108 protein-coding genes and 1 pseudogene (1 of these 109 running past the window's edge) are annotated in these 111,815 nt (G+C 60.1%); 54 read left to right on the top strand and 55 right to left on the bottom strand.

All coding sequences use genetic code 11. The annotated features are described in order from the left end of the window. Window positions 1-195 precede the first annotated feature (195 nt). The 3 genes and pseudogenes from FIV35_RS19780 to FIV35_RS19790 all read left to right on the top strand — a co-directional run bounded on the left by FIV35_RS19780 (window position 196) and on the right by FIV35_RS19790 (window position 3,053). A complete protein-coding gene (locus FIV35_RS19780; RefSeq protein ID WP_083377924.1) occupies window positions 196-711 on the top strand; it encodes a GNAT family N-acetyltransferase in 516 nt (171 codons plus the stop codon). A 353-nt stretch (window positions 712-1,064) separates the two neighbouring features. Next, window positions 1,065-2,494 (top strand): annotated as a pseudogene (locus FIV35_RS19785) (IS1182 family transposase). Window positions 2,495-2,837: 343 nt separating this feature from the next. Further along, on the top strand, window positions 2,838-3,053 hold the full coding sequence (locus FIV35_RS19790) for a hypothetical protein (protein ID WP_034136310.1): 216 nt from the start codon (window positions 2,838-2,840) through the stop codon (window positions 3,051-3,053). Between the two features lie 811 nt (window positions 3,054-3,864). Here FIV35_RS19790 and FIV35_RS19795 read toward each other — a convergent pair. After that, the gene (locus FIV35_RS19795) at window positions 3,865-4,212 is read right to left on the bottom strand and encodes a hypothetical protein (protein WP_034136311.1); all 348 of its coding nucleotides are present in this window, start codon (window positions 4,210-4,212) and stop codon (window positions 3,865-3,867) included. Window positions 4,213-4,693: 481 nt separating this feature from the next. Beyond that, entirely contained in the window at window positions 4,694-5,416 is a 723-nt protein-coding gene (locus tag FIV35_RS19800; protein ID WP_034136312.1) for a response regulator transcription factor, read from the bottom strand. A 407-nt stretch (window positions 5,417-5,823) separates the two neighbouring features. Here FIV35_RS19800 and FIV35_RS19805 point away from each other — a divergent pair, with 407 nt between their 5' ends. Further along, complete coding sequence (locus tag FIV35_RS19805; protein WP_034136313.1) at window positions 5,824-8,103, top strand: CHASE2 domain-containing protein; 2,280 nt, start codon at window positions 5,824-5,826, stop codon at window positions 8,101-8,103. Window positions 8,104-8,284: 181 nt separating this feature from the next. Here FIV35_RS19805 and FIV35_RS19810 read toward each other — a convergent pair whose 3' ends face one another. From FIV35_RS19810 to glyQ, 4 genes are all read right to left on the bottom strand, one after another. Continuing rightward, window positions 8,285-9,055 carry a lysophospholipid acyltransferase family protein gene (locus FIV35_RS19810; RefSeq protein WP_034101628.1) on the bottom strand — a complete coding sequence of 257 codons (771 nt, stop codon included), beginning with the start codon at window positions 9,053-9,055 and terminating at the stop codon, window positions 8,285-8,287. Window positions 9,056-9,138: 83 nt separating this feature from the next. Then, entirely contained in the window at window positions 9,139-9,675 is a 537-nt protein-coding gene (gene gmhB / locus FIV35_RS19815; protein WP_162276705.1) for a D-glycero-beta-D-manno-heptose 1,7-bisphosphate 7-phosphatase, read from the bottom strand. A 2-nt stretch (window positions 9,676-9,677) separates the two neighbouring features. After that, window positions 9,678-11,732 (bottom strand): glycine--tRNA ligase subunit beta, encoded by a 2,055-nt coding sequence (glyS, locus tag FIV35_RS19820; RefSeq protein ID WP_034136314.1) that lies wholly within the window; start codon window positions 11,730-11,732, stop codon window positions 9,678-9,680. Next, on the bottom strand, window positions 11,729-12,682 hold the full coding sequence (gene glyQ / locus FIV35_RS19825) for a glycine--tRNA ligase subunit alpha (RefSeq protein ID WP_003187265.1): 954 nt from the start codon (window positions 12,680-12,682) through the stop codon (window positions 11,729-11,731). Before glyQ ends, glyS begins: the two co-directional genes overlap by 4 nt. A gap of 81 nt (window positions 12,683-12,763) precedes the next feature. Here glyQ and FIV35_RS19830 point away from each other — a divergent pair, with 81 nt between their 5' ends. Next, a complete protein-coding gene (locus FIV35_RS19830; protein WP_083377923.1) occupies window positions 12,764-13,321 on the top strand; it encodes a DNA-3-methyladenine glycosylase I in 558 nt (185 codons plus the stop codon). Between the two features lie 40 nt (window positions 13,322-13,361). Beyond that, on the top strand, window positions 13,362-14,249 hold the full coding sequence (locus tag FIV35_RS19835) for a lysophospholipid acyltransferase (RefSeq protein ID WP_034101631.1): 888 nt from the start codon (window positions 13,362-13,364) through the stop codon (window positions 14,247-14,249). Between the two features lie 95 nt (window positions 14,250-14,344). On the opposite strand, the gene FIV35_RS19840 is transcribed toward FIV35_RS19835, so the two are convergent. From FIV35_RS19840 to def, 5 genes are all read right to left on the bottom strand, one after another. Beyond that, window positions 14,345-14,650, bottom strand: a complete 306-nt coding sequence (locus tag FIV35_RS19840) for a tetratricopeptide repeat protein (RefSeq protein ID WP_034136316.1) — start codon at window positions 14,648-14,650, stop codon at window positions 14,345-14,347. Between the two features lie 17 nt (window positions 14,651-14,667). Then, window positions 14,668-16,041, bottom strand: a complete 1,374-nt coding sequence (trkA, locus tag FIV35_RS19845) for a Trk system potassium transporter TrkA (RefSeq protein WP_034101634.1) — start codon at window positions 16,039-16,041, stop codon at window positions 14,668-14,670. 21 nt (window positions 16,042-16,062) lie between these two features. After that, window positions 16,063-17,373, bottom strand: a complete 1,311-nt coding sequence (rsmB, locus tag FIV35_RS19850) for a 16S rRNA (cytosine(967)-C(5))-methyltransferase RsmB (protein WP_034136317.1) — start codon at window positions 17,371-17,373, stop codon at window positions 16,063-16,065. Continuing rightward, entirely contained in the window at window positions 17,370-18,323 is a 954-nt protein-coding gene (gene fmt, locus FIV35_RS19855) for a methionyl-tRNA formyltransferase (protein ID WP_034136318.1), read from the bottom strand. The genes rsmB and fmt overlap by 4 nt, the downstream gene beginning before the upstream one ends. A gap of 69 nt (window positions 18,324-18,392) precedes the next feature. After that, window positions 18,393-18,899, bottom strand: coding sequence for a peptide deformylase (def, locus tag FIV35_RS19860; protein WP_034101640.1), 507 nt, complete (start codon window positions 18,897-18,899; stop codon window positions 18,393-18,395). Between the two features lie 135 nt (window positions 18,900-19,034). On the opposite strand from def, the gene FIV35_RS19865 reads away from it, so the two are divergent. The 3 genes from FIV35_RS19865 to tsaC all read left to right on the top strand — a co-directional run bounded on the left by FIV35_RS19865 (window position 19,035) and on the right by tsaC (window position 21,598). Further along, window positions 19,035-19,811 carry a hypothetical protein gene (locus tag FIV35_RS19865; RefSeq protein ID WP_034136319.1) on the top strand — a complete coding sequence of 259 codons (777 nt, stop codon included), beginning with the start codon at window positions 19,035-19,037 and terminating at the stop codon, window positions 19,809-19,811. Between the two features lie 63 nt (window positions 19,812-19,874). Then, window positions 19,875-20,969, top strand: coding sequence for a DNA-processing protein DprA (gene dprA, locus FIV35_RS19870; RefSeq protein WP_034136320.1), 1,095 nt, complete (start codon window positions 19,875-19,877; stop codon window positions 20,967-20,969). Between the two features lie 71 nt (window positions 20,970-21,040). Next, window positions 21,041-21,598 carry an L-threonylcarbamoyladenylate synthase type 1 TsaC gene (tsaC, locus tag FIV35_RS19875; RefSeq protein WP_034136321.1) on the top strand — a complete coding sequence of 186 codons (558 nt, stop codon included), beginning with the start codon at window positions 21,041-21,043 and terminating at the stop codon, window positions 21,596-21,598. An 81-nt stretch (window positions 21,599-21,679) separates the two neighbouring features. Here the strand turns inward: tsaC and FIV35_RS19880 are convergent, their stop codons facing one another. Further along, the gene (locus FIV35_RS19880; RefSeq protein WP_034101646.1) at window positions 21,680-22,657 is read right to left on the bottom strand and encodes a quinone oxidoreductase family protein; all 978 of its coding nucleotides are present in this window, start codon (window positions 22,655-22,657) and stop codon (window positions 21,680-21,682) included. 176 nt (window positions 22,658-22,833) lie between these two features. Between FIV35_RS19880 and hemF the strand changes: the two genes are divergently transcribed. Beyond that, a complete protein-coding gene (gene hemF, locus FIV35_RS19885) occupies window positions 22,834-23,766 on the top strand; it encodes an oxygen-dependent coproporphyrinogen oxidase (protein WP_034101647.1) in 933 nt (310 codons plus the stop codon). Beyond that, complete coding sequence (gene aroE, locus FIV35_RS19890; RefSeq protein WP_034136322.1) at window positions 23,766-24,584, top strand: shikimate dehydrogenase; 819 nt, start codon at window positions 23,766-23,768, stop codon at window positions 24,582-24,584. The genes hemF and aroE overlap by 1 nt, the downstream gene beginning before the upstream one ends. A gap of 11 nt (window positions 24,585-24,595) precedes the next feature. Here the strand turns inward: aroE and FIV35_RS19895 are convergent, their stop codons facing one another. From FIV35_RS19895 to betC, 3 genes are all read right to left on the bottom strand, one after another. Further along, window positions 24,596-26,164: a SulP family inorganic anion transporter gene (locus tag FIV35_RS19895; protein ID WP_034101650.1), complete on the bottom strand. Its 1,569-nt coding sequence runs from the start codon at window positions 26,162-26,164 to the stop codon at window positions 24,596-24,598. 84 nt (window positions 26,165-26,248) lie between these two features. After that, entirely contained in the window at window positions 26,249-27,163 is a 915-nt protein-coding gene (gene choX / locus FIV35_RS19900) for a choline ABC transporter substrate-binding protein (protein WP_034136323.1), read from the bottom strand. Window positions 27,164-27,181: 18 nt separating this feature from the next. Then, window positions 27,182-28,693 carry a choline-sulfatase gene (betC, locus tag FIV35_RS19905; protein ID WP_034136324.1) on the bottom strand — a complete coding sequence of 504 codons (1,512 nt, stop codon included), beginning with the start codon at window positions 28,691-28,693 and terminating at the stop codon, window positions 27,182-27,184. Between the two features lie 103 nt (window positions 28,694-28,796). On the opposite strand from betC, the gene FIV35_RS19910 reads away from it, so the two are divergent. From FIV35_RS19910 to FIV35_RS19935, 6 genes are all read left to right on the top strand, one after another. Next, window positions 28,797-29,747, top strand: a complete 951-nt coding sequence (locus FIV35_RS19910; RefSeq protein WP_034136325.1) for a choline sulfate utilization transcriptional regulator — start codon at window positions 28,797-28,799, stop codon at window positions 29,745-29,747. Between the two features lie 31 nt (window positions 29,748-29,778). Continuing rightward, window positions 29,779-30,105, top strand: a complete 327-nt coding sequence (locus FIV35_RS19915) for a DOPA 4,5-dioxygenase family protein (protein ID WP_034111099.1) — start codon at window positions 29,779-29,781, stop codon at window positions 30,103-30,105. 166 nt (window positions 30,106-30,271) lie between these two features. Beyond that, window positions 30,272-31,237: a 2-dehydro-3-deoxygalactonokinase gene (locus FIV35_RS19920; protein ID WP_034136326.1), complete on the top strand. Its 966-nt coding sequence runs from the start codon at window positions 30,272-30,274 to the stop codon at window positions 31,235-31,237. Window position 31,238: 1 nt separating this feature from the next. Then, window positions 31,239-31,859 carry a 2-dehydro-3-deoxy-6-phosphogalactonate aldolase gene (locus tag FIV35_RS19925; protein WP_034136327.1) on the top strand — a complete coding sequence of 207 codons (621 nt, stop codon included), beginning with the start codon at window positions 31,239-31,241 and terminating at the stop codon, window positions 31,857-31,859. 47 nt (window positions 31,860-31,906) lie between these two features. Beyond that, on the top strand, window positions 31,907-33,055 hold the full coding sequence (gene dgoD / locus FIV35_RS19930; protein WP_034111103.1) for a galactonate dehydratase: 1,149 nt from the start codon (window positions 31,907-31,909) through the stop codon (window positions 33,053-33,055). Between the two features lie 178 nt (window positions 33,056-33,233). After that, window positions 33,234-34,544, top strand: a complete 1,311-nt coding sequence (locus FIV35_RS19935) for an MFS transporter (protein WP_034136328.1) — start codon at window positions 33,234-33,236, stop codon at window positions 34,542-34,544. Window positions 34,545-34,612: 68 nt separating this feature from the next. On the opposite strand, the gene FIV35_RS19940 is transcribed toward FIV35_RS19935, so the two are convergent. The 3 genes from FIV35_RS19940 to trpB form a co-directional block, all read right to left on the bottom strand. Continuing rightward, window positions 34,613-36,271, bottom strand: a complete 1,659-nt coding sequence (locus FIV35_RS19940; RefSeq protein ID WP_034136329.1) for an FAD-binding oxidoreductase — start codon at window positions 36,269-36,271, stop codon at window positions 34,613-34,615. Window positions 36,272-36,445: 174 nt separating this feature from the next. Continuing rightward, entirely contained in the window at window positions 36,446-37,255 is an 810-nt protein-coding gene (gene trpA / locus FIV35_RS19945; protein ID WP_034136330.1) for a tryptophan synthase subunit alpha, read from the bottom strand. Continuing rightward, a complete protein-coding gene (gene trpB / locus FIV35_RS19950; RefSeq protein WP_034136331.1) occupies window positions 37,256-38,482 on the bottom strand; it encodes a tryptophan synthase subunit beta in 1,227 nt (408 codons plus the stop codon). A gap of 110 nt (window positions 38,483-38,592) precedes the next feature. Between trpB and FIV35_RS19955 the strand changes: the two genes are divergently transcribed. Beyond that, window positions 38,593-39,489, top strand: a complete 897-nt coding sequence (locus FIV35_RS19955) for a LysR family transcriptional regulator (protein WP_034136378.1) — start codon at window positions 38,593-38,595, stop codon at window positions 39,487-39,489. Here FIV35_RS19955 and FIV35_RS19960 read toward each other — a convergent pair. Further along, complete coding sequence (locus tag FIV35_RS19960; RefSeq protein WP_034101663.1) at window positions 39,486-39,812, bottom strand: ElaB/YgaM/YqjD family protein; 327 nt, start codon at window positions 39,810-39,812, stop codon at window positions 39,486-39,488. The genes FIV35_RS19955 and FIV35_RS19960 overlap by 4 nt on opposite strands. A 156-nt stretch (window positions 39,813-39,968) precedes the next feature. Between FIV35_RS19960 and FIV35_RS19965 the strand changes: the two genes are divergently transcribed. Beyond that, on the top strand, window positions 39,969-40,184 hold the full coding sequence (locus tag FIV35_RS19965) for a dodecin (protein ID WP_003170747.1): 216 nt from the start codon (window positions 39,969-39,971) through the stop codon (window positions 40,182-40,184). A gap of 113 nt (window positions 40,185-40,297) precedes the next feature. Continuing rightward, window positions 40,298-40,522 carry a DUF1161 domain-containing protein gene (locus FIV35_RS19970; RefSeq protein WP_034136332.1) on the top strand — a complete coding sequence of 75 codons (225 nt, stop codon included), beginning with the start codon at window positions 40,298-40,300 and terminating at the stop codon, window positions 40,520-40,522. 63 nt (window positions 40,523-40,585) lie between these two features. Here the strand turns inward: FIV35_RS19970 and FIV35_RS19975 are convergent, their stop codons facing one another. After that, window positions 40,586-41,587 carry an LLM class flavin-dependent oxidoreductase gene (locus FIV35_RS19975; protein ID WP_034111111.1) on the bottom strand — a complete coding sequence of 334 codons (1,002 nt, stop codon included), beginning with the start codon at window positions 41,585-41,587 and terminating at the stop codon, window positions 40,586-40,588. 216 nt (window positions 41,588-41,803) lie between these two features. Between FIV35_RS19975 and FIV35_RS19980 the strand changes: the two genes are divergently transcribed. Both FIV35_RS19980 and FIV35_RS19985 read left to right on the top strand, forming a co-directional pair. Continuing rightward, window positions 41,804-42,235 carry an OsmC family protein gene (locus FIV35_RS19980; protein ID WP_034136333.1) on the top strand — a complete coding sequence of 144 codons (432 nt, stop codon included), beginning with the start codon at window positions 41,804-41,806 and terminating at the stop codon, window positions 42,233-42,235. Between the two features lie 141 nt (window positions 42,236-42,376). Next, complete coding sequence (locus FIV35_RS19985) at window positions 42,377-42,616, top strand: DUF1161 domain-containing protein (RefSeq protein ID WP_016969660.1); 240 nt, start codon at window positions 42,377-42,379, stop codon at window positions 42,614-42,616. On the opposite strand, the gene FIV35_RS19990 is transcribed toward FIV35_RS19985, so the two are convergent. After that, the gene (locus tag FIV35_RS19990) at window positions 42,617-43,039 is read right to left on the bottom strand and encodes a PA0061/PA0062 family lipoprotein (protein ID WP_034136334.1); all 423 of its coding nucleotides are present in this window, start codon (window positions 43,037-43,039) and stop codon (window positions 42,617-42,619) included. Window positions 43,040-43,149: 110 nt separating this feature from the next. On the opposite strand from FIV35_RS19990, the gene FIV35_RS19995 reads away from it, so the two are divergent. Further along, window positions 43,150-44,193: an aminopeptidase gene (locus FIV35_RS19995; protein ID WP_034136335.1), complete on the top strand. Its 1,044-nt coding sequence runs from the start codon at window positions 43,150-43,152 to the stop codon at window positions 44,191-44,193. Between the two features lie 66 nt (window positions 44,194-44,259). Here the strand turns inward: FIV35_RS19995 and FIV35_RS20000 are convergent, their stop codons facing one another. Next, window positions 44,260-44,919, bottom strand: coding sequence for an HAD family hydrolase (locus FIV35_RS20000; protein ID WP_034136336.1), 660 nt, complete (start codon window positions 44,917-44,919; stop codon window positions 44,260-44,262). Continuing rightward, on the bottom strand, window positions 44,916-45,458 hold the full coding sequence (locus FIV35_RS20005) for a gamma carbonic anhydrase family protein (protein WP_034136337.1): 543 nt from the start codon (window positions 45,456-45,458) through the stop codon (window positions 44,916-44,918). The genes FIV35_RS20000 and FIV35_RS20005 overlap by 4 nt, the downstream gene beginning before the upstream one ends. A 54-nt stretch (window positions 45,459-45,512) precedes the next feature. Between FIV35_RS20005 and prlC the strand changes: the two genes are divergently transcribed. After that, window positions 45,513-47,612: an oligopeptidase A gene (gene prlC, locus FIV35_RS20010; RefSeq protein WP_173668944.1), complete on the top strand. Its 2,100-nt coding sequence runs from the start codon at window positions 45,513-45,515 to the stop codon at window positions 47,610-47,612. Beyond that, complete coding sequence (locus FIV35_RS20015) at window positions 47,609-47,881, top strand: YheV family putative zinc ribbon protein (protein WP_034101676.1); 273 nt, start codon at window positions 47,609-47,611, stop codon at window positions 47,879-47,881. Before prlC ends, FIV35_RS20015 begins: the two co-directional genes overlap by 4 nt. 61 nt (window positions 47,882-47,942) lie before the next feature. Here the strand turns inward: FIV35_RS20015 and FIV35_RS20020 are convergent, their stop codons facing one another. Beyond that, window positions 47,943-48,641: a dual specificity protein phosphatase family protein gene (locus FIV35_RS20020; RefSeq protein ID WP_052198892.1), complete on the bottom strand. Its 699-nt coding sequence runs from the start codon at window positions 48,639-48,641 to the stop codon at window positions 47,943-47,945. Window positions 48,642-48,924: 283 nt separating this feature from the next. On the opposite strand from FIV35_RS20020, the gene FIV35_RS20025 reads away from it, so the two are divergent. The 6 genes from FIV35_RS20025 (at window position 48,925) to FIV35_RS20050 (ending at window position 56,507) form a co-directional block, all read left to right on the top strand. Continuing rightward, window positions 48,925-49,677 (top strand): gluconate 2-dehydrogenase subunit 3 family protein, encoded by a 753-nt coding sequence (locus tag FIV35_RS20025; RefSeq protein WP_034136339.1) that lies wholly within the window; start codon window positions 48,925-48,927, stop codon window positions 49,675-49,677. A 2-nt stretch (window positions 49,678-49,679) separates the two neighbouring features. Beyond that, a complete protein-coding gene (locus FIV35_RS20030; protein WP_034136340.1) occupies window positions 49,680-51,464 on the top strand; it encodes a GMC family oxidoreductase in 1,785 nt (594 codons plus the stop codon). 12 nt (window positions 51,465-51,476) lie between these two features. Beyond that, window positions 51,477-52,775 carry a cytochrome c gene (locus tag FIV35_RS20035; RefSeq protein ID WP_034136341.1) on the top strand — a complete coding sequence of 433 codons (1,299 nt, stop codon included), beginning with the start codon at window positions 51,477-51,479 and terminating at the stop codon, window positions 52,773-52,775. 81 nt (window positions 52,776-52,856) lie between these two features. Next, entirely contained in the window at window positions 52,857-53,915 is a 1,059-nt protein-coding gene (locus FIV35_RS20040) for a PA0069 family radical SAM protein (protein WP_034136342.1), read from the top strand. Window positions 53,916-54,142: 227 nt separating this feature from the next. Further along, window positions 54,143-54,874, top strand: a complete 732-nt coding sequence (locus tag FIV35_RS20045) for a carbonic anhydrase (protein ID WP_034101684.1) — start codon at window positions 54,143-54,145, stop codon at window positions 54,872-54,874. Window positions 54,875-54,959: 85 nt separating this feature from the next. Then, window positions 54,960-56,507, top strand: a complete 1,548-nt coding sequence (locus FIV35_RS20050; RefSeq protein ID WP_034136343.1) for a SulP family inorganic anion transporter — start codon at window positions 54,960-54,962, stop codon at window positions 56,505-56,507. A 56-nt stretch (window positions 56,508-56,563) separates the two neighbouring features. On the opposite strand, the gene FIV35_RS20055 is transcribed toward FIV35_RS20050, so the two are convergent. Continuing rightward, window positions 56,564-57,211, bottom strand: coding sequence for a hypothetical protein (locus FIV35_RS20055; protein ID WP_034136344.1), 648 nt, complete (start codon window positions 57,209-57,211; stop codon window positions 56,564-56,566). A 368-nt stretch (window positions 57,212-57,579) separates the two neighbouring features. On the opposite strand from FIV35_RS20055, the gene coxB reads away from it, so the two are divergent. The 4 genes from coxB to FIV35_RS20075 all read left to right on the top strand — a co-directional run bounded on the left by coxB (window position 57,580) and on the right by FIV35_RS20075 (window position 61,920). Beyond that, a complete protein-coding gene (coxB, locus tag FIV35_RS20060; protein ID WP_034101688.1) occupies window positions 57,580-58,707 on the top strand; it encodes a cytochrome c oxidase subunit II in 1,128 nt (375 codons plus the stop codon). Window positions 58,708-58,765: 58 nt separating this feature from the next. After that, window positions 58,766-60,355: a cytochrome c oxidase subunit I gene (gene ctaD, locus FIV35_RS20065; RefSeq protein ID WP_017849006.1), complete on the top strand. Its 1,590-nt coding sequence runs from the start codon at window positions 58,766-58,768 to the stop codon at window positions 60,353-60,355. Window positions 60,356-60,445: 90 nt separating this feature from the next. Beyond that, the gene (locus tag FIV35_RS20070; protein ID WP_034111130.1) at window positions 60,446-60,997 is read left to right on the top strand and encodes a cytochrome c oxidase assembly protein; all 552 of its coding nucleotides are present in this window, start codon (window positions 60,446-60,448) and stop codon (window positions 60,995-60,997) included. A gap of 35 nt (window positions 60,998-61,032) precedes the next feature. After that, the gene (locus tag FIV35_RS20075; protein WP_034101692.1) at window positions 61,033-61,920 is read left to right on the top strand and encodes a cytochrome c oxidase subunit 3; all 888 of its coding nucleotides are present in this window, start codon (window positions 61,033-61,035) and stop codon (window positions 61,918-61,920) included. Between the two features lie 6 nt (window positions 61,921-61,926). On the opposite strand, the gene FIV35_RS20080 is transcribed toward FIV35_RS20075, so the two are convergent. After that, window positions 61,927-62,130: a twin transmembrane helix small protein gene (locus FIV35_RS20080; protein WP_034101693.1), complete on the bottom strand. Its 204-nt coding sequence runs from the start codon at window positions 62,128-62,130 to the stop codon at window positions 61,927-61,929. Between the two features lie 33 nt (window positions 62,131-62,163). Here FIV35_RS20080 and FIV35_RS20085 point away from each other — a divergent pair, with 33 nt between their 5' ends. The 5 genes from FIV35_RS20085 to FIV35_RS20105 are packed head-to-tail and all read left to right on the top strand — an operon-like array spanning window position 62,164 to window position 66,090. Further along, window positions 62,164-62,931, top strand: coding sequence for an SURF1 family protein (locus tag FIV35_RS20085; protein ID WP_034136345.1), 768 nt, complete (start codon window positions 62,164-62,166; stop codon window positions 62,929-62,931). Next, complete coding sequence (locus tag FIV35_RS20090; RefSeq protein WP_034101695.1) at window positions 62,897-63,481, top strand: hypothetical protein; 585 nt, start codon at window positions 62,897-62,899, stop codon at window positions 63,479-63,481. The genes FIV35_RS20085 and FIV35_RS20090 overlap by 35 nt, the downstream gene beginning before the upstream one ends. 10 nt (window positions 63,482-63,491) lie before the next feature. Then, window positions 63,492-64,571 (top strand): COX15/CtaA family protein, encoded by a 1,080-nt coding sequence (locus FIV35_RS20095; RefSeq protein WP_034136346.1) that lies wholly within the window; start codon window positions 63,492-63,494, stop codon window positions 64,569-64,571. After that, the gene (gene cyoE, locus FIV35_RS20100) at window positions 64,559-65,458 is read left to right on the top strand and encodes a heme o synthase (RefSeq protein ID WP_034101698.1); all 900 of its coding nucleotides are present in this window, start codon (window positions 64,559-64,561) and stop codon (window positions 65,456-65,458) included. Before FIV35_RS20095 ends, cyoE begins: the two co-directional genes overlap by 13 nt. Further along, window positions 65,455-66,090: an SCO family protein gene (locus tag FIV35_RS20105; protein ID WP_034136347.1), complete on the top strand. Its 636-nt coding sequence runs from the start codon at window positions 65,455-65,457 to the stop codon at window positions 66,088-66,090. The genes cyoE and FIV35_RS20105 overlap by 4 nt, the downstream gene beginning before the upstream one ends. 605 nt (window positions 66,091-66,695) lie before the next feature. On the opposite strand, the gene FIV35_RS20120 is transcribed toward FIV35_RS20105, so the two are convergent. The 3 genes from FIV35_RS20120 to FIV35_RS20130 are packed head-to-tail and all read right to left on the bottom strand — an operon-like array spanning window position 66,696 to window position 69,202. Beyond that, window positions 66,696-67,469: a MetQ/NlpA family ABC transporter substrate-binding protein gene (locus FIV35_RS20120; protein ID WP_034136348.1), complete on the bottom strand. Its 774-nt coding sequence runs from the start codon at window positions 67,467-67,469 to the stop codon at window positions 66,696-66,698. Between the two features lie 51 nt (window positions 67,470-67,520). Beyond that, on the bottom strand, window positions 67,521-68,195 hold the full coding sequence (locus FIV35_RS20125) for a methionine ABC transporter permease (protein ID WP_034101701.1): 675 nt from the start codon (window positions 68,193-68,195) through the stop codon (window positions 67,521-67,523). Next, window positions 68,195-69,202 carry a methionine ABC transporter ATP-binding protein gene (locus FIV35_RS20130; protein WP_034136349.1) on the bottom strand — a complete coding sequence of 336 codons (1,008 nt, stop codon included), beginning with the start codon at window positions 69,200-69,202 and terminating at the stop codon, window positions 68,195-68,197. The genes FIV35_RS20125 and FIV35_RS20130 overlap by 1 nt, the downstream gene beginning before the upstream one ends. A gap of 264 nt (window positions 69,203-69,466) precedes the next feature. Between FIV35_RS20130 and katE the strand changes: the two genes are divergently transcribed. After that, the gene (gene katE, locus FIV35_RS20135; protein ID WP_034136350.1) at window positions 69,467-71,608 is read left to right on the top strand and encodes a catalase HPII; all 2,142 of its coding nucleotides are present in this window, start codon (window positions 69,467-69,469) and stop codon (window positions 71,606-71,608) included. 106 nt (window positions 71,609-71,714) lie between these two features. Here the strand turns inward: katE and FIV35_RS20140 are convergent, their stop codons facing one another. Genes FIV35_RS20140 through zur form a run of 4 tightly spaced genes read right to left on the bottom strand, consistent with a single transcriptional unit; the run spans window position 71,715 to window position 74,520 of the window. Continuing rightward, window positions 71,715-72,434, bottom strand: coding sequence for a PA5502 family lipoprotein (locus FIV35_RS20140; RefSeq protein WP_034136351.1), 720 nt, complete (start codon window positions 72,432-72,434; stop codon window positions 71,715-71,717). Window positions 72,435-72,471: 37 nt separating this feature from the next. Next, on the bottom strand, window positions 72,472-73,260 hold the full coding sequence (gene znuB / locus FIV35_RS20145) for a zinc ABC transporter permease subunit ZnuB (RefSeq protein ID WP_034101706.1): 789 nt from the start codon (window positions 73,258-73,260) through the stop codon (window positions 72,472-72,474). Beyond that, the gene (gene znuC, locus FIV35_RS20150) at window positions 73,253-74,038 is read right to left on the bottom strand and encodes a zinc ABC transporter ATP-binding protein ZnuC (RefSeq protein ID WP_034101708.1); all 786 of its coding nucleotides are present in this window, start codon (window positions 74,036-74,038) and stop codon (window positions 73,253-73,255) included. The genes znuB and znuC overlap by 8 nt, the downstream gene beginning before the upstream one ends. Continuing rightward, entirely contained in the window at window positions 74,038-74,520 is a 483-nt protein-coding gene (gene zur, locus FIV35_RS20155) for a zinc uptake transcriptional repressor Zur (protein ID WP_034136352.1), read from the bottom strand. Before zur ends, znuC begins: the two co-directional genes overlap by 1 nt. A 58-nt stretch (window positions 74,521-74,578) precedes the next feature. On the opposite strand from zur, the gene FIV35_RS20160 reads away from it, so the two are divergent. Beyond that, the gene (locus tag FIV35_RS20160; protein ID WP_034136353.1) at window positions 74,579-75,505 is read left to right on the top strand and encodes a zinc ABC transporter substrate-binding protein; all 927 of its coding nucleotides are present in this window, start codon (window positions 74,579-74,581) and stop codon (window positions 75,503-75,505) included. Between the two features lie 64 nt (window positions 75,506-75,569). On the opposite strand, the gene FIV35_RS20165 is transcribed toward FIV35_RS20160, so the two are convergent. Both FIV35_RS20165 and FIV35_RS20170 read right to left on the bottom strand, forming a co-directional pair. Next, window positions 75,570-76,523 (bottom strand): homoserine kinase, encoded by a 954-nt coding sequence (locus tag FIV35_RS20165; RefSeq protein WP_034136354.1) that lies wholly within the window; start codon window positions 76,521-76,523, stop codon window positions 75,570-75,572. 56 nt (window positions 76,524-76,579) lie between these two features. Next, window positions 76,580-76,870: a DUF2782 domain-containing protein gene (locus tag FIV35_RS20170; RefSeq protein WP_034101712.1), complete on the bottom strand. Its 291-nt coding sequence runs from the start codon at window positions 76,868-76,870 to the stop codon at window positions 76,580-76,582. 74 nt (window positions 76,871-76,944) lie between these two features. Between FIV35_RS20170 and polA the strand changes: the two genes are divergently transcribed. After that, window positions 76,945-79,737, top strand: a complete 2,793-nt coding sequence (polA, locus tag FIV35_RS20175) for a DNA polymerase I (RefSeq protein ID WP_034136355.1) — start codon at window positions 76,945-76,947, stop codon at window positions 79,735-79,737. Window positions 79,738-80,006: 269 nt separating this feature from the next. Here the strand turns inward: polA and yihA are convergent, their stop codons facing one another. Next, window positions 80,007-80,648: a ribosome biogenesis GTP-binding protein YihA/YsxC gene (gene yihA / locus FIV35_RS20180; protein ID WP_003187369.1), complete on the bottom strand. Its 642-nt coding sequence runs from the start codon at window positions 80,646-80,648 to the stop codon at window positions 80,007-80,009. 192 nt (window positions 80,649-80,840) lie between these two features. Here yihA and FIV35_RS20185 point away from each other — a divergent pair, with 192 nt between their 5' ends. From FIV35_RS20185 to FIV35_RS20215, 6 genes are all read left to right on the top strand, one after another. Then, window positions 80,841-81,143 carry a c-type cytochrome gene (locus FIV35_RS20185; protein ID WP_034136356.1) on the top strand — a complete coding sequence of 101 codons (303 nt, stop codon included), beginning with the start codon at window positions 80,841-80,843 and terminating at the stop codon, window positions 81,141-81,143. A 33-nt stretch (window positions 81,144-81,176) separates the two neighbouring features. Continuing rightward, on the top strand, window positions 81,177-81,788 hold the full coding sequence (locus tag FIV35_RS20190) for a c-type cytochrome (protein WP_034136357.1): 612 nt from the start codon (window positions 81,177-81,179) through the stop codon (window positions 81,786-81,788). A 169-nt stretch (window positions 81,789-81,957) separates the two neighbouring features. Continuing rightward, a complete protein-coding gene (dsbA, locus tag FIV35_RS20200; RefSeq protein WP_034136358.1) occupies window positions 81,958-82,593 on the top strand; it encodes a thiol:disulfide interchange protein DsbA in 636 nt (211 codons plus the stop codon). 10 nt (window positions 82,594-82,603) lie between these two features. After that, entirely contained in the window at window positions 82,604-83,482 is an 879-nt protein-coding gene (locus tag FIV35_RS20205; RefSeq protein ID WP_034136359.1) for an endonuclease/exonuclease/phosphatase family protein, read from the top strand. Continuing rightward, window positions 83,479-85,545, top strand: a complete 2,067-nt coding sequence (locus tag FIV35_RS20210; protein ID WP_034136360.1) for a diguanylate cyclase — start codon at window positions 83,479-83,481, stop codon at window positions 85,543-85,545. Before FIV35_RS20205 ends, FIV35_RS20210 begins: the two co-directional genes overlap by 4 nt. An 89-nt stretch (window positions 85,546-85,634) precedes the next feature. After that, window positions 85,635-86,411 (top strand): N-acetylmuramoyl-L-alanine amidase, encoded by a 777-nt coding sequence (locus tag FIV35_RS20215; protein ID WP_034136361.1) that lies wholly within the window; start codon window positions 85,635-85,637, stop codon window positions 86,409-86,411. Window positions 86,412-86,414: 3 nt separating this feature from the next. Here the strand turns inward: FIV35_RS20215 and FIV35_RS20220 are convergent, their stop codons facing one another. Together FIV35_RS20220 and algB are read right to left on the bottom strand one after the other, a co-directional pair. Continuing rightward, window positions 86,415-88,202 carry an ATP-binding protein gene (locus FIV35_RS20220; protein WP_034136362.1) on the bottom strand — a complete coding sequence of 596 codons (1,788 nt, stop codon included), beginning with the start codon at window positions 88,200-88,202 and terminating at the stop codon, window positions 86,415-86,417. Between the two features lie 10 nt (window positions 88,203-88,212). Beyond that, window positions 88,213-89,559 carry a sigma-54-dependent response regulator transcription factor AlgB gene (algB, locus tag FIV35_RS20225; RefSeq protein ID WP_034101725.1) on the bottom strand — a complete coding sequence of 449 codons (1,347 nt, stop codon included), beginning with the start codon at window positions 89,557-89,559 and terminating at the stop codon, window positions 88,213-88,215. Window positions 89,560-89,950: 391 nt separating this feature from the next. Between algB and FIV35_RS20230 the strand changes: the two genes are divergently transcribed. The 5 genes from FIV35_RS20230 to FIV35_RS20250 all read left to right on the top strand — a co-directional run bounded on the left by FIV35_RS20230 (window position 89,951) and on the right by FIV35_RS20250 (window position 94,341). Next, a complete protein-coding gene (locus FIV35_RS20230; RefSeq protein ID WP_034136380.1) occupies window positions 89,951-90,250 on the top strand; it encodes a hypothetical protein in 300 nt (99 codons plus the stop codon). 81 nt (window positions 90,251-90,331) lie between these two features. After that, a complete protein-coding gene (locus FIV35_RS20235) occupies window positions 90,332-90,496 on the top strand; it encodes a DUF1328 domain-containing protein (protein ID WP_003170804.1) in 165 nt (54 codons plus the stop codon). 2 nt (window positions 90,497-90,498) lie between these two features. Continuing rightward, window positions 90,499-90,966 carry an inhibitor of vertebrate lysozyme family protein gene (locus FIV35_RS20240; RefSeq protein ID WP_034111150.1) on the top strand — a complete coding sequence of 156 codons (468 nt, stop codon included), beginning with the start codon at window positions 90,499-90,501 and terminating at the stop codon, window positions 90,964-90,966. A gap of 713 nt (window positions 90,967-91,679) precedes the next feature. After that, window positions 91,680-93,011 (top strand): glutamate/aspartate:proton symporter GltP, encoded by a 1,332-nt coding sequence (gltP, locus tag FIV35_RS20245; RefSeq protein ID WP_034101729.1) that lies wholly within the window; start codon window positions 91,680-91,682, stop codon window positions 93,009-93,011. 100 nt (window positions 93,012-93,111) lie between these two features. Continuing rightward, a complete protein-coding gene (locus FIV35_RS20250) occupies window positions 93,112-94,341 on the top strand; it encodes a nucleoside recognition domain-containing protein (protein ID WP_034101730.1) in 1,230 nt (409 codons plus the stop codon). 99 nt (window positions 94,342-94,440) lie between these two features. Here FIV35_RS20250 and FIV35_RS20255 read toward each other — a convergent pair whose 3' ends face one another. From FIV35_RS20255 to FIV35_RS20335, 17 genes are all read right to left on the bottom strand, one after another. Beyond that, window positions 94,441-95,043, bottom strand: coding sequence for an ABC-type transport auxiliary lipoprotein family protein (locus FIV35_RS20255; protein WP_034136363.1), 603 nt, complete (start codon window positions 95,041-95,043; stop codon window positions 94,441-94,443). Further along, window positions 95,040-95,978, bottom strand: a complete 939-nt coding sequence (locus FIV35_RS20260) for an MlaD family protein (RefSeq protein WP_034136364.1) — start codon at window positions 95,976-95,978, stop codon at window positions 95,040-95,042. The genes FIV35_RS20255 and FIV35_RS20260 overlap by 4 nt, the downstream gene beginning before the upstream one ends. A 1-nt stretch (window position 95,979) precedes the next feature. Then, on the bottom strand, window positions 95,980-96,783 hold the full coding sequence (locus FIV35_RS20265; protein ID WP_034136365.1) for an ABC transporter ATP-binding protein: 804 nt from the start codon (window positions 96,781-96,783) through the stop codon (window positions 95,980-95,982). Further along, the gene (locus FIV35_RS20270) at window positions 96,780-97,928 is read right to left on the bottom strand and encodes an ABC transporter permease (RefSeq protein WP_034136366.1); all 1,149 of its coding nucleotides are present in this window, start codon (window positions 97,926-97,928) and stop codon (window positions 96,780-96,782) included. The genes FIV35_RS20265 and FIV35_RS20270 overlap by 4 nt, the downstream gene beginning before the upstream one ends. A 53-nt stretch (window positions 97,929-97,981) precedes the next feature. Next, a complete protein-coding gene (locus FIV35_RS20275) occupies window positions 97,982-99,013 on the bottom strand; it encodes a DUF5924 family protein (RefSeq protein ID WP_034136367.1) in 1,032 nt (343 codons plus the stop codon). Between the two features lie 68 nt (window positions 99,014-99,081). Then, window positions 99,082-100,467: a M16 family metallopeptidase gene (locus FIV35_RS20280; RefSeq protein WP_034136368.1), complete on the bottom strand. Its 1,386-nt coding sequence runs from the start codon at window positions 100,465-100,467 to the stop codon at window positions 99,082-99,084. A 57-nt stretch (window positions 100,468-100,524) separates the two neighbouring features. Then, the gene (locus FIV35_RS20285) at window positions 100,525-102,183 is read right to left on the bottom strand and encodes a Na/Pi cotransporter family protein (RefSeq protein WP_034111154.1); all 1,659 of its coding nucleotides are present in this window, start codon (window positions 102,181-102,183) and stop codon (window positions 100,525-100,527) included. Between the two features lie 213 nt (window positions 102,184-102,396). Continuing rightward, window positions 102,397-103,164 carry a TerC family protein gene (locus tag FIV35_RS20290; protein WP_034101741.1) on the bottom strand — a complete coding sequence of 256 codons (768 nt, stop codon included), beginning with the start codon at window positions 103,162-103,164 and terminating at the stop codon, window positions 102,397-102,399. A 63-nt stretch (window positions 103,165-103,227) separates the two neighbouring features. Beyond that, entirely contained in the window at window positions 103,228-104,535 is a 1,308-nt protein-coding gene (locus FIV35_RS20295) for a CitMHS family transporter (protein ID WP_034101743.1), read from the bottom strand. Between the two features lie 276 nt (window positions 104,536-104,811). Then, entirely contained in the window at window positions 104,812-106,773 is a 1,962-nt protein-coding gene (locus FIV35_RS20300; RefSeq protein ID WP_034136369.1) for a DUF7844 domain-containing protein, read from the bottom strand. Further along, on the bottom strand, window positions 106,770-107,090 hold the full coding sequence (locus FIV35_RS20305) for a DUF2388 domain-containing protein (RefSeq protein ID WP_034136370.1): 321 nt from the start codon (window positions 107,088-107,090) through the stop codon (window positions 106,770-106,772). The genes FIV35_RS20300 and FIV35_RS20305 overlap by 4 nt, the downstream gene beginning before the upstream one ends. A gap of 26 nt (window positions 107,091-107,116) precedes the next feature. Further along, on the bottom strand, window positions 107,117-107,425 hold the full coding sequence (locus FIV35_RS20310) for a DUF2388 domain-containing protein (RefSeq protein WP_034136371.1): 309 nt from the start codon (window positions 107,423-107,425) through the stop codon (window positions 107,117-107,119). 103 nt (window positions 107,426-107,528) lie between these two features. After that, window positions 107,529-107,849 carry a DUF2388 domain-containing protein gene (locus FIV35_RS20315; RefSeq protein WP_034101747.1) on the bottom strand — a complete coding sequence of 107 codons (321 nt, stop codon included), beginning with the start codon at window positions 107,847-107,849 and terminating at the stop codon, window positions 107,529-107,531. A 134-nt stretch (window positions 107,850-107,983) separates the two neighbouring features. Then, the gene (locus tag FIV35_RS20320; protein WP_034111160.1) at window positions 107,984-108,169 is read right to left on the bottom strand and encodes a DUF1127 domain-containing protein; all 186 of its coding nucleotides are present in this window, start codon (window positions 108,167-108,169) and stop codon (window positions 107,984-107,986) included. A 260-nt stretch (window positions 108,170-108,429) separates the two neighbouring features. After that, the gene (locus FIV35_RS20325) at window positions 108,430-108,642 is read right to left on the bottom strand and encodes a DUF1127 domain-containing protein (RefSeq protein WP_034101749.1); all 213 of its coding nucleotides are present in this window, start codon (window positions 108,640-108,642) and stop codon (window positions 108,430-108,432) included. Window positions 108,643-108,959: 317 nt separating this feature from the next. After that, window positions 108,960-110,453 carry a succinyl-CoA:acetate CoA-transferase ScpC gene (gene scpC / locus FIV35_RS20330; RefSeq protein WP_034136372.1) on the bottom strand — a complete coding sequence of 498 codons (1,494 nt, stop codon included), beginning with the start codon at window positions 110,451-110,453 and terminating at the stop codon, window positions 108,960-108,962. A gap of 179 nt (window positions 110,454-110,632) precedes the next feature. Next, a protein-coding gene (locus FIV35_RS20335; protein WP_034136373.1) for an NAD(P)(+) transhydrogenase (Re/Si-specific) subunit beta crosses the window boundary here: on the bottom strand, window positions 110,633-111,815 show its 3' portion. 254 nt of this gene lie beyond the right edge of the window; 1,183 of the gene's 1,437 nt are visible here — the last part of the coding sequence; its start codon lies off the right edge, out of view; its stop codon occupies window positions 110,633-110,635.

Consider the following 111,815-nt stretch of genomic DNA (forward strand, 5'->3'; position numbering starts at 1 on the left):
TTCGGGAAGTAAGGTGCTTTGACCTCGATGTTCACCCTGGATAAACCGTTTCATGGGCGTCCCTTGCGATGAGATTCTCGGAAATCATAGCAAGGGTTTACCGGGATGTTTTTACACACTCTGGGCCAAAAGCTGCCCTTTCGAAAATCTCCTAGCGCGGTTACAAACCAGATACCAGCACAAGTGGAAATTACAATGTCCGTCGATACACGCGAAATCCGCATCCAGTCGCCGCGCCTTAGTATTGAGCCATTCTGCGCGCAGGACGCTGTTGAATCTTTCGCTTGTATAACTGCTTCGTTGACTCGCTACATGTCGTGGGAACCACCTGCTTCTCTTGAGGAGTACGCACAAGTCTGGCGTCAGTGGCTGCTCTCTATCGCTGATGGCAGCGACTTTGTATTCGTAATTAGACAACTTGAAAATGCCCGTTTTACCGGACTGGTTGGGCTGCACGATACCCACGCCGAAACACCGGAACTGGGTATCTGGATTCGTGAAGATGAGCACGGGCTAGGCTTTGGAACCGAGGCTGTCCAAGCTGTTGTTCAGTGGGCCAGCCAGCGAGTGGTAGCGAAAAGTTTTATCTACCCCGTTGCGACTAACAACCATGCGAGTCGACGTATTGCTGAGGTTCTGGGTGGAACCATCCTCGAGATGCGCACGTCAGCCAAGTACGACTCGGTTGTTTACCAAATACCAACGGTTTAACCATCTTTATGAACCCGTCGACTGACCGCTTCTGGCCGAGACTGTGTAAAAACGCATCTATCGTGCTTATATCTGCAACGTTAAATCTGCCATATTGAATCAGTCACAAGGGCGGTAGTGGCTGGGTTTATCCCAATTATCTTGCGCGGAAAGCAATGGAGGCTCTTCAACGTGCTCCCATTCCAGATACCACTCGTACGTTTCGTTGTCAGCCTTGAATTCATGTTTAACAGTCCAGCCAAGTTCCACGAGCTTTTGAGCCCGGTGAGGGGCGTGTGTCTTAGTCATTCTCGGGGCTTTCATAATTGTCATCGCGTGTATGATCGCTGGGGATTTTAACGCAGGAGTTGCCGATGAAGCGCTTCATTCAAGGCGAATATCGCGGTCAAAGCACCTGCTCCCCGAGAGCCTCGACGATTACGTCAGCGATACCAATCCGGTGCGTGTAGTCGACGTTTTCGTCGACGAACTCAACCTAGTCAATCTGGGTTTTGAAGGTGCCATTCCAGCCGATACTGGCCGGCCTGCTTACCACCCCGCGATCTTGCTAAAGATCTATATCTACGGCTATCTCAACCGCATCCAGTCGAGCCGACGTTTGGAGCGAGAAGCTCAACGGAACGTCGAGCTCATGTGGTTGACCGGGCGTTTGATGCCAGACTTCAAGACCATTGCCAACTTCCGAAAAGACAACAGCAAGGCCATCCGAGGCGTCTGTCGCCAGTTCGTTGTACTGTGCCAGCAGTTGGGACTGTTCGGAGAAAATCTGGTCGCCATCGACGGCAGCAAATTCAAGGCAGTCAACAATCGCGACCGCAATTTCACCAGCGCCAAACTGAAGCGGCGAATGGAAGAAATTGAATCGAGCATCAACCGTTACCTGACGGCGCTCGATACTGCCGATCGGCAAGAACCCACAGCTTCCAAGCCAAAAGCCGTGCGGCTGGAAGAGAAAATCGCCAAGCTGAAAACGCAAATGAAAGAGCTTCAAGCGATTGAAATCCAGCTCAACGAATCGCCGGATAAACAGGTTTCACTGACCGATCCAGACGCCCGCTCCATGATGACGCGCGGCATCGGTATCGTCGGTTACAACGTCCAGACAGCGGTCGATACGCAGCACCATTTGATCGTTGCACATGAGCTGACCAACGTCGGTTCCGATCGTGATCAACTTAGCTCGATGGCCAAGCAGGCCCGCGACGCGATGGCGCTAGAAACGCTGTCGGTAGTGGCTGACCGAGGTTACTTTAAAAGCGAAGAAATCCTCGCTTGTCATGATGCAGACATCACCGCTTTTGTGCCCAAGCCGATGACCTCTGGAGCCAAGGCTGACGGGCGCTTCAATAACGATGCCTTCATCTATGACACGGCCAAGAACGAATATATTTGTCCGGCTAGAGAAGCGCTCATTTGGCGCTATACCAACGTTGAAAAAGGCCTGAAGCTGCACCGTTACTGGAGTTCGAAATGCCAGGGCTGCGCCTTGAAATCGCAGTGCACACCGAGCACGGAACGACGAGTTCGGCGCTGGGAACATGAAGCGGTACTGGAAGAAATGCAGAACCGGTTGCGCAACGCGCCGGAGATGATGCGAGTCCGAAAACGAACTGTTGAGCATCCCTTCGGGACGCTCAAACAATGGATGGGGGCGACGCACTTCCTGACCCGAAAGCTCGCAGGGGTGAGCGCCGAGATGAGCTTGAATGTGCTCGCCTACAACTTGAAACGGGTCATGAAAGTCATCGGTGCCAACGGTTTGATGAAGGCGATGTCGAGCTAAAAAAACGCCGGTTTTGGCCCATCCAAGAGGCTGTAAAACAGCGTTGGCGTACTCCAGGTCGTTACCGATGCAAGCCGTGACGCTGACCATGCGATCGCTCAGCCAACGAACGTCGATACTCCAAAAAATGATGCCCATGAGCGTTTTTACACACTCTGGGCCGAAAGCGGCCGTAGTCTGGCTCCGATGAGGGATTGGGCGTAGTCACTCGTCTGCGACTGAACAGCCTGGCTAATCACTCAAATGCACACTGCTTTGTAGCAATTTCTAAACATGCAGCAATTTCCACCCACCAAAGCCACTACCGGCACTATGCTTCTATTTTTCGAAAGGAGTCGATGCAATGTCAGACGAATATTCGTTATCGAATGTGCTGGAAAGGATGTACCAGAATCAGCTCGGTCTGGAGGCAGCCTTGATGGAGCTTACGCTACATGCTGAACAGCAAGGTTTTGCCGACGTTGGAGACAATGTTCGGGGTGCCTTGTGGGCGATAGGCGAGAACGCCGGCCATATCAAGCAAGGCTTGGCAAAGCTCAGAAAAAACAATGACAGCTAAAAACTGTCGCCGGTAGAGTTTGAAAAGCGATACGCAATGAGCTTGCAAGCTATCTAAAGATTCCGGGGCGATTCAGTAATCAGTGGCGTCAAGAGAGCATTCGTTGCTCTCGCCCAGGTTGACGGTGAGCCTCTGATCGATGCGCTTTGGGCTCGTATGATTTGCCTTGAGGAAGCGCTGTTTCTCATTTTGGAATGTGTGGACCTCGCCGTTGTGTCGGAAAAAATCCGAGCGAGACCTGAGGTCGACGCTGCGTTGAGCATAATTTTTGGGCGGGCTTCGCCAAATGACTACGCATGCGTCAGAACAGCGCTCGCAAGCTATATGGAAAATCTCCGTTCCTCCACAGCTGGAAAGTACATTTCCCCGATATGACGATCGAGCGTAAGTTTCGGGAGACTTGGTTCTCAATTTTTTGAGCCAAGTATTCCTTCTACGGCTAGCCCATCAGAATTGGATGAGCGGAGCAGGAAGCTACCTGAACCAGTGATACGCTCACCGCTTAGCAATAGGAGTAGCGAATGGCTCGGTACCGTCAAAATCACGATCAGCACTCAGAGCAGGTAGTCTGCGCTAGGTCTTCGGTTGATCACAAGCGATACAAGTTGGTTGATCTGATGAAGCAATGTGATTTCGATTTACCTGAATCACCTGAAATCGTGCTTTGGCGTGACGCGCCCGCTGTCGGAGCGGAGGTCGTGCCGGAACTGGGTCGACGGTGATTGAGCCCTCTGACTGGCATGGCATCTAGCCTCTCGGGAAACAATGACCAGTTGTCCCCGGGAGGTTGCGCTGGTCATTTCGTCATTACTCAAGTCAGAGGAAGCTTCTCGCGATCGAGGCCACCTGCCTTTTTCCACGCTTCAAAGCGATGGGTTGCTGCACCGAAGCTGATCTCCATTGCCGCACCAACGGCATACCGACTCTTTCCGGCATCAAAAAGCCGGTAGCACACCTCAATGCCACGATCGGTCAGCTTGCCGCTCTCGAACTTATTGGCGGTATTGCGAGGATCAAGCTCAGGGATATCGGAAGCATCGGGGACAGGCGCCAAGAGCGTTTTCAGGTTGGCAAATCCAGTCATCACGCGCTCTAAACCTGCGGTGATGTTATCGATGGCATCGCCAACTGCTTTTGGATCGTAATGGGTGGTGTTCATCTAGCTGTACTCTCTTTGTGTAGGTAGGTTACCTAAGGAGGAGCATTTATAGCCGGCCTCTGCACGAGCCGCAAGAATATTCTGTAGGCTACCTACAGAAAGAGAAATGGGAGATTGGAGTGACGGCAGCCACGAGTATCTTGAGGTTGACCCAGTCATAGCGCACAACTGATTGACAGAACAGCCTAGCAGGCGCCAAGCGCCTCTCGCGACATCACCTCTCGCGGCCTGTTCCACGTGCAACCAGCTATTGTGTGAGACATGTAGGCTTTTATCATTTATTAAGTGAATTCCGGCCAGTGGACTCACCAAATAAATGATTCTCTACCAGCGTTTGCTGGAGGTCTTGAAGCAATTATTGTGTGAACCTACAGTTCGATTAACGCGCCATAAACAAGAAAGGCCAACGCTCTGCGTTGGCCTTTTTTATTATTTGGATGACCGCATTTTTGCAAATGCTCCACGTGGAACATCGGTCTACTCAACCCGCCGAGCTGGTAGGAACACTTTCCAAGCGATAGCCATATCCATAAATGGTTAACAGCTGCCATCCCCTATCGGCAGTCAGTCCCAGCTTATTACGCAGTCGATAGATATGGGTATCTAACGGCCGAGACGAGACCATTTCTTCGTGCGTCCAGAATCGCTCATAGAGGTATTCACGAGACAGCGGACGCGCCAGATTGGCGAACAGGCAGCTGGCCAATCGGTACTCGCGCTCGGTGAGGTTGATCGGTTTTCCTGCGCGAGTGACTGTCAGTTCAGCATCGTCAAAAGTCAGGTCGTTGAAACTTTGCACTTCATGGGTCGTGGATTTTTGCAGGCCATGGCGGCGAAGAACCGCGCTGACACGCGCCTTCAATTCATTCGGGCGAAAAGGTTTGCTGACATAGTCATCGGCACCGCTGTTCAACGCCGTGACAATATCGCTTTCAGCGTCACGGCTGGTCAGCATGATGACCGCAGGGGGCGCATCCATGTGTTCGCGTGTCCAGCGCAGCAGTGCGATACCCGTGATGTCTGGCAATTGCCAGTCGAGTATCAGCAGATCAAAGGTTTCTCGACGTAACTGGCGTAGCAGGTCTTCACCCCGCTCGAAACAATGCAGGGTCCAAGGCTGTTCAGTGGTACCAGGAATTTGTCGCAGTGTCTGTTCCACCCGGCGCAATTCCGCGGGTTCGTCATCCAGTATTGCGACACGCATGGGTGGGTCCTTTCATTGAAGAGTACGGCAGCCGTCAGCCTGTTCAAGGCACGTACTGCGCAGATGCCGGCCGTTGAATCTGAAGAATTGTGCTCAGAAACGGCGTTCCCTGGATCTCTCGGTAGGCTGAAGTCCATGAGCGGTTAACCCATTGGAAATTCTCGCTACCTAGGAAGGGAAGATACCGACTCCCGATAGTAAGGAAAAGGCTCAGCCGACGCATGTGCTGTCGTAGACTCCTGTCCTCAGGAACGAGTTACCGCCCCATAATCCCATCGTGCTCAATTCGCCACGGCCAATGCCTTCATGAACATCAAGCAGCAAACATCGTCCCGCGGGTCGAAAATGAGCTTCACTGGGTTCAAGGCGTGTGTGCCTATCCAGCCACTGCTTAGATACGGTGACCTATGATGCTTTGGGGCAAGGCCGAAAAACGCCAACCCACCCACGCCCAGCGCTTGTTTCACGGCTTGGTGCGCGAATGGGTGTGGATCGGCTTGCTGCTGCTGCCTATGACGGCCTACCTGTCGGTGAGTTCGGGGTTGGCGCTGAACAACTCCTTCTATGACACTTTTCGCCGCCTCACTCCTCTACCGGTGGATCCGCGCGTGTTGCTGGTGACCATCGACGAACCGAGCCTCAAGAAACTAGGACCGTGGCCATGGCCACGCAGCTTGCACGCCGATTTGATTGACCGCCTCAATGCCGCACAACCGGCAGGGATCCTTTTCGATGTCATCTTCAGCGAACCCGAGGAACCTGCGAGCGACAAGCGCCTGTCTGACGCCGTATGTAACGCCGGCAATGTAGTGCTGCCGTTGGTTCGCGAAGGCTCTTCTCGCTATAGCCAGGCCGACGCGCAAATGTTGCCCCTGCTCAAATGTGCCAAAGGGCTGGGTCATATCAACGTAGAAGCCGACAACGACGGTGTGGTGCGACGCCTGTACCTGCGTGAGGGACCTGTCGGTGCCACGGTCCCGCAGTTGGCCTGGTTGGCTTATGAAATGAGCGATGAAACGAAGCCGATGCCAGGCAACCCGCAGGCGTCGATATTGAAACATTGGCAGCGCGAACATGGGGTTCGCGTCCCTGTTATTGCGCCTGGTGCCCGATTTCCCAGTGTGTCCTATGTCAGCGTATTGCATGGCGAAGTACCACCTGAAATGCTGCATGGTCGCTTGATTCTAGTGGGGGGGATGGACTCAGGCTTGGGCGATTATTTTTTCAGCCCGCTCTCTTCCACTGTCGGCGCCACGGCCGGGTTGGACATCCAGGCCAACGTTCTCAATGCCTTGCTCCAGGGACGCAGCGTCGTGGATCTGCCTGGATGGCTGGCGGCACTGATAGCGACGAGTCTTGTGGCGGTGCTGCTGGGCCTGCTGCTTCATCGTCCCCGCTATGCCTTGTGGATGACCGTGGGCTGCATGCTTGCGGCGTTGCTTATCGCTTTGGGGTTACTGCGGTTGGGCCACTGGTGGTCCCCCGCCGCGTGTTGGATCGGTTTGCTGCTCAGCTACCTGATCTGGAATTGGCGTCGCCTGAGTGTGATCCTGGCGTATTTCGGTTGGGAACTGGCGCGTCTGGATAACGAGCCCAAGGTGCTTCCCGAGCGTCGCCGCGCGCCCGCGAGCCGCGGTGATGTGTTGCAAGCGCGTATTTTTGCCTTGGAACAGGCCGTCAGCCGCACGCGGGATACCCGCCGTTTTATGGCTGATGGGTTGGAATGCCTGCCGGTGGCCACGCTGATTACCGACCCCCGCGGCAATATTCTGTTGGCTAACCGCATTGCCCGTGAGGTGTTCGGTAATGACCTGGTCGCCGAAAACCTGCTGGAGCAACTTGCCGATCTGGGCTATCCACCGCTGCACAATGGCGTGCGCCCCGCCCTGTCGGCGTTGGAATTGGTGGAGTTTCGCGATATCCATCAACGCAGTCTGCGCATGGAGCTTGCCCCTTTGCTCCCGGCTGAAGGGGACATCGCCCTCGGCTGGCTGCTGAGCCTCACCGACCTGAGCAAAGAGCGCGAGGCCCAGCAGCATCGAGAAACCATGCTGCGCTTCCTGTCCCATGACCTGCGCGCGCCCCACTCGGCCATCCTCGCGTTACTGGATGTGCACAGCGGTGAGTCGCCGGTGTTTGCCCAGGTCGAACAACAAGTTCGACGTGCGCTGAGCCTTACGGAGTCATTTGTGCAGTTGGCGAAAGCCGAGGCTGACGGTTACCAATTCCAGCCGACCTTATTCGCCATGTTGGTGATGGATGCCTTCGACCAAGTGGCAGTAATCGCCCAGCTCAAAGGCATACATCTGGTTCATGACCTGGATGAGACTGACGAAGGCATGGTGTCAGCCGACCAATCGCTGCTGACGCGTGCGTTGTTTAACGTGCTGGAGAATGCCGTCAAATACTCACCTTCCGGGACTACCGTCAGGTTGAGTCACGCCAGTGAGCAGGGCTGGTTGGAATGCCGGATCAGCGACCAGGGCCCAGGTATAGCACCAGAGGATTTGCCGGAGCTGTTCAGTCAGTACCGGCGCTTTGATTCTGCACAGGGCAGCGAAGGGCTTGGGTTGGGGCTAACAATGGTTAAAGCCGTTGTTGAGCGCCATAGAGGCCGGATCGACTGCGAAAGTACACTGGGCAAAGGCACCGCTTTCAGCCTACGTTTGCCTCTTTTAGATGAATAAGTACGGCTTTTTCACAAGGCACAAAAAAACCGGTCATCAGGACCGGTTTTTTTATAGCTGGAAAAACTTATGCACGGTTTTGGTGATTTTATTCTTTTTTTGAATATTCAATAAAATCAGCTAGTTATGTTTAAAAAAGAGCCATTTGCCAACAATCCGTGCACAGGTTATCCACAGAACTTCAAACGACGGGCGTGTCCACCACCACGGGCTCCGGAGGCAGCGAACCCATGGCACGTTGCTGCGCTTCATTCCACGCCTGAGCACGGTCGTTCAGCGCTGCAATAGCCCTTGGGCCCTCTCCTTCGGCGTACATCGGTTCGCCAATCACCACGGTGATCGTGCCTTCGCGTTTGGCCCAGCCAGTTTTTGGCCAGAATTTGCCGGCGTTATGGGCAATCGGCAATACCGGCAGATTAGCGTTGACCGCCAAAGCAGTCCCGCCACGGGAGAACTTGCCCACAGTGCCGTAGGGTACTCGTGTGCCTTCGGGGAAGATCAGTACCCACACACCATCTTTGAGTAGCTCATCGCCCTTCTTGGCAACGTGCTTGAGCGCGGCCTTGGGGTTGTCTCGATCAATCGCGATCGGCCGCAACATCGCCATGGCCCAACCGAAGAACGGGACATACAGCAGTTCGCGCTTGAGCACCTGGCTCAAGGGCGAAAAGTATGCCGAGAGAAAGAACGTTTCCCAGGTGCTCTGATGGTTCGACAGAATCACGCAAGGCTGCTGCGGGACGTTTTCCGCGCCCTTGACCTCGAAACGGATATTCAGGAATACCTTGGCCAACCACAAAGCGCAGCGGCACCAGTAGACGTTGATAAAGCGATAGCGCGCCTTGAACGGCAGGAACGGCGCAATAAAAAAGCTCAGGGTGCACCAGAGAAACGAACTGGTGCCCAGCAGCAGGTAAAAGAAAAAGGTTCTGATGGCCTGCAAGATCGACATGGCGGCATTTACCGTTGCGGGACACGGCCCGCCTGTTGAACAGCGCACTCCCGAACAATCCTTGGTCAGGAAGTCGAGGGCGGCTAGTTGTTGATAAGTTCTGCGGCAACTGCCGCCAGATCGTCAAAAATCAAAGTGCCTACCGGCAGGTTTTTCGCCTGGGTCTTTTCGCCTTTCCCGGTCTTTACCAAAACTGGCTGAGAGTCGACGGCCTTGGCCGCCTCCAGGTCACCGAGGCTGTCCCCGACGAACCATATCCCAGCCAATGGCACGTTGTAATGTTTTGCAATGGTTTTCAACATGCCCGGCTTGGGTTTGCGGCAATCGCAGCCTTCGTCCGGTCCATGGGGGCAGTACACCACCAACCCCACCTCACCGCCCTGCTCGGCCACCAACGTGCGCAAGCGCGCGTGCATGGCGTCCAGGGTGGCGAGGTCATAGTAGCCACGGGCAATGCCGGACTGGTTGGTGGCGACGGCCACCGTCCAGCCGGCTTTGCTCAACTGCGCAATGGCCTCGATCGAGCCGGGCAGTGGAATCCACTCCTCCACCGACTTGATGTAAGCGTCGGAGTCGTAATTGATCACCCCGTCCCGATCGAGAATCAGCAGTTTCAGCATGGTCAGCTCAGGGTCGAAATATCGGCGATATTGACGAACAAGCCGCGCAGACGCGCGAGCATGGCGTAGCGGTTTTTCCGTACACCGGCATCTTCGGCATTGATCATCACCGCTTCGAAGAACGCATCCACCGGCTCACGCAAGGTAGCCAGGCGCGCCAGTGCTTCGGCGTAATTGCGTTCTGCAATCAGCGGTTTCACCGCATTCTCGGCCTTGGCGATGGCCGAGTTCAGCGAGAACTCCTTGGCATCGGCAAACAGGCCAGGGTCGACGTCGGCATTGCCCAGGCCTTCGGCCTTGCTCAGCAGGTTCGACACACGCTTGTTCACGGCCGCCAGCGCATCGGCTTCCGGCAACTTACGGAACGCCTGCACGGCTTGTACGCGCTGGTCGAAGTCCAGTGCCGAACCCGGTTGCAGAGCGCGAACCGACAGGTATACCGACACGTCCACGCCCTCGTCTTCATAACGCGCACGCAGACGGTCGAACACGAATTCCAGCACTTGCTCAGCCAGGCCGGCCTGCTTGACCTTGCCGCCGAACTGGCCGACCGCGAACACCACGGCCTGGGTCAGGTCGAGGTCGAGCTTTTTGTCGATCAGAATGCGCAGCACGCCCAAGGCCGCACGGCGCAGGGCATAGGGGTCTTTGCTACCGGTCGGCAGCATGCCGATACCGAAGATGCCGACCAGGGTGTCCAGCTTATCGGCGATGGCCACGGCCGCGCCGGTCAGGGTGGACGGCAACTCGGCGCCGGCACCGCGCGGCATGTACTGCTCGTTCAGCGCCAGAGCCACGTCGTTCGGCTCGCCGTCGTTGAGGGCATAGTAGTAACCGGCGACGCCTTGCATCTCGGGGAACTCACCGACCATCTCGGTGGCCAGGTCGCACTTGGACAGCAAGCCCGCACGCGCGGCCCAGGCGGCATCACCGCCAATGCGCGGTGCAATGTAAGCGGCCAGCTTCGAAACCCGTACGGCCTTGTCATAGACACTGCCGAGTTTTTCCTGGAACACCACGTTCTGCAGGCGCAGGTTGAAGTCTTCCAGCTTCTGCTTCTTGTCTTGCTTGAAGAAGAACTCGGCGTCGGTCAGGCGCGGGCGAACGACTTTCTCGTTACCGGCGATGATCTGCTGCGGGTCCTTGCTCTCGATGTTGGCCACGGTGATAAAGCGCGGCAGCAACTTGCCGTCCATGTCCAGCAGGCAGAAATACTTCTGGTTGTCCTGCATGGTGGTGATCAGGGCTTCCTGCGGCACGTCGAGGAAGCGCTCTTCGAACGAGCACACCAACGGCACCGGCCATTCAACCAGCGCGGTCACTTCGTCGAGCAGGTTCGGCGGCACGATGGCGGTGCCTTCCTGCAGGCGGGCCAGCTCTTCGGTGCGCTTGCTGATCAGTTCACGACGTTCATTGGCATCGGCCAATACGTAAGCGCCGCGCAGGTCATTGAGGTAATTGGCCGGCGAGGTGATGCGCACGCTTTGCGGATGATGGAAACGGTGACCGCGGGAGTCGCGGCCGGCTTTCTGGGCGAGGATGGTGCAGTCGATGACCTGATCACCGAGCAGCATCACCAGCCACTGGGTCGGACGCACGAACTCTTCCTTGCGCGCGCCCCAGCGCATGCGCTTGGGAATCGGCAGGTCGTTCAGAGAGTCTTCGACAATGGTCGGCAACAGGCTGGCAGTCGGCTTGCCGGTAATCACCTGGCTAAAGCGCAGTTTCGGACCGCTTTGATCGATGTCGCTCAGCTCGACGCCACATTTTTTGGCAAAGCCAAGGGCGGCCTGGGTCGGGTTACCTTCGGCGTCGAACGCGGCCTGGCGCGGCGGGCCGTCGAGGTTGATGCTGCGGTCCGGCTGTTGGGTTTCCAGCGCGGTCAGCAACACGGCCAGGCGGCGCGGCGCGGCGTAGACCTTTTTGGCTTCAAACTTCAGGCCGGCGGTCTGCAGGCCTTTTTCGATCCCGGCCAGGAAGGCGTCGGCCAGGGTATTGAGTGCCTTGGGTGGCAGCTCTTCGGTGCCCAGTTCAACCAGGAAATCTTGAGCACTCATTGTGCAGCCTCCAGCTTAGCCAACACTTCATCACGCAGGTCCGGGGTTGCCATCGGGAAGCCCAGCTTGGCGCGTGCCAGCAGGTAGGCTTGGGCGACGGAACGCGCCAGGGTGCGTACACGCAGGATGTATTGCTGACGCGCGGTCACCGAGATGGCGCGGCGGGCGTCCAGCAGGTTGAAGGTATGGGAAGCCTTCAACACCATTTCATAGCTCGGCAACGGCAGCGGCTGATCCAACTCGATCAGGCGCTTGGCTTCGCTTTCATAGAAATCGAACAGTTCGAACAGCTTGTCGACATTGGCGTGTTCGAAGTTATAGGTCGACTGCTCCACTTCGTTCTGGTGGAACACGTCGCCATAGGTGACTTTGCCGAACGGGCCGTCAGCCCATACCAGGTCGTAGACCGAATCCACACCTTGCAGGTACATCGCCAGGCGTTCCAGGCCGTAGGTGATTTCGCCGGTCACTGGGTAGCACTCGATGCCGCCGGCCTGCTGGAAGTACGTGAATTGCGTCACTTCCATACCGTTGAGCCAGACTTCCCAGCCCAGACCCCAGGCGCCCAGGGTCGGCGATTCCCAGTTGTCTTCGACGAAACGGATGTCGTGTACCAGAGGGTCCAGGCCCACATGCTTGAGCGAGCCCAGGTACAGTTCCTGGAAATTGTCCGGGTTGGGCTTCAATACCACCTGGAACTGGTAGTAGTGCTGCAGACGGTTCGGGTTTTCGCCGTAGCGGCCGTCAGTCGGGCGGCGACTGGGCTGCACATAAGCGGCGTTCCAGGTTTCCGGGCCGATGGCCCGCAGGAATGTTGCGGTGTGGAAAGTGCCGGCGCCTACTTCCATATCGTAGGGCTGAAGTACCACACAACCTTGCTCGGCCCAGTATTGCTGGAGGGCGAGGATCAAGTCTTGGAAGGTACGCACGGCTGGCGTAGGCTGGCTCACGAAATTCACCTGTTACTTGGGCTGCGATTTAAAGAGCGGGAGTATACCCGATTCGGCCGCGCCACCATCCCCTGGAGCCTTATGCCACGCTGCTTTTGGTGTTCTGAAGATCCGCTGTACATGGCTTATCACGATCAAGAGTGGGGAACGCCGCTGCGCGATGCGCAGGGTTTGTTCGAGTTGTTATTGCTCGAAGGGTTCCAGGCGGGCCTGTTCTGGATCACCGTTTTACGCAAACGCGAGCATTATCGAAAGGTGTTGTTCGGCTTCGATGCCCAGCGCCTGGCGCGCTTGAGCGATGATGAAATCGAAGCGTTGATGCAGGACCCAGGCATCGTGCGCAATCGCTTGAAGCTCAACGCCACGCGCCGCAATGCGGCTGCCTGGCTGGCACTGGCAGACCCGGTGGGCTTGCTATGGTCTTTCGTCGGTGGCGTGCCCAAGATCAATCACTTCAAGGATCGCAGTGAAGTTCCGGCGATCACGCCAGAGGCCGAGGCGATGAGCAAAGCCTTGAAAAAAGCCGGTTTCACCTTTGTCGGTCCGACCATTTGCTACGCCTTTATGCAGGCCTCGGGCATGGTCATGGATCACACTCAGGATTGCGACCGTTACGCGCAGTTGGTCAACGCCGGTTAGAATGCGCGCTTTGCGCACCGCACACGATCAGGAGTGACCTGTGGAAAAGTTTAAAGGCGCCTTGCTGGTAGGCGCTCTCCGGTTGTTCGCCCTACTGCCCTGGCGCGCTGTCCAGGCCGTCGGTACCGCGATTGGCTGGGTCATGTGGAAAACCCCCAACCGCTCTCGCGACACGGTGCGGATCAACCTCTCCAAATGCTTTCCGGACATGGACCCCGCCGAGCGCGAGCGGCTGGTAGGCCGCAGCCTGATGGACATCGGCAAGTCCCTGACCGAAAGCGCCTGCGCCTGGATCTGGCCGGCCCAGCGCTCCATCGACCTGGTGCGTGAAGTCGAAGGACTGGAAGTCCTGCACGAGGCTCTGGCGTCGGGTAAAGGCGTGGTGGGCATCACCAGTCATCTGGGCAACTGGGAAGTGTTGAACCACTTCTATTGCAGCCAGTGCAAACCGATCATTTTCTACCGCCCGCCCAAGCTCAAGGCGGTGGACGAATTGCTGCGCAAGCAGCGGGTGCAACTGGGCAACCGCGTAGCTGCGTCCACCAAGGAAGGCATCCTGAGTGTGATCAAGGAAGTGCGCAAAGGTGGCCAAGTGGGTATTCCCGCCGACCCGGAACCGGCGGAGTCCGCAGGAATCTTCGTGCCGTTCTTCGCCACCCAAGCCCTCACCAGCAAATTCGTGCCCAACATGCTCGCCGGCCACAAGGCCGTGGGCGTGTTCCTGCATGCCCTGCGCCTGCCGGACGGTTCGGGCTACAAAGTGATCCTGGAAGCGGCGCCGGAAGACATGTACAGCACCGACACCGCCACGTCCTGCGCGGCGATGAGCAAGGTGGTGGAACGTTACGTCGGCGCCTACCCGAGCCAGTACATGTGGAGCATGAAGCGCTTCAAGAAGCGTCCGCCGGGTGAAGCACGGTGGTACTGACCCACTGCTGACCGAAAAACAACGGCAAACCAAATGTGGGAGGGGGCAAGTCGAATCGTCGCACCGCCCCTCCTACATTTTCGATCTGCTCGGGTTTAGCGGTCGAGTTTCTTCAGGAACACCATCATCTCTTTCTCGGCCTGCTTGTCGCCGTGGGCCTGGGCCGCTTCGATGCCCTTCTCCCACGCCTGCCGCGCTGCGGCATTATCGCCCAAGCCCAACTGTGCCTTGCCTAACAACTTCCACGCCGCCGAATATTTCGGATCAAAGCCGACGCACCGCTGCAAATGCTCGGCTGCCTTGGCGTTGTCCTTCAAATCCAAATAACCCTTGCCCAGACCAAAGCGCAACAGCGAGTTATCCACACCCTTGGCGAGCATTTTCTCCAGGGATTCAAGCATGCCGGCGTACTCCTAAATCAGAAAAAGCTCAGCCCCACGTGGAACAGTTTCTCCACGTCACGGATATGTTTCTTATCCACAAGGAAAAGGATGACGTGGTCACCAGTGGCGATCACCGTGTCGTCGTGGGCAATGATCACCTCTTCATCGCGAATGATCGCGCCAATGGTGGTGCCCGGCGGCAGGCCGATGTCGCGAATGGCCTTGCCGATGACCTTGCTCGACTTCGAATCGCCGTGGGCAATCGCCTCAATCGCTTCCGCCGCGCCCCGACGCAGGGAGTGCACGCTGACGATATCGCCACGGCGCACATGGGCGAGCAAAGTGCCGATGGTCGCCAGTTGCGGGCTGATGGCGATGTCGATATCGCCACCCTGGATCAGGTCCACATAGGCCGGATTGTTGATGATGGTCATCACCTTTTTTGCCCCCAGGCGCTTGGCCAGCAAGGAGGACATGATGTTGGCCTCGTCATCGTTGGTCAGCGCCAGGAAAATATCGGCGTCGGCGATGTTCTCTTCCACCAGCAGGTCGCGGTCTGAAGCACTGCCTTGGAGTACGACCGTACTGTCCAAGGTGTCGGATAAATGCCGGCAGCGTGCAGGGCTCATCTCGATGATCTTGACTTGGTAGCGGCTTTCGATGGCCTCTGCCAAACGCTCACCGATTTGCCCGCCGCCGGCTATGACGATGCGCTTGTAGGTTTCGTCCAGTCGGCGCATTTCGCTCATGACTGCGCGAATATTCGCTTTGGCGGCGATGAAAAACACTTCGTCGTCGGCTTCGATCACCGTGTCGCCCTGGGGCAGGATCGGCCGATCACGACGGAAAATCGCCGCCACGCGGGTTTCGACGTTCGGCATATGTTCGCGCAATTGGCGCAACTGCTGGCCCACCAAAGGCCCGCCGTAATAGGCCTTCACCGCTACCAGCTGCGCTTTGCCTTCGGCGAAGTCGATCACCTGCAAGGCGCCGGGGATCTCGATCAGGCGCTTGATGTAGTGGGTAACCACCTGCTCCGGGCTGATCAAGACATCCACCGGGATCGCATCGTTATCAAACAGCCCGGCGCGGGTCAGGTAGGCCGCCTCACGCACCCGGGCGATCTTGGTCGGCGTGTGAAACAGTGTGTGAGCGACCTGGCAGGCGACCATGTTGGTTTCGTCGCTATTGGTCACGGCGACCAGCATGTCGGCGTCGTCGGCACCGGCCTGGCGCAGTACGGTAGGAAACGAGGCGCGGCCTTGTACGGTTCGGATATCCAGGCGGTCACCCAAATTCCGCAGACGCTCGGCGTCGGTGTCCACCACGGTGATGTCATTGGCTTCGCTGGCCAAATGTTCAGCCAACGTGCCACCGACCTGCCCTGCGCCTAGGATGATGATTTTCATCCGGTCACTCCCTCAAAGCCTTTAGCCGCGCGCGGCGGCGATCTTGATCAGTTTGGCGTAGTAGAAGCCATCGTGCCCGCCTTCCTGCGCAAGCAGTTGGCGGCCATGGGGCTGTTTGATACCGGCCGCAGTGGCGAGGTCCAGCTCCCGCGCGCCGCTGGTGCGCGCGAGAAAGGCTTCAATAACCTCGGTGTTCTCGGTGGGTAAAGTGGAGCAGGTGGCGTAGAGCAGAATGCCGCCGACTTCCAGGGTTGGCCACAGGGCATCGAGCAACTCGCCTTGCAGCGCGGCGAGGGCGGCGATGTCATCGGCTTGGCGGGTGAGTTTGATGTCCGGGTGGCGGCGGATCACTCCGGTGGCGGAGCATGGCGCATCGAGCAGAATGCGCTGGAAAGGTTTGCCGTCCCACCAAGTGGCAGTGTCGCGTCCGTCGGCGGCAATCAGTTCGGCGCTCAGGCCCAGGCGCGCGAGGTTTTCCCGTACACGCACCAGGCGCTTGGCTTCCAAGTCGACGGCGACTACCTGTGCCAGGTCTTTTTCCACTTCCAGAATGTGACACGTCTTACCGCCCGGCGCGCAGCAGGCATCCAGCACACGTTGGCCTGGCGCCAGATCGAGCAGGTCGGCGGCCAGCTGTGCGGCTTCGTCCTGCACGCTGATCCAACCCTCGGCAAACCCCGGCAGGCCGCGCACATCGGTGGCGGTTTCGAGCACGATGCCGTCGACGCTGTAGGCGCATGGCGTGGCGCTGAGGCCGGCATCGCTGAGCAGTTTCAGGTAGGCGTCGCGCTGATGATGGCGGCGATTGACTCGCAGGATCATCGGCGGGTGCGCATTGTTGGCTGCGCAGATGGCTTCCCACTGCTGCGGCCAAAAAGCTTTCAGGGATTTCTGCAACCAGCGTGGGTGCGCGGTACGCACCACCGGGTCATGTTCAAGCTCGGCCAGCAGCGCTTCGCTTTCACGCTGGGCGCGGCGCAGCACGGCGTTGAGCAGGGCCTTGGCCCAGGGCTTTTTCAGTTTGTCGGCACAGCCGACGGTTTCTCCGATGGCGGCGTGGGCCGGCACCCGGGTGTAGAGCAGTTGATAGAGGCCCACCAACAGCAGCGCTTCGACATCTGCATCCGCCGCCTTGAACGGCTTTTGCAACAGCTTGGCTGCCAACGCCGACAAACGTGGTTGCCAGCGGGCTGTGCCGAAGGCCAGGTCCTGAGTGAAACCGCGATCGCGATCTTCAACCTTATCCAACTGTGTGGGCAGCGAACTGTTGAGCGATGCCTTGCCGTTGAGAACGGCGGCGAGTGCCTTGGCGGCAGCCAGACGCGGGTTCATTGGACGGCCGCCCCGAGGACGGTACCCAGGGAAAACTTCTCACGTCGGCTGTTGAACAAATCGCTGAAATTCAGCGCTTTGCCACCGGGCAATTGCAGACGAGTCAGGCATAGCGCCTGTTCGCCGCAGGCCACCAGCAGGCCGTCCTTGCTGGCGCCGATGATCTCACCGGACGCGCCGTTGCCGTCGGCCAAGGTAGCGGCCAGCACTTTCAGGGCTTCGCCATTGAGGGTGCTGTGGCAGATCGGCCACGGGTTGAAGGCACGCACGAGGCGCTCCAGCTCGACGGCCGGGCGGCGCCAGTCGATGCGTGCTTCGTCCTTGTTCAATTTGTGTGCGTAAGTGGCCAGGCTGTCGTCCTGCACGTCGCCTTGCAGGGTTCCGGCGGCCAGGCCGGCGATGGCCTGGATCACAGCCGGTGGGCCCAGCTCGGCGAGGCGGTCGTGCAGGCTGCCGCCGGTGTCTTCGGCGGTGATTGGGGTGGTGACTTTCAACAGCATCGGGCCGGTGTCCAGGCCTGCTTCCATGCGCATCACGGTCACGCCGCTTTCGCTGTCGCCGGCCTCGACGGCACGCTGGATCGGCGCCGCACCGCGCCAGCGCGGCAATAGCGAGGCGTGGCTGTTGATGCAGCCAAGGCGTGGGATATCCAGGACGGCCTGAGGCAGGATCAGACCATAGGCCACCACCACCAGCAGGTCCGGTTGTAACGCGGCCAATTCGGCCTGAGCCTCGGCGTTGCGCAGGGTCGGCGGCTGCAGCACGGGGATGTTGTGTTCCAGCGCCAGTTGCTTGACCGGGCTCGGCATCAGTTTTTGCCCACGCCCGGCCGGACGATCCGGCTGGGTGTACACCGCGACCACCTCATAGGGGCTGGCGAGCAGCGCCTTGAGGTGTTCGGCGGCAAATTCGGGTGTACCGGCAAAAACAATGCGCAGTGGCTCGGTCATGGGCGTTCTCGGTTAAAAACAGTCACAAAAGAAAAAGGCTTGCCGCAGCAAGCCTTTGGAAGAGGGGCATCAAGCTTGCTGGCGATGCTTTTTTTCCAGCTTCTTCTTGATCCGGTCACGCTTAAGCGTGGACAGGTAATCGACAAACAGTTTGCCGTTGAGGTGGTCGCATTCGTGCTGGATACATACCGCCAGCAGGCCGTCGGCGATCAGTTCATAGGGCTTGCCATCACGGTCCAGAGCCTTAATTTTCACGCGCAACGGGCGCTCGACGTTCTCGTAGAACTCCGGCACCGACAGGCAGCCTTCCTGGTATTCGCCCATCTCGTCGGTCAGCGGTTCGAATTCGGGGTTGATGAACACCCGTGGTTCGCTGCGATCTTCCGACAGGTCCATGACCACGACGCGCTGATGCACGTTGACCTGGGTCGCGGCGAGGCCGATGCCCGGGGCTTCATACATTGTTTCAAACATGTCATCGACCAACTGACGAACCTTGTCGTCCACTACGGCCACCGGTTTGGCGATCGTGCGCAGGCGCGAGTCGGGAAATTCGAGGATGTTCAAAATAGCCATAAGCGTAATTGCTGCACATGTGAGGTAAAGGCAAATCGGCGGTGGGATGGACCCATACGGCCGGTGTGAAACGCTCGAAAGCCGCGAAGGCCAAGGCATTTCACGCGAACGCACATAATAAAGGAGATTGACCCCATGAGGAAATCGCTACTCGTCTTGCTGCTGTGGGCGCCGTTTGCCATGGCGTTATTGCCGCGGCCAGACCAGCCTCTCGATCCATCGACGCAACAGGCCATCCAACGCTTTCTGCTGCACAACCGCATTCTGGATAAACCCGAGGATCTGGACACAGCGCCTTACATTATCGCGGCCGACAACGGTCGGGTCATGGGCGCCAACGGTGAGCGTGTGCATGCCCGTGGCGTTTTGGATCCTGCCCAGCCCGCCTACGCCGTGGTGCGGCGCGGCAAGCTTTACACTGACCCTGCCACCCAAGAATTGCTGGGCGTCAATGCCGACGATATCGGCACTGCTCGCTTTATCTACGCTGGTGATCTGAGCACCCTGGCGCTGCAACGGGTGACCCAGGAGGTACGCCCCGGTGATCGCTTGCTGCGTGTCGAGCCTGCGGTGGACCTGGCAAGGCTCAAAGTGCCGCTGAATGCGGCGTTTATCGAAGGGCGCATCATCGATGTCCCCCGAGGCGTCACCCAGATTGGGGTGCTCGACGCCGTCACTCTGGACAAAGGTCGTCGCGATGGCTTGGTCGAAGGCCAGTTGCTGACCGTCATAAAAGCCGGTGCCACCATCAGGGACTCCCTGAGTGACTCCCCGGTAACGCTTCCCGATGAACCCGCCGGCACCCTGCTGGTGTTTCGCACCTATGAAAAGCTCAGCTTTGGCCTGGTGCTTAGCGCTTCACACTCATTGGCGGTGATGGACCGTTTCGAGACTGCCCGTCAAAGCCAATAAGTAGCCTGCTAAATAAGTTACCAACAGACTTATCCACAGCTTGTTCCGGTCAAGGATGATCAGATGAATCCGATTAATAGCCATGAAATTTCCCCGTCAGAACTGGAGGCTCGCCTACGGCTGCACAGGCTGCCGGAGCTGGGTCCGAAGCGTTTTCGTTTGTTGATTGAGGCGTTCGGTTGCGCCTCCAAAGCCATCAGCGCCCCTGCCAGTGCCTGGCGATCTCTGGGCTTGCCGGCCATCAGCGCCGAGGCACGGCGAAGCCAGGAAATCCGCGACGGTGCCAGCGCGGCATTGGCGTGGCTTGAGCATCCGGCCCAGCATTTGTTGATGTGGGATCAGCCTGAATACCCGGCACTGCTGGCCCAGATCGATGATGCGCCGCCGTTGTTATTCATTGCCGGCGACCCTGGCATTCTGGAAAAACCGCAGTTGGCGGTGGTCGGCAGTCGTCGCGCGTCCCGCCCAGGCATGGATACCGCCGCTGCGTTTTCCCGCAGCCTGGCGGGCGCCGGGTTTGTCATCACCAGTGGCTTGGCCTTGGGTATCGACGGCGCGGCACATCAGGCTGCGCTGGAGGTGGGCGGTCAGACAATCGGCGTGCTGGGCACGGGACTGGAAAATTTTTATCCACAACGTCATCGGCGCCTTGCCGCGGCGATGATTGCTCAAGGCAGCGCGGTGGTTTCTGAGTTTCCGCTGGATGCCGCACCCCAGGCTGCCAACTTTCCACGGCGTAACCGGATCATCAGTGGCCTGTCCTTGGGCGTACTGGTGGTGGAAGCCAGCATGGCCAGCGGTTCGCTGATTACGGCCAAACTGGCGGCCGAGCAGGGCCGTGAGGTGTACGCAATCCCCGGCTCCATCCATCACCCTGGCGCCAAGGGCTGCCATCAGTTGATCCGCGAGGGTGCGGTGCTGGTGGAAACCATCGAGCATATTCTGGAAGGCTTGCGTGGCTGGCAGGCGTTATCACAGCCGGCGCCGATCCCGGTTACTCATCCGCTGGTGGCACTGCTGCACGCTGCGCCCCAGACCAGCGAGGGGTTGGCCATTGCCAGCGGGCGCACATTGTCCCAAGTGCTGGCGACGCTGACCGAGCTGGAGCTGGAAGGCCAGGTCATCTGCGAGAGCGGGCGCTGGCTCGCGCGTGGCTAGGTTTTTGTGCTGCTAGGTTTTGCAAAGAAGATGGGTAAACTGCGCACAGCTTTAGTCCGGAGAGTTAAACCATGGTCAACAGGTGGCGTGTGCTGAAAGCCGCACAAGAGGTTCGCGCAGGCGCGGTGATTGCCTATCCGACCGAGGCGGTCTGGGGCCTGGGCTGCGACCCTTGGAACGAAGAGGCGGTGGATCGGCTGCTGGCGATCAAGAATCGCTCGGTGGACAAAGGCCTGATCCTGGTGGCGGACAACATCCGCCAGTTCGATTTTCTGTTCGAAGACTTCCCGCAGGCCTGGATCGAGCGCATGGCCAGTACCTGGCCCGGGCCCAATACCTGGCTGGTGCCGCATCAGGATCTGTTGCCGGAATGGGTCACCGGCGTGCACGACACGGTAGCGTTGCGGGTAAGCGATCATCCGCTGGTACGGGACTTGTGCGCACTGGTGGGGCCGCTGATTTCCACCTCCGCCAACCCCCAGGGCCGCCCGGCCGCGCGCACGCGGATTCGCGTGGAGCAGTACTTCCGTGGCCAGCTAGACCTGGTGTTGGGTGGTGCCCTGGGCGGGCGCAAGAACCCGAGTCTGATTCGCGACCTGGCGACGGGCAAGGTGGTCCGCCCGTCTTGATCCCCGCACCTACCCTGGGGCGACGGCGCTGGTTCCGGTTGGCCTGTTAAGCAGGCCAACCAGCCCAGGCACCTCAGCCCGTCAAGGCAACAGGATGGTCGACCCCGTTGTACGCCGCCCCGACAGCTCGGTCTGCGCCTTGGCCGCCTCGGCCAGCGCATACCGCTGGTTGATATCGATGCGTACCTTGCCGCTTTGGATCATCGAGAACAGATCGTCAGCCATTGCCTGCAAGTTTTGTGGATTGTTGGCGTAGGTCGCCAGGGTTGGCCGGGTGACATACAGCGAACCTTTCGCCGCCAGAATCCCCAGATTTACCCCATCCACCGCGCCCGATGCGTTGCCGAAGCTCACCACCAGCCCGCGTGGTGCGGCGCTGTCCAGCGAGGTCAGCCAGGTGTCCTTGCCGACGCCGTCATACACCACCGGGACTTTTTTGCCGTCGGTCAATTCCAGCACGCGCTGTGCGACATCTTCCTTGCTGTAGTCGATGGTTTCCCACGCGCCGAGGGATTTGGCCAATGCGGCTTTCTCCGGCGAACTTACGGTACCGATCAACTTAACGCCCAGGGCCTTGGCCCATTGGCAGGCCAGCGAGCCCACGCCACCGGCGGCGGCATGGAACAGGATGGTTTCACCACCCTTCAATTCATAGGTTTGGCGCAGCAGGTACTGCACCGTCAGACCCTTGAGCATGGCCCCGGCAGCTTGTTCGAAGCTGATGTCGTCGGGCAAGTGCACCAAGTTGGCGGCAGGCAGCACATGCAACTGGCTATAAGCGCCCAACGGGCCGCTGCCGTAGGCGACGCGATCGCCGACCTTGAATTGCGTGACCTCGCTGCCCACTGCATCCACCACGCCGGCCCCTTCTGCGCCCAGCCCCGATGGCAGGGATGGCGGTGCGTAGAGGCCGCTGCGGAAATAGGTGTCGATGAAGTTCAGGCCTATCGCCTCATTACGTACGCGAACCTGCTGTGGGCCCGGTTCCGCTGGCGTGTAGTCCACATATTCAAGTACTTCGGGGCCGCCATGGGCACTGAACTGGATACGCTTGGCCATCTGCACTTCTCCTTGGGTCGTTTTCACGAAGGCCCCTATCGGACTCCTATGCTTGATCTTCGTCAACTGCGGCGCACCTAAGTGCAGTGCTCATTAAGCGCGGTGGTATCCTGTGCGCCCATTTGCCGCCGACGCCTGATGGCCTCGCGTAGCTTTGCCCGATTCAAGGTGATGCCATGACTACCCGCACCGAGGCTGTAAAGGCCTACCTGCTTGACCTGCAAGACCGCATTTGCAGCGCCCTGGAAACCTTCGAGACGGACACTCGCTTTATCGAAGACGCCTGGACCCGGCCTGCCGGCGGCGGCGGTCGCACCCGTGTGATCGCGAACGGGACGGTGATCGAAAAAGGCGGCGTTAACTTTTCCCACGTGTTCGGCAGCGGCCTCCCACCGTCCGCCAGCGCCCATCGCCCAGAGCTGGCCGGTCGCGGGTTTGAAGCGCTGGGCGTGTCACTGGTGATTCACCCGCACAACCCCTATGTGCCGACGTCCCACGCCAACGTGCGTTTTTTCATTGCTGAAAAAGAAGGCGAAGAAGCGGTGTGGTGGTTCGGCGGTGGCTTCGACCTCACCCCTTATTACGCCAACGAAGAAGACTGCATCCACTGGCACCGCGTGGCCGAGCAGGCGTGTGCGCCGTTCGGCCCCGACGTCTACGCGCGTTACAAAGCCTGGTGCGACACCTACTTCCACATCAAGCACCGCAACGAACCGCGTGGCATCGGCGGCCTGTTCTTCGATGACTTGAACGAGTGGGGCTTCGACACCTGTTTCGCCTTTATTCGCGCCATCGGCGACGCCTATATCGACGCCTACCTACCGATCGTGCAGCGCCGCAAGGCCATGGCTTATACCGAGCAACAACGCGAGTTCCAGGAGTTCCGTCGTGGCCGCTACGTCGAGTTCAACCTGGTCTACGACCGTGGCACCTTGTTTGGCCTGCAATCGGGTGGCCGTACTGAGTCGATCCTGATGTCGCTGCCGCCGCAAGTGCGCTGGAGCTATGACTGGAAAGCCGAGGCCGGCAGCGAAGAAGCGCGTCTGACCGATTACTTCCTGCAGGACCGCGACTGGCTCGGCATCGCGGCCCCCAAGGCGGCGAACTGATGGATCGCTACGTCGTCTTCGGCAACCCTGTCGGCCACAGCAAATCGCCGCTGATTCACCGGATGTTCGCCGAGCAGACTGGCGAACAGTTGGACTACAGCACGTTGCTTGCACCGCTGGAGGACTTTACCGGCTGTGCCCGTGAGTTTTTTCAACAGGGCCGTGGCGCCAATGTCACCGTGCCGTTCAAGGAAGACGCTTATCGCCTGGCGGACACCCTCACCGAACGCGCCAAGCGCGCCGGTGCGGTGAACACCTTGAGCAAACTCGCCGATGGCACCCTGCTGGGCGATAACACCGACGGCGCCGGGCTGGTGCGTGACCTGACGGTCAATGCCGGGTTGAGCCTCAACGGTAAACGCATCCTGCTGCTGGGCGCCGGCGGCGCGGTGCGTGGGGCGCTGGAACCGTTGCTGGCCGAACACCCGGCTTCGCTGATCATTGCCAACCGCACGGTGGAAAAAGCCGAACGGCTCGCCGAGTTGTTCGATGACCTGGGCCCAGTGTCGGCCAGTGGTTTTGATTGGCTGCGTGAGCCGGTGGACGTCATTATCAACGCCACCTCCGCCAGCTTGTCAGGCGATGTACCGCCGATTGCCAGCAGCCTGATCGAACCGGGTAGGACTTTTTGCTACGACATGATGTACGCCAAGGACCCTACCCCCTTCTGCCGCTGGGCCACGCAGCACGGCGCCGCCGTTTCGATGGATGGCTTGGGCATGCTGGTGGAACAGGCGGCTGAAGCGTTCTTCCTGTGGCGCGATGTGCGCCCGGCATCGGCCCCGGTGCTGGCTGAGTTGCGTCGACAGTTGGCCTGACGCCTCTCTGGTCAGTCTTCGAAATGGATGGGGCAGTGGTCGGCCCCTTCCAGCTTCTTCAGTTCCTCGACCACCTGCGGCCTGGCCCGACGCAACGTCAGGCTGCGCCCCAACCTGCGTAAACGCCGCGCTTCCTGGTGCAGCATCTCCACCCCGGAATAGTCGATAAAGTTGATCTGCTGCGCCTCGATGACCACGCGTTCGCCCTGTAAGCGTTGCAAGCGCGCTTGCAGGTAGTGGCTGGCGCCGAAAAAGATCGAGCCGCCGACGCGCAGCACATCCTCGTCACCGTCGCGCCAATGGTGGACGCGGGGCTGCGAGGTGCGCTTGAGGTAGAAAAACAACGAGGCCAGCACGCCGGCATAAATCGCCGTTTGCAGCTCCAGCAGCAAAGTGGCCACGCAGGTCAGGCCCATCACCGCAAATTCGGCGCGGCTGACCCGGAACAATGCGCGAATACCGCGATGATCCACCAGGCCCCAACTGATCAGGAGGATGCTGGCGGCCATGCTCGGGATCGGGATTTGTGAGATCAATGCCGCGCCAAACAGCGCGAACAGTGCCACCCATAACGCGGAAAACACCCCAGCCAGCGGTGAGCAGGCGCCGGCTTCATAACTGAGCCCGGAACGGGTAAAGGACCCGGCTGACAGGTATCCGGAGAAAAATCCGCCGATGATGTTGGAGAGTCCCTGCGCGCGAATTTCCTGATTCGCATCGAGCAGCTGTTGCGAGCGGGCCGACAGCGAGCGCGCAATCGACAGGCTGGTCACCAGCCCCAGCATGCCCACGGCCACGGCGCTGGGGAGCAGGCGCAGAATCGTGTCCAGGTCCATCGGCAACGGGCTGAACGGCGGCAATTTGCCCACGAATGAACTGACCCGCGCCACCTGCCCGAACATGGCCGGCCACAGCCAGGCCACCAGGCTACTGAGGGCCAGGGCTATCAACAGCGTCGGCCAGCGCGGTTTCCAGTATTTGAGCAGCGCCCCTGCCAGCAATGTGCCGAGGCCCAGGGCGAGCGAGGCGTGGTCCCATTCGCCGCGGTGCTCAATCAGCGCCAGCAGGCTGTTGATCGCCGTGGCCTGGCTGGGCAAATCCAGCCCCAGCAGATTGGGCAGTTGCCCCAGCGCGATCACCACCGCGGCGCCCAGGGTGAACCCCAGCACCACCGAATGGGAGACGAAATTGACCAGCGCGCCGAAGCGCAGCATGCCCAGCAACCACTGGAAAACGCCGGCTATACAGGTGAGCAACAGGATCAAGGTGATGTAGTCCTGCGATCCGGGCACGGCCAGAGGGCTGACACTGGCGTAGAGCACGATGGAAATCGCGGCGGTCGGGCCGCAGATCAAGTGCCACGACGAACCCCATAGGCAAGCGATCAGCACCGGGATGATCGCGGCGTACAGCCCGTATTCCGGTGGGAGGCCGGCGATCAGCGCGTAGGCAATCGACTGCGGCAACGCCAACACCGCGCCGCTGAGGCCGACTATTGCATCGCGGCCCACGCTGGCGCGGGTCTGGCGCGGCAGCCAACTGAGGAAAGGCAAGAGAGTGTGGCGGTTGAGCCGGGGCATTTATAACTCGGTTGAAAAGGTTTGAATCAGGGTATCAGTACACACCGAAGTTTGTGGGAGGGGGCCCTCCCACAATGTCAGCCTTTAGAGTTTGGCTTTTACCGCCGGCAATGCCTCCTGACCATCCAGGGTTTTTACGCCGTCGAGCCACTTGTCCAGTACCGCTGGGTTCGCCTTGATCCACGCCTTCGCCGCGTCGGCATTGCTGACTTTGTTGTTGGCGACCTCGGCCATAATGCTGTTCTCCATCTCTTGGGTAAAACTCAAGTTGGTCAGCAGTTTTCCTACGTTCGGGCAGGCCTGTGCATAACCTTTGCGTGTCAGGGTGTAGACGCTGCCGGTGTCACCGAAGTACTTCTCGCCGCCCTTGAGGTAGTGCATTTTCAGTTGCACGTTCATTGGGTGCGGGGTCCAGCCCAGGAAGGTGACGAAACGCTGTTTTTTCACCGCTCGCGACACTTCGGCCAACATCGCCTGTTCGCTGGATTCGATCAGCTTCCACTGGCCCAGGTCGAAGTCATTCTTCTTGATGATCTCTTGCAGCGAGATATTGGCCGGCGCGCCGGAGCCGATGCCGTAGATCTTCTTGTCGAACTTGTCGGCAAATTTGTTCAGGTCAGCAAAGCTATGCACGCCGGCATCCCATACGTAGTCCGGCACGGCGAGCGTGAACTCGGTGCCGTCGAGATTTTTCGCCAGTTGCACCACGTCGCCATTGGCCACGAATTTGTCGTAGAAGCCTTGTTGTGCCGGCATCCAGTTGCCCATAAACACATCCACTTGGCCGTCCTTGAGCCCGCCGAATGTGATCGGCACGGCCAGGGTATCGACCTTGGGTTTGTAGCCCATGCCCGTCAGCAGAAAACCGGTGATGGCATTGGTCGCGGCGATGTCGCTCCAGCCTGGGTCGGCCATCTTCACCGTCTCGCAACTGGTGTCTGCGTACACGTTGGCGCTGGTCAGCGCCAGGATGCTCAGTATTACCGTTAACTTTTGCATGGCCTTCCCTCAGTTTTATTAGTGTTGGCAGGGTTGTGGATAACGTGCCTTACGCTCCAGGTCGTCGAGGTCGATATGGTTGCGCATGTACTGCTGACTGGCGTCGACCAGTGGCTGGTGATCCCAGCTCTTCAGCTTGCCGTGGGTCAGCGCCTCGAACACCAGGCGACGACGGCGTTGGCTGGCGAGCACCTGCTGGTGGATCGCCGGGATGTCCCATTTAGCCCGCGCTTCCTGCAAAAACGCCTCGAACAGTGGCCGGTGTTCCGGTGACTGGCTGAGGTCTTCCCGCTCGTGCGGGTCGTTGTGTACATCGAACAGCAGGCAAGGGTCGTCCTCGCTGTAGATGAATTTATAGGCGCCCCGGCGAATCATCATCAGTGGGCTGATGGTGCCTTCGGCCATGTACTCGCCGAATACCTCGTCATGGCCGCCCTGCCCTTGCAGATGCGGAACCAGCGAGCGGCCGTCCAGCGGCAGGCGTGGGTCCAGTTCGCCACCGGCCAGTTCCACCAGGGTCGGCAGCAGGTCGGCGGTGGACACCGCAGCGCTCACCCGGCCCGCCGCGAATTGCCCCGGCGCGTATACCAGCAGCGGCACGCGGGCGGCCATTTCAAACCAGTGCATTTTGTACCAGAGGCCGCGCTCGCCGAGCATGTCGCCGTGGTCGCCGGAGAACACGATCAGGGTGTCGTCGGCCAGACCGGTGTCTTCCAGGGTTTGCAGAAGTTTGCCGACATTGCTGTCGATGTAACTGCACGCACCGAAGTAGGCGCGGCGAGCGTCGCGGATCTTATCCACAGGCAGCGGCTTGCCCCACAGGTCATAGACCTTGAGCAAGCGTTGGGAATGCGGATCGAGGTCGCCTTGGACCGGTGTGGCGGGCAAGGGGATATCGCTATCGTCGTACAAATCCCAGAACGGCTTGGGAATGGTGTACGGGTCGTGGGGATGGGTCATCGACACGGTAAGGCAGAACGGTTGGTCGCCGTCTTCGCGGATATGGTCGAACAGGTATTGCTGGGCCTTGAACACCACTTCTTCGTCAAAATCCAGCTGGTTGGTACGCACGCACGGGCCGGCTTGCAGCACCGAGGACATGTTGTGATACCAGCTGGGGCGCACGTCCGGCTCGTCCCAGTTCACCGCCCAGCCATAGTCGGCGGGGTAGATGTCGCTGGTCAGGCGTTCTTCGTAGCCGTGCAATTGGTCGGGGCCGCAGAAGTGCATCTTGCCCGACAGCGCAGTGCGGTAGCCGAGGCGGCGTAGGTAATGGGCATAGGTCGGTACATCGGCGGGGAAATCCGCTGCGTTGTCGTAGGCGCCGATCTTGCTCGGCAACTGGCCGCTGACCAAGGTGAAGCGCGAGGGCGCACACAGCGGGCTGTTGCAATAAGCAGCGTCGAACACCACACCCTGGGCGGCGAGACGGCTGAGGTTGGGCAACTTGATCGGCGAGGCACCGTAGAACGGCAGCAGCGGCGCGGCCATTTGATCGGCCATGATGAAAAGAATGTTCTTGCGCTTCATGGGTTATCGGCATTCCATAGGCGGTGTTTATGCCAATGAGCATGCAGCCCATGAAAAATGGGGTAAAGCCCATGAAAAGCAATGTCTAGGATAAGCACAGCTTATGTATGAAGCCCTGGGAGATCTGTCACTGGACCTGCTGCGCGCATTTGAAGCCGCCGCGCGCCACCGTAGTTTTACCGCCGCCGCCATGGAGCTGGGCACCACCCAGCCGGCCATCAGCCAGCAGATCAAGCGCCTGGAAGAACAATTGGCGATTCGCCTGTTCGACCGCATCTACCGTGGCATTGAACTGACCGACGCTGGCGCGCTGCTGTTCGAACACGTCCAAGGCGGCCTGCAGGCCATCAACCAAGGCCTGAGTACGATCACCCAGCACAGCCAGCACGAAGTGCTGCAAGTGGCCACCGACTTTGCTTTCGCCGCTTACTGGCTGATGCCGCGCTTGCATCGATTCCACCAGGCCAACCCGCAGGTGGATGTAAGCCTGGTGACCAGCGAACGCAACCACGCCACCTTGCGCAGCGATATCGACGTGGCGGTGTTGTTCGGCGATGGCCGGTTCAAGCAGGGCGACAGTCTGTGGTTGTTCAACGAGGAGGTTTTCCCCGTGTGCAGCCCGCAGTGGCTCAAGGGCCAAGACAAACCCTTGGCCGTGCAGGACTTGCCCGACTGCCCCCTGCTGCACCTGCGCCAGGAAAACAACAGCCAGTGGTTCGATTGGAGCGGCGTGTTCCGCGAGCTAGGCCTCAATGCCGCACCGCCCCCCGGCCAATTACGCTTCGACAATTACACCTTGCTGATCCAGGCGGCGATTGCCGGCCAAGGCGTGGCCATTGGCTGGCGTCATCTGGTGGATAACCTGCTGGAACAGAACTGGCTGTGCCGTCCGTTCAGCGACACGGTGATCTCCCGTTTCGGCTATTACGTGGTGCAACCGCAGCGCAAACGGCGTGGGCAACTGGTGGAGCGCTTCGTCGATTGGCTGGTGGCCGAACAAGCCAGCAGCGCGCAATCGCTGACCGGACTGGCCCTGCCCTCGATTGCGGTCTAGCATCTGGCGCACATCCCCATCGGAGCCGGTCATGCACCGTATCAAGGGTTATCACGCTCATATCTACTTTGATGCCAGCACGCTCGAACAAGCGCGCGCCTTGTGCGAGGACGCGGCCAAGCTGTTCCCGATACGCATGGGCCGTGTGCATGAGCGCCCCGTAGGCCCGCACCCGGACTGGAGCTGCCAACTGGCCTTCGACGCTGAGTACATCGGCGTAATGCTGCCGTGGCTGGCGCTGCATCGAAACGGACTGGTGGTGTTCCTGCACCCCGATACCGGCGATGAGTTGAAGGACCACACCGACTACGCGATCTGGATGGGTGCGATGCGCGAGCTGGATCTGTCGGTTTTTTAACCTCTTCTTGCAAGACGCAAGTCCCCACATTCCCGATGACACGTAGGACTTTGCTTGTCTATCTCCCACTATGTGGGATAGCCATTTATATATTGAGATATTTCACGGCATAGGTTTATAGTCGCCCATCTGCTTATTTCAGCACCCACATATTTCAGGTGAAGCGATGCAGGCGCAATTGATCGCGCTCGACTGGGGGACCAGCTCCCTTCGTGCTTACAAACTCGGCCCCGCAGGCGTGGTGCTGGAACAACGCTCGCTGGCGTCGGGCATCATGCATCTGCCCAGTGAACCCCGCGACATTGCCGGCGTGCGCTGCAGTGATGGTTTTGAGTTGGCGTTCGACGCGGCGTGTGGAGATTGGCTCGACGCCGAGCCACACCTGCCGGTGATCGCCTGCGGCATGGTGGGCAGCGCTCAGGGCTGGAGCGAAGCGGCATACCGCAATACGCCGGTGGACGTCGTCAGTCTCGGCAAAGCCTTGCACACCGTACGCAGCCTGCGTGGCGTGGCGGTACATATCGTGCCCGGCGTGATCGAGCAAGGCCGCTTGCCCAACGTAATGCGCGGCGAAGAAACCCAGGTGCTCGGCGTGCTGCACAACCGGCCTGCCGGCGGTGAAGTCTTGATCGGCCTGCCGGGCAGCCACTCCAAGTGGGTCGAGGTGGTCGGTGGCTGCATCACCCATTTCGACACCTTTATGACCGGTGAAGTGTTCGCGATCCTCAGCAAGCACAGCATCCTGGGGCGTACGCAACAGCCTTGCGAGCATTTCCAGGCCGAAGCCTTTGATCGCGGCGTGCAAGTGGCGCGCTCTCAGGATGGCCAGCGCGGTGTGCTGTCGACGCTGTTCAGCGCCCGCACCCTGGGCCTGACCGCCGAACTCGCGCCCGACCAGCAAGCGGACTACCTGTCCGGTCTGATGATCGGTCATGAGCTGGCCGGTCTGCCTGAGCGCGCTCGGCACACCCCGATCATCCTGGTCGGCGCCGGCCCTTTATGCGCGCGCTACCAACGCGCCCTCGCCCTCTGCGGCTTTGCCCATGTCAGCCTGGCCGAAGAAGCCACCGAGCGCGGCCTGTGGCAATTGGCGCTGGCGGCCGGGCTCACCCAACCTGCAACGGAGGCCTGACATGCTCAAGCAAGCACTCGCACAAAACGGTTTGATCGCCATCCTGCGTGGCCTGCGCCCGGAGGAAGCCCAGGCGGTCGGCCAGGTGCTGTACAAGGCCGGCTTTCGCGTGATCGAAGTACCCCTTAATTCACCGGACCCTTACACCAGCATCCGCATCCTGCGTGACAGCTTGCCAGCCGATTGCCTGATCGGTGCCGGCACGGTGTTGACGCCCGAGCAGGTCGAGCAGGTGAAAGCCGCCGGTGGCCAAGTGATCGTCATGCCCCACAGTGACGCCAAGGTGTTGCGCGCTGCCAAAGCGGCGGGCCTGTACCTGTCGCCGGGTGTGGCCACGCCCACCGAGGCCTTTGCCGCACTGGCCGAAGGCGCCGACGTATTGAAGCTGTTCCCGGCCGAGCAAATGGGCCCGGCGGTGATCAAGGCGTGGTTGGCGGTATTGCCGGCGGGCACGTTGTTGCTGCCGGTGGGCGGCATTACCCCGGACAACATGCAGGTGTTTACCGACGCCGGCGCCAAGGGGTTCGGGCTGGGTTCCGGGTTGTTCAAACCGGGTATGACAGTGGATCAGGTAGCGAGCCGCGCCCAGGCTTATGTCGCCGCCTGGAAAGCCCTGAGCTGAATTCAAGTTCCGCGCCCCTGGCGCTGCATCTACAAGAGAGATAACAGATGAAAATCACCAAACTGACGACCTTTATCGTCCCGCCGCGCTGGTGCTTCCTGAAGGTCGAAACCGACCAGGGCGTGACCGGCTGGGGTGAGCCTGTGGTCGAAGGCCGCGCCCACACCGTGGCTGCTGCCGTTGAAGAACTGTCCGACTACCTGATCGGTAAAGACCCACGCAACATCGAAGACATCTGGACCGTGCTCTACCGCGGCGGTTTCTACCGTGGCGGCGCGGTGCACATGAGCGCCCTCGCCGGTATCGACCAGGCGCTATGGGACATCAAGGGCAAGGCCCTCGGCGTTTCCGTCAGCGATCTGCTGGGCGGCCAGGTGCGCGACAAAATCCGCGTGTATTCATGGATCGGCGGCGACCGCCCCGCTGATACTGCCCGCGCGGCTAAAGACGCCGTGGCGCGTGGTTTCACTGCGGTGAAAATGAACGGCACCGAAGAGCTGCAATTCCTCGACAGCTTCGAAAAAGTCGACCTGGCCCTGGCCAACGTCGCCGCCGTGCGTGATGCGGTCGGCCCCAACGTCGGCATCGGCGTCGACTTCCACGGCCGCGTGCACAAGCCGATGGCCAAAGTGCTGATGAAAGAGCTGGACCCGTACAAGCTGATGTTTATCGAAGAGCCCGTACTCAGCGAAAACTACGAAGCGCTCAAGGAACTGGCGCCGTTGACCAGCACCCCGATCGCCCTGGGCGAGCGCCTGTTCTCGCGTTGGGATTTCAAGCGCGTGCTCAGCGAAGGTTATGTCGACATCATCCAGCCGGACGCCTCCCACGCCGGCGGCATCACCGAAACCCGCAAGATCGCCAACATGGCCGAAGCCTACGACGTAGCGCTGGCCCTGCACTGCCCGCTGGGCCCGATTGCGCTGGCGGCGTGCCTGCAACTGGATGCGGCCTGCTACAACGCGTTTATCCAGGAGCAAAGCCTGGGGATCCACTACAACGAGAGCAACGACTTGCTCGACTACGTGCGTGACCCCGGCGTGTTCGACTATGAGCAGGGCTTCGTCAAGATCCCTAACGGCCCGGGCCTGGGCATCGAGATCAACGAGGAATACGTGATCGAGCGCGCGGCCATCGGCCACCGCTGGCGCAACCCGATCTGGCGCCACGCCGACGGCAGCTTCGCCGAGTGGTGATGCTCACCTGAAGAGACCCGGTAAAAAATGTGGGAGGGGGCTTGCCCCCGATTGCGATGGCCCTGCCACTGACGATGTCGACTGACACTCAGCTATCGGCGGCAACCTCCCCTCCCACATTCAATCCGGTTTCTTCAGTAAGACTTGTCCTCAATAAACATAAGAAGAGACTCCCCCCATGCAACCTGAATCCTTGACCGGGCAGGCTCCTTTAGTCACGCCTAGCCGAAAGCGTTTCTTCATCATGGTGCTGCTGTTTATCACCGTGGTGATCAACTACCTGGACCGCAGCAATCTGTCGATTGCAGCGCCGGCCCTGACCAGTGACCTGGGTATCGACCCGGTGCACGTCGGCCTGATTTTCTCGGCCTTCGGCTGGACCTACGCGGCCATGCAAATCCCCGGCGGCTGGCTGGTGGACCGGGTGCCGCCGCGCATTCTCTACACTGCTGCCCTGCTGCTGTGGTCCATCGCCACGGTGATGCTCGGGTTTGCCGCCAGCTTTATCGCGCTGTTTGTGCTGCGCATGGCGGTCGGTGCGTTGGAAGCGCCGGCCTATCCGATCAACAGCCGCGTGGTCACCAGTTGGTTTCCCGAGCGAGAACGCGCCACCGCCATTGGCTTTTACACCTCCGGGCAATTCGTCGGGCTGGCATTCCTGACGCCGGTCCTGGCCTGGCTGCAGCATCACTATGGCTGGCACATGGTGTTTGTGGTGACGGGTGGCGTCGGCATTCTGTGGGCGGCGATCTGGTACGCGGTGTACCGCGAGCCGCGTGACTTCAAAGGTATCAACCAGGCCGAAATCGACCTGATCCGCGACGGTGGTGGGCTGGTGGACCTCAGCACCCAAGCGGCCAAGACCAAGACGCCGTTCAGCTGGGTCGACCTGGGTATTGTGTTGAGCAAACGCAAACTGTGGGGGATCTACCTCGGGCAGTTCTGCCTGAACTCCACGCTGTGGTTCTTCCTGACATGGTTCCCGACGTATCTGGTGAAGTACCGCGGCATGGACTTCATTAAGTCCGGCATGCTCGCGTCGCTGCCGTTTCTCGCGGCATTCGTTGGGGTGCTGTGTTCCGGGCTGTTTTCCGACTGGCTGATCCGTCGCGGCGCGAGCGTGGGGTTTGCGCGCAAGTTGCCGATCATCAGCGGCCTGCTGATCTCCACGGCGATCATCGGCGCCAACTTCGTCGAATCGACCCCGTTGGTCATCGCCTTCCTAGCCGTGGCGTTCTTCGGCAACGGGCTGGCTTCGATCACCTGGTCGCTGGTCTCGACCCTCGCCCCGGCGCGCTTGTTGGGCCTGACCGGCGGGGTGTTCAACTTCATCGGCAACCTGGCGGCGATTACCACGCCAATCGTCATCGGTTTCCTGGCCAGCGGCGATTCGTTTGCGCCGGCGATCACCTACATCGCACTGCTGGCGTTGCTGGGGGCGTTGTCCTACGTGCTGCTGGTAGGCAAGGTCGAGCGCATCGAGCTGTAAACCAGCCACCCGCTGGCGAGGGCGCAATGCCCTCGCCAGCGGGGTTGTAGCCTCAGAGGCGCCGGTCGTTACTGAAGTGGCACCGACATTTCGTTGCGGAACACATTCAATGGGTCCCAGCGTTGCTTGGTTCTGCGCAGACGGCTCTCGATGAGGGGGTTGGGGAAGAAAATTCCATACCACGACGGGTTCTTGGCATTGGCCGGGTCGCCGCCAATGTAGGTCATATCCAAGTCCGGGTAGTTGATGTAGCAGCCCTCGAATTGCGCATCGTCCGGCACGCCGGTGCTGAACGCCGCTTTAAAAAGTCCGCGAATCCAGTTGGCATGGGCCTGGTCCACTGCATCGTCCGCCGAATGCCAATAGCACTGCGGTTGCCATTTGAGGTACGAGGAACGCTGGGCGGCGGAGGTCTGCGCCAGGATCGGAGCCTCCATTTCGTTGATGCGCCCGCCAAACGATTGGATCTGGATCAGGCTCTGGGTCAGGTATTGCGCTGGGTCGGGCCATTTCAAAGTGTTCCAGATCGCGTCCTTGACCTGTAGCGTGAACGCGCCTTTCTGATACGCCGATTTATAGCGACCGCGCTGATTGTCGCCGGACCCGTTGAGCGATTGCGTGGCGTACAGCCAGTCCAGGCGCCTGGCGGCGTCATGGGCGGTGCGCAGGGAGGTGATGTGGCGACCCTTATTCATGCCGCTGGGCTGGTGCACCACATGAAACGGCAACAATGATTCCCGTGCACTCCCGCCGACCGCAGCGAGCATGCTGCTGACAAAGTCGTCAAAGGGCGCGAGGTCATCGAGTTGGCCATCCTTGTCGACGTAATGAATGCCTAGAGTGACATTGCCGGTATTGGTGTGACGCATCTCCAGCTTGGTGGCCAGGCCCCAGGTGCTGGGGTCCGCCTGATGGCTTGCAAACCAGAGCTGATAAGCGTCCAGCAGTCCGCCGAGCTTGGTGCGGTCCAGTTCGTTCAAATCCCATTCCAACGGCAGCCAAAGCACTTCCTTCGGTGCCGGCGGCAGCGCCTTGAAGTAGTAACTGGTGATGATGCCGAACTGGCCGCCACCGGCACCGCAGCAGGCCGCGAACAAATCCAGCTCGTCGCTATCGGTGCTGTCGCGGGACACATGCACCGGTTCAAGGCCTGTGCCGGTGACATCGGCCACCAGGATATCCACACCGTCCAGCCAGTCGCAGACCAGCCCGTATTTGCGCGATAGCAACCCGTAACCGCCGCCGCAGATATGCCCGCCGAGCCCCACCGAATAACAGGAACCGCTCGGCAAGGCTTTGCCCGCCAGCTTGTACAGCGCGACGCTGGTGTCCCAATTCTGGCAACCGGGTTCCAGGCGCACGCTGTAGCGGTAGGTCGAGTCGGGCACCAGCACTGAGCCAATCTGCCCGCTGGGGTCGTAGGCCACTTGGTTCATCTGGCCTACATCCAAAATCGATAATGCCTCGCCAGGCGCATTGGGCATCACGTTGGAGACGAAGCCCTCGTAACAGTGGCCGCCGCTGCGCACGGTGATGCGGCCCATGGGCATCGCCAATGCCTGGGCGGCGGCGTCGATGATGTCCTGGGGGGTGTGACACAGGTATATCAGGTTGGCGCCGTCGGGCGACGACTCGCCCTGAACGTTGCCTTTTGGCCAGCGCAGGTTGAAGCCTTTTTGCAAGGTGGAGTGACGCGAGTCTGAAGGTGGGACGAGATCAAATGCCATGATGTACTCCAAGGAGACAATGATGACTTCTGATGCAACTAACTTAACGACCGACGGAGCAAGAACGGTGGGGCTTGCAGAGGTGGTTAGACAGCAATAGGCAAGAAGTGCGTTGAAGGTGGGGCGCAATGCCCACCTTCAGCCTAGCCTAGATCAGTCGGGAGCCTGAGGCCTTTACTTACGAGCGTTGCGTACACCTTCCGACAATGCTGCGCAGTGGCTGAGCACGCCGTCGATAGCCTGTTGGTCGCTGCTGGCATTGGCGATGTGATCGATCAACGCCGAGCCCACCACCACACCGTCCGCCAGCCGTGCAATTGCGGCGGCCTGTTCCGGCGTACGAATACCGAAACCGATGCTGATCGGCAGATCGGTGTGGCGGCGCAGACGCGTGACGGCTTCTTCGACGTGTTCCAAGGTGGCGGCGCCGGCGCCAGTCACACCGGCCACCGACACGTAATACACAAACCCGGAACTGCCGTTGAGTACGGTCGGCAGGCGCGCGTCATCAGTGGTCGGCGTGGTCAGGCGGATAAAATCCATGCCTGCGGCCTGGGCCGGGTCGCACAGCTCGCCGTTGTGCTCGGGTGGCATGTCGACCACGATCAAACCGTCCACACCGGCGGCTTTGGCATCGTCGATAAAGGCGGGCACGCCGTATTTGTGGATCGGGTTGAAGTAGCCCATCAACACCAGCGGTGTTTCGTTGTTGTCCTTGCGGAACTCGCGAACCATCTGCAGGGTTTTCGCCAGGTTCTGCTTGGCGGCCAGCGCGCGGATGTTGGCCAGTTGAATGGCCGGGCCGTCGGCCATTGGGTCGGTGAAGGGCATGCCCAGCTCGATCACGTCGGCACCGGCAGCCGGCAAGCCCTTGAGGATCGCCAGGGAGGCGTAATAGCCGGGGTCGCCGGCGGTGACGAAGGTCACCAGGGCGGCACGATTTTGTTCCTTGAGTTGCGCAAAGCGGGTTTGCAGGCGGCTCATTTAGTGTTTCTCCTGCTGAGACTGTTCCATGTGGTGCATCACGGTCTGCATGTCTTTGTCGCCACGGCCGGACAGGTTGACCACCATCAGGTGATCCTTTGGCAGCGTCGGTGCGCGCTTGAAGACTTCGGCCAGGGCATGGGCGCTCTCAAGTGCAGGAATAATCCCTTCCAGCCGGCAGCATTTGTGGAAAGCATCGAGGGCGTCGTGGTCGGTCACCGAGGTGTACTGAACGCGGCCGATATCATGCAACCACGCGTGTTCCGGGCCGATGCCGGGGTAGTCCAGGCCAGCGGAAATCGAATGGGCGTCGATGATCTGACCATCGTCGTCCTGCAACAGGAAGGTGCGGTTGCCGTGCAATACGCCCGGTACGCCGCCGTTGAGGCTGGCGGCGTGCTTGCCGGTCTCAATGCCGTGGCCGGCCGCTTCGACGCCAATGATTTCCACGCTCTTGTCGTCCAGGAATGGGTGGAACAGGCCCATGGCGTTGGAACCACCGCCGATGCACGCCACCAGGCTGTCCGGCAGGCGGCCTTCCTGGGCTTGCAACTGGGTGCGGGTTTCCTTGCCGATCACGGCCTGGAAGTCGCGCACCATCGCCGGGTACGGATGCGGGCCGGCCACGGTGCCGATCAGGTAGAAGGTGCTGTCGACGTTGGTGACCCAGTCGCGCAGGGCTTCGTTCATCGCATCTTTCAGGGTGCCGGTGCCGGCGACCACTGGGATCACTTCAGCGCCCAGCAGCTTCATGCGGAACACGTTGGCCTGCTGGCGCTCGATGTCGGTGGTGCCCATGTAGATCACGCATTGCAGGCCGAAACGCGCAGCCACGGTGGCAGTGGCCACGCCGTGCATGCCAGCGCCGGTCTCGGCGATGATGCGTTTTTTGCCCATGCGTCGCGCCAGCAGGATCTGGCCGATGCAGTTGTTGATCTTATGCGCGCCGGTGTGGTTCAGCTCTTCGCGCTTGAGGTAGATCTTGGCGCCGCCGCAGTATTCGGTCAGGCGTTCGGCGAAATACAGCGGGCTTGGGCGACCGACGTAGTCGCGCTGGAAGTAAGCCAATTCCTCGTTGAATGCCGGATCGATCTTGGCCGCTTCGTATTCGCGGGCCAGGTCGAGGATCAACGGCATCAGGGTTTCAGCGACGTAGCGGCCGCCGAACGCGCCAAACAGGCCGCTGGCGTCTGGGCCGTTGCGTAGATCGGTCTGGGACTGAGTCATGGGACGCTCCAGGAAAGAATTCGTGTGGGAAGCAATGAGGGCCACTCTACCCCTCACATTCGATGCTGAAAACCGATAAGATCGCCGCAACCTGTCAGGAAAACTCACAGATGAGCCGAGACCTCCCGCCCCTCAATGCCTTGCGCGCATTTGAAGCTACCGCGCGCCTTAACAGCGTCAGCCAGGCCGCTGAGCAACTGCATGTGACCCACGGCGCAGTGAGCCGCCAGTTGAAGGTGCTCGAAGAACACCTGGGCGTCAGCCTGTTCGTCAAAGAAGGTCGTGGCCTTAAACTCACAGATGCCGGGGTAAGGCTGCGGGACGCCAGCGGCGAGGCGTTCGAGCGCTTGAGGGATGTGTGTGCCGAACTTACTCAGAGCAGCGTGGATGCCCCGTTTGTGCTCGGTTGCTCAGGCAGCTTGCTCGCGCGCTGGTTGATCCCGCGGCTGGGCCGGCTGAATGCCGATCTGCCGGACCTGCGTCTGCATCTTTCGGCGGGCGATGGCGATCTGGACCCGCGTCGGCCTGGGCTGGATGCGTTGCTGGTGTTCGCCGAACCCCCATGGCCGGCGGATATGCAAGTGTACGAGTTGGCCAGTGAACGTATCGGGCCGGTAATGAGCCCGCGCTTCAGCGGCTACGAGCGTTTGCGCCAGGCGCCCGCCTCGGCGTTGTGTGGCGAGGCGCTGTTGCACACCACTTCACGACCCCAGGCTTGGCCCAGCTGGGCGCAGCAATACGGCATCGCATCGGCGGCGTTAAAGCACGGGCAAGGCTTTGAGCACTTGTATTATTTGCTGGAGGCGGCAGTGGCCGGCTTGGGCGTGGCGATCGCGCCGGAGCCGTTAGTGGCAGAGGATCTGCGGGCCGGTCGCCTGGTGGCGCCGTGGGGTTTTAGCGAAACCCCGGCGCACCTGGCGTTGTGGCTACCCAAGCGCGCCGCGGATGGGCGCGCTCGGCAATTGGCGCAATGGCTCAAGGCTGAGCTGTCGCGCCAACCGGTTTAGTCACCGCGCTTGCACAGCAGGTAAGCCGCCAGCAGGCCCAGGGCGCCAACGGCGACGCCGGCGGTGGTCCATGGGTGCTCTTGTGCGTAATCGCGAGTCGCTACGCCGGTTTCGCGCAGTTTGACTTTGCTTTCTTCGTAGGCGTCGGTGATCAGATGACGGGAATGCTTGAGCGCGTTCTCGGCGTTGCTTTTCAGGGCCTTCAAGGTTTTGCGCGACTCATCGGACGCATCGTCCTTGAGACTTTCAAGGGACTTGAGCAGGCTCGAAATCTCGGCTTCCATGCTTTCCAGCGACGCTTTGCGTAAAGAAGTGTTGGCCATGTGGACTCTCCTGAAGTGATTGAGGGGCGTGTGTAGATACCGACTGCGGGGTTTGCAGAAAGTGCAGTAAATCTGAACTTTCGGGTGGGAACGGCCGCCAGAAGCAGTACGAAGATTGACTGCTAGGCTGCATAAACCACCCTTAGGAGAAACACCATGAGCGATCATCACACGTACAAGAAAGTCGAATTGGTGGGTTCGTCCACCACGAGCATTGAAGACGCAATCAACAATGCCATCGCCGAAGCGAACAAGAGCCTCAAGCATCTGGAGTGGTTCGAAGTCACCGAAACCCGTGGCCATATCGAAAACGGCAAGGTGGCCCATTACCAGGTGACGTTGAAAGTGGGATTCCGAATTGCCAGCAGTTGATCCCGTGAGTTGAACTTGCTGACTGGCCGATTGCCATAACCTGCGCTACACCGTTCGGGTGCCGATGCCATTGCATCGGCACGTCCATTTCGATCAGCGCAAGGAAGTAACGGATGAAGAAGCTCCTGTTAGCAGTAGGTTTGTTGAGCATTGCAGGCTCCGCACTGGCCGCGGGTAAGCCGTGTGAAGAGCTCAAAAGCGAAATTGCCGCGAAAATCGACGCCAAAGGTGCTTCGGGCTATTCGCTGGAGATCGTCGACAAAGGCGCTTCGACCGACGCCCAAGTGGTCGGTAGTTGCGAAGGCGGTACCAAGGAAATCGTCTACAAACGCGGCTAACCCCGTGTTGCAGACATAAAAAACCGACGCGGGTGCGTCGGTTTTTTTTCGCCTGAGGTTGGGTCAGCCCTTCATCAGCTGCGCCAGCAACTCGTAGGAATGAATCCGGTCGGCGTGTTCGTACAGGTCGCAGGTGAAGATCAACTCGTCCGCGCCGGTCTGTTCGATCAGCACCTCAAGTTTGGCGCGGATCTTCGCCGGGCTGCCCACCATGGCCAGGCCGAGGAAACTGCCGACTGCGTCCTTTTCATGGGGCAACCACAGGCCGTCCATGGTTTTCACTGGTGGGCGCTGCACCAGGCTCTGGCCGCGCATCAAGGCGAGGATGCGCTGGTAGACAGACGTCGCCAGGTAATCGGCCTGCTCGTCGGTATCGGCCGCCACCAGCGGAATGCCCAACATTACGTAGGGTTTGTCCAACACGGCTGAAGGCTTGAAGTGGTTGCGGTACACGCGAATCGCTTCGTGCATAAGGCGCGGTGCGAAATGGGAGGCGAAGGCGTAAGGCAAACCGCGCTCGCCGGCCAGTTGCGCACTGAACAGGCTCGAACCCAGCAGCCACACCGGTACGTTGGTGCCGGTGCCGGGTACGGCGATGACCCTTTGATCTGGCGTGCGCGGGCCCAGGTAAGCCATCAGTTCGGCCACGTCTTCGGGGAAGTCATCGGCGCTGCCCGAGCGCTCACGGCGCAGGGCGCGGGCGGTCATCTGGTCGGAGCCAGGTGCACGGCCCAGGCCCAGGTCAATGCGCCCGGGATACAGGCTTTCGAGGGTGCCAAACTGCTCCGCGATCACCAGCGGCGCGTGGTTGGGCAGCATCACACCGCCGGAGCCGACGCGAATCGTCGAGGTACCGCCGGCCAGATAGCCGAGCAATACTGAAGTGGCCGAGCTGGCGATGCCGTCCATGTTGTGATGTTCAGCCACCCAGAAGCGGTTGTAGCCGAATTTTTCCAGGTGCTGAGCCAGGTCCAGGGAATTGCGCAAGGACTGCGCCGGGCTGCCATTGGCCCGCACGGGCACCAGGTCGAGGGCGGAAAACTTAATGTCGGACAGCGATTTCATAAGCCTGCTTCTCCAGTAGGGGCGCAGGCTTCTTAAGACGAACCAAAACCTGCCGCTTCATGTGCATGTTCTATGCAATGAGGGCATATACCCGAGATTCAATAGCGCGCGTAAAAAATCCTACGTAATTGCTGGGTTTTTCCTATGACTGAACTTTGCCAGAGCTTCTATCCTCAGAACCTTACTGAAGCAAAACCACCGTTCGAGGAGAAAGCTATGAGTATCGTTAAAAAGGCATCCGCGCATTGGGAAGGTGATCTGAAGACAGGTGTGGGCTCCATTTCCACCGAAACCGGCGTACTGCGTGACGCGCCTTACGGCTTCAAGGCCCGTTTTGAAGGCGGCAAAGGCACCAACCCGGAAGAACTGATCGGCGCGGCCCACGCCGGCTGTTTCTCCATGGCGTTTTCCATGATTCTGGGCGATGCCGGCCTCAAGGCTGACAGTATCGACACCCAGGCAAACGTGACCTTGGACCAGGTCGACGGTGGCTTTGCGATCACCGCCGTGCACCTGACGCTCAAGGCCAAGATCCCAGGCGCCAGCCAGGCCCAGTTCGATGAACTGAGCAAAAAGGCCAAGGAAGGTTGCCCGGTATCCAAGGTGTTGAATGCAACCATCACCCTGGATGGCACGCTCGTAAACTGACACAAGGTCCATCGTGGGAGGGCGTAAGCTGCCTCCCACGCTGTTCTGCGTTAAATCAGAACTCCCGTTTCACACCTGTGGTCCTATACCCTATGCAGCCTAGTCGCACACTCGTGCGCAATGCATTCAGGGAGCTTCAACATGAAACGTTTTGCCTTGGCGATCATCTGCGGTGTGTTGGCCACATCGGCCGTGGCCGCTCCAAAAGATTGTGAAGAACTCAGGAAAGAGATCGAAGTGAAGATCCAGGCCAAGGCGATTCCGTCCTACACCTTGGAGATCATCACCGCCGAAGAAGCCAAGAACCACGACAGCGCCATGATCGTCGGTAGCTGCGAAAACGGCACCAAACGCATCATCTACCAGAAAAACAACGACTGATTAGAGGCAGTTCACACTGCGCTCCTCTGCCAGCAACTGACGGGCCGAGTCGTAGAGCCGGATGTTGGGCGTGAAGGCCAGCGAGCGACCTTCGAGCAGGTAGCGCTGGCCGGCCTGGAAGTGGTCGTACTGCAACGTCATAAAGCAGGTTCGGTACATCATCTGGCTGAGGCCACCCAGGCCGCCACCCGCCGGCACCTCAAAATCAAAACGCACCATCAGCTCATGGGCGCCGGGCGGCATTTGGAAGTAGCGCCCGTCGTCGAGATTCTTGCCGTCCAGACGCTGTGCCATCACCAGCTTCGCCCCCGGAGTGGGCGTGATGAAATCGACCCATGCCTGTTTTGGATCGGCCGACGGCACCGGCGTTGTGGTGCAGGCACTCAGAAGTAAGGCAGCGGCGGCAAACAGCAATGGGCGCATGGCACAGTCTCTATGCAGGATGAGGTTTGAGTATAAACACCTCAGGCCGTGGAAAAATTCCCGGCAGGCACGCTAGTCTGGCGCGCACATTACCCAGGAGCAGTCGGAATATGGTCAGGCGTTTTGTTGTTGCGGCGTTGACTGTGCTGCTGAGCGGTTGTTCCAGTGTCACTTACTACAGCCAATTGGCGAGCGGTCAATGGCAGTTATTGCGAGCCCGCGAGCCCGTGGCCCAAGTCATTGCCGACCCGACGCGCCCGCAAGTGCTGCGCGAACACCTGGCACAAGCGCAGAAGGCACGCACCTTCGCCAGCGACCATCTGCACTTGCCCGACAACCTGAGTTACAGGCTGTACGCGGACATCGGTCGTCCCTATGTGGTCTGGAATGTCTTTGCCACGCAGGAGTTTTCTCTGACGCCTCAGACCCATTGCTTTCCCATTGCCGGCTGCGTGGCCTATCGCGGTTATTACAACCAGGGCGCCGCACGCGGCGAGGCGGCAGTGTTGAAACTGCAAGGCATGGATGTGGCGATCGGCGGCGTGGAGGCTTATTCCACCCTGGGGTGGTTCGACGACCCGATCATGAACTCGATGATGAACTGGGGCGATGAGCGGCTGGCCACGTTGATCTTCCATGAGTTGGCTCACCAGCGTTTCTATGTAAAAGACGACACGGAGTTCAACGAGTCGTTTGCCAGTTTCGTCGAGCAAGAAGGCACGCGCCAATGGCGTGCAGCGAGGGGGCTGGGGCCGATCAGCGATACCCAGGCGCGGCAGCGCGAGCAATTTATCCGCTTGATCCTCGACACCCGCCAACGCCTGGAAAAACTTTACGCACAACCCTTGGCCCCGGAGGTGATGCGCCAGGCCAAGGCGGCGCAGTTCGAACAACTGCGCCACGACTATCGACAACTGCGCGACACCCAGTGGGCGGGCGACAAACGCTATGACGCCTGGATCAATCAGCCGATGAATAACGCCCGGCTGCTGCCGTTTGGGCTGTATGACCAATGGGTGCCGGCATTTGCGGCGTTGTTTGCCCAGCAAGGTGGGGATTGGCTGAAATTCTACGCCGCAGTGGAAAAGATGGGCGAGATGCCGCCGATGCAGCGCAAGGCTGCGTTAAGGCAGTTGGAGGGTGTGGGCCTGTAGAGCCTCATCGGGGGCAAGCCCCCTCCCACCTTTTTACGCTGCACAGCTTGCCCCCGATGACGATTTTTAAGGCCGCTGCAAAAACGCCCCGTGCATCGCGGCCAATGTCTCGAAATGCCAGGTCGGCGCTTCGGCATTCAATTCTTCAAAGCTGCCAAATCCATACCCCACCGCCGCCGAATCCAGCCCATTGCTACGGGCGCCGATCAGGTCGTGCTTGCGATCGCCAATCATCAGGGTGTTGGCCGGGTCCAGGCCCTCTTCTTTGATCAGGTGGGCAATCAGCTCGACCTTATTTGTGCGGGTACCGTCGAGCTCGCTGCCGTAAATCACCTTGAAGTGCTTGGCAAAGTCGAAATGCCGCGCAATCTCCCGGGCAAATTCCCACGGCTTGGAGGTGGCGATGTACAGCTGGCGGCCTTGGCTGTTGAGTGCCTCCAGCAACGGCATCACCCCGTCGAACACGCGGTTTTCGTACAGCCCGGTGACCTTGAAGCGCTCGCGATAGAAATTCACCGCGTCCCAGGCCTTGGCTTCATCGAAGTCATAGAACTGCATAAAGGCTTGTAGCAACGGCGGGCCAATGAAGTGTTCCAGGCGGGTCAGGTCCGGTTCATCGATGCCCAACTTGGCGAGGGCGTACTGGATCGAGCGGGTGATGCCTTCGCGCGGGTCGGTGAGGGTGCCGTCCAGGTCGAACAGCACGGTGGAGTAATGCAGGGTCATCGGTCGAATCCTTCCGCCAGGTGCAGGTCTTTAAGCTTCACGTAGTTCGCCGCGCTGTAGGTGAAAAAGGCGCGTTCCTTGTCAGTCAGCGCACGGATTTGTTTCACCGGGCTGCCCACATACAAAAAACCGCTTTCCAGCGTCTTGCCCGGCGGCACCAGGCTGCCGGCGCCGATGATCACGTCATCTTCCACCACTGCGCCGTCCATCACGATGCTGCCCATGCCGATCAGGATACGGCTGCCCACCGTACAACCGTGCAGCATGACCTTGTGGGCGATGGTCACATCGTCGCCGATCAGCAGCGGGAAACCGTCGGGGTTGAAGGGCCCGGCGTGGGTGATGTGCAGCACGCAGCCATCTTGGATGCTGGTGCGCGCGCCGATCCGGATGCGATGCATGTCGCCGCGAATCACGGTCAGCGGCCATACGGAGCTGTCGGGGCCGATTTCGACATCGCCGATCACCACCGCCGAAATATCGACAAACGCCCCGGTGCCCAGGGTTGGCGTGTGGTTCTGATAGGTGCGAAGGGTCACGATAGCCTCTCTCTCTTTTGCTGATAGCTGCGGTGGGCATTGATTGTAATTAAGATGGCCCCATCTTTGTTCTTACATGTTTCTCCAGCCAAGGTACCCACCGTGAGCGCGAACAACCCTCTTTTGCAGCCCTACGACCTGCCGCCGTTCTCGGCGATCCGTGCCGAGCACGTTCAGCCGGCCATTGAACAGATCCTCGCCGACAACCGCGTTGCCATCGAAGGCATCCTGCAAAGCCAGGGGAAAAATCCGACATGGACCGGCCTGGTCCTGGCCATGGATGAACTCAATGATCGCCTGGGCGCGGCCTGGAGCCCGGTGAGCCACCTCAACGCCGTGTGTAACAGCGCCGAATTGCGTGAAGCCTACGAGGCGTGCCTGCCGGCACTGAGTGCTTATTCCACCGAAATGGGCCAGAACCGCGAGTTGTTCCAGGCCTTCGAAGCCTTGGCCAATAGCCCGGAAGCCGCTGGCTTCGACGTGGCGCAAAAAACTATCCTGGAACACTCCCTGCGCGACTTCCGCCTGTCGGGTATCGATTTGCCGCCCGAGCAGCAAAAACGTTATGCCGAAGTGCAAAGCAAACTCTCCGAGCTGGGCAGCAAGTTTTCCAACCAACTGCTCGACGCCACGCAGGCTTGGACCAAGCACGTCACCGATGAAGCCACCCTCGCCGGCCTGACTGACTCGGCCAAGGCGCAGATGGCCGCCGCCGCCCAGGCCAAGGGCCTCGAAGGTTGGCTGATCACCCTGGAGTTCCCTAGCTACTACGCGGTGATGACCTACGCCCAGGACCGCGCCCTGCGTGAGGAAATCTACGCAGCCTACTGCACCCGTGCGTCGGACCAAGGCCCGAATGCCGGTCAGAACGATAACGGCCCGGTGATGGAACAGATTCTCGACCTGCGTCAGGAACTGGCCAGCCTGCTGGGCTACGCCTCGTTCTCCGAACTGAGCCTGGCCACCAAAATGGCCGAGTCCAGCGACCAAGTGCTGAGCTTCCTACGTGACCTGGCCAAGCGCAGTAAGCCGTTTGCCGCTCAGGACCTGGAGCAGCTCAGGGCCTACGCCGCCGAACAGGGCTGTGCCGATTTGCAAAGCTGGGACAGCGGTTACTACGGCGAAAAACTGCGCGAGCAGCGCTACAGCGTGTCCCAGGAAGCCCTGCGCGCCTACTTCCCGATCGACAAAGTGCTGAGCGGCCTGTTCGCCATCGTGCAGCGCCTGTATGGCATTGAGATCGCCGAGCAAAAGGGTTTCGACACCTGGCACCCGGACGTTCGCCTGTTCGAAATCAAGGAAAACGGCCAGCACGTCGGACGCTTCTTTTTCGACCTGTACGCCCGCGCCAATAAGCGCGGCGGTGCCTGGATGGACGGCGCGCGCGACCGTCGTCGCACCATCGATGGCGTGCTGCAAAGCCCGGTGGCCAACCTGGTGTGCAACTTCACCCCGGCCGACAGCGGCAAGCCTGCTCTGCTGACCCACGATGAAGTCACCACGTTGTTCCACGAATTCGGTCACGGCCTGCACCACCTGCTGACCCGTGTCGACCACGCTGGTGTCTCCGGGATCAACGGTGTGGCATGGGATGCGGTGGAGTTGCCGAGCCAGTTCATGGAGAACTGGTGCTGGGAGCCGGAAGGTCTGGCGCTGATCTCCGGCCACTATGAAACCGGCGAGCCGCTGCCCCAGGACCTGCTGGAAAAAATGCTCGCGGCGAAGAACTTCCAATCCGGCCTGATGATGGTGCGCCAGCTGGAGTTCTCGCTGTTCGACTTCGAACTGCATGCTACTCATGGCGATGGTCGTAGCGTGGCGCAGGTGCTTGAAGGCGTACGCGACGAGGTTTCGGTCATGCGTCCGCCGGCCTACAACCGGTTCCCCAACAGCTTTGCGCACATCTTCGCCGGTGGTTACGCGGCAGGGTACTACAGCTACAAATGGGCCGAAGTGCTGTCGGCGGATGCCTTCTCAAAGTTCGAAGAAGAGGGCGTGCTCAATGCTGAAACCGGCCGTGCGTTCCGTGATGCGATCCTGGCGCGTGGCGGTTCCCAGGCACCGATGGTGCTGTTCGTCGATTTCCGCGGCCGCGAGCCTTCCATTGACGCTCTCTTGCGTCACAGCGGCTTGAGCGAGGACGCAGCAGCATGAGCCAAGGACCTGTAATCACCAAAAAGCAATTTATCGCCGGGGCTGTGTGCCCGGCGTGCAGCGAGCCGGACAAGCTGAAAATGTGGACGGAGGACAACGTGCCCCATCGCGAATGCGTGGCCTGCGGCTATACCGACACGCTCAATGACCAAGGCTTGTCGGTGCCCAAGGAACTGGGTACGCGGGTCAATACCTCGGCGCTGAAAGTGCCGGATCCGAAGGTGCAGGCGGTGCAGTTCTTTCCGAACCCAAAGCTGAAAAAAGACTGAAGAAACCTCCCTCAATCCTGTAGGAGCGGGGGGGCTCGCAAAGAGCCTCAAGACAATGCGGTCATTCACGTGGCTGCATTGTCTTGATCTCGTCCGCCCCTACTGCATCTGCTCCCTGATTGTTTGAGGTGGAGATCCAATCCTTCATCGAACACAGTGCAAACGCGCTGGTGCTGCAATCTCCGTTTGCCAAGGCTGTGCGCAATTTGTCGACATCGGCCCGCATCATGTAGCGAACGCCATCTTTGAACCCATTACTGGTGCCAAATCCACCCAGGGTCATTTCGTTCAGCGCGTCTTCTTTGCTCCACCCTTGAATCACCACCCGGTACATCGCCGCCATCAAGCCCGTACGGTCCGAACCATGCTTGCAGTGCATCAGCACCGGGCCGCTGTTCTCTGCTTGCTGAATGGCGCGTAGCGCCGCCAGTACGTCTGAATCATCAACGTGATTGGTGCGATAAGTCAGTTGCACTTGTTTGATATCGACTGTTTTAAGCCAACTGGCGTCGGATTCCGGTAGGAAATTGATCACCGTGCCGATCTTCAGCTTTTCCAACAATGGCAGCGCGCCGCTATCCGGTAAGCCACTGCGGTACAACGTGGGGGTCATCTGGTGCAAGTTGTAGTGGGTATCAATCGGTTGGGCCCATTCGGGTGAGCGCACGGAAGTGATGATCTCATCGGCCTGCACGGGGGTAGGGGCGGACAGGCTGACGAGCGTGAGGCAGAGAGCCGCAAATAAGGCGTGTTTCAACATGGTCGACGTAACCGGAAGGAGCTGGCGAATGGCTCTCAGATTGGGTGACGTCGGGTCAATGCCGTGTGAGTCGGTCGTCAAAGAAGCGTGATTTGGCGGGCTTTGTGGCCGGCGATTTTCAGCTGAATCGATTTTCCTCGATGCTTAGCCTGCTATCATTCGTAACTATTCATGTCAGCTGTGTTCTATCTCTCTGAAACAGTTGGATCCAATTGCCCTGTAGACGCTCAAGCCGCTCGCCAGAAGCGGCTGTTCAATCCGTGACCACATGATGAGGTGCTCCATGTCTGATCAAGATCAAGACAACCCCCGGCGTGACTTTTTACGCAAATCCTTGACCTTGATCCCGGTGGTCACGGTTGCCAGTACCGGCCTGGGTGGTTCGATGCTGATGGCCACGCCTGAGCCGGCACAGGCCAGCGCGGCCAAGCCAGCGGTTAGCGAAAAAGCCTACGAACCCAGCTACTTCACGGCTGAGGAATGGGCGTTCATCCAGGCTGCCGTCGCGCGCTTGATCCCTGCCGATGCCCAAGGTCCCGGCGCCCTTGAAGCGGGTGCGCCGGAGTACATCGACCGTCAGATGAACACGCCCTATGCCAGTGGGGCGTTGTGGTACATGCAGGGGCCATTCAACGCCGATGCCGCCCCAGAGATGGGCTGGCAGAGCAAGTTGGTGCCCAAAGAGATTTATCGCCTGGGCATTGCCGCGACCGATACCTGGTCGAAGGCATTCAATGGCAAAGCCTTTGCCGCTCAAGACAGCGCTACCCAGGACGATATGCTGCGTCGCCTTGAAGCTGGCGGCGGCGAGGTGTCCGCCCATTTCGAGGCGGTGCCGGCGAAGATGTTCTTCAACCTGTTACTGCAGAACACCAAAGAAGGTTTTTTCTGCGACCCGATTCACGGGGGCAATAAAGGCATGGTCGGCTGGACCCTGATCGGTTTCCCCGGCGCGCGCGCCGACTTTATGGATTGGGTGGAACGCAACGAGCAATACCCCTTCCCGGCAGTTTCCATCCGCGGCGAGAGGGCATAAGCGTGGCGACCATCATGAAGAAAGTCGATGCAGTGATCGTAGGTTTTGGCTGGACCGGTGCGATCATGGCCAAGGAGCTGACGGAAGCGGGCCTGAACGTGGTTGCGCTGGAGCGCGGCCCGATGCAGGACACCTACCCCGACGGCAACTATCCCCAGGTCATCGACGAACTGACCTACAGCGTGCGTAAAAAACTCTTCCAGGACATTTCCAAAGAGACCGTAACCATTCGCCATAGTGTGAATGACGTGGCCTTGCCCAATCGGCAGCTCGGTGCATTCTTGCCCGGTAATGGCGTGGGCGGTGCGGGCTTGCACTGGTCGGGCGTGCATTTTCGCGTCGACCCTATTGAGCTGCGCATGCGCAGCCACTACGAAGAGCGCTACGGCAAGCACTTCATACCCAAGGACATGACCATCCAGGACTTCGGCGTCAGCTATGAAGAGCTTGAGCCGTTCTTCGACTATGCGGAAAAAGTCTTCGGCACCTCCGGCCAGGCCTGGACCGTCAAAGGTCAATTGGTGGGCGAAGGGCGCGGCGGCAACCCTTATGCGCCGGACCGCTCAAACCCGTTCCCCCTGCAAGCGCAGAAAAATACCGTCTCTGCACAGCTGTTTCAGAAAGCCGCCACAGAGGTAGGTTACAAGCCCTACAACCTGCCGTCGGCCAACACTTCGGGGCCTTATACCAACCCCTACGGTGCGCAAATGGGGCCGTGCAACTTCTGCGGTTTCTGCAGTGGCTACGTGTGCTACATGTACTCCAAGGCGTCGCCTAACGTGAACATCCTGCCGGCCCTGCGTCAGGTGCCGAATTTCGAACTGCGGCCCAATTCCCACGTACTCAAGGTCAATCTCGACAGTACCAAGAGCAAGGCCACCGGCGTGACCTACATCGACGGCCAGGGTCGCGAGTGCGAGCAGCCGGCGGACTTGGTGATTCTTGGCGCGTTCCAGTTCCACAACGTGCGTTTGATGCTGTTGTCGGGTATCGGCAAGCCTTACGACCCGATCAGCGGCGAAGGCGTGGTGGGCAAGAACTTCGCTTACCAGAACATGGCCACCATCAAAGCGTTCTTTGACAAGGACACCCACACCAACAATTTCATCGGTGCCGGCGGCAACGGCGTGGCCATCGATGACTTCAACGCCGACAACTTCGACCACGGCCCCCACGGCTTTGTGGGCGGTTCGCCAATGTGGGTCAACCAGGCCGGCAGCCGACCAATTGCAGGTACGTCCAACCCGCCGGGCACCCCAGCCTGGGGCAGTGCGTGGAAGCGCGCCACCGCCGATTACTACACCCATCAGGTGTCAATGGATGCCCACGGCGCTCATCAATCCTACCGGGGCAACTACCTGGATCTAGACCCGGTATACCGCGATGCCTACGGCCTGCCACTGCTGCGGATGACATTCGACTGGCAGGAAAACGACATCAAAATGAACCGCTTCATGGTCGAGAAAATGGGCAAGGTGGCGCAGGCCATGAACCCCAAGGCGATCGCTTTGCTGGGCAAGAAGGTCGGTGAGCACTTCAATACCGCGTCCTACCAGACCACCCACCTCAACGGTGGCGCGATCATGGGCACCGATCCGAAAACCAGCGCGGTCAACCGCTACCTGCAGTCCTGGGATGTGCACAATGTGTTTGTCCCAGGCGCATCCGCTTTCCCACAAGGCTTGGGTTACAACCCTACCGGCCTGGTGGCGGCGCTGACCTACTGGTCGGCCCGAGCGATCCGCGAGCAGTACCTGAAAAACCCCGGCCCACTGGTTCAGGCATAAGGAGCGATGACCATGAAAGCATTTGTTATCGCGACCTTGGCGCTGCTCAGCAGTTGCTCGATCAGCGCCGCTGAAACCGACCTGATCAAGCAAGGCGAGTACCTGGCCCGCGCCGGTGACTGCGTGGCCTGCCACACCGCCAAGGGCGGCAAACCTTTTGCCGGTGGCCTGCCGATGGAAACCCCCATCGGTGTGATCTATTCCACCAACATCACCCCGGACAAGACCGGCCTGGGTGATTACAGCTTTGAGGACTTCGACAAGGCCGTACGCCATGGCGTCGCCAAAAGCGGTAGTACGCTTTACCCAGCCATGCCCTATCCGTCTTACGCTCGTGTCAGCGAAAGCGATATGCAGGCGTTGTACGCGTATTTCATGAAAGGCGTCGAACCGGTCGCCCAAGCGAACAAGGACAGCGATATTCCCTGGCCCTTGAGCATGCGCTGGCCGTTGACGGCGTGGCGCTGGATGTTTGCGCCGGCCGTTGAGGATTATCAGGCTGCAGCGGGGGCCGACCCGGTGATCAGTCGCGGCGCCTATCTGGTGGAGGGCCTTGGCCACTGTGGCGCATGCCATACGCCGCGCGCCCTGACCATGCAGGAAAAAGCCCTGAGTGCTCAGGACGGCAGCGCGTTCCTGTCCGGCAGTGCGCCGTTGGAAGGTTGGATCGCCAAAAGCCTGCGCGGCGACCACAAGGACGGGCTCGGCAGCTGGAGCGAAGAGCAACTGGTGCAATTCCTCAAAACCGGTCGCAGTGACCGCAGCGCGGTGTTTGGCGGCATGAGCGATGTGGTCGTGCATAGCATGCAATACCTGTCGCAAGACGACCTGACCGCTATCGCCCGGTACCTCAAGAGTCTACCGGCGGTGGATCCCAAGGATCAGCCGCACCAGTACGACAAGCAGGTGGCGCAAGCCCTGTGGAAAGGCGACGACAGCCAGCGGGGTGCGTCGGTGTATATCGACAACTGCGCGGCCTGCCACCGTACCGACGGGCATGGTTATACGCGGGTGTTCCCGGCGTTGGCGGGCAACCCTGTGTTGCAGACGGCGGATGCGACGTCGCTGATCAACATCGTGTTGAACGGCGGCACATTACCGGCCACCCACTCGGCACCGTCCACCTTCACCATGCCGGCGTTCGCCTGGCGTCTGTCGGACCAGGAAGTGGCGGATGTGGTGAGCTTTATCCGCGGCAGTTGGGGCAACCAAGGTGGGCCAGTCAAGGCCAGCGACGTGGCGGACCTGCGCAAAGACGACATGCGCACCACCTCCGGCGATGACCTGGGGCAAGTGACGAAAAAGCACTGATCTTGCATTGACCGCCAAACGGCACTGGTCAGACACCCTGCGCCTCGATACTGTATATAAAAACAGTATTGAGGCGTTCTTATGTCGACTGCGCTGCCACCCCGGGGCCGGGGCACGGCCACCAACCTGCACAACCGCTTTGCGCCCACGGTCAGCGTGGTCGAGGACGACGGTTGGCATCAGGAAGTACCGCCGACCCAGGGCACCGAAGTGCGTATCGAGACGGCCAAGACCATCATCACCCGCAACAACTCACCGGACTTGCCGTTCGACCGCTCGATCAACCCTTATCGTGGCTGCGAGCACGGCTGTATTTACTGCTACGCGCGGCCCAGCCATGCCTATTGGGACATGTCCCCGGGGCTGGATTTCGAAACCCGCCTGATCGCCAAGCACAATGCCGCCCAGGTGCTGGAGCAGCAGCTGTCGAAACCGGGCTATGTGTGTGCGCCGATCAACCTGGGGTCCAACACCGATCCCTACCAACCCATCGAGCGCGAGCACCGCATCACCCGACAGATCTTGGAAGTGCTGCTGCGATACCGGCACCCGGTGACCATCATCACCAAGGGCTCGCTGATCCTGCGAGATCTGGACTTGCTCACCGAGTTGGCGCGCCAACGTCTGGTGGCGGTGATGATCAGCCTCACCAGCCTGGACGACGAGCTCAAGCGCATCCTGGAGCCTCGCACGGCGGCGCCCAAGGCGCGTCTGCGAGCGATTCGGGTGATGCGTGAGGCGGGGATCCCGGTGGGCGTGCTGTGTTCGCCGATGATCCCGATGATCAACGACAGCGAGCTGGAAAGCCTGCTGAGCGAAGCCCATGCCGCCGGGGCCCAGAGCGCGGCCTACATGATGCTGCGCTTGCCGTTGGAGGTGGCGCCGCTGTTCGAAGAATGGCTGGCGGCGCATTATCCGCAGCGCGCGGCCCATGTGATGAGCCTAGTGCGCCAGGTGCGCGGCGGAGAGGTGTATGACAGCCGTTTCGGCGTGCGCATGCGCGGTGAAGGGCCGTTTGCCGATCTACTGGCCCAGCGCTTCAGCAAAGCTATCAAGCGTTTGGGGCTGGATCGTCGGGAAGGCTTCAATCTGGATTGCGAGGCGTTCTGTCCACCTGGCCGACAGATGGCATTGTTGTAGACTGACTGGGAAGAATGCACCATTCCTGTAGGAATAGTCGCGTTTTGACATCACTGAAACCCGCGATCTAGAGCGGTTCATTCAGTTTGAGTTAAGTTTCGATGGTTACCTTGTTCAGCGAGTGACTGATGAGTCGGCCCTGGAGTCCGTGGCGGTTTACAACTATTCCACTAGCCAGGCGTCGAACTGACCTGAAAACTCCCCTGCATTAATTAAGAGGATGAATCATGAGTGACAAGGATAAACAGCCGTTGGCTGCGTCGGCATCAGCCCCTCAGGTGGCGGAATCCGCCGATGCAGCGTTGCAACATATCGTTGACGGTTTTTTGCATTTCCATCACGACGTCTTCCCTCAGCAGGAAGAACTCTTCAAGAAACTCGCCACGGCCCAGAGCCCAAGAGCGATGTTCATCACCTGCGCAGACTCGCGTATCGTCCCTGAATTGATCACCCAAAGCTCGCCCGGCGACCTGTTCGTTACCCGTAACGTCGGTAATGTGGTGCCCCCTTACGGGCAGATGAACGGCGGTGTTTCCACGGCGATCGAGTACGCGGTGCTTGCCCTGGGTGTACAGCACATCATCGTCTGTGGGCATTCCGATTGCGGCGCCATGCGCGCGGTACTCAACCCCGACAGCTTGGAGAAAATGCCCACGGTCAGGGCTTGGCTGCGGCACGCCGAGGTCGCCAAGGCCATGGTTCATGACAACTGCGACTGCGCCAATGAAGGCGAGAGCATGAAGGTGCTGACCGAAGAAAACGTCATCGCCCAGTTGCAGCATTTGCGCACCCACCCTTCAGTGGCCTCGCGCATGGCCAACGGTCAATTGTTTATCCACGGCTGGATTTACAACATCGAGACCAGTGAAATTCGCGCGTACGACGCGGAGCAATCAGCGTTCCGACCGTTGAGCGGTTCCGGACCTATCCCTTGCGCGACGCCTAAAGCGCGCTTCTAAAACACTTCCCTGCCGGGTAAAGCGGTGGCTGCCATGGACGCAGCCAGGCTTTACCGCGCCCGGCGAATGCCTCGGGAGAGCCATCATGCGTGCTGCTCAATTGAAAGCTGTATTGCCACGGGAGCTGCTCGCTTCGGTGGTTGTGTTTCTGGTCGCCCTGCCCCTGTGCATGGGCATCGCCATTGCGTCCGGCATGCCGCCGGCCAAGGGCCTGATCACCGGCATCATCGGTGGCCTGGTGGTGGGCTGGCTGGCGGGGTCGCCGTTGCAAGTCAGCGGTCCGGCGGCGGGTTTGGCGGTGCTGGTGTTCGAGTTGGTGCGCCAGCACGGCATGCTGATGCTCGGGCCTATCCTGCTGCTGGCGGGTTTCCTGCAACTGGTGGCCGGGCGTTTGCGCCTGGGCTGCTGGTTTCGTGTGACCGCACCAGCGGTGGTCTACGGCATGCTGGCGGGGATTGGCGTGCTGATTGTGCTGTCGCAGGTCCATGTGATGCTCGACGCCACGCCCAAGCCTTCAGGGCTGGATAACCTGGCGGGCTTCCCGGCTGCACTGGCCGAGGCGATCCCCACCCTTGGCGGTGGCCTCGGCTGGCAAGCGGGACTGCTTGGTTTGTCCACCATGCTGGTGATGTACCTGTGGGACAAACTGCGCCCGCAGTCACTACGATTCGTGCCGGGAGCCTTGCTCGGTGTTGGCTTGGCAACGGTCACCAGCCTGGTGCTGGCGCTGCAGGTCAAGCGGGTGGAGGTGCCGGAGAACCTCGCCGATGCCATAGACTGGCTGCGCCCCAGCGACCTGCTCAACCTGGCTGACCCCCAACTGCTGATCGCCGCGTTCGCCGTTGCTTTCATTGCCAGCGCCGAAACCCTGCTCTCCGCGGCGGCTGTGGATCGCATGCACAGTGGTCAGCGTTCCGATTTTGATAAAGAATTATCTGCCCAAGGTGTAGGCAACATGCTGTGTGGTCTGGTGGGCGCCCTGCCGATGACCGGTGTGATTGTGCGCAGTTCGGCCAACGTCCAAGCAGGCGCTACCACGCGGCTGTCGGCGATGTTCCACGGCGTGTGGCTGCTGGGTTTTGTGCTGCTGTTGTCGAGTGTGCTGCAAAGCATTCCGGTCGCAAGCCTGGCAGGTGTGCTGGTGTACACCGGGATCAAGCTGGTGGACGTCAAGGCGTTCAAGGCGCTGGGACGCTACGGACGGATGCCGATGTTCACCTATGCCGCCACAGCGCTGGCAATCATCTTCACCGACTTGCTGACGGGTGTGCTGGTGGGCTTCGGGCTGACCCTGGTCAAGCTGGCGTTCAAAGCGTCGCGCTTGAAAGTCAGCCTGATCGATCTGCCTCAGGATGGCGAGATGGAACTGCGGTTGATTGGCGCGGCGACGTTTCTCAAAGTCCCGGCGCTGACTCAGGTGCTCTCGACCGTGCCTACCGGCACCACGGTGCATGTGCCGCTTAACAACCTGAGCTACATCGACCATTCCTGCCTGGAGTTGCTGGAAGAATGGGGCCGGGCAAATGCGGCCAAAGGGTCGAAGTTGGTGATTGAGGCGCGGGGGTTGAAGCGCAGGCTCGAAGGCCGAATCAGGACGACGACGGGGATCGGCTCGGCACCCTCTATCGGCTGACGGAGCCGAATCAAATGCGGGAGAGGGCTACCACCCTCCCGCATTAGATTGAAAGTTCAAGCCGGCTGATCCAGCTCCAGCTCAACACCCAACTGACGCGACAGGCACGGCCAGCGCTTCCACGCTGCTTCCGTTTCCGGGCTTTTGAGCTGCTCGCGATAGGTCTCCACAGACTCCAGCGCAAAGCTGTCCTCGTTGAGCATTTCATCCACGGCGTGGTGTACGGCTTCATCCAGTTGGTTGGCGAATGCCTCGCCGATCAACTGATGGGCAATCACGTTGGCGACGGTGATATCCACCGGAATCAATGGCTGGCCAAAGTGCTTGATATACAAGTCGTTGACCTCTTCCACCAGACGATGGGCCAGGTACGCTTCATCCAGCAGGCCGTCGAGCCCTTCGTGGCCTTGCAGCAAAGCGGGCGGTTGCAGGAAAAAATGCTCGGCGATCTTCAGGACGGGTTTGATCTGACTTTCGATACCGGCCTCGCGGGCCACCTCGTTGGCCGCATCCAGCAGGTCCGGCACGAGGTCGATGTAGGCAGTGACAAAGCGGGTCATGATGACGACGTGATCACCGTCAGCCAGGGAAATGGCCGAATGCAGGTGCGGCAATTGTTTTTCCAACTGGCAACCCAGCTGGCCCGTTTCGGTCTCGTGTTGATGGGCACGGGAAATCTGCTCGCGCAATGCGGCGGTGTTCATGAACGCTCCAGTAGTGCAGGCATAAGAAGAAAGAGCATAAGGTAGCTCGTTTAGACGAGAGCCTCAGATGCATTTGTCATAATTATTTCACGGTTATACGCAGGCGTTATATCGGATAGCCATCGTTCGTCGGAAAATCGATTCCGCCCCCCGCTTCCATTGGGTTTCCACCCAGCCTTTGCGGCTCATTTGCCCCTACACATTGCGGGGTTGCAGACCCTGTCTATACTCGGATTTGTACGCGATTAGCTGATGACGCCAGACTGCATAAGCAGGCAAGGCTAAGCGGTTGTAAGCAGTATGGAAGCCGCTCCCTTCGACGCAGGTGCAAACCGGCGGGATAACAAGAACGATAAGGGGAACCCGCAATGATGCGACATCCACACGTTTGGATGGGCCTCCTGTTGTGGTCGGTATTCGGCCAGGCGCACGCCGCTTGGACCACGAATATGGCGCCAGGGGCGACAGAAGTCAGTCACGCTGTGTTCGACCTGCATATGACCATTTTCTGGATCTGTGTGGTGATCGGCATCGTCGTGTTCGGCGCCATGTTCTGGTCGATGATGGTCCACCGCCGCTCCACCGGGCAGGTCGCCGCCAAGTTTCACGAGAGCACCACCGTGGAAATCCTCTGGACCGTGGTCCCTCTGCTGATCCTGATCGCGATGGCCATTCCGGCCACCAAGACCCTGATCAATATCTACGACAGCAGTGAATCGGATATCGATATCCAGGTCACCGGCTACCAGTGGAAATGGCACTACAAATACCTGGGCCAGGATGTGGAGTTCTTCAGCAACCTGGCCACACCCGCCGAACAGATCCGTAACCAGGCCACCAAGGGCGAGCATTATCTGCTGGAAGTCGACCAGCCGCTGGTGCTGCCGGTGGGCGCCAAGGTGCGCTTTCTGGTGACGGCCGCCGACGTGATCCACTCTTGGTGGGTGCCGGCCTTCGCGGTCAAGCGCGATGCCATTCCGGGGTTCGTCAACGAAGCCTGGACCCGCGTCGAGAAACCCGGCCTCTACCGTGGCCAATGCGCCGAGCTGTGCGGCAAGGACCACGGCTTCATGCCCATCGTGGTGGAGGTCAAGTCCAAGGCCGACTACGACACCTGGCTGGGCGAGCGCAAGGCCGAAGCCGCCAAGCTTAAGGAGCTGACATCCAAAGAGTGGACCCTCGACGAGCTGGTGGCCCGTGGCGACAAGGTCTATCACACCACCTGTGTGGCCTGTCACCAGGCCGAGGGCCAGGGCCTGCCGCCGATGTTCCCGGCGCTCAAGGGCTCGAAGATCGCCACGGGGCCTGCGGCCGATCACCTGAGCATCGTGTATCACGGTAAGCCGGGAACCGCGATGGCCGCGTTTGGCAAGCAGCTCTCGGAAGTGGATATCGCCGCCGTAGTGACTTACGAGCGCAACGCCTGGGGCAACAACAAAGGCGACATGGTCACGCCTAAAGATGTGTTGGCCATCAAGCAGGCGGAAAGCAAATGACTCCTTTCATTGCAAATGCCCTGAACCGCCCCGCCCCTTCGTTTGCAGGAGAACGGCCATGAGCGCTGTGATCGATGACCATGGCCACGCCAGTGACCATGCCCACGGCCCCGCCAAAGGTTTGATGCGCTGGGTGCTGACCACCAACCATAAAGACATCGGCACGATGTACCTGTGGTTTGCCTTCACCATGTTCTTGTTGGGCGGCTCCTTCGCCATGGTGATTCGCGCCGAGTTGTTCCAACCGGGTTTGCAAATTGTGGAACCCGCGTTCTTCAACCAGATGACCACCATGCACGGCCTGATCATGGTGTTCGGCGCGGTGATGCCGGCATTTGTCGGCCTGGCCAACTGGATGATCCCGCTAATGATCGGTGCCCCCGACATGGCCCTGCCGCGCATGAATAACTTCAGTTTCTGGCTGTTGCCGGCGGCGTTCCTGTTGTTGGTGTCGACCTTGTTCACGCCAGGCGGTGGGCCGAATTTCGGCTGGACCTTCTACGCGCCGCTCTCCACGACCTATGCGCCGGAAAGCGTGACGTTCTTCATCTTCGCCATTCACCTGATGGGCATCAGTTCGATCATGGGTGCGATCAACGTGGTCGCCACCATCCTCAACCTGCGTGCGCCCGGCATGACATTGATGAAGATGCCGCTGTTCGTGTGGACCTGGTTGATCACCGCGTTCCTGCTGATTGCGGTGATGCCGGTGCTGGCCGGCTGCGTGACCATGATGCTGATGGATATCCACTTCGGTACCAGCTTCTTCAGTGCCGCCGGTGGCGGTGATCCGGTGCTGTTCCAGCATGTGTTCTGGTTCTTCGGCCACCCTGAGGTGTACATCATGATCCTGCCGGCCTTCGGCGCCGTCAGCTCGATCATCCCGACCTTCTCGCGCAAGCCATTGTTCGGTTACACCTCGATGGTCTACGCCACGGCGAGCATCGCGTTTCTGTCGTTTATCGTGTGGGCGCACCACATGTTCGTGGTGGGCATTCCGCTGGTGGGTGAGTTGTTCTTTATGTACGCCACGTTGCTGATCGCCGTGCCCACGGGGGTGAAGGTGTTCAACTGGGTCAGCACCATGTGGCAAGGCTCGCTGACCTTCGAGACACCGATGCTGTTTGCCGTGGCCTTCGTGATTCTGTTCACCATCGGCGGCTTCTCCGGCCTGATGCTGGCGATTGCGCCGGCGGACTTTCAGTATCACGACACCTACTTCGTGGTGGCCCACTTCCATTACGTACTGGTGCCCGGCGCGATCTTCGGCATCTTCGCCTCGGCGTACTACTGGCTGCCGAAATGGACCGGCCATATGTACGACGAAACCCTGGGCAAGCTGCACTTCTGGCTGTCTTTCGTGGGCATGAACATGGCGTTCTTCCCGATGCACTTCGTGGGCCTGGCGGGCATGCCGCGTCGGGTGCCGGACTACAACCTGCAGTTCGCCGATTTCAACATGGTGTCTTCGATTGGCGCCTTTATGTTCGGCGCTACGCAGATCTTCTTCCTGTTTATCGTGATCAAGTGCATCCGTGGCGGCCCGCCCGCGCCGGCCAAACCGTGGGACGGCGCCGAAGGCCTGGAATGGAGCGTGCCCTCGCCCGCGCCGTACCACACCTTCACCACGCCGCCGGAGGTCAAGTGAATACGCCGATCCCCTGTGGGAGGGGGCTTGCCCCCGATGATGGTATGTCAGCCGACATCACCCTGGTTTGCGACGCAGCAGGTGGACGTCATGGCTGACCCCGTGCCCCTCAAGCGCCTGGTCACGCGGCTGTTGATCCTGGTGGTGGCGATGTTCGCCTTCGGGTTCGCCCTGGTGCCCATCTACGACGTGATGTGCAAGGCGTTCGGCATCAACGGCAAGACCGCAGGGCAGTATGAGGGCTCGCAGGTAGTGGACCCGTCGCGCCAGGTGCGCGTGCAGTTTCTGGCCACCAATGCCATCGACATGGTCTGGGAGTTTCGCTCCAAGGCCGATGAACTGGTGGTCCACCCTGGGGCGGTCAACGAGATGCTGTTCGTGGCCTACAACCCCAGCAATAAACCAATGACTGCCCAGGCGATTCCGAGCATTTCCCCGGCCGAAGCGGCGGTGTATTTCCACAAAACCGAGTGTTTTTGCTTCACCCAGCAAGTGCTACAGCCTGGCGAGCGCATCGAAATGCCCGTGCGTTTCATTGTCGATCGCGACATGCCCAAGGATGTGAAGCATTTGACCCTGGCGTACACGCTGTTCGATATCACTGCGCGCCAACCGCCCGTGGCTGCCCATAGCGGCGGCTAGCTACTGTTTGCCCGCTCAATCAGGAGAGCGAATACATGTCGACTCATGATACGTACTACGTACCAGCGCAAAGCAAATGGCCAATAATTGCCACGTTCGGTCTGTTGATCACCGTGTACGGCCTGGGCCTGTGGTTCAACGACCTCAAGGCCGCGCGCCCGGAATCCCACGGGCCGTGGATCTTTTTCGTCGGTGGCCTGCTGTTGGCCTACATGCTGTTCGGCTGGTTCGGCGCGGTGATCAAGGAAAGTCGCGCCGGTTTGTACAGTTCGCAGATGGACCGCTCGTTCCGCTGGGGCATGAGTTGGTTCATCTTTTCCGAAGTGATGTTCTTTATCGCGTTCTTCGGTGCGCTGTTTTATGTGCGGCATGTGTCCGGTCCGGCATTGGCGGGCGAAGGTCCTAAGGGCATCGCGCATATGCTGTGGCCGAACTTCGAGTTTGCCTGGCCGTTGCTCAACAACCCGGACCCGAAACTCTATCCTGCGCCGGAGGGCACCATCAGCCCGTGGGGCTTACCGTTGGTCAATACGATTTTGCTGGTCAGTTCCAGCGTGACCATCACCATTGCCCACCATGCCCTGCGTAAAGGCCATCGCGGTGCTCTGAAACTCTGGCTGGCGATCACCGTGCTGCTGGGCTTGGCGTTCCTTGGGTTCCAGGCCGAGGAATATATCCACGCCTATAAAGAGCTGGGTCTGACCTTGGGCTCGGGCGTGTACGGCGCGACCTTCTTTATGCTCACCGGTTTTCACGGCGCCCACGTGACCATCGGCACGATCATTCTGTTTGTGATGCTGATGCGCATCCTGCGCGGGCATTTCAATGCCGAGCACCAGTTCGGCTTCGAAGCGGCCAGTTGGTATTGGCACTTTGTGGATGTGGTGTGGATCGGCCTGTTTTTCTTCGTTTACGTGCTGTAGGGCGTTTCACCACGGCGCGTGCGAGACCAGCTGGCCGCTGAAAAAGCCCCAGGTAATCAAGCCGAGGGTGATCACGGCCAGGACCACGCGCACGGTCAGGGCAGTGACGAGGCGGTTGGAGTGGCCCTCGTCCTTGACCAGAAAGAACAAGCCACTGAACAGGCTCACGACGGTCGCGATCAGCATCAGGGCAATGGCTGCTTTGAGCATGGTGCGGCTCCTGGGCTTTCGAGGGGAGGGGCGATGAAATCCAGTATAGCCAGTGCCTGGCAGCGCTTTCGTCCCGGTATTGCGCCGACGGTGGTAGTGCTTGTGCTGCTGCCGCTGATGGTGGGGCTGGGATGCTGGCAGTTGTCTCGCGGCCAGGAAAAGCAGGCGCTGGTGGACAGCTATGCCGAGCGCCGTGCGGCCGAACCGATCCATGGTGACCAGCTCGCGGCGCTCGCAGACCCTGCGTTTCGTCGGGTTCACCTGCGTGGGCAGTTCGATGCCGAACACAGCGTACTGCTCGACAACCGCATGCGCGATGGCAAGGCCGGTGTCGAGCTGCTGCAACCCTTCCATGACCAGGCCAGCGGTCTGTGGCTGTTGCTCAATCGCGGCTGGCTGCCCTGGCCGGACCGGCGCACCCCGCCGGCCTTCACCACCCCTGAACAACCGGTGAATCTCGACGCCTGGGTGTACGTGGCGCCGGGCGAAACCTTCCAGTTGCAGGCCGACCCGGTGGCGTCCAACTGGCCGCGCTTGCTCACCGCGCTGCACCCCTCCGCGTTGTGGGCCGAGCTGGGTCGCAGCGGGTATGGCTACGAGTTGCGCGCCGAACCCGGCCCGGGCACCTACGAAACCCGCTGGCCGGTCGTGGCCATGGGCCCGGAAAAACACCTGGCGTATGCCGTGCAGTGGTTCGCCATGGTCCTGGCGTTGCTGGCGCTTTATCTCTATCTCGGATGGCACCACACAAAAAAGGAGAAGCCCCATGAGAGCGGCCATGAATCCACCCAACATGTCTGAGCTGCCCGACCGTCGCAAAGGCCGCTGGCAGTTGATCCTGATTCTGCTGATGGTCATCGGCCCGATGGTGTTGGCCACACTCATGTACAAGCTGCAGTTCTGGGTGCCCGACAGTCGCAGCTATCACGGCGAGCTGATTGGCGATGGCCAGACCCGCGCCGACATCGGCGTGCAGGCCGACGAGCAGCGCTGGCAACTGCTGGTTACGGCACCCACGGCCTGCGCCGCCGACTGCCAGCAACTGGTGTACCTGGCGCGGCAACTGCAGATTGGCCTGGGCCGCGATGCTTCGCGCGCCAGTCATGCCCTGGCCAGCGCGCAACCTTTGAGCACTGACTATGACGCCAAGCTCAAGGCCGAATACCCCCAGTTGCAACGCTACGCGCTGGACCTGTCGACCTTCGGCAAAAACGCCGCCGCGCCGGGTGACGCGCAGCTTTGGATCGTCGATCCCCACGGCAACCTGGTGCTGCGCTATGACGCCACGGTCAAGGGCAAGGATTTGCTCAACGATCTGCGTCATCTGTTGAAACTGTCCAACATCGGATAAGGGCATCGTCATGGCCAAACCTGGATTTCGCCTCGCGTTGTTTGCCACCCTACTGGCGCTGATCGTCGTGCTGCTCGGTGCCTATACCCGCCTGACCCACGCCGGTCTCGGCTGCCCGGATTGGCCCGGTTGCTACGGTTTTATTGGGGTGCCCAACAGTGAAGCCCAACTGGCCCATGCCGAATTGCATTTTCCTGACACACCGGTGGAGGCCGACAAAGGCTGGAGCGAGATGATCCATCGCTACTTCGCCGGCACCTTGGGGCTGCTGATCGGCGTATTGGCGGCGCGGTGCTGGAGTCATCGGCGCGATCCCGGTCAGCCGGTGAAGTTGCCGCTGTTTCTGCTCGCCGTGGTGTTCGCCCAGGCGGCGTTTGGTATGTGGACGGTGACATTGAAGCTGTGGCCGCAAGTGGTCACGGGGCACTTGCTGGGAGGCTTTGCCACCCTGAGCCTGCTGTTTTTGCTGACCCTGCGTTTGTCGGGAGTTTTACCAGCGTTGATCGTGCCGAAGCGCCTGCAATATTGGGCCACGGCCGGGCTGGTGGTGGTGATCGGCCAGATCGCGCTGGGCGGCTGGGTAAGTTCCAACTATGCGGCCGTGGCCTGTATCGACCTGCCCACCTGCCACGGTCAATGGTGGCCGGCGGCGGACTTTGCCAACGGTTTTCACCTGACCCAACATATCGGCCCGAACTACCTGGGCGGGCAGCTCGACAGCGAGGCGCGTACGGCGATTCACCTGACACACCGCTTGGGCGCGGTCATCGTCACCTTGGCCCTGCTCGGTTTGGCCTGGCAACTGCGCGCGGTGGGCATGACGCGACTGGCGGGCCTGTTGCTGATTGCCTTGGCCGCGCAAATCGGCCTGGGCTTGAGCAATGTGTATTTCCATCTGCCGCTGCCGGTGGCCGTGGCCCATAACGCCGGTGGCGCCGGATTGTTGCTGACGCTGGTGCTGGTCAATTACCACGCGCGTACCAGCCTGGTACGGGTGCGCAGTCAGCGGCCGTTCGGCTGGCGCTTTATCCCGCGCAAACAGATATCGGGCCTGACCACCCTTAAAGGAGAAATGCCATGGCGACCTTGACCGGCGCGCGGCACGACCAGGCGCTCTGGCGCGACTATCTGGAGCTGACCAAGCCGAAGGTGGTGGTGCTGATGTTGATTACTTCCCTGGTCGGTATGTTTCTCGCGACCCGCGCTGGCGTGCCGTGGACGGTGCTGATTTTCGGCAATTTGGGGATCGCTCTGTGTGCAGGCGGCGCGGCGGCGATCAACCACGTGGTGGACCGGCGGATCGACGCCGTGATGGCCCGCACCCATAAGCGCCCGTTGGCCCAGGGGCGCGTGCAGCCTGTGGGCGCGCTGGCCTTTGCGTTGGTGTTGTCAGTGGCTGGACTGACGCTGCTACTGGCGTTCACCAATCCGCTGGCGGCATGGCTGACCTTGGCGTCGTTGTTGGGGTATGCGGTGATCTATACCGGGTTTCTCAAGCGCGCTACGCCGCAGAATATCGTTATCGGCGGTTTGGCCGGAGCGGCGCCACCGTTACTGGGCTGGGTTGCCGTCACCGGGCATGTCAGTGCCGAACCGCTGCTGCTGGTGCTGATTATCTTCGCCTGGACCCCGCCACACTTCTGGGCTTTGGCCATTCACCGCAAAGAGGAGTACGCCAAGGCCGATATTCCGATGCTGCCGGTAACCCACGGCGAGCATTACACCAAGGTGCATATCCTGCTCTACACCTTCGCCCTACTGGCAGTGAGCCTGATGCCCTACGTGATCCACATGAGCGGCCCGCTCTACCTGGGTTGCGCGCTGGTCTTGGGTGCGCGCTTTCTGCAATGGGCCTGGGTGTTGTACCGTGGCGGTCGGCCGCACGCGGCGATCAACACCTTCAAGTACTCTATCTGGTACCTGTTCCTACTGTTTATCGCGCTGCTCGTAGACCACTACTTACTGTTGAACCTATGACTCGAACTCAAAAAACCGTCTTTATCCTGGTGGCCATCGTCGCGTTGATCATGGGCCTGACCGTCAACAAAGTGCTCAACGGCAAAGGCCAGGGCGACCCCACCGCGCTGATCGACGCCGGCATCATCCTGCTGCCGCAAAGCCGCGCGCTGCCGCCGGTGATCATGACCAATCAGGACGGCCAGCCGGTGGTGATCAATGAATTGAAGGGTAAGTGGAGCCTGCTGTTCTTCGGCTACACCTTCTGCCCGGACATTTGCCCTACCACCCTTGCTCAACTGCGCCAGATCAAGAGCGAACTGCCCAAGGACGTTGTGGATAAGCTTCAGGTGATTCTGGTGAGTGTCGACCCCAACCGCGACACTCCGACCCAGCTCAAGCAGTACCTGGGCTATTTCGATCCGCAATTCCAGGGTCTGACCGGCGCAAATGTGGCTGAGGTGCAAAAGGTCTCGAACGCCGTGAGTATCCCGTTCATCCCGGCCGATACCAGCAAGCCGAACTACACCGTCGATCACAGCGGTAACCTCGCGCTGATCGGCCCGGACGGAACTCAACGTGGTTTTATCCGCGCGCCATTGAACAACCAGAAGCTGGTGGCGCAATTGCCAGGGTTGTTACAGCGTCAGTAGTAGCCGACACAAAAAATGTGGGGGGGGGCTTGCTTGGCCCTGATAGCAGAGTGCCAGTCGATGTAGATGCCGACTGAAGCACTGCCATAGGGGGCAAGCCCCCTCCTACATTTGCTTTGTGTTGCCTGAGGGATCGGGGCCAGCGTCTGCTGTTGATTGGGATCGAGTTCACGCCGTAATGCTGAATCGAGATGCAAGCCCATCAGGTGGCCGATGTCAGAGGCACTGAACCACGGTTGGTCGTCGATTAGCACATTCGAGTCTTGCACAAACCTAATGTGGGAGGGGGCAAGCCCCCTCCCACATTTGCTTTGTGTTGCCTGAGGATCGGGGCCAGCGTCTGCTGTTGATTGGGATCGAGTTCACGCCGTAGTGCTGAATCGAGATGCAAGCCCATCAGGTGGCCGATGTCAGAGGCACTGAACCACGGTTGGTCGTCGATTGGCACATTCGAGTCTTGCACAAACCTAATGTGGGAGGGGGCTTGCCCCCGATAGCAGAGTGCCAGTCGATGTAGATGCCGACTGAAGCACTGCTATCGGGAGCAAGCCCCCTCCCATATTGTTGATCGCCAGTGGACTGGGGATCAGGTTGTTTCTTCAGGATCAGAACGCCGGCTTGATCGCGCCTTTGTATTTTTCTTCGATGAATTGCTTCACCTCAGGGGTGTGCAGCGCGGCGATCAGTTTCTTCACGGCGTCCGCGTCCTTGTTGTCTTCGCGGGTGACCAGGATGTTCACATACGGCGAGTCGCTGCCTTCGATCAACAGGGCGTCCTTGGCAGGGTCCAGCTTGGCTTCCAGGGCGTAGTTGGTGTTGATCAGCGCCAGGTCGACCTGGGTCAACACGCGTGGCAGGGTGGCGGCTTCCAGTTCGCGGAACTTCAGGTTTTTCGGGTTGGCGGTAATGTCTTTGATGGTTGACAGGATGTTGGTTGGGTCCTTCAGGGTGATCAGGTCGTTTTTGGCCAGAAGCAGCAGGGCGCGGCCGCCGTTGGTGGCGTCGTTCGGGATCACGACGTTGGCGCCGCTTGGCAGCTCGTCGATTTTTTTGTACTTGCTGGAGTAAGCACCCAGGGGCTCCAGGTGTACCCCGCCCACGCTTACCAAGTGAGTGCCCTTGGTCTTGTTGAACTCATCGAGGTACGGTTGGTGCTGGAAGAAGTTGGCGTCCAGACGCTTCTCGGCCACTTGTACGTTAGGCTGAACGTAATCGGTGAACACCTTGACCTCGAGGTCCACGCCTTCTTTAGCCAGGGCCGGCTTCACGAATTCGAGGATTTCCGCGTGGGGCACCGGCGAGGCCGCGACGGTGAGGGTCTCGGCCGCGTGAGCGGAAAACGCGGCAACGGCGGCGAAAGCAACCAGTAGTTTTTTCATCCAGCAAGCTCCTTGTTCGGGCATCTGCCGGCAGTTGGCCGGCAATGGCCGTTATTTTCGAGAATAGTGTGTCACCAGCTTGTCGCCGATGGTTTGCAGAATCTGCACCAGCACAATCAACATGATGACGGTGACGACCATGACGTCGTCCTGGAAACGCTGGTATCCATAGCGGATCGCCAGGTCACCCAACCCGCCGGCACCGACCACGCCGGCCATGGCGGTATAGCCCACCAGTGCAATGGCGGTCACGGTGATTGCGGCAATGATGCCAGGCTTCGCCTCGGGCAAAAGTGCCTTGACGATGATCTGCCGAGTGGTGGCGCCCATGGCTTGTGTCGCTTCGATGATGCCGCGATCCACTTCGCGCAGAGCCGTTTCCACCAGCCGCGCGAAGAACGTCGAGGCGCCTACCACCAACGGCGGAATCGCGCCGGCCACTCCCAGCGATGTGCCGGTGATAAAGATCGTTGTAGGAATCATCACAATCAGCAGAATGATAAACGGCAGTGAGCGTATAGCGTTGACGATAAACGCCAGAACGCCGTAGGTGGCTTTCTGCTCCAGCAACTGACGTGGGCTGAACAAGAAGAGCAGGATGCCGAGCGGCAGGCCGACCAGCACGGTGAACAGCAGTGAAGTGCTGAGCATCAGCATGGTGTCACCGGTGGCGACCCAAATGTCGGCCCAATCCACCTTATCGAAGTAATGCAGTAACACGTCCATTAACGCAGGACCTCCATATGCACGTCGGCTGCGGTGAAGCGGGCGAAAGCTGCTTCCATATCACCGCCGGTGATGGCCAGAGTCAGTTGCCCGTAGGGAATGTCTTTGATGCGATCGATACGACCGGCAAGGATGCTGTAGTCCACTCCCGTCTCGCGCGCGACGGTACCCAACAATGGCGCGTAAGTCGCTTCGCCCTGGAATGTCAGGCGCACGATACGGCCAGGCACGTGAGCGAAGTCATCGCGCTGTTCGCTTTCGTCGATTTGGTCGGCTTCCTGCACAAAACGCTTGGTGGTCGGGTGCTTAGGGTGCAGGAACACATCCGCCACCGACCCCTGCTCGACGATTACACCGGCGTCCATGACGGCGACTTGGTCGCATACGCGACGGATCACATCCATTTCATGGGTGATCAGCACGATGGTCAGTTTCAACTCGCGATTGATTTCGGCCAGCAATTGCAGGACCGACGCAGTGGTCTGCGGGTCGAGGGCGCTGGTGGCTTCGTCGCACAGCAGGATCTTCGGCTTGGTTGCCAGGGCGCGGGCGATGCCGACGCGTTGCTTTTGGCCGCCGGAGAGTTGCGCGGGGTACTTCTTGGCGTGGTCGGACAGGCCCACGCGAGCGAGCAGTTCTGCCACCCGTTGGTCGATTGCCTTGCGCGACATTTCGCCGGCCAGGGTCAGTGGCAGCGCCACGTTGTCGGCGACGGTCTTGGAAGCCAGCAGGTTGAAGTGCTGGAAGATCATGCCGACCTGCTGACGGAAACGACGCAGGCCGTTGGCGTCCAGGGCGGTGACTTCTTCGCCATCGACCGTGATCTGACCGCCGCTGGGTTCTTCCAGGCGGTTGATCAAGCGCAACAGCGTGCTTTTACCTGCACCCGAATGGCCGATCAGGCCGAACACCTGGCCGTTCTCGACTCGCAGGCTGGTGGGATGCAGCGCGGGGATATCCCTACCGTCGACACGGTAGGTTTTATGGACGTTTTGAAACTCGATCACGTAGCGAACCTTGTGGGGCGCATGAAAAGGGATCAGCGGTTAGCCGGGCGCGCATTTTAGCCTGTCCGTATAGCGTTTCTTAGCATTTATTTCGTATCCAACCAGCGATTTGGCAATAACGCGATCAAAGGTCATAAAAAAGGAACGGCGCAAAACCCTGTCAGTCCCTACTTAAGCAACTCAATTTCCCAGGTGCCGTGCCTGGGGTTTTGCTCAAACGAGCCGGGGAACGCTCTGGCCACTTTGAATAAGGAGTTTTGACTGATGAGCACCAAGAAGCCAGCTACCCCGTCCAAGAGCGAACTCGCGGGGACCGATACCCTGGACCGCGGCAATACCAACGCCAAGCTGCAGGCCCTGGAAGCCTTTCGCTCCGATGCCACCGGCCAGGCTTTGCGTACCAACCAGGGCGTGAAGATTTCTGACAACCAGAACAGCTTGAAGGTCGGCTCCCGCGGCCCGTCGCTGCTCGAAGACTTCATCATGCGTGAAAAAATCACGCACTTTGACCATGAGCGCATCCCGGAGCGCATCGTGCATGCTCGCGGTACCGGCGCCCATGGCTATTTCCAGACCTACGAAGACCATTCGGCACTGACCAAGGCCGGATTCCTACGGACCCCCGAGCATAAAACACCGGTATTTGCGCGGTTCTCCACCGTACAGGGCCCGCGTGGTTCCGGTGACACCGTGCGCGATGTGCGCGGCTTTGCCGTGAAGTTTTTCACCGAGGAAGGCAACTTCGACTTGGTGGGCAACAACATGCCAGTGTTTTTCATTCAGGACGCGATCAAGTTTCCTGACTTCGTGCATGCGGTAAAACCTGAGCCCCATAACGAAATTCCTACCGGCGGCTCGGCGCACGACACTTTCTGGGATTTCGTTTCCCTGGTGCCGGAATCGGCCCACATGGTGGTGTGGGCAATGTCCGACCGCGCCATTCCGAAAAGCCTGCGCGCCATGCAGGGTTTTGGTGTGCATACCTTTCGCCTGATCAACACTGAGGGCAAGTCCAGCTTCGTCAAATTCCACTGGCGTCCGAAGGTCGGCACCTGCTCCCTGGTGTGGGACGAAGCGCAGAAGCTTGCCGGTAAAGACACCGACTACCACCGCCGCGACCTGTGGGAATCCATCGAGAGCGGTGACTACCCCGAGTGGGAGCTGGGCGTACAGATCGTCGCCGAAGAGGACGAGCATAAGTTTGACTTCGACCTGCTCGACCCGACCAAGATCATCCCCGAAGAGTTGGTGCCCATCACGCCGCTGGGCAAGATGGTGCTTAACCGCAACCCAGACAACTTCTTTGCCGAAGTCGAGCAGGTGGCGTTCTGCCCGGGTCATATCGTGCCGGGTATCGATTTCACTAACGACCCGCTGCTGCAAGGCCGTCTGTTTTCCTACACGGACACGCAGATCAGCCGCCTGGGTGGTCCGAACTTCCATGAAATCCCGATCAATCGACCAGTCGCGCCGTTCCATAACGGCCAGCGCGACGCGCAGCACCGCAGCGTGATTGATAAGGGACGTGCCTCTTACGAGCCGAACTCCATCGATGGCGGCTGGCCGAAAGAAACCCCGCCGGGCCCGACCGACGGTGGCTTCGAAACCTATTACGAGCGCGTCGACGCCAACAAGGTACGTGAGCGCAGTGAATCGTTTGGCGATCACTTCTCCCAGGCCACGCTGTTTTTCAACAGCATGAGCCACCACGAGAAAGAGCACATTATTGCCGCTTACAGCTTTGAGCTGGGCAAGGTCGAGCGCGAGCATATTCGTGCGCGCCAGGTGAACGAGATCCTCGCCAATATCGATTTGGAACTGGCCAAGCGTGTGGCGCAGAACCTGGGCTTGCCGGTGCCGACCAAGGGCACCGTGCCGCCACGCGAAACCTCGGTGAAAACTTCGCCGGCGTTGAGTCAGGTGAACTTGCTGTCGGGGGATATCAAGACGCGCAAAGTGGCGATTCTGGCCGCCAACGGCGTGGATGGTGCCGCGATTGATGCGTTGAAAAAGGCTTTGGAGGCCGAAGGGGCTCACGCCAAATTGCTGGGGCCGACTTCGGCACCGGTGAAGACGGCCGATGGCAAAACCCTGGCGGTGGATGCATCGATGGAAGGCATGCCGTCCATTGCGTTCGACGCGGTGTTTATTCCTGGCGGCAAAGACTCGGTGAACGCCCTGAGCGGCGACGGTGTGGCATTGCACTACGTACTGGAAGCCTACAAGCACCTGAAGGCGATTGCCGTAGGGGCGGATGTGAAGCCGCTGCTGGATCAGCTGAAGCTAGAGGCGGATGCGGGGCTGATCGTCGGCTCGGATGGCAAAGCGTTCAAGGCGTTCTTCGCCGCGATTGCACAGCACCGGGTCTGGGAGCGTGAGCCGAAGGCCAAGGCGATTCCGGCTTAAGGCAGGAGTTGCTAGTTAGATAGCTATCGGGGGCAAGCCCCCTCCCACATTTGAATGTATTCACAGTTCAATGTGTGGGAGGGGGCTTGCCCCCGATGCTTTTACTTCACTGCGCCTTGCGCGGAATCAGCACGATCTGCGCCGGGATCTTCTTCAGAATCTGCCGGTGAATCTTCAGGTCATATCCCGAATCAATGCGCTTCACCCGTTTGGTCAGCAGGTTGGCCAGCCACGGGTAATCTTCTGTGCGCGGCACCTGGATGCTCACGTCGCACTGGTAATTCACCACGTCGGTGGCGATGGCGTCGAGCTGATGGCGCATGTCTTCGATGTTGGTGAGGTTCAACGCCACGGTGGTGCTCGGTGCTGCCGGGTCGATGACCTTCGCGGCGGGCTTGGCTTCGGCGGCTTTAAGGGCCTCTTCGGCTTGATCCAGCTCGGCTTTACGGGCGTGGGTGATAGCGCTGTTGACGCCGCCGGTCAGCGCCGGTGCTTTTGGCATCAATGCCCGGGCGCGGCTCAAGGCGGTGGCGGCCGCGTTGACGTCGCCTTTTTGCAGCACGATCTGGCTGCGTTGTAGATAGGCTTCGGCCAGTTGGCGCTGGTAGGTTTCCAGCGCCGGATCATTGGGCGTCTGGGCCTGCAGGGTGGCGAGTTGGTCTTCGGCGGTGGCCAACTCACTGCTGGCCAGGTTTTGCTCCAGCTGCGCGATGGCCGCAGCACGCGGGTCCGTGGCCTCCGGGGCAGCGGGCGGTGTGCTTTGACAGGCACCCAGCAGCAGGGAAAATGCGGCAAGGAGCAGATAACGTGCGGTGAACGGCTTCATTCCTGCGACTCTCTATTTGCGCAAAAAGCGAGCAAGTCTACACCCCTCGACGGGGCAGGACAAAACTCAGCAGAAACAGGGCGGCGGCGGTGACCACGATCGATGGTCCGGCCGGAGTGTCCTTGAACCACGACAACGCCAGGCCCCCACACACCGCAAGCATCCCCAGCAGGCTGGCGCCAATCGCCATTTGCTCCGGCGAGCGGGCGTGACGCTGAGCGGCCGCGGCGGGGATGATCAGCAACGATGTGATCAACAATACGCCGACAATCTTCATCGCGACAGCAATCACCACAGCGATCAATAACATCAAGGCCATGCGCAGTGCGGGTACCGGCAAGCCTTCGACCCTGGCCAGTTCCTCATGCACGGTGATCGCCAGCAGCGGGCGCCACAGCGTCACCAGCAACACCAGCACCATTGCACTGCCGCCGAGGATCCAGGCCAGGTCGGTGGGGCTGATTGCCAGCAGATCGCCGAACAGGTAAGCCATCAGGTCGATGCGCACTTCATGCATAAAGCTCAGCACCACCAGGCCCAGGGACAAGGTGCTCGGTGCCAAGATCCCCAGCAAGGTGTCGGAAGCCAGCGGCTGGCGCTGTTGCAGCGTCACCAATAGCACGGCCAGCAGCAGGCAGCCGGCGGTTACGGCGATGGTTGGGCTCACATCCAACAGGAAGCCCATGGCTACGCCCAGCAGCGCGGCGTGTGACAAGGTGTCGCCGAAATAGGCCATGCGCCGCCAGACCACGAACGAGCCCAGAGGGCCCGCGACCAGTGCCAGAGCCAAGCCTGCCAGCAGGGCGTAGAGCAGAAAATCAGCCATGCTTGCAGCTATCTCCGTGAACGTGGGTATGGGGGACGCTCGGGTCGTCGACCACCGCGCCATGCAGGTCATGGGCGTGGTCATGATGGTGATGGTAAATCGCCAGGCTTTGCGCGTTTTTGCCGAACAACTCGACAAATGCCGGGTCGCCGCTGACTTGTTCCGGGTGGCCCGAGCAGCACACATGGCGGTTGAGGCATACCACTTGGTCGGTGGTGCTCATCACCAGATGCAGATCGTGGGACACCATCAGCACGCCGCAGCCGTGGCGGTCGCGCAGGCGGGTGATCAGGCTATACAGTTCGGCCTGGCCGGCGACGTCGACGCCCTGCACGGGCTCGTCCAGCACCAGCAGCTCCGGTTCGCGCAGCAGCGCGCGGGCCAGCAGCACGCGTTGCATTTCGCCGCCGGAAATACTTTGTACCGGGCTGTCGATCACCTGTTCGGCGCCGACTTCCTTAAGTGCGGCTTGGGCGCGGGCGCGGTCTACGCCGGGCACCAGACGCAGGAAGCGCAATACGGACAGCGGCAGAGTTGGATCCACATGCAGTTTCTGCGGCATATAGCCCACGCGTAGCTTGGGCTTGCGCCACACACTGCCACTGTCGGGCTTGAGCAGGCCGAGCACGGCGCGCACCAGCGTGGTCTTGCCGGCACCGTTAGGGCCGATCAGTGTGACGATCTGCCCCGGCTCCACGCTCAGTGCGATGTTATCCAGCACGTTTTGCCCGGCGAACTTGACGCCGACCTGCTCCAGACGGATTAACGCGTTGCTCATCAAGCCCCCTGGCAACCCGAGCACAAACCGACCACTTCGACCGTTTGCCCTTCGACTCGGAAGCCAACGTCGGCGGCGCTGTGGATAATCGCGTCGCTGATGCTTTTTTGTTCAAGCTCGATGGCCGCATGGCACACGCGGCAGATCAGGAACTGGCCCTGGTGCGCATGCTCTGGGTGGTTGCAACCGACAAACGCGTTGAGGGAGGCGATACGATGGACCAGGCCGTTTTCCAGCAGGAAATCCAGCGCGCGATAAACCGTAGGCGGCGCGGCGCGGCGGCCGTCCTGCTCGCTGAGCACGCCGAGAATGTCGTAGGCACCCAGCGGTTTGTGGCTCTGCCAGACCAATTCCAGCACGCGCCGCCGCAGGGCGGTCAGGCGCAGGCCTTGGCGTGCGCACAGCGCATCGGCCTCCGACAGCGCGCTGTGCACGCAGTGAGAGTGGTCGTGGGGACGGCTGGCAAGCGGTGTTATAGGCATGAGCGGCGACAGATATTTGATAGAGACGTTATTATGTTACCCGTTCCTACGCCATTGAGTGGTCATCGTGTCCCGACTTTTTCCCGTTTTTGTCGTATTTGTCACCAGTTTATTCATTGCCGGCGCCGCTCAGGCCGACGTCAAGGTGCTCACCAGCATCAAGCCGTTGCAGCTGATCGCCGCTGCGGTGCAGGACGGCGTGGCGGTTCCGGAAGTGCTGTTGCCGCCGGGCGCGTCGCCGCATAACTTCGCCTTGCGCCCATCCGACGTACGGCGTGTGCAGTCGGTCGACCTGCTGTATTGGATCGGGCCGGACATGGAAACCTTCCTGCCACGCGTGCTCAAAAATCGTACAGCCACAACTGTGGCCGTGCAGGATTTGCCTGGCATGCAATTGCGCCGTTTCGCCGAAGATAGCCATTCCCACGCCGATGAAGACGAACATGATCACGATCACCGTCCGGGCAGCGTGGATGCCCACTTGTGGCTATCGACAGTGAACGCCCGTGTGATTGCCGCGCGCATGGCCTCCGATCTCGCCAGCGCCGACCCTGCCAATGCCGCACGTTATCAGAGCAACGCCAAGGCTTTCGCCGCACGCCTGGATGCGTTGGACGCGCGCTTGAAGACACGTCTGGCCGGCATCGGCGACAAGCCCTACTTCGTCTTTCACGAAGCCTTCGATTACTTCGAAGCTGCCTACGGCCTCAAGCATGCCGGCGTGTTCAGTGTTGCCGCCGAAGTACAGCCGGGGGCTCAGCATGTCGCGGCAATGCGTACGCGGTTGCAGGAAGTGGGCAAAACCTGTGTGTTCAGCGAACCGCCGCTGCGTCCGCGTTTGGCTGAAACCCTGGTGGCAGGGTTGCCGGTAAAACTGGCGGAATTGGATGCTTTGGGCGGTTACACCCCGGCAACCGCGCAAGGTTATGAGCAGGTGCTGGAAAAGTTGGGTAATGACCTGGCTGGGTGCCTGGAGTCGTTGTAAGTGTCAGCGCAGATCAAATGCGGGAAGGGTTTGCCCCTTCCCGCATTGTTGACCGGATCGGCGCTTAGAGCGCGAATGGCAGGTTGACCGTGACCTGCTGACGCTGCGCCAGGCGATGTTCGAACTCGGCGGGATCGTGAATGAGAACATCCTGCCCGGCAAACGACTCGGCCGCGATCAAGCGCGAGAGCCAGAAGCGTACACACGCTACCCGCAGCATGGTCGGCCACAGTTCGGCTTCCTTGGCGGTAAATGGCCGCAGGCTCGCGTAGGCGCCCAACAGTGCGCGAGCGCGGGGTGCGTCGATCACACCGTCGGCGTCGGAACACCAGTCGTTCAGGGCAATCGCCACGTCGTACAGCATCGGGCCCGAGCAGGCGTTGTAGAAGTCGATCAGGCCGGTCAGATGTGTGCCTTCGAACATCGCGTTGTCGCGGAACAGGTCCGCGTGCACGTTGGCCCGAGGCAAGGCGAGGATCTGATCCTTATGGGCGGCGATTTCATCCAGCGCGCCTTGCAACAGGCGCTGTTGGGCATCGTTAAGATGTGAAATCAGTTGGTTGCCCTCACTGAGCATCCAGTCCAACCCGCGATCGGTCTTACGTTCCAGCACCTTGTCGCCCTGAGTTGCCAGATGCAGGTGACCGAGCAATTCGCCGACCTGGGCGCAGTGCTGGGCATTGGCATCTTTGATGTGCTTGCCGGCCAGGCGCGGCTGCAACAGCGCCGGTTTGCCGGCCAGTTCGCGCAGGGCCACGCCATCGGTTGTACGCAGGGCGTATGGCACGGGCAGGTTGGCGTCGTGGAGTACGTCCAGCAGCTCGATGAAGAACGGCATTTCCTGCACCGGGCCGCGCTCAACCAGGGTCAGGACAAACTCGCCCTGCTCCAGACTGATAAAGAAGTTGGTGTTTTCGCTACCAGCGGCAATCCCCTGAAAGTCAAGCAGGCGGCCGAGCCCATAAGGGGCAAGAAAGGTTTCCAGCTCGGGCCGAGCCAGGGGGGTAAACACAGACATGGTTAAAACTGCCAGTACGGGCGCCGCGGTGGACGGCGCCGATTGAAGTTAAGAAGTCATTTCCATTCAAAGATCTTCCATGACGGGATCAGCATATCCGGCTGGTCGGAGCGGATGAAGTTCGCATCGGTTCCGTCTGCGCGCACCAGGAAATAGGGCGGGCCCTTCTTAGGGATCACCTTGATTGCGTACAGGAAGCCATTCTGACGATATTCCTGAATAGTCTTGTCGCCTTCGGTGCGAATGGTAACTTGCGGGTCGCCCGAAGGCGCATCGTCTGCCGCCATGGCAGCCATCGGAGCGAGTGCGATCAAGCCGGTCAACAGCAGGCGATTGAATGTACGCATGATAACCTTGTCCCTTTGTTTTCATTGGTCCGGCTATTCTAGCGCCTGACCCGCCGAAAAGGTTGATCCTGCTCATGAGCCAAGCCCCCCTCGTCCTGGTGGACGGTTCGTCCTACCTGTACCGCGCCTTCCACGCGCTGCCACCGCTGACCACCTCCAAAGGCCTGCCGACCGGTGCGGTCAAAGGCGTCTTGAACATGCTCAAAAGCCTGCGCAAGCAGTACCCGGACAGCCCGTTCGCGGTGGTGTTCGACGCTAAGGGTGGGACTTTTCGCGATGACATGTACGCCGAATACAAGGCCAACCGCCCCAGCATGCCTGATGACATGCGCCTGCAGATCGAGCCGCTGCACCAGAGCGTGATCGCCCTGGGCTTCCCGTTGCTGTGCGTCGAAGGCGTCGAGGCCGACGACGTGATCGGCACCCTGGCGCGCAGCAGTGCGGCCGCTGACCGTCCGGTAGTGATCTCCACCGGTGATAAAGACATGGCGCAGTTGGTCGACGGGCACATTACCTTGGTCAACACCATGACCGGTAGCGCCTTGGACGTGGAGGGCGTAAAGGAGAAATTTGGCGTCGCTCCCGAGCAGATCATCGACTATCTGGCGTTGATGGGCGATTCGTCCGACAACATCCCCGGCGTACCGGGCATCGGCCCCAAGACTGCGTCCGGCCTGCTGGTGGGCGTCAATGGTGGCCTCAAAGAGCTTTATGAGCAGTTGGATATCGTGCCGACGCTGCCGATCCGTGGGGCCAAGAACCTGCCGGCCAAGTTGGAAGAACACAAGGAAATGGCGTTTCTCTCCTACCAATTGGCGACGATCAAGATCGATGTGCCACTGGACGTGGGCCTGGATGACCTGCATCTGATCGAACCGGACCGTGAAAAACTGCTGGAGCTGTACACCCTGCTGGAGTTCAAGAGCTGGTACGACGAAGTGCAGCGTGATACCAAACGCGTCGAACTGAAGGCGTCGACCGAAGCGGCCCCCGTCGCGGCGGTAGCGGAGGCAGTGGTTGTGGCCCCTGTTGAAGCGGTCTACACCACCATCTTGGATCAGGCCACGTTCGACGTCTGGCTGAAGAAGCTCGACGCTGCAACGTTGATCGCGTTCGACACGGAAACCACCGGGATCGACGCTCATCAGGCGCAATTGGTCGGCGTGTCCTTTGCTGTGCAGCCCCACGAAGCGGCCTACGTCCCCCTAGCCCATTCCTACATCGGCGTACCGCAGCAACTGGATCGCGACAGCGTATTGCTCGCCCTGAAACCGCTGCTGGAAGATCCGAACAAGCTCAAAGTCGGCCAGCACGCCAAGTTCGACATGAACATCCTGGCCAACTGCGCCATCGGCGGCGACCCCGCGCACGGCATCACGGTGCGCGGCATTGCATTCGACACCATGCTCGAATCCTACGTGCTCAATTCCACCGCGACCCGGCATGACATGGACAGCCTGGCGAAGAAATACCTGGACTACGACACAGTCAGCTTCCAAGACATCGCCGGCAAAGGCGCCAAGCAACTCACCTTCGACCAGATTCCACTGGAGCAGGCCGGGCCTTATGCGGCTGAAGATGCCGATGTGACGCTGCGTCTGCATCAGGCGTTGCATGCGCGACTGGCCGCCATCCCGAGCTTGGCCAGTGTGCTGACCGACATCGAAATGCCGTTGGTGCCGGTGTTGGCACGCATCGAGCGTCAGGGTGCCTTGGTGGATGCGCAGCTGCTGGGCGTCCAGAGCATCGAACTGGGCAACAAGATGGTGGAGCTGGAGCGCCAAGCATTCGAGATCGCCGGTGAGGCGTTCAACCTGGGCTCGCCCAAACAACTGGGGGCGATTCTTTACGAAAAGCTCGGGCTTCCGGTACTGAAGAAAACCGGCAAAGGCCAGGCCTCCACCGCTGAAGAAGTGCTGGCCAAGCTGGCCGAAGATGACTACCCGTTGCCCAAAGTGCTGATGCAGTACCGCAGCATGAGCAAGCTCAAAAGCACGTACACCGACCGCCTGCCGGAGCAGATCAACCCGCGCACCGGGCGTATCCACACGTCTTATCACCAGGCAGTGGCGGCGACCGGTCGACTGTCGTCCAGTGATCCGAACCTGCAGAACATTCCGGTGCGTACCGCCGAGGGGCGGCGGATTCGCCAGGCGTTTGTTGCGCCAAAGGGCTACAAGCTGCTGGCGGCGGACTATTCGCAGATCGAGCTGCGCATCATGGCGCACTTGTCCAAAGACGAAGGGCTGATGAATGCCTTCCGTCATAACCTTGATGTGCACACGGCCACGGCGGCCGAAGTGTTCAAGGTCGAGCTGGGGGCGGTCACGTCCGACCAGCGTCGCAGCGCCAAGGCGATCAACTTTGGTCTGATCTATGGCATGGGCGCGCAAAAGTTGGGTAAGGACATTGGGGTCGATACCAAGACGGCCAAGGCTTATATCGATGTCTACTTCGCACGCTACCCGGGAGTGCGCGAGTATATGGAGCGCACTCGGGCCCAGGCGGCCGATCAAGGTTATGTCGAAACCTTCTTCGGGCGCCGGCTGTACCTGCCGGATATCAACTCCAATAAACCCCAAGAGCGCGCCGCGGCGGAACGCACCGCGATCAACGCGCCGATGCAAGGCACGGCGGCGGACATCATCAAGAAAGCCATGGTGCGGGTGGATAACTGGCTTACCGACTCGGGCCTGGACGCCAAGGTGATCCTGCAAGTGCACGACGAACTCGTGCTGGAAGTGCGTGAAGACCTGGTTGCGCAAGTGGGCGAGAAGATCCGCGAGCATATGAGCGCCGCAGCCCAGCTGGATGTGCCATTGCTGGTGGAAGTGGGCGTGGGTGATAACTGGGACGAGGCACACTGATAACGGGCGCTTTGCCATCGCTAAGGGTGGTGGCATTGCGCTTTATGTCGGAAAGACCTGACAGTTATTTCCAATAGTTTTCGGGCCGTTCGGAACTTAACCTGTGAACTGCCACTCAGAGTTACTGAATGGGTGGTGAAGCCCTTCAATGCTCCTATGTTGTGTTAAGTGTTGGCAGATATCTGGACCCCGCCCTAGCGGTCCGGAACTTGAACCCCGAACTTCCCCTCCCCATAAGAAGTCCGGGGTTTTTTTTGCCCGCAGAAAAGTTACTCGGCGATTTCCGCGCCCTTGTCCGCCAACTCCATCCAGCCCGCGAGAACGGTGTAAGCCTCTTCCAAGCCCATGCGCTTAGGCGCGGAGAACAATTGGATGGTGATCGTATCGCCCCAACCCTTGCGGATTTCCGACTGCACTTTGAGCAAGGTATTTTTGGCCGCGCCGTAGGTCAGCTTGTCGGCTTTGGTCAACAGGATGTGCATCGGCATGCCGCTGGCGACCGCCCAATCGAGCATCAACAGGTCGAAGTCGGTCATTGGATGACGGATATCCATCATCAGGATCAAACCCTTCAAACTCTCCCGACCACCCAGATAAGCCTCCAAGTGACGCTGCCAGTGCAGCTTCAACGGGATCGGTACTTTCGCATAACCGTAGCCTGGCAGGTCGACCAGACGCCGATCATCGTCTAGCTTGAAGAAATTGAGCAGTTGCGTGCGGCCCGGAGTTTTCGAGGTGCGCGCCAGGCTGGCGTGGGTGAGCGTGTTCAGGGCGCTGGATTTACCGGCGTTGGAGCGGCCGGCGAAGGCGACTTCAAAGCCTTCGTCATCGGGGCATTGGTCAACTTTGGCGGCGCTGAGCATAAACGTGGACTGTTGGCACAGGCCGAGGATGGGATTCTTGAGTTGCATGAGATTTCCGATGTGGGCGGTGCCGAAAAAGGGTGCGGCAAGCGGTGTCGTTTCCGTTTCAGTGGCGCCAGTATATAATGCCGCAGATTTTGTGTGTGCTTTGTCCCAGCGAAGGATGAAGTTCACGGGAGCGATAGACCTTCATTGCGCATTAGAACGCAAAACGCTCTCAAACCCTGAAAAGGTCGATGTATGACCAGATGGTTGCTCGCTGTCGGTGTCCTGATTCCGCTTTACGGCGCTCAGGCTACACAGGAACCAGAAGCGCTGTACAACCGAGTTTGCGTGGCTTGCCATGCTGGCCAGTTGCCGAACGCCCCGAAGCGGGGTGACCAGGCAGCCTGGGCGCCGAGATTGGCGCAAGGTATGGATACGCTGGTACAGCACGTGACCCAGGGTTTCAAGGCAATGCCGCCGCGTGGTTTGTGCATGGACTGCAGTACTGAGGATTACCAGGCCGTCATTGAATGGATGGTGAGTAAACCCGGTAGATAACTCTTAAACCCTTAGCCGTAGTTGGATTAGCTGATGAACAAACTGATCGTGAGTCTGCTGTTGACCCTGGGCATCACCGGTGTTGCCCATGCTGCAGGCGACGCTACTGCGGGCCAGGCGAAAGCCGCCGTGTGTGGTGCTTGCCACGGACCGGATGGCAACAGCCCGGCGCCGAATTTTCCCAAACTGGCCGGCCAGGGTGAGCGTTACCTGACCAAGCAGATGCAGGACATCAAGTCAGGCAAGCGCACGGTGCTGGAAATGACCGGCTTGCTGACCAACCTCAACGATCAGGATCTGGCGGACATCGCGGCGTATTTCGCCAGCCAGAAAGGCAGTGTGGGAGCTGCCGATCCGAAACTGGTAGCGCGTGGCGAGAAGCTGTTCCGTGGCGGTGACCTGAATAAAGGCCTGCCGGCTTGCACCGGTTGCCACTCGCCCACTGGCGCGGGTAATGCCGCCGCCGGTTTCCCACATCTGGGCGGCCAGCACGCTCAATACATCGCTAAGCAACTGACCGATTTCCGCAAGGAAGAAGCCGGTCGTGCCAACGATGGCGATGCGATGACCATGCGCACCATCGCCCGCAAGCTGAGCGACGAAGACATCGCGGCAGTGTCCAGCTATATCCAGGGCCTGCACTGATCGGCGCGGCGACGTTAACGCTCGATTAATCCCGCGATGCAAGCATAAAAAGGGTGGCCCTGGCCGCCCTTTTTTGTGGCCGCTGCCGTTACACTAACGAACTCATGCCTGCGTCGACCGGTCACAACTAAGGTCGCGTGAGGCGACTTTATTTGTCCAGGAGTAAAGCATGCGTAATCTGATCCTCAGCGCCGCTCTCGTCACTGCCAGCCTTTTCGGCATGACCGCTCAAGCTGCCGATGTGCCGCTTGAAGCCGGTAAGACTTACGTCGAATTGGCCAACCCAGTGCCCGTCTCGGTGCCGGGCAAGATCGAAGTGGTTGAGCTGTTCTGGTACGGCTGCCCGCATTGCTACGCTTTTGAACCGACCATCAACCCGTGGGTTGAGAAACTGCCTAAAGACGTGAATTTCAAACGCATCCCGGCCATGTTCGGCGGTCCTTGGGATGCCCACGGCCAACTGTTCCTGACCCTCGAAGCCATGGGTGTCGAGCACAAGGTCCACAACGCAGTGTTCAACGCGATTCAGAAAGAAGGCAAGCGTCTGACCAAGCCTGAAGACATGGCTGACTTTGTTGCCACCCAAGGTGTCGATAAGGATAAGTTCTTGGCCACCTTCAACTCCTTCGCTATCCAGGGCCAGATCAAACAGGCCAAGGAGCTGGCGCAGAAGTACGGCGTGCAAGGTGTTCCGACCATGATCGTCAACGGCAAATACCGTTTCGACCTGGGTTCCACTGGTGGGCCTGAACAGACCCTCAACGTTGCTGACCAACTGATCGCCAAAGAGCGCGCAGCCAAGTAAGGGGCCTTTCATGCGCCGCTGGGGTACCGAACGTGTCGTTGGCCTGCATGATCCGCGGGTCAACGAAGATCACCTGGAATCCACTGGCCAGCTCGCGGACAGCCGTCTGCGCCTGCTCAGTTTCAATATTCAGGTTGGCATCAGTACCGAAAAGTATCGGCATTACCTCACCCGTGGCTGGCAGCATTTGCTGCCCCACAACGGGCGGGCCGTGAATCTGCAGAAGATCGGCGACCTGTTGAGCGATTTCGACCTGGTCGCGCTGCAGGAGGCCGATGGGGGTAGCATCCGCTCTGGTTACATCAATCAGGTGGAACACCTGGCCAGGCTCGGAGCGTTCCCCTACTGGTACCAGCAGCTCAATCGCAACCTCGGGCGCCTGGCGCAGCACAGCAATGGCGTGCTGAGTCGCTTGAAACCCACCGCTATCGAAGACCACCCGCTGCCAGGCCCCAAGGGCCGTGGCGCGATCCTCGTGCGTTTCGGCGAAGGGCCGGAAGCGTTGGTGGTGGTTATGATGCACCTGGCGCTCGGGGGGCGTACGCGCAACCTGCAGTTGGCCTACGTGCGCGAAATGATCGGCAACTACAAGCATCAGGTGCTGATGGGTGATATGAACACTCATGCCAATGACCTGCTGCAAAACTCGCCGTTGCGCGACCTCGGGTTGCTGGCGCCGCAAGTCGAAGCGACGTTTCCCAGCTGGCGTCCGCAGCGCTGTCTCGACCATATCCTGCTCAGTCCCACCCTCACGCTGGAAAGTGTGCAGGTGCTTGCGCAGCCCATTTCCGATCACCTGCCGGTCGCGGTAGAGATTCGTCTGCCGGGTTCGCTCACGGCTGATGCATTGCCCGCGTTGAGCCCCGGCCCTCGCGGACCCCTTGCATGAGCGACGACGCCCAGCGCTGGAAAGAAAAATACCTGTTAAGCATCGAGCAACAAGACAAACTCGAACGCCGCTGGGCTGCGCGCCTCGACCTGCTGCGCCGTGGCCTCGTGCGCAGCACCTTGGCGGCTGAAGGCACCGACCGCGCGGTCGACCAGTGCATGAAGGAGATGCGCGACGTTGTCCGCACCGACGACATGGACGCCGCCCTCGCCGCGCTGCTGCCGCGTCTGGAAAAAGCCGTGTTGGATTCGGAGCAGCGCCGCGAAACCCGGGTTGAACAGATGAGCACCGCGCTGACCTCCCTGGTCACGCAGTTGCAGAAACTGCCGCTGCCCCGCGAGGTGGCGCGACCATTGAAGACCTTCGCTAAACAGTTGGATGGCCGTGTCGGCCAGGCCCGGGAAATTCCGCTATTGCTCAGCGAGCTGAGCGACCTGCAAGGGCAGGCGCTGACTAACCTGGACCCGGATGGCGAAACTCCACGTCCTGGGCCGGGGCTTCTGCAGCGGTTGTTCGGTACCAAGGACGCCACCGTTGAAGCACCTGCCAGCGAGCCGGTTCCCACCCCCTCAGTTGTACCGGTTGCGACTAAACCCGCATCGGAAACCCCGCAGCCCGAGCAATCCGAAGAGCTGACCCAGGCTTTGCGCGCGTTCGCGCCACAGCCCGAAGCCGCGGCGCCTCAACCCGCCACACCGATCCAGCCAGCCCAGGTCGCCGTCGAGACCTTCGTCTACGAAGCTCCGCCTCAAGCCGACGCAGCGGCTGTGCCGGTCAAAGCTGAGCTGGCCCGCACGGAACCCAAGGCGCCTGAACTCGAACCGCAGGCGCAAGAGCCGGCCAACGAGAGTGCCCTCGCCGCCTTTATCGACGCACCGCAGCCCGACGTCATAGAGGCACCGGAGCAGACGGTAATCGGCAGTCTGTCGCTGCCGCCGGTGTTGGACGTGGAGGCGCTTGACCCCGACGAGATGCAATCGGACGGCCAATACGCTTTGCCGGACTCGCCCGAGCCGTCCTACAGCTCCGTGGCCAAGCACATCGAAGACACGCTTATCGGTTTGCTCGAAGAGCTGGACCTGCCCGAGCGTCATCGCCCTCAGGCTGAAGCGATGCGCGAGCGTCTGGCCCACGGTTTGAACTGGTATGAACTGCTACCGATCCTGGATGATCTGGCGGTACTGATGTTGGCGATCACCGACAGCGGCCATCTGGAATTCGAGGCATACCTCAAGCAACTCAATGAGCGCCTCGAAGCCTTCCAGGGTCATTTGAAGGTGGCCAGTGACGGGCATGCCGACAGTAGCTCTGCCGCGCGTGAACTGGATACGCAGATCCGCGAGCAGGTCGATGGGCTGCAAACCAGCGTACAGGACGCCGCCGATCTGGACAGCCTCAAACAGGTGCTGGAGAGCCATCTTGAGGGCTTGCTCGGCACCATGGACGAGCATCGGCAGCAACGCGATCTGCGCGAACAGGAGGTTGCCGAGCGCCTCAAAGGCCTGGCCGAACGCGTCGCCAACATGGAGCAGGAAGCCCAGGGCTATCGTGAACACCTTGAAGTGCAGCGCCAGAAGGCCCTGATCGACCCATTGACCGGCCTGCCCAATCGTGCGGCCTGGAGCGAACGCCTGGACCACGAAATCAATGCCTGGCACCAGCGCGGCAACAACCTCTCGCTGGCCATGCTGGACCTGGACCACTTCAAACGCATCAACGATGGTTACGGCCACCTGGCCGGCGATAAGGTGCTGAAGATCATCGCCAATGTGCTGAGCAAGCGCCTGCGGCCCACCGATTTCATCGCGCGTTTTGGCGGTGAAGAGTTTGTCTTGCTGATGCCCGATTCGACCCTCGCCGAGGCCTTGGCGGTGGGTGAAGGGCTACGCGAGGCAATTCAAGCGTGTCCGTTTCACTTCAAAGGCGAACCGGTGACGATCACGGTGTCGATGGGCGTGGCGCAATTGCGCTCGGGTGAGCGCAGCGAACTGGCGCTCAAGCGCGCCGATGAAGCGTTGTATCGAGCCAAGGCGGCGGGGCGTAATCAAGTGCAGGCGGCGTAAAAGATGTTGCCTGTTTGTAATTAGGCCGCTCTGTTTCAGTCGGTACGTTACACTGTTGCATTATCGTCTTCAGCGTACTGTCATCCGCCATGAAATCCATTTGTATCGCCCTTGCGTTTCTCCTGCTTGCCGGCTGCGCCAGCGGCCCCCGCATCAACACCAGTCATCCCTCGGTCAACTACGACAATCGCGTGCAATTTGTGATCGTTCATTACACCTCGGCCAACCTGGAACGCTCCCTGGCCTTGTTGACCCACGGCCAGGTCAGTAGCCATTACCTGATTGGCGATGACGCCTCGGCCACCATTTACAAATTGGTGGATGAAAGCCAGCGCGCCTGGCACGCAGGTGAGAGTGAATGGATGGGCCGCACCTGGCTCAATTCAAGCTCCATCGGTATTGAGATTGTGAACCCGGGTTTCAAAGACACCCCGACAGGCCGCCTGTGGTACCCGTATTCCGAGGCGCAGGTGAAGTCGTTGGTCGTGTTGCTTAAAGACATCAGCAAGCGCAACGGCATCGACCCGAAGAACATCATCGGCCACAGCGATATCGCGCCGTTACGCAAGTTGGACCCGGGGCCCTTGTTCCCCTGGAAGCGTTTGGCCGATGAAGGGTTGGGGGTTTGGCCGGATGCACAGGCTGTCGCGCGCTTTCAGGTGCAATACACCGCAGAGCTACCGAGCATCACTTGGTTTCAGGAGGAGTTGGCCCGATTGGGCTACCAGACGCCTCAAACCGGTGAGCTGGATGTCGCCACGCGTCATGTGCTCGCAGCGTTCCAGATGCACTTCAGGCCGTCGCGGTTCGATGGCACGCCGGATGCCGAAAGTGCAGCCATTCTGCGCGCCCTCAACCGGCGCTGACCGTCAGAGCGGCAGCGCCATGTAAAACTGGGTGCCCTGCCCCGGCCGCGAATACACCCCCATGCGGCCGCCGTGCAACTGCACGATCTCTTTGCACAACGCCAGCCCCAGACCGGCGCCGCCTTTCTTGCGGCCCACTTGCACAAAGGGTTCGAAGATGCGCCCTTGCTGCCCATAGGCAATCCCTTCGCCGTTGTCTTCGACGCTGATAATCACCCGCTCGCCATGGCGACGCGCTTGCAGGCGAATTTGCCCGCCATCGGCGGTATGGCGCAGTGCGTTGGCCAGCAGGTTGTCGAGTACCCGTTCCAGTTGCGCCTGGTCGGCATATAAGCGTGGCAGGTCGGGCTGGGCTTCGATCAGCAGCTCGATTTGCTGCGCATTGGCCTGCTCTATAAAGCGCCCGCGGGCATGCTCCAGCAGGTCGGGAATCTCACAGGGGCCGAGGGTCAGTTTCTGCAGGCCATTCTGGTAGCGCGAGAAGTTGAGCAAGTCATTGATCAGCTGCATCAGGCGCTGCATTTCCTCGTTAACGGTGTCCAGCAGGTCCGCTTCCCGGGACTCTGTGGGGAATTTCGCGCGTTCGCGGAACAGCCCGAACGCCATGTGCATGCCGGTTACCGGCGTGCGCAGTTCATGGGAGGCACGCAGCACGAATTCACTGCGCACGCGTTCGAAGGCGCGTTGCTCGGTCACGTCGTGCATCACCATCACCGCGCCGAGAATATGCCCTTGGGTGTGGCTGACTGGGGTCAGGCTGTAGGTCAGCAGGCGCAGTTCGCCGTCGACTTCCACCTCAAGGTCTTCCGGCGCGCGCTCCAGATTGCCGCCACGCAGCACCAAGTGCAGTTGTTCATCCAGCTCCGGGCGCCCCAGCGCTTCGCCCAGGCCCTGGCCGAGGCGTTCTTCATCCCAGCCCAATTGGCGTTGGGCAACCGGGTTCAGGTGCTCCAGACGCCCTTGGCGATCAATCATCAGCAAGCCGTCGTCGATGCTGTCGAGCACCGCCTGTAGCCGCTGCTGGCCGGCCAGCAGTTCGTCCACATTGGTGGCCTGATGCTGACGCAGCGCCTCGGCCATGATGCCGAAGCGCCGAGTCAGTAGGTTCATTTCCGCGGCTGACGAGATCGGCAGCGTGACCTCGAAATCGCCCTGGCCGATCTTGTCCGCGGCCTTGGCCAGCGCTTCGATCGGCCCGCCAAAGCGCCTGGCGATACCGTGGGCGGTCACGAAGCCGATGATCAGCACCGCCAGGCCCACCAAACCCATGAGACCGGCGATCAACAGCGCGCGGTCGCGGGATTTGCGTTCACTGGTGTTGATGGCTTCCAACGCGCGTTTGTGCTCGGCGATCAAGCCATTGCGCAGCACGTTGAATGTCTGGGTGAGTTTGTCGTTATTGCCGCTGACCAGCGATGCAGGTTGGGACTCGTCGAATGCCTTGAGGAAATTCAGGTAGTCGATGCGGGCCTGACTGAACCCACTGCCTGTGCCGTCCTGCCGCTCGTGGGCGATGCCCTCGTCCAGCAGTGCGAAATACTGTTGTTTGGACGCGTCCAGGGCGTTCGGATTGGGACGCTCGTCGAGCATTAGGATCAACTGGTCGCCCAGGCTTTGGCGCAATTTCAGGCCAAGCTCCAGGGTGACAAAATTGCTGCGGATCAGCGACTCTTGGGTCTTGGCCATCTGCATGACGCTGACCAGGCCCAGGATCAATCCAAGCAGGGCGACGGTGATCAGCGCTGAGATACTCAAGAACAGCCGAGTCCGCAGCTTCATCGCTAACTTCATAAGGTACAGCTCACAGGTTGTACTGTTTTCGTTTGCGGTACAGCGTCGACGCGTCAATGCCGAGGGTGCGCGCCGCCTGATCAAGCGTGTCGCTGGTGGCCAGTACAGCACCGATGTGGGCTTTTTCCAGTTCGTCCAGGCTTAGCGCCGCACCGATGCGCGGGGCGTTGTTGGTCGGTTGCTCGGCCATCCCCAGGTGGCTGATTTCAACCTTTTCCTGCGGGCAGATAATGCTCGCGCGCTCTACCACGTTACGCAGTTCGCGGATATTACCCGGCCAACGGTAGTTGAGCAGGGCTTCGCGCGCTTGGTCGCTGAACCCGCGCGCCGGGCGGGCGTACTCCTTGACGAAGCGTGCCAGGAAGCGGTCGGCCAGGGTCAGGATGTCCTCGCTGCGCTCGCGCAGCGGTGGCAGGTGCAGGGTGATGACATTCAGGCGGTACAGCAAGTCTTCCCGGAAGCGGCCGTCGCGCACCATGTCTTCCAGGTTCAGGTTGGTGGCGGCGAGGATACGTACATCGGCACGCCGGGTAACCGGGTCGCCCACGCGTTCGTATTCCTTGTCCTGAATAAAGCGCAGTAATTTGGGCTGCAAAGTGAGGGGAAAGTCGCCGATCTCGTCGAGGAACAGTGTGCCGCCGTCAGCCTGGTTGACCCGGCCCAAGGTGCTTTCGCTGGCGCCGGTAAAGGCGCCGCGGCTGTGGCCGAACAGCTCGCTTTCCATCAGTTCGGCGGTCAGCGACGGGCAGTTGATGGTCACGCAGGATTTTTTCGACCGCTTGCTCCAGCCGTGAATGGCCCGCGCCAGTTCACCTTTACCGGTGCCGGACTCGCCCAGGATCAGGATGTTGGCATCTGTACCGGCCACTTGGCGCGCGGTTTCCAGCACCACCATCATCGACGGGCTGTGGGAGTCGAGGCCGTCCTTGGGCTGGCGCACCGCGCCTTCCAGGGCTTCCAGACGTGCCGAGAGTTGGCGGACTTCCAGCTGCTTGGCGGTGGCCAGGCGCAGTTGGTCCGGGCTGCACGGTTTAACCAGATAGTCGGCGGCGCCGGCCTGGATCGCGTCCACGGCGGTGTCCACGGCCGAATGCGCGGTGACGATCACTACACGCATCCACGGCGCCTGAATACGCATCTGGGCCAGCACGTCCAGGCCATTGTCTTCGCCTAGACGCAGGTCCAGGAAGCACAGGTCGAACACCTGGCGTTGCATCAGCGCGTCGGCTTGGGCGGCGCTGTTGGCGGTGGCGACGGTATAGCCTTCATCTTCCAGGCAATAACGGAAGGTGCGGAGGATCGCGGACTCGTCATCTACTAAAAGAATGCGGCCTTGAAGTTCCTTGGCTGATTCCATCTGTCCCGCGCTCCCTAACTGATAAGTGATGGTGTTTAGTCCCGGAATAATCGGGCAAGTTGCATGGTTTATTCTGACCGACAAAACGAATCGTCGTGCAGGTATCTGCGCTTCTTCTCACAAAGGCCACAGCGAGTGGCCTTTTCATGTCATTCGCTCACTTCGGCAGCGTTCATGTCGCGATGTATCCCTTGATCCGACCGCTGGCCATCGTGCATTTCGCACGGCCCCTAGAGGCCCATCGTGCAGGATGCTGGCCCTGTCAGCGAGCGAGTATCTATAACACGCTGATTTTATTGGGTTTTATTTTGTTAAAAACCTGGCATGCGCTCTGCAATACCTCTCCCAAGAGCGTCATGAACGAATAATCAGAATGCGGGAGTACAGCAGCATGACTCGCCAAACCATCAGCCAATTGCGTGTAGCGCCACTGCATGTGCAGCAAGGTTTGTTTGCCAGCCTGGCCTTGATGGTCACGTTGATTGCAGGCCAGCAGATTCAACATTGGCAGGAGAGTCAGCAGCAAGCCCAAGTATTTGAGCGTCCGGCCATGACCCAGACCCATTTCAGTTCGATGCAGAGCCGCTCCGTCGCCAGCGCTGTCGGTGAGGTGAGCGTCAAGCAATTGCGAGTGGCTGACCAGGATTCAACTCTTGATCAGTTGCCAGCCCAGGAACGTTGGGTGTTCTAGGCAAGAAAAGCGGTCGTCCGCACTGGGCGTCCGTACGGCATGACCGCTGTACCCTCTAATAGAAGCGTAAGGAGAATCACCATGTTGAGTTGGGCAATCACATTTCTGATCATCGCCATTGTTGCTGCAGTACTGGGCTTCGGTGGTATCGCAGGCACTGCAACCGGTATCGCCAAAATCCTGTTTGTCGTCTTCCTGGTGATGTTCATTGCTTCGTTCTTCTTTGGTCGTCGCGGCCGAGGCTGAATATGACCACTTTGTCTCTCAAAGCCATTGCTGCCGCCCTGTTGCTGGGCGGTAGCGGTCTGGCGATGGCCGCCAATGACGGCCAGTCGCGGGCCAATGAATTGCTCAGCGCGGACCCGCAATACCGTGAGACCTGGCAAGGCGTGGTGAAGAAAGAAGAGCGCCTGCCGGAATGGGTGATGAACCTGACCGGTACGGCCGAGCAAATGAATGCCGTCGAAGAGGATGGTGACAAGTACTTGGTGGGCCCGCTCTGCGAGACCGCGGACACATGCCTGAACAAGCGCCTGATCGTCGCTTTCAGCTTTGACAAGGAAGATGCCTACGCCATGTTGGTGGAAGTGCCAGCCGGCCTCCCGGCGGACAAGTCCCCTACGCGGCACGCCGATTACCGTTTTATCGGTAAGCCGGATGAAGGTATGCAAAAGCTGCTGATGGAACAGCTCAAGAAAGACCCGAATTGGTACTAGGTTTCGTTTAAAGCACTTGCTGATAACGGGACCAGCGTCCATAGAAAGAAGCCCTTCGCTTCTTTCTTATGCATGCCTCGCCAAGGGGTATGCATGACCAGGGGGCCGGGTTGCTCTGATCGATTGGGATCGGCGTGACCTACGGGTACAGGGAGTACCTGCGCAAGGGCCGGGTCAGGCGAAAAGCTGCGACGCAGGTTCACAAGTCGTCGACTTGTTGAACTTGCGGCGGGCTTATGCCTCTTATGCCGCCCATAGCCCACCAATTTATTTTCGCCTGCCCTCAACCATTACTGAGTGTGTCGCGGCGACCATCTATCGAGAAAGTCTGCTGGGGTCTATAAGACATTTCAGACACCTCTGCGCTGAATCCTCAAGCATTTGTGCCAATCGTTCGACCAGCGCCGAAAACCCTGCGTGAGCCGGAATTGGCCGTTTCACGGCATATTCGCCGGGCAAAATGTCGCATTTGAACTGACCGTTCGGACAGTTATTATCTAAAAAAGCCATGCCGATTCGGCATGGGGTAGGCGTTTACGGCATTAGACGTCGCCCCCTTGCATGGGAATAGTTGCGCCTTTTTTCGCCTGCCAGTAAGTCATTTCGGCCATGCGGCGGCGACCTTTCATGGAGGCGGATGCACACACTTTTTCGCTTTCGAGCGTTGCAGCTGGCGCATTTGCCTTAAGTTCACTTGAAGTAAGGGTAATGACATGAAGAAGGCAAAGCTAAGCCTCGCCTGGCAGATCCTCATCGGTTTGGTACTGGGGATCGCAATCGGTGCAGTGCTCAACCATTTCAGTGCTGAAAAGGCCTGGTGGATCAGCAATGTGCTGCAGCCGGCGGGCGATATCTTTATTCGCCTGATCAAGATGATCGTGATCCCGATTGTGATTTCCTCGCTGATCGTCGGTATTGCCGGTGTCGGTGACGCGAAAAAGCTCGGTCGCATCGGCGTCAAAACCATCCTCTACTTCGAAGTGGTCACCACCATTGCCATCGTGGTCGGTCTGTTGCTGGCCAACCTGTTCCACCCCGGCGCCGGGATCGACATGAGTACCCTGGGCACCGTGGACATCTCCAAATACCAGGCGACCGCCGCCGAGGTGCAGCACGAGCATGCGTTTATCCAGACCATCCTCAACCTGATCCCGTCCAACATCTTCGCCGCCGTCGCCCGTGGCGAAATGCTGCCGATCATCTTCTTCTCCGTGCTGTTCGGTCTGGGCCTGTCGAGCCTCAAGCCTGAGCTGCGCGAGCCGCTGGTGACCATGTTTCAGGGTGTATCCGAGAGCATGTTCAAAGTGACCCACATGATCATGAAATACGCCCCCATCGGTGTATTCGCGCTGATCGCGGTGACTGTGGCCAACTTCGGCTTCGCCTCCCTGCTGCCGCTGGCCAAGTTGGTGATTCTGGTTTACGTCGCCATCCTGTTCTTCGCTTTTGTGATTCTCGGCCTGATCGCGCGCCTGTTCGGTTTCTCGGTGATCAAGCTGATGCGCATCTTCAAGGATGAACTGGTGCTGGCTTACTCCACCGCCAGTTCCGAAACCGTGCTGCCGCGCGTGATCGAGAAGATGGAAGCCTACGGCGCGCCGAAGGCGATCTGCAGCTTCGTGGTGCCGACCGGCTACTCGTTCAACCTCGACGGTTCGACCCTGTACCAGAGCATCGCCGCGATCTTTATCGCCCAGTTGTACGGCATTGACCTGTCGATCGGTCAGCAACTGATGCTGGTACTGACCCTGATGGTCACCTCCAAAGGCATCGCCGGTGTACCGGGCGTGTCCTTCGTGGTGCTGCTGGCCACCCTGGGCAGCGTTGGCATTCCGCTTGAGGGTCTGGCGTTCATCGCCGGTGTCGATCGTGTGATGGACATGGCGCGTACCGCTCTGAACGTGATTGGTAACGCGTTGGCCGTGCTGGTTATCGCCCGTTGGGAAGGCATGTACGACGACGCCAAGGGCGAGCGCTACTGGAATTCCCTGCCGCACTGGCGCAGCAAGGAAGCATTGCCGGTCGGCGAGGTCAGCCGCGGTTGAACCCCATGAGCTGAACAACGCAAACCCCGGGTAAATCCGGGGTTTGTCGTTTCTGCCGGCCCCGCTATCATTCGCCCCATCATTCGAGGGGATTCAACTGATGCTCAATGGCCTGTGGCTTGGCTTCTTTGTCGTGGCAATGGTGTCAGCACTGGCGCAATGGCTTGTCGGCGGTAACGCCGGGATCTTCGCGGCGATGGTGGAAAGCATTTTCGCCATGGCCAAACTGTCGGTTGAAGTGATGGTGCTGCTGTTCGGCACCCTGACGTTATGGCTGGGCTTTCTGCGCATCGCCGAAAAGGCCGGCATCGTCGATTGGCTGGCCAAGGCCCTCGGCCCACTGTTTCGTCGCCTGATGCCGGAAGTGCCGGCGGGTCACCCCGCTATCGGTCTGATCACCCTCAACTTCGCCGCCAACGGCCTGGGACTGGACAACGCCGCCACCCCCATCGGCCTCAAAGCCATGAAGGCGTTACAAGAACTCAACCCGCTGCCGACCACTGCAAGCAATGCGCAGATTCTCTTTCTGGTGCTCAATGCCTCGTCGCTTACGCTGTTGCCAGTGACCATCTTCATGTACCGCGCCCAACAAGGCGCCGCCGACCCGACGCTGGTGTTCCTGCCGATTCTGCTGGCGACCAGTGCGTCGACCCTGGTGGGCCTGCTCTCGGTTGCCGTCATGCAGCGTCTGCGGCTGTGGGACCCGGTGGTGTTGGCTTATTTGATTCCAGGCGCGCTGATGCTGGGCGGCTTCATGGCGTTGCTGGCGACCCTGTCCGCCACGGCACTGGCCGGGTTGTCGTCGATTCTCGGCAACCTGACCCTGTTCGGCCTGATCATGCTGTTCCTGCTGATCGGCGCGTTGCGCAAGGTGAAGGTGTACGAAGCATTTGTCGAAGGCGCCAAAGAAGGCTTCGATGTCGCCAAGAACCTGCTGCCGTACCTGGTGGCGATGCTGTGTGCGGTGGGCGTGTTACGTGCCTCCGGCGCGCTGGATTTCGGCCTGGAAGGGATTCGCCATGTGGTGGCGTGGACGGGCATGGACACGCGCTTTGTCGATGCCTTGCCGACTGCGATGGTCAAGCCGTTCTCCGGCAGTGCCGCGCGGGCAATGCTGATCGAGACCATGCAGACCCAAGGCGTGGACAGCTTCCCGGCGCTGGTGGCCGCGACGATTCAGGGCAGTACCGAAACCACCTTCTATGTGTTGGCGGTGTACTTTGGTTCGGTCGGTATCCAGCGCGCGCGGCATGCGGTGGGTTGTGCGTTGCTGGCGGAGTTTGCCGGTGTCGTGGCGGCTATCTCGGTGTGCTACTGGTTCTTTGGCTGAGAGTTAGATAGCTATCGGGGGCAAGCCCCCTCCCACCTATTGACTGTGAATACATTCAAATGTGGGAGGGGGCATGCCCCCGATGAGGCCCTTAGCGCTTCACGCCCTGTTGCCCTGAGACACCACCCAATCCACCACCTGCTTGTTCAGCTGATCCCCTGCCTGGCCAAACGCAGCCACCACCCCTGGCACCTGGGTATCGCTCACCGGCTGGCGCACTTCAAAGCGCCGACTGGCCAGAATCCGTTGATCGCTCCCACGTACCAGGCGTGCGTCCAGGCGAATCACCACCTCCACCGCATTGCCCCGGTATTGGCTCTGAAACGCCTGCAACTGCCCGCCCAGTTCATAGTCGGCCTGCAGGTTGGTGTCATCGCTGCTGAGCAGCGTGACCCGGCCATCGCGCTGGAAGCCGTCGAGCAGGCGATTACGCAACAGCACCGGCGCCGGATCGCTCCAGCGCGAGTTCGCGTAGCTGCTGATCAAGTCCCCTTTGGGCACCACGGCAATGCGCGGGCTGTCGAGAAATTCGCTGGTTTGCGGCTTGGTCACGCGCAGCGACCAACTCACCGGCGTGCCTTGGCTGGTGGCTTGGGCCGAAGCCAGGCGGTACACGTCGGACGGGTCGGCTTTGGGCAGGATCGAGCACGCGCTGATCAGCGCCAAGGCCACAGGGACGATCAGTTGATAAGCACGCTTCATGGCGTGAACTCCTTGTTCTTGTCGCTGCCCAGCAGGTAACCGCTGGGGTTGGCCTCCAGGCGGCGGGAGATGGCGCGCAGCGAGCCGAGGGTTTCGCGCAGTTCGCGCACGGCCGGCGCCAGTTCGTTGAGCCCTTGCATGCCGCTGTTGACCGAATCCTTGTTGTTGGTCAGCAAGGTATTGATGGTGGCGGTGCTTTGCTCAAGGGACTTCATGGCCTGTTCGGCGCTGCCGAAGGCTTGCTTGCCCTGCTCGTTCAACAGGCCATTGGCATTGCGCATCAGCACGGTGGTCTGCTCCAGCGCGGCGCTTGCCTGTTTGCTCACTTGCATCAGTTGCTGCATCACAACCTTGATATCGCCACGCTGGTCAGCGATGGCGCCGGTCGTTTGTTCCAGATGTGCAAGGGTATTGCTCAAGTGCTCGACGTTTTCCGCGGAGAACATGCTGTTGGCGTTGTGCAGCAGCACATTGATGCTGGTCATCAGATCATTGCTGTTGTTAAGCAAGCGCGCGATGGGCGAAGGTGAGGCGATGATTTCCGGCAGGTTGCCATTTTTGCCTTTGAGTTCGGGGCTTTGCGGCGTGCCGCCACTGAGCTGGATGATCGAGGTACCGGTGATGCCGGTCAGCGCGAGTTTGGCCTGGGTGTCTTCCTTGATCGGCGTCTGCCCGGCCAGGCGAATACGAGCGAGGACGCGACGCGGGTCTTTTGGGTCCAGGCGCAGGCTGATCACATCGCCCACCTTGATCCCGCTGTATTGCACCGCACTGCCTTGGGACAGACCGCTGACCGCTTCATTGAAGACCACTTCGTAATCCTGGAACGCGCTGTCGACGCTGGACTTGGCCAGCCACAAGCCAAACAGCATGGCGCCGACCACCACGATCACGCTGAACAGTCCGATCATCACATGATGGGCTCGGGTTTCCATGTCATACCTCGTTGAGCGATTGAGCGGCATCCAATGCCGCGCGGCCACGGGGGCCGTGGAAATATTCGTGAATCCACGGGTCGTCCGTTTCCGAGACGACATCGATAGCATCGGCCACCAGCACTTTTTTCTGCGCCAGTACTGCCACGCGGTCGGTGATGGTGTACAGCGTGTCCAGGTCGTGGGTTACCAGGAACACGCTCAAGCCCAGCGCGTCGCGCAGGGTCAGGATCAGTTGATCGAATTGCGCCGCGCCGATCGGGTCGAGGCCCGCGGTGGGTTCATCAAGGAACAGGATGTCTGGATCCAGCGCCAAGGCTCGGGCCAGAGCCGCGCGTTTGATCATGCCGCCGGACAACGAGGCCGGGTACTTGTCGGCCGCCGACAGCGGCAACCCGGCCAGCGCCAGTTTCACCGCGGCCAAATGCTCGGCATCGGCGCGGCTCAGGCCCGCATGTTCGATCAGTGGCAGCGCGACGTTCTCGGTCACCGTCAGCGAGGAAAACAGCGCGCCCTTCTGGAACAGCACGCCGAAGCGCCGTTCCACCAGGGAACGCTCTTGTTCCGGCAGGCTCGGCAGGTTCTTGCCGAACACCCGCACTTCACCCTCGTTTGGCCGGCGCAGGCCGACGATACTGCGCAGCAGCACCGACTTACCGCTGCCGGAACCGCCCACCACCGCGAGGATTTCACCTTTATACAAGTCCAGATCGAGGTTCTCGTGCACGCGCTGACTGCCAAAGCGATTGCACAGGCCGCGCACTTCAATCACCGCCTCGGCGGGTGCCCGGTGTAGACGGCTCACCAGCTCATCTCCATGAAGAACAGAGCCGCGACCGCATCCAGCAAGATCACCACGAAAATCGATTGCACCACGCTGGAGGTGGTGTGGGCACCGACCGACTCAGCACTGCCGCTGACCTTGAAGCCCTCCAGGCAGCCAATCGCCGCGATCAGGAAAGCGAATATCGGGGCTTTCACCATGCCCACCAGGAAATGTTGAACCCCAATGTCTGATTGCAACAGCGAGAGGAACATCGCCGGTGAAATATCCAAGGCCACGGCGCATACCACGCCACCGCCGACAATCCCCGAGAGCATCGCCAGAAACGTCAGCATCGGCAGCGCCACCAGCAGCGCCAGCACGCGGGGCAGCACCAGTAACTCCATCGGGTCCAGTCCCAGGGTGCGGATAGCGTCGATTTCTTCGTTGGCCTTCATCGAGCCGATTTGTGCGGTAAACGCACTGGCCGTGCGGCCAGCGATCAGGATCGCCGTCAGTAGTACGCCGAATTCTCGTAGGAAAGAGAACGCCACCAGGTCCACGGTAAAAATCGTCGCGCCAAAGCTTTTGAGCACGGTGGCACCGAGAAAGGCCACTACGGCGCCGACCAGGAAGGTCAACAAGGCCACGATGGGTGCGGCATCCAGGCCGACCTGCTCGAGGTGGGCAACCATGGGCGTAATGCGCCAGCGCTTGGGCTGGAACAGGCTGCGGGCGAAGGTTTCGAGGATCAGGCCGATAAAGCCCAGCAGTTTCTTGCTGTCCTGCCACACCTTGTCCACCGCTGCACCGATACGCGCCAGCACCTGAATACCGGTAGCTTCTTCGGGGGCCTTGTCCGGCACGCAGAAGTCGTTGAGGGAGCGATACACGGTTTTAAGCAGTGCGCGGTCGGCGGTGGACAGGCTGCAATCGGTCTGCTCGGCGGATTGCTCGATGCGGGTCGGCCCGAGCAGTTCCACCAGCAGTGACGCGCCAGCAGTGTCCAGGGCGCCGAGGCCATTGAGGTCGATGCGCGCGCCGGCGTCGTATTGGCCGTCGAGCTTGTCCGACAGCTTTTTCAGGCTGGCGTAGTGGGCAAGCGTCCAGTCCCCCGTAATCCTGAGTAACGGAGGGGCGGTGGACGTATCGAGATGGGCGGCGCCGGCCGTAGTGCGGGTGGTCATAAGCTCCGAGCTTGTTTGCTATCCACAAGTCCTACGTAATAGCACGAAGCAGCCTACTGTGGGTTGTCCGTTTGTGCTGCGTCGGTAACTTTAAAGCGCAGCACGCCGATCACTTGTCCGTCTTCGGTGAGCACCCTCACCTGCCAGCGACCCACGGAGTCGGCCGGGAAGTTCTGCTTGTGGGTCCAGGCGCGGTAGCCCTCTTTGCGTCCGCCGTGAATATCCAGGGCGATACGGTCCACTTCTTTGCCGTTGAGTTTCCACACATGGTAGATACGCTCGTCCAGCCCCCGCGGCGCGTTGATCGCGGTGTAGGCATACAGCCCACCGTTGCGCAGTTGCGCGGCGCTGACTTGTTTGAGGTCGTCGCCCGGGGTGCGGTCCTGCAACTGCGTGCTGATGGCCACCTCGGTCATCCACAGCGTGGCCGGCGGCACCCAACTGCGCAGCAGCCAACCCGCCGCGCCGATGGCGGCCGTGACCCCCAGCAGCATCGCCCAGCCCTTGAGACTGCGCAGCGGCAGGCTCACGGCCAGGCTCGGAATCGACAAGGCCATGGCCACGCCAAGGGCGAGTTTGTAACTCTCGGCGGTGGTCAGGTGCAGGATGATCGGCAGTGCAGTGAGCAGCGCGGCGAACAGGGTCAGGGTGTGCAAGGCCAGGAACAGCGAACGCTTGGGCGCCAGCCACTTGTAGTACAGCGGGTCGATGATCGACACCAGCGCCGCGGCGCCGAGCAGCCCTGTAAATATCGATTGGCCGCTGTTCCAGGCCGTGGTGACGAAAAAGAACGGCAGTACGAAGAACAGACTTTCCTGGTGGATCATCTGGGTCGCGTAGCGCAGCAGAGGTTCGGGAATTTCCCGTTTGAAGAGTTTGGTGAACAGCTGCGTGAAGCTGTTTTCGAGCATCAGCCATAGCCAGCTCACCAGCATGATCACCGCGATCCAACTGGCCATGCCCTGCTGACGGTCCACCAGGATGAAGCTGCACACCCCCGAGATAAAACCACCGAGTGCGATCACCCCTGGGTAGCGCTTCATCAGTTCAAGGATGCGCTGGATATAGTGAGTCAGGTTTGGCATTCGGCGATTCGCAGTGTGTGTAGGAAAAATCCCAGACAGAATAACGTCTTAGCCGGGTGTTCGGTGCGTCATTGCACAACCCGTTTGCGATAACGCCGCACGCTTACCCACAGGATCGCGATCACCCCAAGTAGGCCGACGCCGAGCCCACTCAGGCTGTCGTAGCTCAACAGTGGTTTTTCGATGCGCCAGTAGCCGGGTTGCTTGAGCAACTCGCGCAGCGTCTGGTTGGCCTCGTCCAGTTTGACTGCCTTGATGCGTTTGGCTGGGTCACTGAAATGGCCGTTGTCATAGTCGCTGGTGGCGCTCCAATAGTAGTCGGCCAGCGCGCTGTTGCCCTGCACGGCCCAGGCTTGTCGGGCAATGGCCGCTTGTTGCAGACGCGCAAAGGTGGCCGGGTCCAGGCCGTCTTTGAGCAATTGCGTCTTGAGGTCTTGCAGTACCTGTTCGGCTTCGCTGAGGTCTTCCCGTTCCAGGTCTGCGTTCAGGCTCAGAAAACCGACGCCGCCGAGCACTTCGCGTTCGGCCCAGGGGCCGTAGGACAGGCCATGCTTGAGGCGCAGTTGGCGGTACAGCGCCCAGTCCAAGTAGTCCTTGAGCAGGTCGTAGGTTTCATCGTGCTGGTCGTCCAGCACCGGTTCCGGCAGCAGCCAGTGCAGTTTGGCGCTGTTGCCCAGCCATCCGTGGATCAGTTCGCGATGGGCGGCGGCGGCCTGTTGGATCTGCGGCAGCGGTAAATGGTCGCTGGGTTCGACCGGCGTCAATTGGCCGTAGGTGCGTTCCAGATAGGCCGGCAGCAGTTTGTCGAGATCGCCGACGACGATCAGCGTCATGTTGTTGGGGGCGTACCAGTCCTTGCGCAGTTTTTGCAATTGATCACGGGTCAGGTGATTGACCTCGGCGCGTTCGGCACATTTAAGTCCCAACTCGACGGCCAGTTGATTGCTGGCGGTGTGGCCCAGGTCCTGGCGGTCAAGCAGGCGTTGCAGGCGTGAGTAGTGGCCGCCGTCCTCACGTTCCACCACCTGTTTAGCTGCATTGATGTGGGCGTCGGTCAACTCGGTGCGAGTGAGGATCGCCAGCAGCAGGTCCAGCACTTTGCGCTGGTTATAGGCGGGCGCTTCGATCACGAAGGTGGTATCGGCGTTGCTGGTGTAGGCATTCCATTCGCCGCCCAGGGCTTGCATGCGTTCTTCCAGATCGCCTTCGTCGCCGCCATCGATGCCGCTGAACAGCAGGTGTTCAAACAGGTGAGGCAGCTCTTTGTCCTCGCACCGGAAGTCATCCAGGCCCACACCCACCACCAAGCGAATCGCCACATGCCCGCGCTCGGTACCCGGTTTGAGCAGCAGTTGCAGGCCGTTGGGCAAGGTGTAGCCCTCGACTTGCAGGCGGTCAAAGGCAAAGGCGTGAGCGGCGCCCATCAGCAGGCAGGCGAATAACAGGCGACGCATAACTGGCTTCCTGGCGAGTGAGGTCAGTTGTAACTGACTTCACGGGCCATCGTACGTTCAGGGTGAATGCGTGATGTCGGCAATATCTTCGGCCGAGAGTGCGCCGGTGTCAGACGTTTCCAACACCACATACGCACTGCTGCAAAACAACGAGTTCAGGCGCTTCATGTCGGCAATCAGCTCCAGATGCAGGGAACTGGTCTCCAGGCTTTGTACGATCTTGCGCTGCAGACGGCTGACATGGGCATGGGCCAGGCGCCGCTCCTGGGCGCGGAAGCGGCGCTTCTCGCGCAGCAGTTGGCGCGCGCTGTGGGGGTCGGCGCTGAGAAACACCGACAGCCCCAGGCGCAGGTTGGCGATCAACTGGCTGTGCAGGTCGGTGAGTTCTTCCAGGCCCACCTCCGAGAACTGCCGGCGCTGGGAGGTCTTCTGCTGCTGGACCTTGCGCAGCATGCGTTCGATCAAGTCGCCGGCCAGCTTGAGGTTGATCGATAGCTCGATGATTTCGGCCCAGCGGCGGCTGTCTTGTTCGCTGAGGTCTTCGCGGGGCATTTGCGCCAGGTAGAGCTTAATGGCGCTGTAGAGCGCTTCAACGTCATCGCTGAGGCTGCGCATTTCCTGGGTGATGGCCGTCTGTTTGCCGCGCAGTACTTCCTGCATGGCGGTGAGCATATTGTCGATCAGGTCACCCAGGCGCAGGGTTTCTCGCGCGGCGTTGGCTAGCGCCAAGCTGGGAGTGGTGAGGGCGGTAGGATCCAGATGCCGTGGTTTGGCTTTGCCATTGACCTCTTCTCGCTCTGGCAGCAGCCACGTGCACAAGCGTGCCATCGGGCCGATGGTGGGCAGCAGGATCAGGCAGCGGCTGACGTTGTAGAGCAGATGAAAGGTGATGACCATGCCCTGGGCGCTGTAGTCCAGGTTATCCATCCAGCGTACGAGCGGGTCGAGCACCGGGATGATCAGCAGCAGACCGATCAGTTTGTACAGCAGGCTCCCTAGGGCGACCTGGCGACCGGCCGCGTTCTGCATGCTGGTACTGAGAAATGCCAGTATGCCGCTGCCGATATTGGCGCCGATCACTAGGCCGATTGCCACATGCAGGCCGATCACGCCGGCGCCGGCCAGGGTGGCGGTCAGCAGCACCGCGGCCAGGCTGGAGTAGGAAATCATGGCGAACAACGCGCCGACCAAGGCGTCGAGCAGGATGTCGCCGGTCAGCGACGCAAACACGACTTTGACTCCCTGGGCATGGGTAATCGGCCCCGCCGCTTCGACGATCAATTGCAGCGCCAGGATGATCAGCCCCAGGCCGATGCCCACCCGGCCCAACTGCCCTGCCCGCGTCTGTTTGCGCGACAGGAAGAAAATCACCCCGAGAAAAATCAACAGCGGCGACAGCCAGGACAGATCAAAGGTGAGTACCCGCGCCATCAAGGCCGTGCCGACGTCGGCGCCGAGCATGGTGGCCATGGCCGGCATCAGCCCCATCAGGCCCTGGCCGACGAATGATGTCACCAGCATCGCCGTGGCGTTACTGCTCTGCACCATGGCGGTCACCAGAATGCCGGCGATAAACGCCAGCCAGCGCTTGGCCATGTTCTGGCCGATGACGTGGCGCAAGTTGGAACCGTAGACCCGCAGGATGCCGGTTCGGACGATGTGCGTGCCCCAGATCAGCAGGGTCACGGCGGAAAGCAGATTGAGCAAGGTCAGCATGCTCGGCCCCCCGTGTGGGTGGGCTCCAGAAGGAGCCAATGAGAGTTGCCGCGTGCCGTTCTACGTCTTGTACTTAAGCTGTAGTTGGCGAATGGGCTCGGCGCCAGCATCGCATAGCTAAAGTGGGGATTGAAACAAAACTGTCATGAAATCAGCTTTTTGCGATGCAAAAAAAACGGGGCGCGAAGGCCCCGTTTTTGTTCAGGCTCGGGTTTACTGACCCGGAATGTCCTTGCGCAGTTTCACCGGATCCTGCTGCTTTTTCTTTTTCGCGATGGCGGTGCGCATCTTGATGTTTACCGCTTCCACCGCCAGCGAGAACGCCATGGCGAAGTAGACGTAACCCTTCGGCACATGCACATCGAAGGATTCGGCGATCAGCACGGTACCCACCACCAGCAGGAACGACAGCGCGAGCATTTTCAATGACGGGTGTTTATCGATGAACTCGCTGATCTTGCCGGCCGCCAGCATCATCACCAGTACGGCGACGACGATCGCGGCGACCATGACCGGCACATGGGACACCATGCCGACCGCAGTGATCACCGAGTCCAGGGAGAACACGATGTCGATGATCGCGATCTGGATGATGGTGTAGATGAACTTGCCACCGGCGCCCTTGGGCTCCTCGTGGGTTTCGTCTTCGCCTTCCAGCGCGTGGTACATCTCCTGGGAGCTTTTCCACAGCAGGAACAGGCCACCGAAGAACAGAATCAGGTCGCGACCGGAAATGCCCTGGCCGAGGACCACGAACAGGTCGGCGGTCAATTGCATCACCCAAGTGATCGACAGCAGCAGCATGATGCGCGTGACCATTGCCAGCGCCAGGCCGAAAATCCGGGTGCGCGCTTGCATGTGCTTGGGCATGCGGCTGACCAGGATCGAAATCATGATGATGTTATCGATGCCCAGGACGATCTCGAGGGCCGTCAGGGTGAAGAAGGCAATCCAGATCTCCGGATTGGTCAGCCATTCCATGTGTATTCCTTTGCGCAAGTGTTGAACCGCGCCGGTCTGGAACCGGCGCAGTGGGTTGTACGGTTATAGAGTGCTGAACAGCGGAAAAATCCCCATCAGCAAGGCGGCGAACATTATGCACAGGCACACCAGCACTGCCCACTTCAACGTAAAGCGCTGGTGGTCGCCAAATTCGATACCGGCCAGGGCCACCAGCAGGTAGGTCGAGGGGACCAACGGGCTGAGCAAGTGCACGGGCTGACCAACGATGGAAGCGCGGGCCATTTCCACGGCGGTAATGCCATAGTGGCTGGCGGCTTCGGCGAGTACTGGCAGTACGCCATAGTAGAACGCGTCGTTGGACATGAAGAACGTGAACGGCATGCTCACCAGCGCGGTGATCACCGCCAGGTACGGGCCCAACGCTTCAGGGATGACCGCCAGCAGGCTCTTGGACATAGCATCGACCATGCCGGTACCCGACAGAATGCCGGTGAAAATGCCCGCCGCGAAGATCAGCCCCACCACCGCCAGCACGCTGCCGGCGTGAGCGGCTACGCGGTCTTTTTGTTGTTGCAGGCACGGGTAGTTGACGATCATCGCGATGCTGAACGCCACCATGAACAGCACCGGCAGCGGCAACAGACCTGCAATCAGAGTGCACATCAGCGCCAGGGTCAGGGCGCCGTTGAACCAGATCAGCTTGGGACGGCGAGCGTCCGGGTACTGCGACACACTGATCTCGCTGTGGTCGATTTCGTCGCCTTGCAGGTGCAGTTCACCCAAGCGCGCACGTTCGCGCTTGCCATACATGTAAGCGATCACCAGGATCGCCACCACGCCGGCGGCCATGGCGGGGATCATGGGTACGAAAATATCCGACGGGTCCACATGCAGCGCACTGGCGGCGCGGGCGGTGGGGCCGCCCCAGGGGGTCATGTTCATCACGCCACCGGCGAGGATGATCAGGCCGGCCATGATCCGCGGGCTCATGCCGATCCGCTGGTACAGCGGCAGCATGGCGGCTACGCAGATCATGTACGTGGTGGCGCCGTCACCGTCGAGGGACACCACCAGGGCCAGCACCGCGGTGCCGACCGAGACTTTCAGCGGGTCGCCCTTGACCATCTTGAGGATCTTGCGCACGGCCGGGTCGAACAGGCCGGAGTCGATCATCAAGGCAAAGTAGAGGATGGCGAACATCAGCATCACGCCGGTCGGCGCGAGCTTGGTGATGCCTTCGAGCATCATCGGGCCGATCTTCGGCGCGAAGCCGCCGAACAGCGCGAACAGGATCGGCACAATGATCAAGGCGATCAGCGCGGACAAGCGCTTGGTCATGATCAGGAACATGAACGTGATGACCATGGCAAAGCCAAGGAAAGTCAGCATAGGAATACTCCAGGCGTAGCGCGGCTAGGGAATGGCGAACCGGAACGGTTCAGCGCAGAACGACAGTCACGAGGCTTACGGATGGAGTTGGAGCGAACAGGCGGGTACGGACGGACATCGGGGATCACCATTGTTGTTGTGTACAGCCGGTCTGTTGCCGGCAGTTGGGGGCGATCCTAGACGCGTAAGCTTTCAGCCAGCTTTCGCTGGCAAAACAGTTGTTGGTGGGAAGACGCGCGGTATTCAGGGGAACGCATGTCAACTATCGCGGGGGCTTCAGGGCAGTTCGAGGCCGCCCGCTGCCTTGTGCAGACTGCGCAGATGTTCTCCGACCTGCTTGAGGTTGGCTTCACAGGCAGCAATCTCGGCGGCACGGGACGGATCCAGCAGCGCCCTCACCTCTTTGTCCAGCTCGCCGGTCAGCGACTGCAACTGCTTCTGGCGCTCGGCACTTTCCGACTCCAGGCGCGTGGCTTCCGACGGCTGCGGCAGACCGTAGCCGCCACTGCCCAGCAGTTCAGCCGGGCGACTGAGAAAGCCGCTGTTGGCAAGGATCTGCTGCAACGTAGCGTTGGCTTTCTCCATGCCGCCGTTGTTCAACTCGCGGGCGCCGAGGTAACGCTGCTTGACCTCATCCTGGGCCAGCATCAGCTGTTTACGGAAGCTCGCCTGTTCCAACAGCAGCAACGCCGCACTGGTGCGCAGATCGGCCTGCTTGAACCACACACGACGTTGCTCGGCGCTGAGGGAGAGCCAGTCTTCAACCTGAGTCTGTTTGATCGGCAGATGTTTGCGCAGCACGTCGAACATGGCCTGGTAGCGTTCGCGGAAGGAGTCGAAGTGATACCCCAGACGCAGTGCTTCACGTTTGTCGTCCAGCACGCTGGTATCGGCCAGACCGCGAGCCTGCAGTACTTCCAGCAAACCATTGGGGGTGATGTTGTCCAGGCCGGTCAGCTGCGGATTGGCGCTGCCGCTGCGCAACAGTTTCAGGCTTTCCACGGCACAGTTATTGGACAGGAAGAAATAGTTGCCGTCGTAGCTCCAGTGCATTTCAGCGGCGTGCTCGACGGTTTCGTTGATCTCCCGGCGCGTGAGTTTCAGCGGGACGGAGGCCAGGCCGCGTAGTTCGGTCTTGGTGTATTCATCGATCACCTGCGCCAGCGGCAATACGAACAGCCGTGACGGGTATTTGCCCACCAGACCGTCCCAGCTCGACAGTTGCACGTCACCGACGAAGGCGCGGTAGGACAGCACCAGGTGCTGGTCCAGATCCAGCCGACAGTCCGGCCCACGCGGGCGGCCCGGGGCGCAGATCACCAGACGCAACATGCTGTGGCCCCAACGGCTCACCAGGTTCTGGTTGGCTTCGGCCAGCAAGTAGTCAATCTGGTACACCCGCTCGGGATCGATATGGCCCAGCGGCGTTTTGGCGAAATCGTTGCCGGCATTGAGAAACGCGTAAGTCTTGGCGCAGGCATCCTGTTCGGGCGGGGCCCAGCCGAAGTGATCGCGGTAGTAACGGAACAGTGCCGGGCGCCGGCAAGCGTAGCTCGGGTCGAGGAGGAAGTACTCCATATTGACCGCGACGAATTCCAGCGGGCTGGTGGTTTCGTACAGGTCGGGGCTGCGCACCACCTGGCGGTTGTGTTGTTCGCGTTCGCCGCGCCTGCCGACGTATTGCGGCCAACCGGCGAGGTCGAGCAATCGCGGGTCATCGCTGAGGGTGAAGCGCCGGTCGTTCTGGCCACGGCACTGATCCGGCAGGCCGATCACGCCGGTGATGCTGTTCTGGCGGCTGCAGCGCTGGATCAGCCTGCGGTCGTCTTCGGGCCACAGGCGCGCGCGATCATAGATGTGAGTCAGTTCATGCAGGACCGTGGCCAGCATTTCCCGGCGCACGGTGCCGTGGGGGCGATTGGTTTTACGCGTGGCGGCGCTGCCGTCGGTCAGGCTGGCCAACAGGTTGCGGTTGAGGTCCAGCTCGGACACCAGGGAGGCTTGGCCGTAAGCGTTTGCGGGCATCTGGTCGGTCCAGCCGACATCGATGCGTCGGTCCAGTTGCTCGATAAAGCGCGGCGGCAACGCGCGCATCGCATCATCGAGCAATGCCTGGCTGGCCTGCTGTTCAGCCGGGCTCAAACCCTCGGTCTTGAGCCGCAGTTGCAGGCTGGCCTGGGCAGCGCTGGCGCATAGCAGCACAGTCCCGGCCAGGAGCCAGGCCGCGAGGCGCCTCACAGTGCGAGGATGGCTTCGGCGAGAGTCTTGTCGCTGGCATCGCGTGCTTCAGGCAGGCGGGTTCGCAGGGTATCGAAGGCGGCCTCCAGTTGCGCCCCACGGATTTCGCCGTTGGTGGCGACAAAACTGGCGGCGTCGTCGTGGGCTTCGCGTACGACCTTGGAATCGCGGATGGAGGTGGTGGTGTCCGAGGTGAAATCAATGGTGCGACCGGAGGCGCGCACAATGATGTTACTGGTGGCCACCAGGGTATGCGCCTGGGCAACATCGGCCAACAACAGCAGGCCAAGGGTGGCGACGATCAGCGGGCTACGCATGGAATGACTCCGAAATACAAAGGTGATTATTGGACGAGAATTGCTTGCGCCAGTTCAAGGTCGCTGGCGTTAAGTTTTGGCTGGCTGCGGCGCAGGTAATCCAATGCCGACTCCAGCCGTGCTCCCCGCCACTGACCGTCAGTGGCAACGAAAGCGGCGGCATCATCCTGGGCCGCCATGACGACTTTTCTGTCGAGAGGTGCGGAAGTCACTTTGCTGGTGGCGTACGCGCTCGCGACGGTGCCCTGAATGGTCACGTCAAAGGCAGAGGCAATGGGCGACCAACTGGCAGAAAACAATATAGGAACGATGAGCAAACGGTATGAAAAAGCCATAGGACTCGACAACTGAAAACGAGCGGCAAGGCTAGCGCAAAGCCCCGGCAAGGGCCAGTGCGAAGGCATCCGGGAGCGGCAGAGGCTCCCGTTGCATGGTGTTTCAGATTGCCAGGATGGCTTGGGCCAACTGTGCGTCCGTCGCGGTGTTCAATTGCGGGGCTTGTTGGCGGATTTGAGCCAGGGCGCTTTCCAGCTTCACTCCACGAATTGCACCTTCGCTGGCGACAAAGCTGGCGGCGTCGTCACGGGCGGCGCGTACGACTTTGTTGTCACGTAGGGACGAAGTGGCATCGGAGGTCGCGTCGGACGTGGCTTTCAGGGCGCCAACGATGGAGTCGGTGGTCACGATAAAGCTGCTCGCGTTGGCAGTGGTAGCCAGGGTCAATAGAGCAGCGGCACTCAGCAGGCGAAGACGGGACATGGTGTGACTCCTTTAGATGAACGATAAGTGGTGCAGAACAGTCGTTGGGGATCAGACGCCTGCTCCCCGTGCTTCGCCACTCGGTAGCTGGATATTAAGCCGCCATTTATCCGTTCGGAAAGCTTCTTGACTGTCTAGTCACGCCAGAAGGGTTTGGACAGCTCGGCAATACGATCACCCTGAGTGATGCCTGCATCGGCCAAGTCTCGCGGATCAAGCTGAGCCAGCTGGCGCCTACCGTGAGCACGCTGCGCCCAACGGCCAAGGCCGTCGACGATACGACGTGTCAGCCGCTTATATAGAGCGTCTCGATTAGTCATGGAAGGTGCCTTCGATTAGTTCTGAAGCACCATTGTGAGAGAGGTATATCGAGCGATACAGATACACTGCGGGCAAATTGTACCGCTAAAGTGTTCTATTATTAGAACTGTACTGGTCTGGATATAGCGCTTCTGTTCGGTGCCAAAAATCGAATCCCCCAAACGACAAAGCCCGCCTCCGGTTTCCCGGGGCGGGCTTTGTTTTGTTCAATCTGGTTGCTGGCAGTGGACCTAAGCAGGTCAGGGCCAGCGAGCGCTCATTAGCGCCAGAACGGCTTGCTCAGCTCTTCGTAGCGTTGAGCTTCGCTGATACCAGCATCAGCCAGCAGACGCGAATCCAGACGAGCCAGTTGGTGACGGCTGGAGATGCGGCGCTGCCACAGCATCAGGTTGGCCAGAACGCGCAGAGGCAGAGCGGCTTGGTGGTTTACGGCTTTTTCGGAGAACAGTTCGGAACTGAGTGTACGTTCCATGATGACATCCTTCCGCTTGTGGCGGGATTAGGTAGTGGTTTAACTGATGCCAATGATCCTCTTCCGGGGCAACACTCTCTAGATACAGTTCACCTGTATTGTGAGGGGCCAGTTAACTGTTTAATGAGGCTGTACGGTACGGAAATGGGGCAACTGTACCTGTTCGCACCTAAATGGTGCGAAATTGGCATTTTTTAAAGGTTGAGTAGGTAAATGGCGTAGGAAATGACCGGTACAGCAGTACAGTTTTTTAAATTTTGGCGGGTTGCTTAAGGAGCTGAGGCAACTGTACTTGCCTCAGCCCCGAGGTGTATGAATCAAGCCTTCAGCATATGCCCGGTTTCTTCCAGGTTGATGTGCCAGCTCAGTGCCTCGCGCAGGATGTGCGGGGTGTGGCCGCCTAATGCGCAAGCGGTCTCGAAGTAGGTGTTCAATGCATCGCGGTAAGCGGGGTGTACACAGTTATCGATGATCACCCGCGCCCGCTCCCGTGGCGCCAGGCCACGCAGGTCGGCCAGGCCTACTTCAGTCACTAGGATGTCCACGTCATGTTCGGTGTGATCCACATGGCTCACCATCGGCACCACGCTGGAAATCGCACCACCTTTGGCGATCGACTTGGTCACGAAGATCGCCAGATGCGCGTTGCGCGCGAAGTCGCCTGAACCGCCGATGCCGTTCATCATCCGCGTGCCGCATACATGGGTGGAGTTGACGTTGCCGTATATGTCGAACTCCAGAGCGGTGTTGATACCGATAATGCCCAGGCGCCGCACCACTTCAGGGTGGTTGGAGATTTCCTGAGGGCGCAGCACCAATTTCTCTTTGTAGCGTTCCAGGTTGCCGAACACGTCGGCGTTGCGCCGTTCCGACAAGGTGATCGAACTGCCCGAGGCAAAGCTCAGCTTGCCGGCGTCGATCAGGTCAAATGTCGAGTCCTGCAGTACTTCCGAGTACATGGTCAGGTCTTCGAATGGCGAGTCGATCAAACCGCACATTACCGCGTTGGCAATGTTGCCGATCCCGGCCTGCAGCGGGCCGAGTTTGTTGGTCATGCGCCCGGCGTCCACTTCTTGCCTGAGGAAATTGATCAAGTGGTTGGCGATGCCCTGGGTGTCATCGTCAGGCGGGGTTACGGTAGACGCAGAGTCGGCCTGGTTGGTGATGACGATCGCGACGATCTTCTCCGGCGGAATCGGGATTGCGGTGCTGCCGATGCGGTCATCTACCTTCACCAGTGGAATCGGTGTGCGGGTCGGCCGGTAGGTCGGTATATAGATGTCGTGCAGCCCTTCCAGGTTCGGGTTGTGCGCCAGGTTGATCTCGACGATCACCTGCTTGGCGAAAATCGCGAAACTGGCCGAGTTGCCCACGGAGGTGGTGGGCACTATGTGACCCTGCTCGGTGATAGCAACCGCTTCGATCACTGCAATGTCCGGGAGCTTGAGCTGGTTATTGCGCAGTTGCTCGACGGTTTCCGACAGGTGTTGATCGATGAACATCACCTCGCCTGCGTTGATGGCCTTGCGCAAGGTGCTGTCGACCTGGAACGGCATGCGTCTGGACAATACGCCGGCCTCGGTCAGCTGCTTGTCCAAGTCATTGCCCAGGCTGGCGCCGGTCATCAACGTGATTTTCAGCGGGGAAGTCTTGGCGCGCTCGGCCAGGGCGTGGGGGACGGCCTTGGCTTCACCGGCACGGGTGAAACCACTCATGCCGACGGTCATGCCGTCCTCGATCAGTGCGGCGGCGTCAGCCGCGCTCATGACCTTGTTCAACAGCGAAGGCAAGCGGATACGATCACGGTACATGAATTGTTATCTCAGGCTACGGAAGCAAGGTGGGCAGTGTAGTGATTTCAAAAAAATTCGGCCCGCTACCATGGTCGAATGCGAGGCAGCGATTTAGAGCCTTTGGTCGGGTTTCATCCCGCAACAAAAAACCCCAGCCTACTGCAGGCCGGGGTTTCGGGTATTGCGCTGGCGCAGTGTTATTCGACGGCCTTGACCATGTCCTCGATGACCTTCTTGGCGTCGCCGAAGACCATCATGGTTTTGTCCAAGTAGAACAGCTCGTTATCCAGGCCGGCATAACCGCTGGCCATCGAGCGCTTGTTGACGATGATGGTCTTGGCCTTGAAGGCTTCCAGGATCGGCATACCGGCGATTGGCGAGTTCGGGTCGTTCTTGGCGGCCGGGTTGACCACGTCGTTGGCGCCCAATACCAGCACCACGTCGGCCTGGCCGAACTCGGAGTTGATGTCCTCCATCTCGAACACCTGGTCGTAAGGCACCTCCGCCTCGGCGAGCAACACGTTCATGTGTCCAGGCATACGGCCGGCCACCGGGTGGATCGCGTATTTCACTGTGACGCCGTGGTGAGTGAGCTTCTCGGTCAACTCTTTGAGCGCATGCTGCGCCCGCGCCACTGCCAGGCCGTAGCCTGGGACGATGATCACGGTGTCGGCGTTGGTCAGCAGGAAGGTCGCGTCGTCGGCCGAACCGGATTTCACCGGGCGCGCTTCTTTTGAGCCAGCGGCCGCCCCGGCGTCCGGTGCGTTACCGAAGCCGCCGAGCAGTACATTGAAGAAGGAGCGGTTCATCGCCTTGCACATGATGTACGACAGGATCGCGCCGCTGGAGCCCACCAGCGAACCGGCAATAATCAGCATCGAGTTGTTCAGCGAGAAACCGATACCGGCCGCCGCCCAGCCTGAATAGCTGTTGAGCATCGAGACCACCACCGGCATGTCAGCACCGCCGATCGGGATAATGATCAGCACGCCCAATACGAACGCTAGAGCCAGCATCAGCGCGAAAGCGGTGAGGTTGCCGGTGAACATGAATGCCAGCCCTAGGGCCAGGGTTGTGAGGCCCAGCACCAGGTTCAGTTTGTGCTGGCCGCCGAACTGTACCGGTGCGCCCTGAAACAGGCGGAACTTGTACTTGCCAGACAGCTTGCCGAACGCGATCACCGAGCCTGAGAACGTGATGGCACCGATGGCCGCGCCGAGGAACAGTTCCAGGCGGTTACCGGCAGGAATCGCATCGCCCAGGTGTTTGACGATACCCAGGGATTGCGGCTCGACCACCGCCGCGATGGCGATAAACACGGCGGCCAGGCCAATCATGCTGTGCATGAACGCCACCAGCTCCGGCATCTTGGTCATTTCT

Source organism: Pseudomonas rhodesiae, assembly GCF_007858255.1.
GTDB classification, from domain to species: Bacteria; Pseudomonadota; Gammaproteobacteria; order Pseudomonadales; family Pseudomonadaceae; genus Aquipseudomonas; species Aquipseudomonas rhodesiae.

Bases quoted from the DNA above. Each gene is read 5' to 3' on its own strand.
- FIV35_RS20270 (WP_034136366.1), bottom strand. From the start codon at position 97,928: ATGACCACCCGCACTACGGCCGGCGCCGCCCATCTCGATACGTCCACC.
- algB (WP_034101725.1), bottom strand. From the start codon at position 89,559: ATGGAATCAGCCAAGGAACTTCAAGGCCGCATTCTTTTAGTAGATGAC.
- FIV35_RS19810 (WP_034101628.1), bottom strand. From the start codon at position 9,055: ATGTCGATCTTGCAGGCCATCAGAACCTTTTTCTTTTACCTGCTGCTG.
- rsmB (WP_034136317.1), bottom strand. From the start codon at position 17,373: ATGAACCCGCGTCTGGCTGCCGCCAAGGCACTCGCCGCCGTTCTCAAC.
- FIV35_RS20255 (WP_034136363.1), bottom strand. From the start codon at position 95,043: ATGAAGCGTGCTTATCAACTGATCGTCCCTGTGGCCTTGGCGCTGATC.
- FIV35_RS20260 (WP_034136364.1), bottom strand. From the start codon at position 95,978: ATGGAAACCCGAGCCCATCATGTGATGATCGGACTGTTCAGCGTGATC.
- FIV35_RS19975 (WP_034111111.1), bottom strand. From the start codon at position 41,587: ATGAAATCGCTGTCCGACATTAAGTTTTCCGCCCTCGACCTGGTGCCC.
- aroE (WP_034136322.1), top strand. From the start codon at position 23,766: ATGGATCGCTACGTCGTCTTCGGCAACCCTGTCGGCCACAGCAAATCG.
- betC (WP_034136324.1), bottom strand. From the start codon at position 28,693: ATGAAGCGCAAGAACATTCTTTTCATCATGGCCGATCAAATGGCCGCG.
- FIV35_RS20070 (WP_034111130.1), top strand. From the start codon at position 60,446: ATGGCTGACCCCGTGCCCCTCAAGCGCCTGGTCACGCGGCTGTTGATC.
- FIV35_RS20095 (WP_034136346.1), top strand. From the start codon at position 63,492: ATGGCCAAACCTGGATTTCGCCTCGCGTTGTTTGCCACCCTACTGGCG.
- yihA (WP_003187369.1), bottom strand. From the start codon at position 80,648: ATGCAACTCAAGAATCCCATCCTCGGCCTGTGCCAACAGTCCACGTTT.
- FIV35_RS19995 (WP_034136335.1), top strand. From the start codon at position 43,150: ATGGTCAGGCGTTTTGTTGTTGCGGCGTTGACTGTGCTGCTGAGCGGT.
- FIV35_RS20325 (WP_034101749.1), bottom strand. From the start codon at position 108,642: ATGGAACGTACACTCAGTTCCGAACTGTTCTCCGAAAAAGCCGTAAAC.
- FIV35_RS19910 (WP_034136325.1), top strand. From the start codon at position 28,797: ATGTATGAAGCCCTGGGAGATCTGTCACTGGACCTGCTGCGCGCATTT.
- FIV35_RS20220 (WP_034136362.1), bottom strand. From the start codon at position 88,202: ATGAAGTTAGCGATGAAGCTGCGGACTCGGCTGTTCTTGAGTATCTCA.
- dprA (WP_034136320.1), top strand. From the start codon at position 19,875: ATGAATCCGATTAATAGCCATGAAATTTCCCCGTCAGAACTGGAGGCT.
- FIV35_RS20215 (WP_034136361.1), top strand. From the start codon at position 85,635: ATGAAATCCATTTGTATCGCCCTTGCGTTTCTCCTGCTTGCCGGCTGC.
- gltP (WP_034101729.1), top strand. From the start codon at position 91,680: ATGAAGAAGGCAAAGCTAAGCCTCGCCTGGCAGATCCTCATCGGTTTG.
- cyoE (WP_034101698.1), top strand. From the start codon at position 64,559: ATGGCGACCTTGACCGGCGCGCGGCACGACCAGGCGCTCTGGCGCGAC.
- FIV35_RS19790 (WP_034136310.1), top strand. From the start codon at position 2,838: ATGTCAGACGAATATTCGTTATCGAATGTGCTGGAAAGGATGTACCAG.
- FIV35_RS19805 (WP_034136313.1), top strand. From the start codon at position 5,824: ATGATGCTTTGGGGCAAGGCCGAAAAACGCCAACCCACCCACGCCCAG.
- FIV35_RS20140 (WP_034136351.1), bottom strand. From the start codon at position 72,434: ATGAAGCCGTTCACCGCACGTTATCTGCTCCTTGCCGCATTTTCCCTG.
- FIV35_RS19965 (WP_003170747.1), top strand. From the start codon at position 39,969: ATGAGCGATCATCACACGTACAAGAAAGTCGAATTGGTGGGTTCGTCC.
- FIV35_RS19970 (WP_034136332.1), top strand. From the start codon at position 40,298: ATGAAGAAGCTCCTGTTAGCAGTAGGTTTGTTGAGCATTGCAGGCTCC.
- FIV35_RS20280 (WP_034136368.1), bottom strand. From the start codon at position 100,467: ATGCGTCGCCTGTTATTCGCCTGCCTGCTGATGGGCGCCGCTCACGCC.
- FIV35_RS20310 (WP_034136371.1), bottom strand. From the start codon at position 107,425: ATGGCTTTTTCATACCGTTTGCTCATCGTTCCTATATTGTTTTCTGCC.
- ctaD (WP_017849006.1), top strand. From the start codon at position 58,766: ATGAGCGCTGTGATCGATGACCATGGCCACGCCAGTGACCATGCCCAC.
- FIV35_RS20275 (WP_034136367.1), bottom strand. From the start codon at position 99,013: ATGCCAAACCTGACTCACTATATCCAGCGCATCCTTGAACTGATGAAG.
- dgoD (WP_034111103.1), top strand. From the start codon at position 31,907: ATGAAAATCACCAAACTGACGACCTTTATCGTCCCGCCGCGCTGGTGC.
- zur (WP_034136352.1), bottom strand. From the start codon at position 74,520: ATGCCTATAACACCGCTTGCCAGCCGTCCCCACGACCACTCTCACTGC.
- dsbA (WP_034136358.1), top strand. From the start codon at position 81,958: ATGCGTAATCTGATCCTCAGCGCCGCTCTCGTCACTGCCAGCCTTTTC.
- FIV35_RS19980 (WP_034136333.1), top strand. From the start codon at position 41,804: ATGAGTATCGTTAAAAAGGCATCCGCGCATTGGGAAGGTGATCTGAAG.
- FIV35_RS20250 (WP_034101730.1), top strand. From the start codon at position 93,112: ATGCTCAATGGCCTGTGGCTTGGCTTCTTTGTCGTGGCAATGGTGTCA.
- FIV35_RS19990 (WP_034136334.1), bottom strand. From the start codon at position 43,039: ATGCGCCCATTGCTGTTTGCCGCCGCTGCCTTACTTCTGAGTGCCTGC.
- katE (WP_034136350.1), top strand. From the start codon at position 69,467: ATGAGCACCAAGAAGCCAGCTACCCCGTCCAAGAGCGAACTCGCGGGG.
- FIV35_RS20185 (WP_034136356.1), top strand. From the start codon at position 80,841: ATGACCAGATGGTTGCTCGCTGTCGGTGTCCTGATTCCGCTTTACGGC.
- hemF (WP_034101647.1), top strand. From the start codon at position 22,834: ATGACTACCCGCACCGAGGCTGTAAAGGCCTACCTGCTTGACCTGCAA.
- FIV35_RS19935 (WP_034136328.1), top strand. From the start codon at position 33,234: ATGCAACCTGAATCCTTGACCGGGCAGGCTCCTTTAGTCACGCCTAGC.
- znuB (WP_034101706.1), bottom strand. From the start codon at position 73,260: ATGGCTGATTTTCTGCTCTACGCCCTGCTGGCAGGCTTGGCTCTGGCA.
- FIV35_RS20210 (WP_034136360.1), top strand. From the start codon at position 83,479: ATGAGCGACGACGCCCAGCGCTGGAAAGAAAAATACCTGTTAAGCATC.
- polA (WP_034136355.1), top strand. From the start codon at position 76,945: ATGAGCCAAGCCCCCCTCGTCCTGGTGGACGGTTCGTCCTACCTGTAC.
- coxB (WP_034101688.1), top strand. From the start codon at position 57,580: ATGATGCGACATCCACACGTTTGGATGGGCCTCCTGTTGTGGTCGGTA.
- fmt (WP_034136318.1), bottom strand. From the start codon at position 18,323: ATGACCGAGCCACTGCGCATTGTTTTTGCCGGTACACCCGAATTTGCC.
- trkA (WP_034101634.1), bottom strand. From the start codon at position 16,041: ATGAAAATCATCATCCTAGGCGCAGGGCAGGTCGGTGGCACGTTGGCT.
- FIV35_RS19780 (WP_083377924.1), top strand. From the start codon at position 196: ATGTCCGTCGATACACGCGAAATCCGCATCCAGTCGCCGCGCCTTAGT.
- FIV35_RS20040 (WP_034136342.1), top strand. From the start codon at position 52,857: ATGTCGACTGCGCTGCCACCCCGGGGCCGGGGCACGGCCACCAACCTG.
- FIV35_RS20055 (WP_034136344.1), bottom strand. From the start codon at position 57,211: ATGAACACCGCCGCATTGCGCGAGCAGATTTCCCGTGCCCATCAACAC.
- FIV35_RS20290 (WP_034101741.1), bottom strand. From the start codon at position 103,164: ATGGAATGGCTGACCAATCCGGAGATCTGGATTGCCTTCTTCACCCTG.
- FIV35_RS20080 (WP_034101693.1), bottom strand. From the start codon at position 62,130: ATGCTCAAAGCAGCCATTGCCCTGATGCTGATCGCGACCGTCGTGAGC.
- FIV35_RS20015 (WP_034101676.1), top strand. From the start codon at position 47,609: ATGAGCCAAGGACCTGTAATCACCAAAAAGCAATTTATCGCCGGGGCT.
- FIV35_RS20090 (WP_034101695.1), top strand. From the start codon at position 62,897: ATGAGAGCGGCCATGAATCCACCCAACATGTCTGAGCTGCCCGACCGT.
- FIV35_RS20305 (WP_034136370.1), bottom strand. From the start codon at position 107,090: ATGCGTAGCCCGCTGATCGTCGCCACCCTTGGCCTGCTGTTGTTGGCC.
- FIV35_RS19955 (WP_034136378.1), top strand. From the start codon at position 38,593: ATGAGCCGAGACCTCCCGCCCCTCAATGCCTTGCGCGCATTTGAAGCT.
- glyS (WP_034136314.1), bottom strand. From the start codon at position 11,732: ATGAGTGCTCAAGATTTCCTGGTTGAACTGGGCACCGAAGAGCTGCCA.
- FIV35_RS20230 (WP_034136380.1), top strand. From the start codon at position 89,951: ATGACTCGCCAAACCATCAGCCAATTGCGTGTAGCGCCACTGCATGTG.
- trpB (WP_034136331.1), bottom strand. From the start codon at position 38,482: ATGACTCAGTCCCAGACCGATCTACGCAACGGCCCAGACGCCAGCGGC.
- FIV35_RS20000 (WP_034136336.1), bottom strand. From the start codon at position 44,919: ATGACCCTGCATTACTCCACCGTGCTGTTCGACCTGGACGGCACCCTC.
- trpA (WP_034136330.1), bottom strand. From the start codon at position 37,255: ATGAGCCGCCTGCAAACCCGCTTTGCGCAACTCAAGGAACAAAATCGT.
- FIV35_RS20125 (WP_034101701.1), bottom strand. From the start codon at position 68,195: ATGGACGTGTTACTGCATTACTTCGATAAGGTGGATTGGGCCGACATT.
- FIV35_RS20105 (WP_034136347.1), top strand. From the start codon at position 65,455: ATGACTCGAACTCAAAAAACCGTCTTTATCCTGGTGGCCATCGTCGCG.
- FIV35_RS20165 (WP_034136354.1), bottom strand. From the start codon at position 76,523: ATGTCTGTGTTTACCCCCCTGGCTCGGCCCGAGCTGGAAACCTTTCTT.
- FIV35_RS19840 (WP_034136316.1), bottom strand. From the start codon at position 14,650: ATGCTTGAATCCCTGGAGAAAATGCTCGCCAAGGGTGTGGATAACTCG.
- FIV35_RS19925 (WP_034136327.1), top strand. From the start codon at position 31,239: ATGCTCAAGCAAGCACTCGCACAAAACGGTTTGATCGCCATCCTGCGT.
- FIV35_RS19960 (WP_034101663.1), bottom strand. From the start codon at position 39,812: ATGGCCAACACTTCTTTACGCAAAGCGTCGCTGGAAAGCATGGAAGCC.
- FIV35_RS20075 (WP_034101692.1), top strand. From the start codon at position 61,033: ATGTCGACTCATGATACGTACTACGTACCAGCGCAAAGCAAATGGCCA.
- FIV35_RS20320 (WP_034111160.1), bottom strand. From the start codon at position 108,169: ATGACTAATCGAGACGCTCTATATAAGCGGCTGACACGTCGTATCGTC.
- FIV35_RS20085 (WP_034136345.1), top strand. From the start codon at position 62,164: ATGAAATCCAGTATAGCCAGTGCCTGGCAGCGCTTTCGTCCCGGTATT.
- FIV35_RS19895 (WP_034101650.1), bottom strand. From the start codon at position 26,164: ATGCCCCGGCTCAACCGCCACACTCTCTTGCCTTTCCTCAGTTGGCTG.
- FIV35_RS20190 (WP_034136357.1), top strand. From the start codon at position 81,177: ATGAACAAACTGATCGTGAGTCTGCTGTTGACCCTGGGCATCACCGGT.
- FIV35_RS19880 (WP_034101646.1), bottom strand. From the start codon at position 22,657: ATGGCCAAGCGTATCCAGTTCAGTGCCCATGGCGGCCCCGAAGTACTT.
- FIV35_RS19985 (WP_016969660.1), top strand. From the start codon at position 42,377: ATGAAACGTTTTGCCTTGGCGATCATCTGCGGTGTGTTGGCCACATCG.
- tsaC (WP_034136321.1), top strand. From the start codon at position 21,041: ATGGTCAACAGGTGGCGTGTGCTGAAAGCCGCACAAGAGGTTCGCGCA.
- FIV35_RS20020 (WP_052198892.1), bottom strand. From the start codon at position 48,641: ATGTTGAAACACGCCTTATTTGCGGCTCTCTGCCTCACGCTCGTCAGC.
- FIV35_RS20205 (WP_034136359.1), top strand. From the start codon at position 82,604: ATGCGCCGCTGGGGTACCGAACGTGTCGTTGGCCTGCATGATCCGCGG.
- FIV35_RS20170 (WP_034101712.1), bottom strand. From the start codon at position 76,870: ATGCGTACATTCAATCGCCTGCTGTTGACCGGCTTGATCGCACTCGCT.
- FIV35_RS20285 (WP_034111154.1), bottom strand. From the start codon at position 102,183: ATGCTGACCTTGCTCAATCTGCTTTCCGCCGTGACCCTGCTGATCTGG.
- FIV35_RS20025 (WP_034136339.1), top strand. From the start codon at position 48,925: ATGTCTGATCAAGATCAAGACAACCCCCGGCGTGACTTTTTACGCAAA.
- FIV35_RS19800 (WP_034136312.1), bottom strand. From the start codon at position 5,416: ATGCGTGTCGCAATACTGGATGACGAACCCGCGGAATTGCGCCGGGTG.
- prlC (WP_173668944.1), top strand. From the start codon at position 45,513: ATGGCCCCATCTTTGTTCTTACATGTTTCTCCAGCCAAGGTACCCACC.
- FIV35_RS19795 (WP_034136311.1), bottom strand. From the start codon at position 4,212: ATGAACACCACCCATTACGATCCAAAAGCAGTTGGCGATGCCATCGAT.
- FIV35_RS19915 (WP_034111099.1), top strand. From the start codon at position 29,779: ATGCACCGTATCAAGGGTTATCACGCTCATATCTACTTTGATGCCAGC.
- FIV35_RS20315 (WP_034101747.1), bottom strand. From the start codon at position 107,849: ATGTCCCGTCTTCGCCTGCTGAGTGCCGCTGCTCTATTGACCCTGGCT.
- FIV35_RS20240 (WP_034111150.1), top strand. From the start codon at position 90,499: ATGACCACTTTGTCTCTCAAAGCCATTGCTGCCGCCCTGTTGCTGGGC.
- FIV35_RS19940 (WP_034136329.1), bottom strand. From the start codon at position 36,271: ATGGCATTTGATCTCGTCCCACCTTCAGACTCGCGTCACTCCACCTTG.
- FIV35_RS20235 (WP_003170804.1), top strand. From the start codon at position 90,332: ATGTTGAGTTGGGCAATCACATTTCTGATCATCGCCATTGTTGCTGCA.
- FIV35_RS20295 (WP_034101743.1), bottom strand. From the start codon at position 104,535: ATGCTGACTTTCCTTGGCTTTGCCATGGTCATCACGTTCATGTTCCTG.
- scpC (WP_034136372.1), bottom strand. From the start codon at position 110,453: ATGTACCGTGATCGTATCCGCTTGCCTTCGCTGTTGAACAAGGTCATG.
- FIV35_RS20045 (WP_034101684.1), top strand. From the start codon at position 54,143: ATGAGTGACAAGGATAAACAGCCGTTGGCTGCGTCGGCATCAGCCCCT.
- FIV35_RS20050 (WP_034136343.1), top strand. From the start codon at position 54,960: ATGCGTGCTGCTCAATTGAAAGCTGTATTGCCACGGGAGCTGCTCGCT.
- FIV35_RS19865 (WP_034136319.1), top strand. From the start codon at position 19,035: ATGAGGAAATCGCTACTCGTCTTGCTGCTGTGGGCGCCGTTTGCCATG.
- choX (WP_034136323.1), bottom strand. From the start codon at position 27,163: ATGCAAAAGTTAACGGTAATACTGAGCATCCTGGCGCTGACCAGCGCC.
- gmhB (WP_162276705.1), bottom strand. From the start codon at position 9,675: ATGCTGAAACTGCTGATTCTCGATCGGGACGGGGTGATCAATTACGAC.
- FIV35_RS19920 (WP_034136326.1), top strand. From the start codon at position 30,272: ATGCAGGCGCAATTGATCGCGCTCGACTGGGGGACCAGCTCCCTTCGT.
- FIV35_RS20035 (WP_034136341.1), top strand. From the start codon at position 51,477: ATGAAAGCATTTGTTATCGCGACCTTGGCGCTGCTCAGCAGTTGCTCG.
- def (WP_034101640.1), bottom strand. From the start codon at position 18,899: ATGGCTATTTTGAACATCCTCGAATTTCCCGACTCGCGCCTGCGCACG.
- FIV35_RS20120 (WP_034136348.1), bottom strand. From the start codon at position 67,469: ATGAAAAAACTACTGGTTGCTTTCGCCGCCGTTGCCGCGTTTTCCGCT.
- znuC (WP_034101708.1), bottom strand. From the start codon at position 74,038: ATGAGCAACGCGTTAATCCGTCTGGAGCAGGTCGGCGTCAAGTTCGCC.
- FIV35_RS19830 (WP_083377923.1), top strand. From the start codon at position 12,764: ATGCCACGCTGCTTTTGGTGTTCTGAAGATCCGCTGTACATGGCTTAT.